The following is a 115,343-nucleotide window of genomic DNA, read 5'->3' as shown; positions in this document are numbered from 1 at the left end:
GTCAAGGATCTGATTCACTCTTTCACGGTGCCTAGTATCAAATAATTCATCACATGGACCATCCCGTCCACTCAATGGGGTATAAATTTGACAGCAGGTCTCCTGACTCACGGTAATCAGAATATCGGCCTTCCCATAAAGATTCGCTTTACAGTGACCTGCAACAAAATATGCTGCACGAGGATATTCTGCATCCGCCTACAGTTGCGGGGGCAGTCATGGAATGGGATTGCAATAATCCGCACCATGTTCCTATTCATTACAATGTTGGTGCAATGAAATACTGTCGAAAAAGACTGTATCGGCATTTGTTAACAAGATCAATCGCAAGGGGAAAGACGAATTTTATTGAGTGGGATAAATTTTAGTTGTTGTGTATCAATGTGTTATGTTTTTTTTTGAGGATGAAATTGCGGATGTCGAAATGTAATAATGAAAAGCTAAATGAGAATTGATTGACATTGATCAAGTAATATTCTTATTCATGCGTGATTTACGTGATCTCTCCATATGCACTAATTGCCAGTCATCGTGCATATCCATCACAACCTGAAAATGATTACGTCGCCAGAATGAATAACCTCCCGGTAAAAAATGATGGGTATGTAAGTATAATAAGTTGTACCGCTGCTGCTCGCAGAATGTTTCAGCAAAAGCGAGTAACTGACGTCCAATACCTTTTCTGCGGTAACGTTTGTCCACATAGCAGCGACAAATTTCTGCCGTTTCTGTCAAAATATAGCGTCCGCGAAGTTCGGCTATACGGTCGTCATATTGGCAGACGGCCAGGGTCGCAATGAGTTCCTGCTTTTCGCTCCAGGCGCACAGCAATACATTGCGCTGCTGTTGAATATACTGCTGTTGCAGGTTAAAAACATCCTGCCCGGGAGTAGGGGCAGGTCTGTCAGCCGCAAAAAATTCATTCAGATGTTGAATCAGAAATAACTGAACCGCCGGAATATCTTCTCCGGTCATTTCACGTAGCGTAAATGAAATCACGAGTTGTCACTCTTATTTGCAGAAACTGAAAGCTGATAATAACAACACGGGAGGGGAAAAACAGGGGACAGAGCGGAAAATGTTACCGGCCTGTACAGGAACAGACCGGTAAGCGCAAAAAGATTATAAATCAGCCAGCGCCGCGTCGCGGTTCGGGAAAAAGGCCAGACGACCCGGAATCGGCTTAATGCCAGCGCGCGCCATCGTGCGCAGCGGCTGGAACTCAAGGTTACTTACGCGCAGTTCGCAGCCTTCTGGCAATCTTTTCACAAAGCGCTGGAAGGCATCCAGACCACCTGCGTCCAGCACCGGTACCGCGTCCCATTTCAGTACGACAATGCGTTTTCCTTCGATGCGTGACTCCAGATCGGTAAACAATCCTTCAGCGGCTGCAAAGAACAGTGGGCCGATCACGCGCAGCACCAGTACATCATCGGGGACCTCGACGTTAACCGCTGCCAGTCGCGTCATGCGTGCAATACGGCGCATAAACAGTAACGAGGCCAGTACAATCCCGACGCTGATGGCAATGACCATGTCAAACAGCACTGTCAGTGACATACACATCATCATCACAATGATGTCGTCTTTGGGCGCATGACGCAGCAAATCCACAACTTTGTGCGCTTCACTCATGTTCCAGGCCACCATCAGCAGCAGGGCCGCCATCGCCGACAGCGGCAGCCATGAGAGCAGCGGTGCCAGCGCCAGCAGCGCCATGATCACCAGCAGCGCGTGGATCACGGCGGAAATAGGGGATGTTGCGCCAGCGCGGACGTTTGCCGCCGAACGGGCAATCGCCGCCGTTGCGGTAATCCCACCAAAGAAGGGGGCGACAATATTACCCAGGCCCTGACCAATCAGCTCGCTGTTGGCTTTGTGTTTCGTGCCGGTCATTCCGTCGAGTACCACGGCGCAGAGCAGGGACTCGATTGCCCCCAGCATGGCCATTGAGAAGGCCGCCGGAAGCAGGGCGCGCAGGGAATCCCAACTCAACGTGAAATCAGAATCCGGCAGGTTCCACGGCAGCACCAGTTGCGGCAGTAGTTGCGGTATCCCGTTGCCCTGTGAGCCGTCGGCCAGAATATAGTGGAACTGAGAACCAATGGTGGCAACGTGGCCGCCCAGCAGGTTGACGATCCCCATGACAGCACAGCCGGCGAGTAGGGCGGGCAGGTGGCCCGGCAGGCGAATGCCCAAACGCGGCCACATCATCAGCGTGCCCAGCGTGACCACCCCGATGGCGGCATCGCCCAGGTTAATGCTCGGCAGAGCCATAAATAGCGCGCCGACTTTTTGCAGATAGTGTTCCGGAACGTGGGCCATCTGCAAACCGAGGAAATCTTTGATTTGCATGGTACCAATGGTGATACCAATCCCTGAGGTAAAACCTAAGGTAACTGAGACCGGGATGTACTCAATCAGGCGGCCAAAGCGGGCCAGGCCAAAGAGGATCAGGAAGACCCCGGACATCAGCGTCGCGACAAGCAGGCCTGCCAGCCCAAACTGTTGTGAAACGGGGTAGAGGATCACCACAAACGCGGCGGTCGGGCCTGAGACGCTAAAACGCGAGCCCCCGGTTAAGGCAATAACAATCCCGGCCACAGCGGAGGTATAAAGTCCGTACTGCGGCGCGACACCACTCCCGATAGCCAGTGCCATCGCCAGCGGGATAGCAATAATCCCGACGGTGATCCCGGCAATCACATCACGGGTAAACCGTGAGGCGGTATATTTTTCTTTCCAACAAGCGTCGATGAGGGCGCGGAAAGGCATCACATGTGAGGAAAAAATTCTGTTCACAATAATGTTTCATCCATGAGCGCATCATCTGTCAACTCAATGAAATGGCGGGTTGGCAGGTGAAGGAGGCATAAGTCATACAAATAAAGGTTACAGACAAAAAAACCCGCCGCAGCGGGTCTTTGAGCCGGGTTCGATTAATGCTCGAACATAGCAGAAATCGATTCTTCGTTGCTGATACGACGAATCGCTTCGGCCAGCATACCCGACAGGGTCAACGTACGCACGTTCGGCAGTGCTTTGATTTCGTCGGTCAGCGGAATGGTATCGCAGACAACGACTTCATCAATCACAGAGTTACGCAGGTTGTTTGCCGCATTGCCTGAGAAGATCGGGTGAGTGGCATAAGCAAATACGCGTTTTGCACCACGTTCTTTCAGCGCTTCAGCTGCTTTACACAGCGTACCACCGGTGTCGATCATATCGTCAACCAGCACGCAGTCACGACCCGCTACGTCACCGATGATGTGCATCACCTGAGAGACGTTTGCACGCGGACGGCGTTTGTCGATGATCGCCATATCGGTGTCATTAAGCAGCTTAGCGATAGCGCGGGCACGCACGACGCCACCGATGTCCGGAGAAACCACAATCGGGTTATCCAGATTCAGCTGCAGCATATCTTCTAACAGAATGGGGCTACCAAATACGTTATCAACCGGTACGTCGAAGAAGCCCTGGATCTGTTCAGCATGCAGGTCAACGGTCAGAACGCGGTCAACGCCGACGCTGGACAGGAAGTCAGCGACAACTTTTGCCGTAATCGGCACACGAGCGGAACGTACACGACGATCCTGGCGCGCATAGCCAAAATAAGGGATAACGGCGGTGATACGGCCTGCGGAAGCACGGCGCAGGGCATCAACCATAACGACCAATTCCATCAGGTTGTCGTTCGTTGGAGCACAAGTGGACTGGATGATGAAAATATCACCACCGCGTACATTTTCGTTAATTTGTACGCTGACTTCGCCGTCGCTAAAGCGACCTACAGCGGCGTCGCCGAGAGAAGTGTACAGGCGGTTGGCAATACGTTGTGCTAGTTCCGGGGTGGCGTTACCAGCAAAAAGCTTCATATCAGGCACGAGAAGAACCTCAGGCATGCGTCCATTGGTGGAAAGAGTTTGCCAAAAACTGTGCGGGCCAGGCAGGACTCTCTCCATGCGGTGTATTAACGAGCGCGATGCAACGTCTGGAACAGGGTGACGTTGTCACCGAAACTCAGCTTGCCCGGCTTACCCGTCATCATTTATGTTTTATGCGCGCTGGGTTCAAGGCCTCACACCAGTCACATACTGATGTATGCGGCTGGCAATTCGTCATCTCGCCAACGTACTGAAACTTCAATGAGTTAGAGTAACGCTCTATGCAGTGGAGAGAGGTTGACACCCTTCGCCACAAAGGCATTGAGCCATTCCGGGGCTTGCTCAAGCACCTGCCGGGCACGAGACTCTGTATCGAATTCAGCAAAGACACAGGCTCCTGTACCAGTCAGGCGCGACGGCGCGTATTCTAACAGCCAGGAAAGCGCCGCATCAACCTCGCGAAAACGTTTTCTTGCGATAACCTCGCAATCATTGCTGAATTCACATTTTAATAACGTTTCTATTGACCTTTTTGGCGTATTACGGGGGAGGTCGGGATCGTTAAAAATCATCGGCGTTGGAATACTGACGCCAGGATGAGCCACCAGGTACCATTTTTCGGCCGGTTCCACCGGGGTCAGGATCTCTCCGACGCCTTCGGCAAAGGCGGCGTGTCCGCGGACAAACACCGGCACGTCAGCCCCGAGCGTTAAACCGAGCTCGGCCAGTTCGTCCAGCGACAGACCACACTGCCAGAGATGGTTTAGCGCGACCAGTACGGTTGCCGCGTTCGACGATCCGCCGCCCAGGCCTCCGCCCATCGGCAGACGCTTTTCGATACGGATATCCGCACCGCTACCGGCTGGCAGCCGACCGCGCTCTGCGGCTGTTTTCATCAGCAGTCGCGCGGCACGGACGATCAGGTTGTCTTCATGTGCCACGCCGTCAACCGGCGTCAGGAGATGAATTTCGCCGTCGCGACGCGGTTCCAGGCTGAGGGTGTCGCCATAATCGAGGAACTGAAACAGCGTTTGCAGCGTGTGATAACCGTCCGCACGTCGTCCGGTGATGTATAAAAACAGATTCAGTTTTGCCGGAGAGGGCCACTGGGTCATCATTTTACAATCCAGTTATCCATTTTCAGCTTGATACGCTGAGCACCGTCGGAGAGTTCCATATTGGCCGGCATTGCCGGGGAGGTTTTGCTGTCGTACGCGCTATAGACCACTTTCCAGTTTTTTCCGTCCTGGCTGTAGTTCACTTCGCTCAGGCGGTACTGGTCGTCGAGTTTATAGTCGGTCGCGTCGCCCGGCAGGCCAAGGATCCACTGACGCAGGCTGTTTAGCGGGATCGGCATACCGGTCAGCTTGCCGATCATCTCTTCGGCATCGTCAGCGGTATAGCGCTGGCCTTTATTGTCCATCAATTGCACGTTACCCGGCTGCGCGTTCAGTTCAAGCTCGGTGCTGCCAAGCGGGTTGGTCAGCAGCAGGCGATAGCGATCCTGGCCGGTCTGCTGCCAGAAAAAGCGCGCATAGACCTTCTGCTCGTCGGAAATATAGGCAAACGCGCCGCGCGTTTGATACTGATTTAACTGGCGAACCTCCTGCTGATGTTGCCGCCATTGAGGAGAGTCCGGACTTTTCCCCGGGCCTTTCGGCGCGTTGATCGTACAGGCGGTCAGAACCAGGGTTGCCAGCGGAAGCAGGCGGATCAGGCGAAAATCAGGCAGGGTCATAATGATGACGAATCCTTGTGATACGTTGCAATAATAACCCTTAATGCTAGCGCCGCGCGGGTATATCGTCTACGTTCACGTTATCTTAATTTAAGCAATAAGCGATTACTCCAAAAGGGGGCACTCTCTTTTATTGATTCCGCGCATCCTGTATGATGCGAGCAGACTAACCATATCAACGCTGGTACTACTCCCGCAGACATGACCCTTTTAGCGCTCGGCATTAACCATAAGACGGCACCTGTATCGCTGCGAGAACGCGTAACGTTTTCGCCAGATACGCTCGATCAGGCGCTGGAAAGCCTGCTTGCGCAGCCAATGGTGCAGGGCGGCGTGGTCTTGTCGACGTGTAATCGCACGGAGCTGTATCTGAGCGTGGAAGAGCAGGACAACCTGCAGGAAGCGCTGATTCGTTGGTTATGTGATTTCCACAATCTTGATGAAGACGATCTGCGCAGCAGTCTCTACTGGCACCAGGATAACGATGCGGTCAGCCATCTGATGCGTGTCGCCAGTGGTCTGGATTCGCTGGTACTCGGTGAACCACAGATCCTCGGCCAGGTGAAAAAAGCGTTTGCGGATTCACAAAAAGGCCACCTGAACGCCAGCGCGCTGGAACGTATGTTCCAGAAATCGTTCTCCGTTGCCAAACGGGTTCGTACCGAAACCGATATCGGCGCCAGCGCCGTGTCCGTTGCGTTTGCCGCCTGTACGCTGGCGCGCCAAATCTTTGAATCACTTTCCACGGTCACTGTGCTGTTGGTCGGCGCGGGCGAAACCATCGAACTGGTGGCGCGCCATCTGCGCGAACACAAAGTGCAGAAGATGATTATCGCCAACCGCACCCGCGAGCGGGCGCAGGTTCTGGCCGATGAAGTGGGTGCTGAAGTGATCGCACTCAGCGACATCGACGAACGTCTGCGGGAAGCTGACATTATCATCAGTTCAACCGCCAGCCCGCTGCCTATCATTGGTAAAGGGATGGTGGAGCGTGCGCTGAAAAGCCGCCGCAATCAGCCGATGCTACTGGTGGATATCGCCGTTCCGCGCGATGTCGAACCGGAAGTCGGTAAACTGGCGAACGCTTATCTCTATAGCGTTGACGATCTGCAAAGCATCATTTCGCACAACCTGGCGCAGCGCAAAGCTGCGGCAGTGGAAGCCGAAACGATTGTCGCGCAGGAAACCAGCGAGTTTATGGCCTGGCTGCGTGCTCAGGGCGCCAGTGAAACCATTCGTGAATACCGGAGTCAGTCTGAGCATGTACGGGATGAACTGACTGCAAAAGCGCTTGCTGCTCTGGAACAGGGCGGTGACGCGCAGGCCATTATGCAGGATCTGGCATGGAAACTGACCAACCGCCTGATCCATGCACCAACCAAATCTCTTCAGCAGGCCGCCCGTGACGGGGATGACGAACGCCTGAATATCTTGCGCGACAGCCTCGGGCTGGAGTAGCAACACACCCTTCTTTTTACAAGGTGCATTTACGCCTATGAAGCCTTCTATCGTTGCCAAACTGGAAGCCCTGCATGAACGCCATGAAGAAGTTCAGGCGCTGCTGGGTGATGCGGGAACCATCGCAGACCAGGAACGTTTTCGCGCATTGTCGCGCGAGTATGCACAGCTAAGCGATGTTTCTCGCTGTTTTACGGACTGGCAACAGATTCAGGACGATATCGAAACAGCACAAATGATGCTCGACGATCCTGAAATGCGTGAAATGGCGCAGGAAGAACTGCGCGAAGCGAAAGACAAGAGTGAACAACTGGAACAGCAGCTACAGGTATTGTTGCTGCCGAAAGATCCGGACGATGAACGCAATGCGTTTCTGGAAGTTCGCGCCGGGACTGGCGGTGATGAAGCGGCCTTATTTGCCGGTGATCTGTTTCGCATGTACAGCCGCTATGCCGAAACACGCCGCTGGCGCGTGGAGATCATGAGCGCCAGCGAAGGCGAGCACGGCGGCTATAAAGAGATTATCGCCAAGATCAGCGGCGACGGCGTCTATGGTCGACTGAAGTTTGAGTCCGGCGGGCATCGTGTGCAGCGCGTACCGGCAACGGAATCGCAGGGCCGAATCCACACCTCTGCCTGTACCGTGGCGGTGATGCCGGAGCTGCCGGAAGCCGAACTGCCGGATATCAACCCGGCCGATCTCCGTATTGATACCTTCCGTTCCTCCGGGGCGGGTGGTCAGCACGTTAACACCACCGACTCCGCGATCCGTATTACTCACCTGCCGACCGGCATTGTGGTGGAGTGTCAGGACGAACGTTCGCAGCACAAGAACAAAGCCAAAGCGCTCTCGGTGCTCGGCGCGCGTATTCGCGCGGCAGAAGTGGCGAAGCGTCAGCAGGCCGAAGCGTCAACGCGTCGTAACCTGCTGGGCAGCGGCGACCGCAGCGATCGCAACCGGACCTACAACTTTCCGCAGGGGCGTGTGACCGATCACCGCATCAACCTGACGCTCTACCGTCTGGATGAAGCAATGGAAGGCAAACTGGATATGCTGATTGAGCCGATCGTGCAGGAATACCAGGCCGATCAGCTGGCGGCGCTGTCCGAGCAGGAATAATGGATTTTCAGCACTGGTTACGTGAGGCGATAAGCCAGCTACAGGAGAGTGAAAGCCCGCGTCGCGATGCCGAGATCTTACTCGAATTCGTGACCGGAAAAGGGCGCACCTGGATACTGGCGTTTGGCGAAACGACGTTGACCGACGCCCAGCAGGCGCAACTGGCGATGCTGCTGGCTCGCCGTCAACGGGGGGAACCGATCGCACATTTAACTGGCGTGCGGGAATTCTGGTCGTTGCCGCTGTTTGTTTCACCAGCCACGTTGATCCCGCGTCCGGATACCGAATGTCTGGTGGAGCAGGCGCTGGCGCGACTGCCAACAACCCCGTGCCGCATTCTCGATCTGGGTACTGGCACCGGTGCGATTGCGCTGGCGCTGGCGTCTGAGCGCCCTGACTGCGAGGTCACGGCGGTTGACAGAATGCCGGATGCCGTTGCGCTGGCGCAGCGTAATGCGGCTCATCTGGCTATCAACAATGTCCATATTCTGCAAAGCGACTGGTTTAGCGCCTTGCCGGGGCAGCAGTTTGCGATGATTGTCAGCAATCCGCCGTATATTGACGAGCAGGATCCGCATCTGGCGCAGGGCGATGTCCGCTTCGAACCGCTGAGCGCCCTGGTCGCCGGTGACTGCGGAATGGCCGACATTGTGCACATCATCGAGCAATCTCGCACGCGGCTGGAAGCGGGCGGTTTTCTGCTGATCGAGCATGGCTGGCAGCAGGGTGCCGCGGTGCGTGACGCCTTTAATCGCGCGGGCTACCAGGCGGTAGAAACCTGTCGCGATTATGGCGACAACGAGCGTCTTACGCTCGGATGCAAGCCCGTATGAACAGCGTTACGCTCCTGTTAGGGGTTCACCTCGCTAGCATTGCGCTTTCCGTTAGTCTGTTTGTGCTGCGTTATGGGTGGCGTGAATGTCATTCTGCGCGGGCTCACGCGCGCTGGACGCGCGTCGTACCGCCGATTGTTGACACCGTTTTGTTGCTCAGTGGTGTGGGGTTGATCGCTAAAACGCACATCCTGCCATTCACGGAGCAGGGGACATGGCTGACTGAGAAGCTGTTTGGAGTTATCATTTACATCGTTTTGGGTTTTATTGCGCTCGATTACCGTCGGGCGCGCAGTCGGCAGGCGCGATTAATCGCGTTCCCGCTGGCGCTGGTGGTGCTGTACATCATCATTAAACTCGCCACCACAAAAATACCGTTACTGGGGTAAGTCATGAGGTCGTTAGCTGATTTCGAATTTAACAAAGCGCCATTGTGCGACGGGATGATCCTGGCATCGGAATCGATCCGCCTGGATTTCCCTTCGCAAACTGTCTATGACGAGCTGGAACGTCTGGTCAGCCTGGCGCAAGAAGAAATTAGCCAGCTTTTGTCTCAGGATGAGCAACTGGAAAAATTGCTGGCACTTTTCTACGGCGAGTGGGGCTTTACTGACACCCGCGGCGTTTACCGCTTGTCCGACGCGCTATGGCTTGACCAGGTACTGAAGAACCGCCAGGGCAGTGCGGTGTCACTGGGGGCAATTTTACTGTGGATTGCCAACCGATTGTCATTACCGCTGGTGCCGGTGATATTCCCGACGCAGCTTATTTTGCGTATCGAGTCGCTGGAAGGCGAGATGTGGCTCATCAACCCGTTTAACGGGGAAACGTTGAATGAGCATACGCTGGAAGTGTGGCTGAAGGGGAATATCAGTCCGGTCGCTGAGTTATTTAACGAGGACCTGGATGAAGCGGATAACGCGGAAGTGATTCGCAAGCTGCTGGACACGCTGAAATCTTCCTTAATGGAAGAACAACAGATGGAGCTGGCGCTGCGAGCGAGCGAAGCGTTACTGCAATTTAACCCGGAAGATCCGTATGAAATACGTGACCGGGGCTTAATTTATGCGCAACTGGAATGTGAACATGTCGCGCTGACCGATTTAAGCTATTTCGTTGAGCAGTGTCCGGAAGACCCGATCAGCGAAATGATTCGTGCGCAGATTAATAACATCTCGCATAAGCAAATTGTCCTGCATTAATTTATCGACATTCTTACTCATCATTAAGGCGATCCTATGAAACAAAAAGTGGTTAGCATTGGCGACATCAAGGTAGCAAACGATCTGCCGTTCGTGCTGTTTGGCGGGATGAACGTGCTGGAATCGCGCGATCTGGCGATGCGCATTTGTGAGCACTACGTGACCGTTACCCAGAAACTGGGTATCCCTTACGTGTTCAAGGCCTCTTTTGATAAAGCCAACCGTTCCTCTATCCACTCCTACCGTGGACCGGGCCTGGAAGAAGGGATGAAAATCTTCCAGGAACTGAAGCAGACCTTTGGCGTAAAAGTGATCACCGACGTTCATGAAGCCAGCCAGGCGCAGCCTGTCGCTGACGTTGTAGATGTGATTCAGTTACCGGCGTTCCTCGCGCGTCAGACCGATCTGGTGGAAGCGATGGCGAAAACCGGCGCGGTCATTAACGTGAAGAAACCGCAGTTCGTGAGCCCGGGTCAGATGGGCAACATCGTGGATAAATTCCATGAAGGCGGTAACGACAAGGTGATCCTGTGTGACCGTGGGGCAAACTTCGGTTATGACAACCTCGTTGTCGATATGCTGGGCTTCAGCGTGATGAAGAAAGTTTCTGGCAACAGCCCGGTGATTTTCGACGTGACCCACGCGCTGCAGTGCCGCGACCCGTTTGGCGCAGCGTCTGGTGGCCGTCGTGGTCAGGTGACTGAGCTGGCGCGTGCCGGTATGGCGGTCGGTCTGGCCGGTCTGTTCATTGAAGCGCATCCGGATCCGGACAACGCGAAATGCGACGGCCCATCCGCGCTACCGCTGGCGAAGCTGGAACAGTTCCTGGTGCAGATGAAAGCGGTTGACGATCTGGTGAAAAGCTTCGACGAGCTCGACACTGAGAACTAAGTCACGCAGAAACAGAAAACCCCGCCGCAGCGGGGTTTTTTTCGTCTGAGGGATCAGGCAAAGATCGTCATCAGATAGGCGGCAAACAGCGCCAGATGCGCCGCACCGTTCAGTACGTTAGTGCGCCCCGTTGAGAACGAGATATGGCACAGCACCAGTGACGCCACCATCACTACCATTTCTGGTGCGTCTAAGCCGAACACCAGGTCATTCCCCGTCGCCCACGCAATCAGCGTTACCACCGGTACCGTCAGGGAGATAGTGGCCAGCACTGAACCGAAGAACAGATTCATGGCGCGCTGCACCTGGTTATTCAGCACTGCTTTCAGCGCCCCAAGCCCTTCCGGAGAGAGGATCAGCAGCGCGACCAGGAAGCCGGTAAAGGCGACCGGGGCGTTCAGTTCGGTCAGCAGTGTCTCCAGCGGGTTTGCGTTCATCTTGGTGACGGCAATGACCGCAATCAGATGAATCACCAGCCAGACGGCATGCCACACATTACTGTGCGCAGAGGGCTTACCGTGATGCGGGTCGTCGTCGTCGCTGTCATCTTCGTGCTCATAAACAAACAGACTCTGGTGCGTTTTGGTCTGAATGAGCAGGAATACGCCGTACATCGCGGCAGAAATTAAGGCCACCAACAGCGCCTGGCCGGTGGTGAAATTCGCACCGGGCAGCGCCATCGGAAACACCAGCACGATAATTGCCAGCGGAAACAAGGCAATCAGATACTGTTTGATACCGAACAGATTCATATACTGAGTGGCGAACTTACGCCCGCCCAGTAATAACGAAAAGCCCACCAGACCACCAGTGACAATCATGATGATGGAATAGAGCGTGTCGCGCATCAGCGTAGGTGCCGCATCACCGGTCGCCATCAGCGCTGAGATCAGGCTGACTTCAAGAATGACCACGGACAGGCTCAGAATGAGTGAGCCGTAGGGTTCGCCGAGGCGATGAGCCAGTACGTCGGCGTGACGAACAACGCTAAAGGCGCTGCTTAAAATACCAATCAGGGCAAGAAGGTTAATGCCGATTACCGCTGGTAGTGAATGGCTGCCCCCCCACAGGAACAGCACTACCAGCGCCACAACCGGGAAAATAAGCGATGTCTCCTTATGGCGGGTTTTCACCGCCTCATGTGCATGTGTCATGAATGCTCTCCATCTCTGCAGGTCGATTTTAGTTATAAATGTAATAAAGCGTGTAAAAAATAACAGAAAACGCAGGCTTTACGGTGATATTTTACGAAATTTTACGGCATTTCGGCCTTTCACCTTTAAAACGACAGAAAGAGAAACTCTTGTTTATAGAGTGGTTAAATAACAGAAGCTTATGCAGGCTGCAGGACGAATAAACCTTATTGTAGTGGCAGAGGCGCTCAGGGTTGACCACACTTAAGGTTTAGCCAAAAAGTGGAGTCAATGATGCCCTATCAAGCAAAAAAAGATCTGCCAGACAGCGTACAACACGTCTTACCCGCCCATGCCCAGGAGATCTACAAAGAGGCGTTCAATAGCGCCTGGGAGCAGTACAAGGACAAAGCCGATCGCCGCGATGATGCCAGTCGGGAAGAGACCGCACATAAGGTGGCGTGGTCAGCAGTGAAAAAAGAGTATGCCAAAGGTGAAGATGAGAAGTGGCATAAGAAATCCTAACCACTTCAATTATAAGGTCTAACGCTATAGCTCCCGTGAACGCGTAGGCGAATCGTGCTACCCGCCCCCGTTGCTGCCTTGCAAGCGGCCCATGAATTGCATATTGTCGTGATATTGGTTTCAAAATGAGCAGTTAAAATGCCCGGAAGGCGTCAAAAAGTTGTCGCAGGGAAGTATGCAGTGGCGGAGGTGTAAGGTGTTAACGCGTGATTTCTTGATGAATGCCGATTGTAAAACGGCATTTGGTGCTATTGAAGAATCACTCTTATGGTCAGCAGAGCAACGTGCAGCGTCCCTTGCGGCGACGCTGGCATGCCGACCAGATGATGGACCGGTGTGGATCTTCGGTTATGGATCGTTGATGTGGAACCCGGCGTTAGAATTTGAGGAGTCATGTACCGGTACGCTGGTGGGATGGCATCGGGCCTTTTGCCTGCGTCTCACGGCAGGGCGCGGAACCGCGTGTCAGCCGGGACGAATGCTTGCACTAAAAGAGGGCGGACGCACCACCGGTGTGGCCTATCGTCTTCCGGATGCCTCGCTTGAACAGGAATTAACGCTGCTGTGGAAGCGCGAAATGATCACCGGCTGCTACCTGCCGACGTGGTGTCAACTGACGTTGGACGACGGACGAACGGTCAATGCACTGGTATTTATTATGGATCCGCGCCATCCGCTGTATGAGTCGGACACGCGAGCGCAAATAATCGCCCCGTTGATTGCTGCTGCCAGTGGGCCGCTTGGCACGAACGCGCAGTACCTGTTTTCGCTTGAACAGGAGTTGCAGAAACTGGGGATGCAGGATGAGTGTCTTAACGATCTGGTGACTAACGTGCGCGGTTTGTTAGGGGAGTCCCTGCCTGAAGGTGTTTTGCGGCCGGGTTTCGCGTGAGGCTTATGTCGGCCCGGCTGCGTAAGCGCGACCGGGCCATTTGCGTATCAGGCGGCAATATAACTGATGGAATGTTCAAGCGACTGGCTATGACTGTCGATCAGGACATTCCAGACGCCGGTATACGGTACGGTCAACCATGCGTTATCACGGTTCTGCACGCTTAATATGTCGGTCTGCGTGTCTTTAACGTGATTTTTTTCGCTCATCAGATGGATGTGGCAACGCTCCGAACAGCGTACGACCACGGTATCCCCACCAAATAACTTCAAACTTGCCTTTACTAATGCCATTTCTCACCCCGTATTGAAAACAACGTACTTCCTTTCGGAAGTGCTGCGTGATGTTGTTCACATTTTACCCATGAGGCATAACACCAAAGAGTTAGGCTGCGGATGCTGATTTTGATCAAAAAATGGCATAACGATTAAACAATAGTGACAAAATCCCGGAGAAAAGCGTGATCGGGCGCACTTACTTTTGGTAAAGATACGCCCCAATAAGATTAAATTCGGAAATAACCGGCTGTTTCAGCAAGCTTGCCTGAAAAGGGGGATTAAAAGGTGAGCACTTTGTCGGCGGCCAGCGTCCATTGCGCCAGTTCCACCAGCGTTCCGACTTCCACGCCGTCGATCAGCGGCAGTGTCGTGATCCCGCGCCCGTCCGTGCAGGTCTTGCACAGTTTTACCGGGACGTTCTGGGCAGTAAGGATCTCCAGCATCTGCTGGATGTTATAGCCTTCTGTGGGCTTCTGACCGCGCAAACCCGCCGTAACGGCATCCGACAGCAGAAACAGACGAAGGTCGAGGTCGCTCGCCTGTTCACGTAACGCGATCGCCAGCCGCAGGCTGTTAAATAACGATTCGCTACCGTATGCCGCACCGTTGGCAATGATCACTATCTTTTGCATGTTGACTCCTGTTAGCGGGGAAGTTTGAATTGTCAGTCATTTATGTTACCGCGCAAGCGGGGTGATACCAACGAAAGTCTGAGGAAAAGGAGAGCCTGGCAAGAGTAAGGATATTCCTGAAAGTGTGAGAAAACCTGCAAAACGACGAGGAGTCAGGTAAGCTTTTAAAGGTTAAGTTAACTGAATTCCGTAAGAAGCTATCGTCAATTTGAGTCGTTTTGTATCGCATTCCCTCCCTCTCTGGTTACTCTTGCTGTTAGCAGGCGGTCACGCCAGTGCACAATCCTCCTTTATGCAACAGGCCGAAAATCCCTTTGATAATAACCAGGACGGGTTGCCCGATCTGGGCATGGCTCCCGAATCGCATGAAGGCGAAAAACATTTCGCCGAGATGGTAAAAGCCTTTGGCGAGGCGAGCATGATCGACAACGGTCTGGACACCGGCGAGCAGGCAAAGCAATTTGCCTTTGGCCAGGTGCGCGATGCGGTGAGTGAACAGGTGAATCAACAACTGGAATCCTGGCTGTCGCCATGGGGGAAGGCCAGCGTCAACGTGCAGGTCGATAACGAAGGCAATTTCAACGGTAGTCGCGGAAGCTGGTTTGTCCCCTGGCAGGATAACTCGCGCTACCTCACCTGGAGTCAACTGGGTCTTACTCAGCAGGATGACGGGCTGGTGAGTAATGTGGGTATCGGCCAGCGCTGGGTGCGTGACGGCTGGCTGCTCGGCTATAACACTTTCTACGATAATCTGCTCGATGAAAACCTCCAGCGCGGCGGGCTGGGCGCTGAAGCGTGGGGGGAATACCTGCGGCTGTCGGCCAATTATTACCAGCCGTTTGCCTCATGGCGCGCCCATACGCCGACGCTGGAGCAACGAATGGCGCGCGGTTACGACGTAACGGCGCAAATGCGACTGCCGTTCTACGAATATCTCAATACCAGCGTTAGCGTGGAACAATATTTTGGTGACAGCGTCGATCTGTTCGATTCCGGAACGGGCTATCACAATCCGGTGGCGGTGAAACTGGGGCTGAATTACACCCCGGTCCCGCTGGTCACGGTCACCGCCCAGCACAAGCAGGGGGAGAGCGGTCTCAGCCAGAACAACCTCGGGCTTAACCTGAACTACCGCTTCGGCGTACCGCTGAAAAAACAACTGGCTGCCAGCGAGGTGGCGGAGAGCCAGTCGCTGCGCGGAAGCCGCTACGATCATCCGCAGCGCAACAACCTACCGACGATGGAGTATCGTCAGCGCAAAACCCTGAGCGTATTTCTGGCAACCCCACCGTGGGATCTGCATCCGGGCGAAACGGTGCCGCTAAAATTGCAGGTACGTAGTCGGCATGGCGTTCGTCATCTCACCTGGCAGGGGGACGCGCAGGCGCTGAGCCTGACGGCGGGGACAAACGCGGAAAGCGTTGAGGGTTGGACGGTGATTATGCCGGCCTGGGACAGCAGCGAAGGCGCGAATAACCGCTGGCAGTTGTCGGTAGTGGTGGAAGATGAGAAGGGGCAGCGTGTCTCTTCCAATGAGATCACGCTCACGCTGACGGAACCCTTTATGGCAATGCCAGGGGACGATCCGCGCTGGAGGTTGCTCCCGGAGGAGTAATCAGAAGATACGTTCCTGATGCACCCACACTGCCGCTTCAACACGTGATTTAAGCTTCATCTTCTTCAGCATATGCTTCACGTGGACTTTCACCGTGCTCTCGGTGATATCCAGGCGGCGGGCAATCATTTTGTTCGGTAGACCCTGGGCGATAAGCTTCAGAATGTCACGCTCACGCGGGGTGAGTTGGGTGACATCGCGATCGGAGGTGGCGCGGTTGGCGCGCAGGCTGGCATCCAGCACCGGCGTTAACGCTTCGCTTAAGACCATCTCTCCGGCGGCAGCCTGCTGTAACGACTTAAGCAGATCTTCCGGTTCCATATCCTTCAACAGATAACCATCAGCCCCGCGCTTGAGCGCCGTCACGACATCTTCCTCATGATTCGACACGCTAAAGACGACGATCCGTCCGGACAGCGCTTTCTCACGTAATTTGTCGAGGGTTTCCAGCCCGTTCATCCCCGGCATGTTCAGGTCGAGCAGGATCAGATCCGGGTCAAGCGATTCGGCCAGTTCGATACCCTGTTCGCCGTTGCTGGCTTCACCGACCACGGTGATATCGGGCGCCATGCTGACAAGCTGTTTGACGCCGGTCCGCAACATCGGATGATCGTCGATGAGCAGGATAGTTGCCGGTTCCTGATTATTCATGGGTATCTCCTTGAACTTCTGTGAAGTATTTTTCGGGAATAAACGTGACAGCGACTTCAGTGCCTCCCGTCTCGCGACGGCGTACCTGGCAATCTCCGCGCAGGCTCTGTGCCCGGTCGCGCATAATGATCATGCCATAGTGGTTACTGCGTTCGGCGTTCTCAGGAACGCCGCAGCCGTTGTCCTGTACAGTCAATTTTACCTGCTTGCCTTTCAGCGCCACGGTGACCACCACATCATCAGCGTGAGAATGCTTAAGCGCATTGCTTAAGGCTTCGCGGGCAATTTGCAGCAGGTGAATCGCCTGATGCGAAGGCACCAGGCGCGGTGGTAACTGGTAATCCAGTTTCACCGTAAAACCAAAACGGGCGCTGTATTCCTGGCAGCTGGCTTCCAGCGCGGGGCGCAGACCGGGTTCCGTCAGCCGTAAGCGAAACGTCGTCAACAGTTCACGCAGTTGCGCCCATGACGCATTCAGCTCGTTGCGGATCTGGCCGAGCAGGTCGCGGCTGCTGTCCGGCAATGTCTCTCCCTGCATTTGCAGGCAACTGACCTGCATCTTCATACAGGACAGTGATTGTGCAATAGAATCATGCAGTTCGCGCGCAATGGTTGCACGCTCTTCCATGACAATCAACTGCTGCTGGCGTTCCTGATTGCGATCCAACGCCAGCGTCGCGGTGAGCTGTTCCACGACGGTATCCACCAGTTGCTGCTGATCGTGACTCAGGTGACGCCCCTGCGGCAGGGTCGCCAGCAAAATGCCGTACTGGGTATGGGTGTCCGTTAAGCGCCATTTCAGCGTCATTCCCCCTTCAATTGGCGGCAGCGACTCGCGGGGACAGAGATGGCACCCTTTATCATCACAGCTGATATCGGACTGGCAGGTAAATTCCTGATGGTTCTCTTCATCTTCCTGGTCATAAACCCGCAGTTCGATGTCATGCATTTGGGTCAGGTTTTGCAGACCGTTCAGCACCGGGGAGAGACGTTCGCAAAGCGGCACTGGCGAATGCAGACGGCGGTTGGCCTGCCAGAGAAAAGAGAGGATCTGGTTTTTCTGCTCCAGCCCGGCCGTTTTTTCTTTGACGCGTTGTTCGAGCACCGAATAGCTTTCCGCCAGTTCGTCGGACATGTTATTGAGCGCGTCGCCGAGCATCGCCATCTCATTACGCCCGCCGATCTGCGCGCGTTGGGTAAAGTCGCGCTGACTGACGGCACGGGCCATCGACAACAGTTGCTTCCACGGCTGAAGCAGTCGCGCCCGCAGCCAGATAATGGTAAAGACCAGCAGCAGCGCCATAAAAATCGCCATCACCCGGTGCACCATCACCACGCGTTCGATGCGCATTTCGGTGGTGTGGTCAAACGCGGAGACGAGCCGATCAAGGCCAGCGACAAACTGGTTGACGTCGGCCGCGACGGCGTCTCTGCTACTGGCTTGCCGCAGGCCGGGGGAGAGTTCGCGATGCCAGTAATCCTGGAGGGCGCGCAGTTGTTCCTGCTGACCGTCGCGTTCTGCTGCGCGGGTCAGTTCCGGGCTGAACGCGGTCTGCTCCATCTCATCAAGCAATTTCTGGTCGTCAGCGCTCAGTGGTACCGCGGCGAGCAGTCGATAGCTTTGCATCCGCAGCGATCCGGTTTTATTAATGGCGTGCGCGCTACCCTGGACGCCCTGAACCAGCCAGCCAGAGACAGCCATACCCGCCACGCCGATCGCGGTTGAGAGCATCACAATAAGCGCCACCTGGTTAACCAGCGTGAGCGGAGAGAGACAACGTTTTAGCATAAAACCTTCTTCCTTCAGGTCTCCGGACAGCGAATGGGGAAACCTCAATGAATGACGAGAGTGCCGGGCAGAATCGGCAGTGGCGTTATTCTCGACCATCCCCTGGAGTATACCCATACCTAAAGCGAGTTACCTCTTAATTGCCGTATCCGGAGGGGATTTGAGGAAGGGGGTAGCTGCGGCAGGCAGCACTGTGAAAAACCACGTATTTTTTGGCGAATTATCCTACTCACTTAGGGTGATCATGATTTTTCCGTTGAGATATCGACAACTTTTCCTTTGATTTATATCAACTTACCTCGCGCTGTAAACCCTAATGTTTCAGGCATCGAATCGAGTATCAGAGGTGTCTATGAGTCACTCATCCGCCCCCGAAAGGGCATCTGGAGCTGTAATCACAGAATGGCGGCCGGAAGATCCGGCATTCTGGGCACAGCGAGGTCATCGTATCGCCAGTCGCAACCTGTGGATTTCTGTCCCCTGTCTGCTGCTGGCGTTTTGCGTCTGGATGTTATTCAGTGCTGTTGCGGTGAATCTGCCGAAAGTCGGTTTCACGTTTACCACTGAACAGTTGTTTATGCTGACGGCGTTACCGTCGGTCTCTGGCGCGTTATTACGTGTGCCTTACTCCTTTATGGTACCGGTCTTCGGCGGTCGTCGCTGGACCGCGTTCAGTACCGGGATCCTGATTATCCCGTGCGTCTGGTTAGGGTTCGCGGTGCAGGATACGTCCACACCGTTCAGTACCTTTATCGTGATTTCATTGCTGTGCGGCTTTGCCGGCGCAAACTTTGCCTCCAGTATGGCGAACATCAGCTTCTTCTTTCCAAAGCAGAAGCAGGGCGGTGCGCTTGGGTTGAACGGCGGTCTGGGAAATATGGGCGTCAGCGTGATGCAACTGATTGCGCCGCTGGTGGTCTCGCTGTCGATCTTCGCTGTCTTTGGCAGCCACGGCGTTGAGCAACCGGATGGTTCGCAACTGTATCTGGCGAATGCCGCATGGATCTGGGTGCCGTTCCTCGCCTTCTTCACGCTGGCGGCCTGGTTTGGTATGAACGAACTGGCGACCTCAAAAGCATCGTTGAAGGAGCAATTGCCGGTTCTCAAGCGCGGTCATCTGTGGATCATGAGCCTGCTTTATCTGGCGACGTTCGGCTCGTTCATAGGGTTTTCCGCAGGTTTTGCGATGCTGTCAAAGACCCAGTTTCCGGAGATTCAGATCCTGCATTATGCATTTTTTGGTCCCCTGGTTGGCGCGCTGGCGCGTTCTGCGGGCGGGGCGATCTCTGACCGATTAGGCGGGACTCGTGTCACGCTGGTGAACTTCGTGCTGATGGCGATTTTCAGCGGTCTGCTGTTCCTGACCTTACCAACCAACGGCGCGGGCGGCAGTTTCATCGCCTTCTTCGCGGTCTTCCTTGCCTTGTTTATGACGGCCGGGCTGGGTAGCGGCTCCACCTTCCAGATGATCTCCGTTATCTTCCGTAAGCTGACGATGGATCGCGTGAAGGCGGAAGGCGGCTCTGAAGAGAAAGCGATGCGCGAAGCGGCGACTGATACGGCAGCAGCGTTAGGCTTTATCTCTGCGATTGGCGCGATTGGCGGCTTCTTTATCCCGAAAGCGTTTGGTACCTCGCTGGCCTTAACCGGCTCACCGGTTGACGCGATGAAAGTCTTCCTGATCTTTTATATCGCCTGTGTGATTATCACCTGGTTGGTATACGGACGACATTCGAAAAAATAAAAACAGCAGTCATGTATTCCCCATTGCGCGGCGTTAGACCGCGCTTTTTTTTGCCTCTAATTAGTTACAACATACTATTGGTTTTATTGTCACGTCGTTCTGTCAGTTCGTTGCGAAAAGAGGTCAACCAGAGGGGCATACCCCTTAATACCCACTCGTAAAGAATTTAACATTTACGGAAAATACGATTGAAAAAATAAGCTTTAAAAACAGATGGATATAGTTAAATGTCCAATCCTCCAAAAGGGGTATTTCAAAAATTACCCTCCGTTTTCATCCCTGTATGCCTTGATCGTTATCAATTCTCACGACCTTTCAGAGCGTTACCTTCGCTCTCAATCAAGCAATGTCGATTTATCAGAGAGCCGTCAGGCTCCACAGGAGAGAACCGATGAGTAAATTCCTGGACCGGTTTCGCTACTTCAAGCAGAAGGGTGAAACCTTTGCCAATGGGCACGGCCAGCTTCTCGAAACCAACCGGGACTGGGAGGATGGATATCGCCAGCGTTGGCAGCACGATAAAGTTGTGCGCTCAACCCACGGGGTTAACTGCACCGGCTCATGTAGCTGGAAAATCTACGTTAAAAACGGTCTGGTGACCTGGGAAACCCAGCAAACCGACTACCCACGTACCCGTCCGGACATGCCAAACCACGAGCCTCGAGGCTGTCCGCGTGGTGCGAGTTACTCCTGGTATCTCTACAGTGCTAACCGACTGAAATACCCGCTGATGCGCAAACGTCTGATGAAGATGTGGCGTGAGGCGAAGACACTGCACAGCGATCCGGTTGACGCCTGGGCGTCCATCATCGAAGACGCCGATAAAGCAAAAAGCTTTAAACAAGCGCGTGGTCGCGGTGGTTTCGTCCGTTCTTCCTGGCAGGAAGTGAATGAGCTGATTGCCGCTTCTAACGTCTATACCGTGAAAACGTACGGCCCGGACCGCGTGGCGGGCTTCTCGCCGATCCCGGCGATGTCGATGGTTTCTTATGCGTCCGGTGCGCGTTATCTCTCCCTGATTGGCGGCACCTGCCTGAGCTTCTACGACTGGTACTGTGACCTGCCTCCGGCGTCTCCGCAGACCTGGGGTGAGCAGACCGACGTGCCGGAATCCGCTGACTGGTACAACTCCAGCTACATCATCGCCTGGGGATCTAACGTTCCGCAGACCCGTACGCCGGATGCCCACTTCTTTACCGAAGTCCGTTATAAAGGCACCAAAACCGTTGCGGTAACGCCGGACTACGCTGAAATCGCCAAGCTGTGCGACCTCTGGCTGGCGCCGAAGCAGGGCACCGATGCGGCGATGGCGCTGGCAATGGGTCACGTCATGCTGCGTGAATTCCATCTCGACAATCCGAGCCAGTACTTTACCGACTACGTACGTCGCTACACCGACATGCCGATGCTGGTGATGCTGGAAGCGCGTGACGGTTACTATGCCGCGGGCCGTATGCTGCGCGCTGCTGACCTTGTGGATGCGCTGGGCCAGGAAAATAATCCGCAATGGAAAACCGTTGCCATTAACAACAATGGTGACATGGTTGCGCCGAACGGCTCGATTGGTTTCCGCTGGGGTGAAAAAGGCAAATGGAACCTCGAGCAGCGCGATGGTACGACCGGTGCCGAGACAGAACTGCAATTGAGTCTGCTGGGTAGCCAGGACGAGATCGCCGAGGTGGGCTTCCCGTACTTTGGTGGTGAAGGCACCGAGCACTTCAATAAAGTCGAACTGGAAAACGTGTTGCTGCACAAACTGCCGGCTAAACGTCTGCAACTGGCAGACGGCACAACGGCGCTGGTTACCACCGTCTATGACCTGACGATGGCTAACTACGGTCTGGAACGCGGTCTGAACGATGCCAACTGCGCCACCAGTTATGACGACATCAAAGCGTATACCCCGGCATGGGCAGAACAGATTACCGGCGTGCCGCGTGCACAGATCACACGCATCGCGCGTGAGTTTGCCGACAACGCCGATAAGACGCATGGCCGTTCGATGATCATCGTCGGTGCCGGTCTGAACCACTGGTATCACCTCGATATGAACTATCGTGGTCTGATCAACATGCTGGTGTTCTGTGGCTGTATCGGCCAGAGCGGCGGCGGCTGGGCGCACTATGTCGGCCAGGAAAAACTGCGTCCGCAGACCGGCTGGCAGCCGCTGGCGTTTGCCCTTGACTGGCAGCGTCCGGCACGTCACATGAACAGTACGTCGTACTTCTACAACCACTCCAGCCAGTGGCGCTATGAGACCGTTACCGCGCAGGAACTGCTGTCACCACTGGCGGATAAATCGCGTTACAGCGGTCATCTGATTGATTTCAACGTGCGTGCTGAGCGCATGGGCTGGCTGCCGTCCGCACCGCAGCTTGGTACCAACCCGTTGACTATCGCCGAAGACGCGAAGAAAGCCGGGATGACGCCGGTGGATTACACCGTCAAATCACTGAAAGAAGGTTCGATCCGTTTCGCGGCCGAGCAGCCGGAGAACGGGAAAAACCATCCGCGCAACCTGTTCATCTGGCGCTCCAACCTGCTGGGCTCATCCGGTAAGGGGCATGAATACATGCTGAAATACCTGCTGGGAACTGAACACGGGATCCAGGGGAAAGATCTGGGTCAGCAGGGAGGCGTGAAGCCGGAAGAAGTGGAATGGCAGGACAACGGTCTCGACGGCAAGCTGGACCTGGTCGTGACGCTGGACTTCCGTCTGTCGAGTACCTGTTTGTACTCCGACATCGTGCTGCCAACGGCGACCTGGTATGAAAAAGACGACATGAATACCTCGGATATGCATCCGTTTATTCATCCGCTGTCTGCGGCCGTTGACCCGGCCTGGGAATCGAAAAGCGACTGGGAAATCTACAAGGCTATCGCGAAGAAATTCTCAGAAGTCTGCGTGGGGCATCTCGGGAAAGAGACAGATGTCGTCACGCTGCCGATTCAACACGATTCTGCCGCCGAACTGGCGCAGCCGCTGGACGTGAAGGACTGGAAAAAAGGCGAATGCGATCTGATTCCGGGCGTCACCGCGCCGCACATTATGACCGTTGAACGCGATTACCCGGCGACTTATGAACGGTTCACCTCGATCGGCCCGCTGATGGAGAAAATCGGTAACGGCGGTAAAGGGATCGCCTGGAATACTCAGAGCGAAATGGACCTGCTGCGTAAGCTTAACTACACCAAGGCAGACGGCCCGGCAAAAGGCCAACCAATGCTCAACACCGCCATTGACGCGGCAGAGATGATCCTGACCCTGGCGCCAGAAACGAATGGCCACGTGGCGGTAAAAGCCTGGGCCGCGCTCAGCGAGTTTACCGGACGCGACCATACGCATCTGGCGACCAATAAAGAAGAGGAAAAAATCCGCTTCCGCGATATCCAGGCGCAGCCGCGTAAGATCATCTCCAGCCCGACGTGGTCCGGTCTGGAAGACGAACACGTCTCTTACAACGCCGGTTACACCAACGTACATGAGCTGATTCCGTGGCGTACGCTGACCGGTCGTCAGTCGCTGTATCAGGATCACCAGTGGATGCGTGATTTCGGCGAAAGCCTGCTGGTTTACCGTCCGCCTATCGACACCCGTTCGGTGAAATCAGTGATGGGCGAGAAATCCAACGGTAACCCGGAAAAAGCGCTCAACTTCCTGACGCCACACCAGAAATGGGGCATCCACTCTACCTACAGCGACAACCTGCTGATGCTGACCTTGTCACGCGGCGGCCCGATTGTGTGGATGAGTGAAACCGACGCCAAAGATTTGGGCATTGAAGATAACGACTGGATCGAAGTGTTCAACAGTAACGGTGCCCTGACGGCGCGTGCGGTGGTAAGCCAGCGTGTTCCGGCCGGGATGACCATGATGTATCACGCCCAGGAACGTATCGTGAACCTGCCAGGGTCTGAAATTACCCAGCAGCGCGGCGGGATCCACAACTCAGTGACCCGTATTACGCCAAAACCCACTCACATGATTGGTGGCTATGCGCAACTGGCCTACGGCTTTAACTACTACGGTACCGTCGGTTCAAACCGTGATGAATTTGTTGTGGTACGTAAGATGAAGAACATTAACTGGTTGGATGGCGAAGGCAATGACCAGGTACAGGAGAGCGTAAAATGAAAATTCGTTCACAAGTCGGCATGGTGCTGAATCTCGATAAGTGCATCGGCTGCCACACCTGTTCTGTGACCTGTAAAAATGTCTGGACCAGCCGCGAAGGGATGGAATACGCCTGGTTCAATAACGTGGAAAGCAAGCCTGGCGTTGGTTTCCCGAATGACTGGGAAAACCAGGAGAAATGGAAGGGCGGCTGGATCCGTAAAATCAACGGCAAACTGCAGCCGCGTATGGGGAACCGTGCGATGCTGCTCGGTAAAATTTTCGCCAACCCGCATCTGCCGGGAATTGACGACTATTACGAGCCGTTTGACTACGACTACCAGAACCTGCACAACGCGCCGGAAAGTAAGCACCAGCCGATTGCCCGTCCACGCTCGCTGATTACCGGCAAGCGGATGGACAAAATCACCAGCGGTCCGAACTGGGAAGAAATTCTGGGTGGCGAATTTGAAAAACGCGCCAAAGACCAGAACTTCGAAAACATGCAGAAGGCGATGTACGGTCAGTTTGAAAACACCTTCATGATGTATCTGCCGCGCCTGTGCGAGCACTGCCTCAACCCGGCGTGCGTGGCGACCTGCCCGAGCGGCGCCATCTACAAGCGTGAAGAAGACGGCATCGTGCTGATCGACCAGGATAAGTGCCGCGGCTGGCGGATGTGCATCACCGGCTGTCCGTACAAAAAGATCTACTTCAACTGGAAGAGTGGGAAGTCCGAGAAGTGCATCTTCTGTTATCCGCGTATTGAAGCTGGCCAGCCAACCGTCTGTTCCGAAACCTGCGTGGGCCGTATTCGTTATCTCGGCGTACTGCTGTATGACGCAGATGCGATTGAAAGCGCGGCGAGCACCGAACACGAAAAAGATCTGTATCAGCGCCAACTGGATGTCTTCCTCGATCCGAACGACCCGGTGGTCATCGAACAGGCGCTGAAAGACGGTATTCCATTGAGCGTGATTGATGCCGCACAGCAGTCGCCGGTTTATAAAATGGCGATGGACTGGAAGCTGGCACTGCCGCTGCATCCGGAATATCGCACGCTGCCGATGGTATGGTATGTGCCGCCGCTGTCCCCGATTCAGTCGGCGGCGGATGCGGGTGAGCTTGGCAGCAACGGCATTCTGCCGGACGTCGACAGCCTGCGTATTCCGGTTCAGTACCTTGCTAACTTGCTCACCGCAGGCGATACCCAACCGGTGCTGCTGGCGCTGAAACGGATGCTGGCGATGCGTCACTATAAACGTGCGGAAACCGTTGACGGTAAAGTGGATACCCGCGCGCTGGAAGAGGTGGGCTTAAGCGAAGCACAGGCGCAGGAGATGTACCGCTATCTGGCGATTGCCAACTACGAAGATCGTTTTGTCGTACCGAGTAGCCATCGTGAACTGGCGCGTGATGCGTTCCCGGAGAAAAGCGGTTGTGGCTTTACCTTCGGCGACGGTTGCCACGGTTCTGACACCAAATTCAACCTGTTCAACAGCCGCCGCATTGACGCCATCGATGTGACCAGCAAAACGGAGCCGCACCAATGATTGAACTCGTCATTGTTTCGCGTCTGCTCGAGTACCCGGATGCTGCCCTGTGGCAGCATCAGCAGGAACTGTACGATGCACTCGCGTCATCTGAAAATCTTGATAAAGAGGATGCGCATACGCTCAGCGTTTTCCTGCGCGATTTAACCGCGCAGGAGATGCTGGATGTGCAGGCCAACTACAGCGAACTGTTTGACCGCGGTCGGGCAACCTCGCTATTGCTGTTCGAACATGTCCACGGTGAGTCACGCGACCGCGGTCAGGCGATGGTTGATCTGATGGCGCAGTACGAGCAGCACGGTTTACAGCTCGACAGTCGTGAATTGCCGGATCATCTGCCGCTGTATCTGGAATACCTGGCACAGTTGCCGAAGCGCGAGGCGCTGGGCGGGTTGCAGGACATCGCCCCGATTCTGGCGCTACTGAGTGCGCGTCTGCAACAACGTGAAAGCCGCTATGCGGTGCTGTTCGACCTGCTGCTGAAGCTGGCGAATGCGACGATCGACAGTGACAAAGTTGCCGAAAAAATTGCCGATGAAGTTCGCGACGATACGCCGCAAGCGCTCGATGCGGTCTGGGAAGAAGAGCAGGTGAAATTCTTTGCCGATCAGGGCTGCGGCGAGTCTGAAATCTCCGCTCACCAGCGTCGTTTTGCCGGAGCCGTTGCGCCGCAATATCTGAATATCACCACCGGAGGACAGCAATAATGCACTTCCTGAATATGTTCTTCTTTGACATCTATCCGTATATCGCCGGGTCTGTGTTTCTGATTGGTAGCTGGCTGCGTTATGACTACGGTCAGTATACCTGGCGCGCCGCGTCCAGCCAGATGCTGGATCGCAAGGGGATGAACATGGCCTCAAACCTGTTCCACTTCGGGATTCTGGGGATCTTCGCCGGTCACTTCCTCGGTATGCTGACGCCGCACTGGATGTATGAAGCGTGGCTGCCTATTGAAGTGAAACAGAAGATGGCAATGATTGGCGGCGGCGCGGCGGGCCTGATGTGTCTCGTGGGCGGCGTGTTGTTGCTCAAACGTCGTCTGTTTAGCCCACGCGTGCGGGCGACCACCACCGGCGCTGACATCCTGATCCTCTCGCTGCTGGTGATCCAGTGTGCGCTGGGACTGTCGACCATTCCGTTCTCCGCCCAGCATATGGACGGCAGCGAAATGATGAAACTGGTGGGATGGGCGCAGTCTGTGGTGACGTTCCACGGGGGGGCATCGGCGCATCTGGAGGGGGTGGCGTTTATCTTCCGTCTGCACCTGGTACTGGGGATGACGCTGTTCCTGCTGTTCCCGTTCTCCCGTCTGGTACACATCTGGAGCGCGCCCGTGGAGTATCTGACGCGCAAATACCAGATTGTTCGCGCCCGTCACTGATGGGTGGCTTTATCAGAAACCTCGCATTCGCGGGGTTTTTTTTCGCCCCAGCCGAGGTTATTTCCTGCCGCCGCAAACAGAATTAACGCGCCGCCTGTCAGTTGTGTGGCGTTAAGTGAATGACCAAACACCACGTTATCGACGACGATCGCCACCACCGGATAAATAAACGACAGCGAACCGGTAACAGGGGTGGGCAATTTCTGAATGGCGCTGTACAGCAACTGGTACATGATGCCGGTATGAACAATCCCCAGCGTCAGTAAGATACCCCACGGGTATGCGTGGATGAGCGCCGGGAACTGGGCCAGCGGCAAGAGCATGACCACTCCCGTCAGCACCTGAATAAAGGCAATATGCTGTGGCGCGATGCTTCTCAGTCTGCGGGTAATGATTGCCGTCAGGGCGTAAAAGAACGCTGCACCAAGTGCGAGGGCCACACCGGTTAACCAGGCTGTAGGATGGCCTCCGGTCAGTTCACCCGATAATAAAATGACCACGCCACCAAAGGCGAGGAACAGCCAGCCCCATTTCACTGCACTGACTCGCTCGCCCATCAGCATTCCCATCATCACCAGCATAAAGGGCTGGGTGTTGTACACCACGGTCGACAGACCGATTGAGATGCGCTCGTAGGCGGCAAACAGCAGCAACCAGTTTACGACCAGCGCGATGCCGCCCAGGATTGCCAGCCCCAACGTGACGCTGGTCAGCGGGCTAAACGGTTGTTTGCTGAGACGGATAAAGAGAAATAGCGCGATAGCCCCAATCAGGCAGCGCCAGAACACCACGTCAGTAACCGGCAGGCCGGAAAGTAACACAAACGCGCCGATTGAACCGGAAATCACCATTGCCAGGCTCATTTGCCAGACGCCTTGCTGAAGATCACGCATCACACACCTCCTGATTGAAGGCTCTATTTTCGAAAATGGCTGTTCGCTTTTACAGCGTTGATATAAGGTGAAATGCGTGAATAACTTTTTATTATCAGGAAAAATTGATGAATGACCTTATTGATGAAATCGACCGACGGATAGTAGCGTGTCTGGTAGAAGATGCGCGGATGTCATTAAAGGTATTGAGTGGTCGGGTAGGATTGACTTCACCGAGTACCGCTGAGCGTGTGAAACGCCTGGAAGAGCGCGGCGTCATTCAGGGATATGGCGCGCAGGTAAACCTGACTGCGCTGGGATATACCTTGCAGGCGCTGGTACGGGTTCGGCCTTTACCGGGCCTGCTTCATAAAGTGGATAAATATATTCAGGCGATGCCCGAATGTATTGAAAGCGACAAAGTGACCGGCGAGGATTGTTTCGTTATCCGGCTGGTGGTGCGCACCATCGATCAACTCGATACCTTGCTTGATGGACTTTCCGAGCATGCGCAGTGTAATACATCGATCGTGAAAAGCTCGCCGGTGAAGCGCAGATTGCCACCGATGTAGCGTTTTGCTGGGTGCCGTTCGAATCGAAATTTCCCCGCATGGGCAGAATACAGGGCAACGTCGATTGATTTGGCAAAGGGATAACAGGGAAGTGATGGTGGTGGGGGAAGGATTACTCGGCGCGTTGCGCCTCGCCCTTCGGGTCGTTGCCTGCGGCAACGCTTTCTCGCTACGCTCGAATCGAACCTTAATCGAAGCTTCTCATCCTTCCCCGCATGGGCAGAATATAGGGAAACATCAATTGATTTGGCAAAGGGATAACAGGGAAGTGATGGTGGTGGGGGAAGGATTCGAACCTTCGAAGTCGATGACGGCAGATTTACAGTCTGCTCCCTTTGGCCGCTCGGGAACCCCACCAGGGGTAAATATATTGTCAGAACTTACAGCGTGAATGGTGGTGGGGGAAGGATTCGAACCTTCGAAGTCGATGACGGCAGATTTACAGTCTGCTCCCTTTGGCCGCTCGGGAACCCCACCACGGGGTAATGCGTTTTACTGGCCTGCTTCCATTTCGGGAAGCGGGGCGCATCATATCAAATGATGCGCCCCTGTAAAGCATTCCGGCGAGAAAAATAAACTGGTTGCCTGATTTTTACCCGTAAAGGCGTAAAAGCTAACCAATTCATTTCTCAGTCGATTAAAGAATAATCGTCCGGTTGCCGTACACAAACACGCGCTGGGCAAGTACCTGATACAACGCGCGGCTCAGAACGTTCTTTTCGACGTCGCGCCCGGCGCGCATCATGTCTTCGGCCGAGTAGGTGTGATCCACATGGATGACGTCCTGCATGATGATCGGACCTTCGTCCAGATTGTCATTCACGTAGTGCGCCGTCGCGCCGATGATCTTCACCCCGCGCTCATAAGCCTGGTGGTAAGGGCGTGCGCCGATGAACGCCGGCAGGAACGAGTGGTGAATATTAATAATCTGGTTCGGGAAGCGCGCCACAAACTCCGGTGTCAGCACGCGCATATATTTCGCCAGCACCACGTAATCCGGTTGGTGCGCGTCAATCGCGTCCGCCATCTTCTGATCGTGCTCTTCACGGGTTAATCCTTCGTGACTGACCAGCTCGAAAGGAATTTCAAAACGCTCGACCAGCGAACGCAGCGTTTCGTGATTACCAATCACGGCGGCGATATCCACATCCAGACCGCCATAGTTGGCTTTCATTAACAGATCGCCCAGACAATGCGCTTCTTTGGTGACCAGAATCACCACGCGACGGCGCCCGGCAGGATTCAACTCGCGAATGGAGCCTTCCGGTAAGGCGCTATCCAGATCGGCCAGCAGCGTGGCGTCGTTAAAAATGCCTTCCAGTTCGGTGCGCATGAAAAAACGACCGGTGCGGTGGTCTACAAACTCATTGTTCTGCACGATATTCAGTTCATGTTTGTAGCAAATATTCGTAATACGCGCGATAAGCCCCTTCTGGTCAGGGCAGATGGTACGAAGCACTTTTCGTTGTAAAGAATGCATTGCAGCGGTAATCCTGTTGATGATGTTTGCTGAGTGAATACTGTCGGGCAATTGACTAGCCGCAGCATTTTTTAAATTTTTTACCTGAGCCACAAGGGCAGGGGTCGTTGCGTCCAAATTGCGGGCGTGTACCATCGATATAGTACCACTGACCGTTTTCTTTTAAAAAACGAGAACGTTCAATGATCGCCCCTGGTTTTTCGTGTTCGCGAAAACGGGCGACAAAACTGACGTAACCGGTGTTGTCCGCCTCAGACACGGTGTGTTCGAAAACGGTCAGCCCCAGCCATTCAGTTGTGGCAAATCCGGCACTGATCTCATCCCGGAAACGGGCCGCGTGACAGACCGAATGCCAGGTCCTGATCAAATAATCTGCGTCTTTCATCACAAAAGCGCAGTAGCGCGAACGCATGAGGTGCAATGGATCGGGTGCGACTTGCTCGCCAGACAGATATCGGTGGCAACATAGGCTATACTCGACTGCGCTACCACAGGGACAAAGCTGAGACACAAAAAACTCCCTGATAAAAAAACGGCGTATAAAAAAGCCTGGGTAGCACTATGTTAACTGAGCGTTGGAGATGTTGCTACGCCCGTAAGCCAGGGGAAGTTTGTTGGTCAAATGAGAAAAATGAAAATAGGTCTGGCGCTGGGCTCAGGTGCTGCGCGAGGCTGGTCCCATATTGGTGTCATCAAAGCCCTCAAACACATGGGCATTGATGTTGATATCGTCGCTGGGTGCTCCATCGGTTCGCTGGTTGGTGCCGCCTACGCCTGTAACAAATTGCCCGCGCTTGAAGAGTGGGTCTGTTCATTCAGCTATTGGGATGTCCTGCGTCTGATGGATCTCTCCTGGCGTCGGGGCGGACTGTTGCGCGGCGAGCGCGTCTTTAATCAATATCGCAACGTCATGCCCGTGGCTGAAATTGAACAGTGCAGCCGTCGGTTTGCGACGGTGGCGACCAATCTCAGCACGGGGCGTGAATTATGGTTTACGGAGGGCGATCTCCATCTTGCCGTTCGCGCATCCTGTAGTATTCCCGGCCTGATGTCGCCCGTCGCTCACAATGGCTACTGGCTGGTGGACGGCGGCGTCGTTAATCCGGTTCCCATCTCACTGACCCGCGCGCTGGGCGCGGATATTGTGATTGCCGTCGATCTGCAACACGACGCGCATTTGATGCAACAGGATCTGTTGTCATTGAATGTCAGCGATGACAGCCCGGAGGGAGATAATGACGGACTTTCCTGGCATGCGCGCCTGAAAGAACGGCTGGGCAATATTACCGCCCGCCGTGTGGTGACAGCGCCAACCGCGATGGAAATCATGACCACCTCGATTCAGGTGCTGGAAAATCGTCTCAAGCGTAATCGCATGGCGGGCGACCCGCCGGATATCTTAATTCAACCGTTCTGTCCACAAATCTCCACCCTGGATTTTCATCGCGCCAGCTCTGCCATAGAAGCAGGGCGATTAGCGGTAGAGAAAAAGATGGACGAGCTTTTACCTCTGGTGCGTGCCGGCGTTTGACGCACCATTTTTAACTACACTTAAGCATATTCTGACAGGCGTGTGTGGCAATAGCATGCCACTATTGAGTAAAGCCAGTCAGGGGAGAGAACATGACGCAGCCATTGGTCGGAAAACAGATTCTAATCGTTGAGGACGAGCCGGTTTTCCGCTCGCTTCTGGATTCGTGGTTTTCCTCTTTGGGAGCGACAACAGCTCTGGCGGCCGATGGCATAGAAGCACTGGACCGTTTAGCTGATTTCACACCCGATCTCATGATTTGCGATCTTGCAATGCCAAGAATGAACGGCCTCAGTCTGGTGGAGCATTTGCGTAATCGCGGTGACCAGACGCCGATTCTGGTGATCTCGGCGACAGAAAATATGGCGGATATTGCCAAAGCTTTACGTCTTGGCGTAGATGACGTCCTGCTGAAGCCGGTGAAAGACCTGACCCGACTGCGGGAAACGGTGTTTGCCTGCCTGTATCCGAATATGTTTAATTCCCGGGTTGAAGAAGAAGAGCGCCTGTTTCGCGACTGGGATGCGATGGTGGATAATCCTGCCGCCGCGGCAAAATTACTTCAGGAACTTCAACCTCCGGTGCAGCAGATTATTTCGCATTGCCGGGTCAATTACCGACAACTGGTTTCGGCGGATAAGCCTGGACTGGTGCTGGATATCGCGCCACTTTCGGATAACGATCTCGCATTTTATTGTCTGGACGTTACCCGGGCTGGCGACAACGGTGTGCTGGCGGCGTTACTCCTGCGGGCGTTATTTAATGGTCTGTTACAGGATCAACTTGCACATCAGAATCAGCGTCTGCCGGAACTGGGAGCATTATTGAAACAGGTCAACCATCTGCTTCGCCAGGCCAATTTACCCGGACAGTTTCCGCTATTAGTTGGCTATTATCACAGTGAGCTTAAAAATCTGATTCTGGTTTCTGCCGGACTCAATGCGACATTAAATACCGGATTGCATAATGTGCAGATCAGTAACGGCGTTCCACTGGGAACGTTGGGTAATACTTACCTTAACCAAATTAGCCAACGCTGCGACGCCTGGCAGTGTCAAATTTGGGGGGCAGGAGGTCGGCTACGTCTTATGTTGTCTGCGGAATGAACAATCGAGAGGGCGGATGCAAATTGCCGTATCTGCCTTTCTCTGCGGGTGTTACTATCTGCGCCAGTCTTATACGTATTTATCTTAATTATACGAACACGCATCCTTTTCGGACCTGAGGCTTGTGTCAGTCCTGATATACTCGATGCGATACAGATTGATGAACACGTTCAATACATGAACAGTCCAGGAGAATTTAAATGGCTGCCATTAACACGAAAGTCAAAAAAGCCGTTATCCCGGTAGCGGGATTAGGAACCAGGATGTTACCGGCGACGAAAGCGATCCCGAAAGAGATGTTGCCGCTGGTTGATAAGCCATTAATTCAGTATGTCGTAAACGAGTGTATTGCTGCGGGCATCACTGAAATTGTACTGGTGACGCACTCCTCGAAAAATTCGATCGAAAACCACTTCGATACCAGTTTCGAACTGGAAGCGATGCTGGAAAAACGCGTTAAGCGCCAGCTACTCGAAGAAGTTCAGTCTATTTGTCCGCCACACGTCACGATAATGCAGGTTCGTCAGGGGCTGGCAAAAGGCCTGGGCCATGCGGTATTGTGCGCCCATCCCGTGGTTGGTAATGAACCTGTCGCGGTTATTTTGCCTGACGTTATTCTTGATGAGTTTGAGTCCGATTTATCCCAGGATAATCTGGCTGAAATGATCCGTCGATTTGATGAAACCGGAAATAGCCAGATTATGGTTGAACCGGTCGCGGATGTGACCGCATACGGTGTGGTTGACTGTAAAGGCGTACCGCTGGCACCAGGTGAGAGCGTGCCAATGGTGGGCGTTGTGGAGAAACCGAAAGCCGATGTCGCCCCGTCAAACCTGGCGATTGTTGGCCGCTACGTGTTGAGCGCGGACATCTGGCCTCTGCTGGCGAAAACCCCTCCAGGCGCGGGTGACGAAATTCAGTTGACTGACGCGATTGACATGCTGATCGAAAAAGAGACTGTTGAAGCCTACCATATGAAAGGAAAGAGCCACGACTGCGGCAATAAATTAGGTTATATGCAGGCGTTTGTGGAATATGGCATTCGACATAATTCGCTTGGTAGCGAATTTAAGGCCTGGCTCGAAGAAGAGATGGGTATTAAAAAGTAACCAGACGTTATAATTAACGAACTGAGACGGCGCTGACATCCAGCGCCGTTTTTTTATACCAACGCTTGATGAGAAATCGTCAGATTGCAGGCATAAAAAATCCCGCAGAGCGCGGGATTTTAAGCAAGGAGATTACAGATTATTCCTTAATCAGGAAATCGTCCAGTTGTTTACCTTGCTCTTCCATTGCTTTCTTGATCACTGCCGGAGTACGACCCTGACCAGTCCAGGTTTTAGTTTCACCGTTTTCGTCAACGTAGCTATATTTAGCCGGACGCGCTGCACGTTTAGCTTTGGTACCGGATTTAACCGCCGCCATGCTATTCAGCAGTTCATTCGGATCAATACCGTCAGCAATCAGCATTTCACGATATTGTTGCAGTTTACGAGTGCGCTCTTCAACTTCAGCGGCTGCCGCGCTTTCTTCTTCACGACGTTCGTTAACAACAACTTCTAATTTTTCCAGCATTTCTTCCAGCGTCTCAAGGGTACATTCTCTTGCCTGCGCACGAAGAGTACGGATGTTGTTCAGAATTTTAAGTGCTTCGCTCATTGTAGTAATCTCAAACTTATATTGGGGGTGGTTTGTTGAGCTAATAATAGAGCGTTAAATTCAGATGTGCAATAGCCAGGAATGTAAGGAATTCAAAATTGCCCTTTATTTTTTGCCTGCAATAAATATCCGAACTTAAATTTTTCTTGAAGGAACGCACAAAAAAAGGCTTATTGGCTGAGCGGTTACTCCTTTTTTCAGGCGAGAACATCCGGATTCAGGTCACATTTTCACATGATGAAATAGACATTCATTGTAGTGATTTCAACCTTTTGTATTAGTTTTGTTGATGGGCACAGTCTATTACTTCGCAACAGTTATGTAGAACAGTAACAATAAGTTCAGGGTTTCCATTAGGTCAGTGTTGATAAGCAGCGTTGATGAATATCAAACGCACATTACGACAAGAATGGGAGCCACCGCGCATTGTTTGTTCAATTGTTAATTCGTATTTTCCGTACATTCGGCCCTACAGATTTTTCTCGCGCCGGGAGGGGGAGGCGGAAGATATAGCCAACGAGAACAGAACCTGGCACCGATAACGATTGAAATTATGCTACACTGCGCCCCGTCTTTATTTCACTTTGGTGAGGGTCTGTGGCCGATGGCACAGCTATATTTCTACTATTCAGCAATGAATGCAGGTAAGTCGACAGCCTTACTGCAATCTTCATACAATTACCAGGAACGCGGGATGCGTACTGTCGTATATACCGCGGAAATAGACGATCGTTATGGTGCGGGGAAAGTGAGTTCGCGTATCGGGTTGTCTTCTCCCGCCAAATTGTTTAACCAGAATTCATCGTTGTATGAAGAGATTGCAGCCGATAATGCGCGTCAACCTATTCATTGCGTGCTGGTGGATGAATGTCAGTTTTTAACCCGGCAGCAGGTTTATGAATTATCGGAAGTTGTTGATCAACTGGATATTCCGGTGTTGTGCTACGGATTACGCACTGATTTTCGCGGTGAACTATTTGTGGGTAGCCAATACCTGTTGGCGTGGTCAGATAAGCTGGTGGAATTAAAAACGATCTGCTTCTGCGGGCGTAAAGCAAGTATGGTGTTGCGTCTTGATCAGGCGGGCAGACCCTACAATGAAGGCGAGCAGGTAGTTATTGGCGGCAACGAGCGGTATGTCTCGGTCTGTCGTAAGCATTATAAGGAAGCGCTGGAGGAGGGCTCTCTGACGGCGATACAGGAACGCCATAGCCACGACTAATTTTACCTACTGATAAACGCTTAGCGACGTGCTGAACCGTTTACAGACCCGACCGTGGGGCGACAACAGAGACGGATTTCGGAGATAAAAAAGCGGCCTCATCAGAGGCCGCTTTTACGTTGTAACAGTTCAGCGAGAATTACGCAGATTTCTTTGCTTTTTTCTCTGCTTTCGGAGCAGCGGCAACTTCTTTCGCCGCCGGGGTGCCTTCAGAGAACTCACGACCGTAGAAGGTATCCAGCAGGATCTGTTTCAGTTCGGAGATCAGCGGGTAGCGCGGGTTAGCGCCGGTGCACTGGTCATCGAATGCATCTTCAGACAGCTTGTCAACGTGAGCCAGGAAGTCAGCTTCCTGAACGCCTGCTTCACGGATTGACTTCGGAATACCCAGTTCAGCTTTCAGGCTTTCCAGCCATGCCAGCAGTTTCTCAATCTTCGCAGCAGTACGGTCGCCCGGTGCGCTCAGACCCAGATGGTCTGCGATTTCAGCATAACGACGGCGTGCCTGCGGACGGTCATACTGGCTGAAGGCAGTCTGTTTGGTCGGGTTGTCGTTCGCGTTGTAGCGAATAACGTTGCTGATCAACAGGGCGTTCGCCAGACCATGCGGAATGTGGAACTGTGAGCCCAGTTTGTGCGCCATGGAGTGACACACGCCGAGGAAGGCGTTCGCAAACGCGATACCGGCGATAGTGGCTGCACTGTGAACACGTTCACGGGCGACCGGGTTTTTAGACCCTTCGTTGTAAGACGCCGGCAGGTTTTCTTTCAGCAGTTTCAGCGCTTGCAGTGCCTGACCATCAGAGAACTCAGAAGCCAGTACGGAAACGTAAGCTTCCAGGGCGTGAGTGACGGCATCCAGACCACCGAAGGCACACAGGGACTTCGGCATGTCCATGACCAGGTTAGCATCGACAATTGCCATATCCGGAGTCAGGGCGTAGTCAGCCAGCGGGTATTTCTGACCGGTCGCATCGTCAGTAACAACCGCAAACGGAGTTACTTCAGAACCGGTACCAGAAGTGGTGGTGACCGCAATCATTTTCGCTTTGACACCCATTTTCGGGAACTTGTAGATACGTTTACGGATGTCCATAAAGCGCAACGCCAGTTCTTCGAAGTGAGTTTCCGGATGTTCGTACATCACCCACATGATTTTCGCGGCGTCCATCGGGGAACCGCCACCCAGCGCAATGATCACGTCAGGTTTGAAGGAGTTTGCCAGCTCTGCACCTTTACGGACAACAGAGAGCGTCGGGTCCGCTTCCACTTCAAAGAACACTTCAGTTTCAACGCCAGCCGCTTTCAGTACAGAGGTGATCTGGTCTGCATAACCGTTGTTGAACAGGAAGCGGTCAGTCACGATGAGCGCACGTTTGTGGCCATCAGTAATCACTTCATCCAGCGCGATTGGCAGTGAGCCACGGCGGAAGTAGATAGATTTCGGAAGTTTGTGCCACAACATGTTTTCAGCTCGCTTAGCAACGGTTTTCTTGTTGATCAGGTGTTTCGGACCAACGTTTTCAGAGATGGAGTTACCACCCCAGGAACCACAACCCAGAGTCAGGGAAGGTGCGAGTTTGAAGTTATACAGGTCACCGATACCACCCTGAGATGCCGGGGTGTTGATCAGGATACGTGCGGTTTTCATCATCTGACCGAAGTAAGCCACGCGCTCCGGCTGGTTGTCCTGGTCGGTGTACAGGCAAGAGGTATGACCGATACCGCCCATCGCCACCAGTTTCTCCGCTTTAATGACCGCGTCTTCAAAATCTTTCGCACGGTACATCGCCAGCGTCGGGGACAGTTTTTCGTGAGCGAACGGTTCGCTCTCATCAACCACTTTCACTTCACCGATCAGGATTTTAGTGGTTTCTGGCACAGTGAAACCTGCCAGTTCAGCGATTTTGTACGCAGGCTGACCTACGATAGCGGCGTTCAGCGCGCCATTTTTCAGGATCACGTCCTGAACCGCTTTCAGTTCTTTGCCTTGCAGCATGTAGCCGCCGTGGCTGGCGAAACGTTCGCGAACGGCATCGTAAACGGAATCAACCACAACAACAGACTGTTCAGAAGCACAGATAACGCCGTTGTCGAAGGTTTTGGACATCAGTACAGAGGCGACTGCACGTTTGATATCAGCGGTTTCATCAATAACCACTGGCGTGTTACCTGCGCCCACACCGATAGCGGGTTTACCGGAGCTATATGCGGCTTTAACCATGCCCGGACCACCGGTCGCCAGAATCAGGTTGATATCCGGGTGGTGCATCAGTGCGTTAGACAGTTCAACGGAAGGTTGATCGATCCAGCCAATCAGATCTTTCGGCGCACCGGCAGCGATAGCAGCCTGCAGTACGATATCGGCCGCTTTGTTGGTAGCATCTTTTGCACGCGGATGCGGAGAAAAGATGATCGCGTTACGGGTTTTCAGGCTAATCAGAGACTTAAAGATTGCCGTAGAGGTTGGGTTAGTGGTTGGTACGATACCGCAGATGATACCAATTGGTTCAGCAATGGTGATGGTCCCGAAGGTGTCGTCTTCAGACAGCACGCCGCAGGTTTTTTCATCTTTGTAAGCGTTATAGATGTATTCAGAAGCAAAGTGGTTTTTAATCACTTTATCTTCGACGATACCCATACCGGATTCGGCAACGGCCATCTTCGCGAGAGGAATTCGAGCATCTGCAGCAGCCAGAGCGGCGGCGCGGAAGATTTTATCAACTTGTTCTTGAGTGAAACTGGCATATTCACGCTGGGCTTTTTTGACGCGCTCGACGAGTGCGTTAAGTTCAGCGACATTAGTAACAGCCATAATGCTCTCCTGATAATGTTAAACTTTTTTAGTAAATCATCTGCTCGATACGTGAGTATAGACAGCGGGCGTTAGTTTGTATAACAGCCAGAAAATCAATTGGTTACTTAACGTTCAGTTTGCTCTGATTTACTAAAAGAGCTTATGCGTCAGCGTCATCTAACTCTAACGCGTTACTTCCAGGTGGCGTAAGCAAGGTTACTCACTTCTGAGTAGTGATTACGTGATCTGGATCAAGATTTAGCAAAGCTGACACCTTTCAGCAGGCTGTTTTAGCCCTAAACGCTAAGTGTTGTGTAATTGTAGTGGTGAATAGGTTTCAAATTATCATAATTAAAACATATTAGTAACACTCAGGAATGGTAGCAATTTTACGTTTGCCCTGGTGAAATGTGCTGTGAAAAGGCGTATCTTCAGCACGGTTTTTACCCGGTTATTTTAACTTACTTTATACGGCTAACGCTTCGGAGCTAACCGTGATCCAAACGCTGTTTGATTTTCCTGTTTATTTTAAATTTTTCATCGGGTTGTTCGCGTTAGTGAACCCGGTTGGGATTATTCCTGTCTTCATCAGTATGACCAGCTACCAGACAGCGGCGGCGCGCAACAAAACGAACCTCACTGCTAACCTGTCCGTTGCGATCATTCTGTGGACCTCGCTATTCCTCGGCGACGGCATTCTGCAACTGTTCGGTATCTCAATTGATTCGTTTCGTATCGCCGGCGGGATCCTTGTGGTCACCATTGCGATGTCGATGATTAGCGGCAAACTGGGTGAGGATAAGCAGAACAAGCAGGAAAAATCAGAAACGGCGATCCGTGAAAGTGTAGGTGTGGTTCCCCTGGCGCTGCCGCTGATGGCAGGCCCCGGCGCGATCAGTTCAACCATTGTGTGGGGAACGCGTTATCACAGTGTGATGTACCTGCTTGGCTTCTTTGTGGCGATTGCGCTTTTTGCCCTGTGCTGTTGGGGACTCTTCCGCATGGCACCGTGGTTGGTGCGTGTTCTGGGCCAAACGGGTATTAACGTGATTACCCGAATTATGGGGCTACTTTTAATGGCGCTGGGCATCGAGTTTATTGTCACCGGTATTAAGGCCATATTTCCAGGACTTTTAAGCTAATTCGCTTTCAGATGAAATATCCCACGGAGCTGTTCACGGCTCCGTCTTTTTTATCATCCCGTCTCGTCACCTTTCTTACTTTCAGTCCCGCCTACCGGGAATCACTGATGCCTCTGTCGGTATTAAGTCCCTTGATTTAACAGTCTTTTTAATCCCTTTGCGAGGCTCTGCATTGTTATTTTGCTCACATCACAATCCGGGGCTTGCTGAAGGATAATTGAGATGATATTAGTTAATTCAATGAACTCGCAGATGAATGTGCTAAAAAATAACCAATTGTTAAATTTTTGTATATTTATACGCCTTTTGCAGAGATCAAGGGTCTCAGACGAATGGGGTATCAATAATTGATTGATTGCTAAGCGATTGTTGTTATTTTGCTTGTTTCGGAACGTTCCGCCGGAACGCAATTTTTTCTCTAAAAGAGAATTGCTTAACAAATCTGTAAATTGTATTGGCGGTTAATAAATGCTTTTGTTACTTTCCGACAGTTCATATTGCAGCGGATTGTTTGTTGATGAGAATAAATATCAACTAAGCAGTCTGGCCACTATTCATGCGCCCCCTGACAGGGGAGGTGCATAACGAATCGACGTAAGGTGATCAAACGAATCGCCAGAATAAATAAAGTCGGTGATAGCAGGCAGTAAACGACCTGGCAGCTGAAAGTCTCCGAAGCTGATCAGAGATCCCTGACGGGATTAACAGGCTGGTGATAAAACCAGTAATTATAATGAGGGAGTACAAACACAATGACCAACACGAAGAAAAGTTTAGTGGCGGCAGGAATTTTAACTGCGCTCATCGCCGGAAATGTCGCGACAGCTGCCGTCGTCCCCGCAGGTGTGCAACTGGCGGAAAAGCAGACGCTGGTGCGAAATAATGGTTCGGAAGTTCAGTCTCTCGATCCGCATAAAATCGAAGGGGTGCCGGAATCCAATATCAGCCGCGATCTGTTTGAAGGTTTAATCATCAGTGACGTCGACGGTAAACCGTCTCCGGGCGTGGCTGAGAAATGGGAAAATAAAGATTTTAAAGTCTGGACATTCCATCTGCGCAAAGACGCAAAATGGTCTGATGGCTCACCGGTGACGGCTCACGATTTTGTTTACAGCTGGCAGCGTCTGGCGAATCCGAATACCGCATCCCCGTACGCCAGTTATCTGCAGTATGGTCATATCGTCAATATTGATGACATCGTTGCCGGCAAGAAACCGCCAACCGATCTTGGCGTTAAAGCCATTGATGATAATACCTTTGAAGTGACCCTCAGCGAGCCTGTACCTTATTTCTACAAACTGCTGGTGCACTCATCCGTTTCCCCGGTTCCTAAAGCCGCCGTTGAAAAATACGGTGAGAAGTGGACTCAGCCAGCCAATATCATCACCAACGGTGCGTATAAGCTGAAAGACTGGGTGGTTAACGAGCATATCGTGCTCGAGCGCAATCCTAATTACTGGGACAACGCCAAAACGGTCATTAATCAGGTGACGTACCTGCCGATCGCATCAGAGGTGACAGACGTTAACCGTTACCGCAGCGGTGAAATCGACATGACCTATAACAACATGCCGATTGAACTGTTCCAGAAACTGAAAAAAGAGATCCCGAACGAAGTTCACGTTGACCCGTATCTGTGCACCTACTATTACGAAATCAATAACCAGAAAGCACCGTTTACGGATGTCCGCGTGCGTACCGCGCTTAAGCTGGCGCTGGACCGCGATATTATCGTTAATAAAGTGAAAAACCAGGGCGACCTGCCGGCATACAGCTTCACGCCTCCGTATACTGACGGCGCAAAACTGGCTGAACCAGAATGGTTTGGCTGGACGCAGGAAAAACGTAACGAAGAAGCGAAAAAATTACTGGCCGAAGCCGGATATACCGCTGATAAACCGTTGACCTTCAACCTGCTGTATAACACGTCCGATCTGCACAAGAAACTGGCTATCGCCGCGGCGTCCATCTGGAAGAAAAACTTAGGTGTGAACGTCAAGCTGGAAAACCAGGAATGGAAAACCTTCCTCGATACGCGTCATCAGGGCAACTATGATGTTTCTCGTGCGGCCTGGTGTGCGGATTACAACGAACCGACTTCCTTCCTGAACATGGTGTTGTCTGACAGCTCAAACAACACGACGCATTATAAGAGCCCGGCGTTTGACAAGATCCTTGCCGATGCGCTGAAAGCAACGAATGAAGAGCAGCGTACTGAGCTTTACGGCAAAGCCGAGCAGCAGCTTGATAAAGATTCTGCGATTGTGCCGGTGTTCTACTACGTCAACGCCCGTCTGGTGAAACCGTGGGTGGGTGGTTATACCGGTAAAGACCCGATGGATAATATCCACGTCAAAGATTTGTATATTATCAAGCATTAATGGCAAAGGGTGGGGCAGCAGACGTTGCCCCACAGTGTCTTTTTTCGTCGACTCTCAACACCTCTCATTAGCGGTTCTGCGTGAAGAGGTGTAAAGGCACACGCCAGAAGGTACGGGCAATGTTGAAATTTATTCTACGCCGCTGTCTGGAAGCAATTCCGACGCTGTTTATTCTTATTACCATTTCGTTCTTTATGATGCGTCTTGCGCCGGGAAGTCCCTTCACCGGTGAACGCGCGCTGCCGGCAGAAGTTCTGGCAAACATTGAAGCGAAATACCATCTTAACGACCCTATCATGACCCAGTATTTCAGCTATCTGAAGCAACTGGCGCACGGTGATTTCGGTCCTTCCTTTAAATACAAAGATTATACGGTTAACGACCTGGTCGCTTCGAGTTTTCCGGTATCGGCGAAACTGGGTCTTGCCGCCTTTTTTCTGGCCGTGATCCTCGGGGTGAGCGCTGGCGTAATTGCCGCGTTGAAGCAAAACACGCGATGGGACTATGCGGTCATGGGGGTGGCGATGACCGGGGTGGTAATACCGAGCTTTGTGGTCGCGCCTCTGCTGGTCATGATATTTGCGATCACCCTCAAATGGCTGCCGGGTGGCGGCTGGAATGGCGGGGCGCTGAAATTTATGATCCTGCCGATGGTGGCGTTATCACTGGCCTATATTGCCAGTATTGCGCGTATCACCCGTGGCTCAATGATTGAAGTGCTGCACTCAAACTTCATTCGCACCGCGCGAGCGAAAGGGCTGCCGATGCGCCGTATTATTTTCCGCCATGCGTTGAAACCGGCGTTACTCCCGGTGCTCTCCTATATGGGACCGGCATTTGTCGGGATTATCACAGGTTCAATGGTCATTGAGACAATCTATGGTTTGCCGGGGATTGGTCAGCTGTTTGTTAACGGCGCGCTGAACCGCGATTACTCGCTGGTTCTCAGCCTGACGATCCTCGTGGGGACATTGACCATTGTCTTTAATGCGATTGTTGACGTGCTCTATGCCGTCATCGACCCGAAAATTCGTTACTGATACTGGAGCTCGCGATGATGTTAGGTAAGAAAAACAGCGAAGCGCTGGAGAATTTCAGTGAGAAGCTGGAGGTCGAGGGGCGCAGCCTGTGGCAGGATGCTCGCCGTCGTTTTATGCATAACCGCGCTGCGGTTGCCAGTCTAATTGTGTTGGTGGTGATTGCGCTGTTCGTGACGCTGGCACCGATGCTGTCGCAGTTCACCTACTTCGATACCGACTGGGGCATGATGTCTAGCGCGCCGGATAGCGAGTCTGGTCACTATTTTGGTACCGACTCCTCTGGACGTGACCTGCTGGTGCGCGTGGCGATTGGCGGGCGGATCTCGCTGATGGTCGGCATCGCGGCCGCGCTCGTTGCGGTGGTAGTGGGGACGCTGTACGGCTCGCTTTCAGGCTATCTGGGCGGCAAAATCGACTCGGTGATGATGCGCCTGCTGGAAATCCTCAACTCCTTCCCGTTTATGTTCTTCGTTATCCTGCTGGTCACCTTCTTCGGGCAAAATATTCTGCTGATTTTTGTGGCGATCGGGATGGTTTCCTGGCTGGATATGGCGCGTATTGTGCGCGGGCAAACCCTGAGCCTGAAGCGGAAAGAATTTATTGAAGCCGCGCAGGTGGGCGGCGTGTCGACCGGTAACATCGTCCTGCGTCATATTGTGCCTAACGTGCTGGGCGTGGTGGTGGTGTACGCCTCCTTGCTGGTGCCAAGCATGATCCTGTTCGAATCGTTCCTCAGCTTCCTGGGGCTGGGGACGCAGGAGCCGCTGAGCAGTTGGGGCGCGTTGCTGAGCGATGGCGCCAACTCGATGGAAGTGTCGCCGTGGCTACTGCTGTTCCCGGCCGCTTTTCTGGTGGTGACGTTGTTCTGTTTTAACTTTATTGGCGATGGCTTGCGTGATGCCCTCGACCCGAAAGACCGTTAAGGAGTGCAGCCATGAGCGTAATTGAAACTGCAGGCGTGCCGTTCGCGCAGCAAAGGGCTAACGCACTGCTGGACGTAAAAGATCTTCGTGTGACGTTCAGTACCCCGGACGGTGATGTCACCGCGGTGAATGATTTGAACTTTACGCTGCGCGCCGGAGAAACCCTCGGCATCGTCGGTGAGTCTGGTTCAGGTAAATCACAGACCGCGTTTGCGTTGATGGGGCTGCTGGCCGCGAATGGCCGGATTGGTGGCTCGGCGACGTTTAGCGGCCGCGAGATCCTCAATCTGCCGGAGCACGAACTGAATAAGCTGCGCGCCGAGCAAATCTCGATGATTTTTCAGGACCCGATGACCTCGCTGAATCCCTACATGCGTGTCGGGGAGCAACTGATGGAAGTGCTGATGCTGCATAAAAGCATGAGCAAAGCGGAGGCGTTTGAAGAGTCGGTCAGAATGCTGGATGCGGTCAAAATGCCGGAAGCGCGTAAGCGGATGAAAATGTTCCCGCATGAATTTTCCGGCGGTATGCGTCAGCGCGTGATGATCGCAATGGCGCTGCTGTGCCGGCCGAAGTTACTGATTGCCGACGAACCGACGACCGCCCTGGATGTTACCGTGCAGGCGCAAATCATGACGCTTCTCAATGAACTGAAGCGTGAATTCAACACCGCCATCATCATGATTACCCACGATCTTGGGGTGGTGGCCGGGATTTGCGACAAAGTGCTGGTGATGTATGCCGGTCGGACGATGGAATACGGTAATGCCCGCGATGTCTTTTATCAGCCCGTTCATCCTTATTCGATAGGTCTTCTCAATGCGGTGCCGCGTCTGGATGGCGAAGGTGACGAGATGCTGACGATTCCGGGGAACCCGCCCAACTTACTGCGTCTGCCGAAAGGCTGTCCGTTCCAGCCGCGCTGTCCGCATGCGATGGAGATTTGTAGCACCACTCCGCCGCTGGAGGAGTTCAGTCCGGGACGCCTGCGTGCCTGCTTTAAACCGGTGGAGGATCTGGCATGAACGCTGTAGATGAAAAACGTAAAGTCCTCCTGGAAATCGCCGATCTGAAGGTGCATTTCGATATTAAAGATGGCAAGCAGTGGTTCTGGCAGCCCTCAAAAACGCTGAAGGCAGTCGATGGCGTGACGCTGCGGCTGTATGAAGGAGAGACGCTGGGGGTCGTTGGCGAATCCGGCTGCGGGAAGTCGACCTTTGCCCGGGCCATTATCGGGCTGGTAAAAGCGACCGATGGTCGGGTGGCATGGTTGGGTAAAGACCTGCTGGGGATGAACCCCGATGAATGGCGGGACGTTCGCAGTGATATTCAGATGATTTTCCAGGATCCGCTGGCATCGCTGAACCCTCGCATGACCATTGGTGAAATCATCGCTGAACCGCTGCGAACCTATCATCCGAAATTACCGCGTCAGGAAGTACGCGATCGGGTGAAAGCGATGATGATGAAGGTGGGCTTACTGCCAAACCTGATTAACCGCTATCCGCATGAGTTTTCGGGCGGTCAGTGCCAGCGTATCGGGATTGCCCGGGCGTTGATTCTGGAGCCGAAGCTGATCATCTGCGATGAGCCGGTCTCCGCGTTGGACGTGTCAATTCAGGCGCAGGTCGTCAACCTCTTGCAGCAGCTTCAGCGGGAAATGGGGCTGTCGCTGATCTTCATCGCCCATGACCTGGCGGTCGTAAAACATATCTCTGATCGCGTGCTGGTGATGTATCTGGGTCATGCCGTGGAACTGGGGACCTATGACGAGGTCTATCACAACCCACTGCATCCCTACACTAAAGCGCTGATGTCGGCGGTACCGATTCCCGATCCCGATCTGGAAAAGAACAAGACGATTCAGCTACTGGAAGGGGAATTGCCGTCACCGATTAACCCGCCGTCAGGCTGTGTATTCCGTACCCGTTGTCCGATAGCCGGCCCGGAATGTGCGAAAACGCGTCCGGTACTGGAAGGCAGTTTCCGGCATGCGGTTTCCTGCCTTAAAGTAGACCCGCTATAATCGCAAGGGCTGACAAACTGTCAGCCCTTCTTTTCGCAGAGGTTATCGTGTCGTTTTCCTTGTCATCGCTTCGCAGGCAGATTTATCACCGCTTGTTCGATCTGAACACCCGCTCAGGGCGACGGGGCGAGGGGTTATGTGCTCTGTTCGCGCTGTTGAGCGTGCTGGTTATTTTTATTGAATCGGGCCTTGGCACGCAATATCACCTGACGCTTGATGAGTGGCATATTTTTGTCTGGCTTGAACTCATCATCACGCTGGTCTTTACGCTGGAATATTTGCTGCGTTTAGTGAGCTGGCCGAATCCGGCGAAATATGTCTTCAGCTTCTGGGGCTTAATTGATTTAGCGACTATTCTGCCGTTGTATGTGATGTGGCTGTGGCCGGAAATCAGCCTCAATTACGTTTTTGCCTGGCGGGCTATGCGGGCCATTCGTATCCTGCGGATCCTTAAGCTGTTGCGTTTTATGCCTTCATTACGGGTATTCTGGCGGGCGATTATGAGTGCCCGGCATCAACTGATTCTGTTTTATTCGTTTATCGGCATTTTGATGATTATTTTCGGCACGCTGATGTATCTCATCGAAGGACCGGAATATGGATTCACCACGCTGAATGCGTCGGTCTACTGGGCGATTGTGACCGTCACGACGGTTGGGTATGGCGATATTTCGCCACATACGCCATTGGGGCGGATTGTGGCATCAGTCCTGATTTTGATTGGCTATTCAGTGATTGCCATTCCTACTGGGTTGATCACCACGCATATGAGCATGGCGTTTCAAAAGCGGAATCAACAGCGCCAATGCCCACAGTGCCAGCAGAGCCAGCATGAACATAGCGCGAAATTTTGTAACCACTGCGGCAGTAAATTGCCGGACTAAATAAAAAGAGCCGCGATTGCGGCTCTTGTCTTTGATTATTCGCGCCAGAGAATATGGCAGAGCTTGTGATTTTTTTCGCGACACAGCAACACGCGGGCAAAAATATCGTTGATCTCGCCGTCTTCACTGTCTGCCAGACCAATCACCACTTCGGCAAAGAAGTCCGGGTTCAGGTCATAATCCACGTGATCCTGCCAGTCTTCTGACGGATCAAATAACTCTGCGCCGCCGCGCTCCTCAAACTGCAGGTTGAACAGAATAATGTCCGCCGGGTCGAGGTTATCGGCCGCCAGTTCGAGAAAAATATCGTAAGCCTGCTCAAGCGTTTCGTCTTCAGTCAGGCGATTGTTCAGATCCATATCCATAGTGACTACCTGTTTACCGTCTCTTGGGCACGTTTTACAGCAACGGACTGAAGAAGTAAAACAGTCGCTCGGTGATCCGCTGCCAGAGCGGGCGTTTTAGCCACAAATTCGCGTCCAGCAGGCGAGAACGGGAGATATAATCGTCCTGCACAGCCGCCAGATCGCCGCCGAATCCGACGTCATCAATCACCAGCGTGATCTCAAAATTCAGCCACAGACTGCGCATATCCAGATTCACGGTCCCGACCAGACTGAGTTCACCATCGACCAGTACGCTCTTGGTATGCAACAGACCGCCTTCGAACTGATAAATTTTCACCCCGGCCGCCAACAGCTCGGTAAAGAAGGCGCGGCTGGCCCAGCCAACCAGGAGTGAATCGTTCTTGCGTGGCAGAATAATACTGACGTCCACACCGCGCTGCGCCGCTGTACAGATGGCATGCAGCAAATCGTCGCTCGGCACGAAGTAGGGGGTAGTCATAATTAAATATTCACGCGCCGAATAAGCCGCCGTCAGCAGCGCCTGGTGTATCAGATCTTCCGGAAAGCCTGGGCCGGAAGCGATGGTATGAATTGTGTGTCCGCTGGCCTCTTCGAACGGCATTATGTTGACGTCCGGCGGCGGAGGCAGAATGCGTTTGCCGGTTTCAATCTCCCAGTCGCAGGAATAGACGATGCCCATTGCGGTTGCCACCGGACCTTCCATCCGCGCCATCAGATCCACCCACTGACCGACGCCCGCATCCTGTTTGAAAAAGCGCGGATCCACCATATTCATACTACCGGTATAAGCAATATAGTTATCAATCATCACCATTTTGCGGTGCTGACGCAGGTCCATGCGGCGCAGGAACACACGGAACAGGTTAACCTTCAGCGCTTCGACCACTTCGATACCAGCGTTGCGCATCATCGCCGCCCAGGGGCTGCGGAAGAAAGCGACGCTACCGGCAGAGTCCAGCATGAGTCGGCAATGGATCCCGCGTCGTGCGGCAGCCATCAGGGATTCCGCCACCTGATCCGCCATACCGCCAGGTTGCCAGATATAGAACACCATTTCGATGTTATGTCGTGCCAACTGAATATCGCGGATCAGCGCCTGCATCACATCGTCAGAATCGGTGAGCAACTGGAGTTGGTTGCCTTTAACCCCCGCGATGCCCTGGCGACGCTCACAGAGTTTGAACAGCGAAGCGGCGACGCTGCTGTTCTCTTCGGCAAAGATATGTTTGCAGGCTTTAAGATCGTTCAGCCACTTTGCGGTGGATGGCCACATTGCGCGAGCGCGTTCTGCCCGACGCTTGCCCAGATGCAGTTCCCCGAAGGATAAATAAGCAATAATTCCGACCAACGGCAGAATATAAATGATTAGCAGCCAGGCCATCGCAGAAGGAACCGCGCGACGTTTCATTAAAATACGTAATGTTACACCGGCAATGAGCACCCAGTAGCCCAGAATGACCAGCCAACTCACCACCGTGTAGAAGGTTGTCATAGATTAAAAATCCTTTTGAAAGCGTATTGTTATGAGTTTACGCGTCATGATAAATCTGGCAAATAAAAACACGGCAAAAGCGCTAGCCTGCCTGTCTGTGGGGGGTATAATGCCCATTCTTGCACTGTAAGAGTAGGTATCATGAAGCGGAGTAGAACGGAAGTGGGACGCTGGCGGATGCTGCGTCAGGCCAGTCGCCGTAAAGCGCGTTGGCTTGAAGGACAGTCGCGTCGGAATATGCGGATCCACTCAATCAGAAAATGTGTCCTGAATCAGCAACGTAATTCGCTGCTGTTTGCGATCCATAGCCTCTGAGTGAACAGGGCACCGCATGCGGTGCCCAATGAACACGTCTTTCAGAACGTCTTCTTAAAGGGTTTCACTGAAACCTGCGCGTAAACCCCGGCGGCAACATACGGGTCAGCCTCGGCCCAGGATTGCGCCTCTTCCAGTGAGTCAAATTCAGCAATCACCGTGGAGCCGGTAAAACCTGCCGCACCGGGATCGTTACTATCTACCGCTGGCATGGGGCCTGCAGTCAGGAGACGTCCTTCGTCGTGAAGCAACTGTAGTCGTGCCAGATGCGCGGGGCGGACGGAAAGACGCTTTTCAAGTGAATTCGGGTTATCTTGCGCGTAGATGACATAAAGCACGGATAGGGCTCCTTGTTCGGTAAAAGTGCTAAATACGTTATTTGAAAGGCCTCTTTACTGCAACGCAAAGATGACAGCCTTGTTAAGGCTGTACAATTGTCAGGGAATTTTTAGGAGAAAAATGGCGCTTATGGCGATGGCTTATTGAATATGATTGCTATTTGCATTTAAAATTGGGGCCTGGTTTTTCAACTGAAACGATTATGACTTCAATGACCCTTGATTTACCTCGTCGCTTTCCCTGGCCGACGCTACTTTCTGTCGGCATTCATGGCGCTTTAGTGGCGGGACTCTTGTATACCTCGGTACATCAGGTTATTGAATTGCCTGCCCCTGCGCAGCCCATCTCCGTAACGATGGTTTCGCCAGCCGACCTGGAACCGCCGCAGGCTGTCCAGCCGCCGCCGGAACCGGTTGTCGAGCCTGAACCTGAGCCGGAACCGATTCCCGAACCGCCCAAAGAGGCGCCGGTTGTTATCGAGAAACCGAAGCCTAAACCTAAGCCCAAACCGAAACCGGTGAAAAAGGTACAGGAGCAGCCGAAGCGTGATGTCAAACCTGCCGAGCCGCGTCCGGCGTCGCCGTTTGAGAATACCGCGCCTTCGCGTCCGGCCACCAGCACTGCGCCGGCAACCAGCAAGCCGACAGTGAGCGTTCCGGCAGGTCCACGTGCGTTAACGCGTAACCAGCCGCAGTATCCTGCGCGCGCTCAGGCATTACGTATTGAGGGGCGGGTAAAAGTGAAGTTTGATGTTACGTCCGATGGCCGGGTGGACAACGTACAAATCGTGTCAGCGCAACCGGCTAACATGTTTGAACGTGAAGTGAAGAATGCGATGCGCAGATGGCGCTATGAAGCCGGTAAACCGGGTTCAGGGCTGGTCGTGAATATCGTCTTCCGTCTGAACGGCACCACGCAAATCGAATGATCATCTGGTGATAACGTAAAAGCCTCCGTAATGGAGGCTTTTTTGTATTTATTCTACCGGTAGCGGGCGGGGTTTACCGTCTGGATCTACCGCGACGTAGATAAACAGTGCCTCTGTCGCTTTGTAGCGCTGGCCAATTGGCTCTGACGCCACTTTCTTGACCCAGACTTCAATATTGATGCTGACGGAAGTGGTTCCGCGCTTCACACAACGGGCGTAGCAACATACCACATCGCCGACGGCAACCGGACGCAGAAAGCTCATTCCTTCCACACGGACGGTCACCACGCGACCATGGGCAATCTCTTTGGCCTGAATAGCACCGCCAATATCCATCTGCGACATCAGCCAGCCGCCAAAAATATCACCGTTGGCATTGGTATCGGCAGGCATAGCCAGTGTGCGTAAAACCAGTTCGCCCTGCGGGGCGTGAGTTGTTGTTGTCATTGTAAAACCGACTGTAGAAAAAAATTTCAGGCGCGATGCTACTATGATTTTAGCATGGAGAACAGAGGGGAAACGCCCGCGAGACGGGCGTTTGGGTGATTAGAATGACATCGTTACGCCCGCATAGTAAGCGCGTCCGGGTTCGTTGTAGGTTGAGGCGCCATCGTTTTCACGATAGATCCGCTTGTCGAAGAGGTTACTGATCCCGGCGTTCAGGCGCAGGTTTTTCGTCATCTGGTAATTAGCGCCAAGTCCGACAACCGCGTAGGCACCCATCTCCTTATCCGACATGGCACCCGTTTCGTTGCGCGTTTCAGCATACTCGCGCGGTTTTTGTCGACCGTACTGCGTCCACTGTAGCTGCGTGGAAAGCTTGTCGTTCACCTGCCAGTCGAGCAGGGTATTAATGGTGTATTTCGGGATCACGGAGAGCGGGTTACCGGTGTCCTTGTTCTCTGATTTGATCATATACGTCGCGTTTGTGCGCCAGCTTAACGTTTCCGGCACCAGCGGGATCACCACGTTACCTTCCAGACCTTCGACAATCGCTTTGCCACCATTTTCCCATTGCAGGATGTTATTTCCGTTGGAGGCGTAACCGATAATATCGGTCCCGGCGACGATTTTATTCTTATAGTCATTACGGAACCAGGTGATTCCCGCATCCCACCCAGCGTAATTAAATTCCAGGCCGATCTCTTTGTTAATACTGATTTCCGGGTCCAGATCCGGATTACCCAGCAGATAACAACTGCCGGCGGCGATAGTATTCGGACACCCGTTGCCGCGCGTGGAGAGCAAATATCCCTCGCTGGACTGATACAGGTTTGGCGCTTTAAAGACGCGCGCAATCCCGGCTTTCAGCTTAAACAGATCGCCCAGTTCCTGCGACATATTCAGACTGGGGCTCCAGTTGCTGCCAAATTCGTCGTGATAGTCAAAACGGATCCCCGGAATAATATCCGTGCCAGGCCGCGCTTCGATATTATCTTCCAGATATATACCGGTGAGCGTGGCGCTATTTTTGGAACTGCGACTGGAGGCGTCACCGGAGACATTGCCAATCTGCACGCCGGATGCGCTGGTGGCCTGCATAGACGCCGGATCGTTGAGTTCGTCACGGTTCCACTCCGCACCCACCGTCAGGGTTTGATCAACCAGCCAGAAGACAGGGATGTTGAGTTCTCCGGAAGAACGATAAGATTCCAGGCGGCTGGTGGCGTATTCGGTGTTATTGATCATCCCTTCCACTTTACCGGTCGAGCCTTCCTGCATTCGGGTGTTATTGGTTTTTTCGTAGTAGACGCCGAATGTAGACTGCCCCCAGTCCCAGATGCCGTTATGCGTCAGCCCCCACGACTGACGATACATCCGGTTGGTTTCATCGCCGTAAAGGGTACTGACCAGCCCGTCAGGACTGACGTTAGCGTTGCTATACTGGGTATCCCCGGCATAGATATTGCCCTGACGACTGTAGCTATAGTCAAAATCGACAATTTGCTGTGGCGTCAGTTTCCAGGAGAGCAGGGCGTTGATGTCTTTATTGCGCACCCCTTCGCGCCCTGCGGCATAGGATCCATTTTGCCGGGTATTGATATCCGCCGCATCGGCGTCAGTTTTGTTGATGTTGCCATACAAACGCATGGTGAGAACATCGTCAATGAGCGGGCCGCTCAGATTGACGTTCGCTCGCCTGGTGGCACCTTCTTTGCTGTTCTCGGGCTGGTTGGTATAAAGAGACAGCGAGCCATGCCAGTCGTTCGTTGGCCGTTTAGTGATGATATTTACGACGCCACCCGCCGCGCCGGAACCGTAACGTGCCGCTGCCGGGCCGCGCAGCACCTCAATACGCTCGACCATCTCTGCCGGTACCCAGTTTGTGTCACCACGGGTATCACGCTCCCCGCGCCAGCTATAGCGCACCGAGTTTCGCGAGGTGACCGGTACGCCGTCAATCAGGATCAGCGTGTTTTCCGGACCCATGCCGCGAATATCAATCTGACGGTTATTTCCCCGACTGCCGCTGGCGCTGTTGCCCGTCAGGTTCACACCGGGCATGGTGCGAATAATATCGGAGAGGTCGTTGACCGGTGGGGATTTTTCAATGTCTTTGGCGGTGATAATAGAAACACCGGGTTGTTGCTTGAGAGCTTCTTCGGCGGTGGCCTGGACGACCATCGTTTCACCGTCGTTCAGAACGTCGTCTGCGGCGAATGCATTTCCGCTTAATGCTGTGGCAATCAAAAGCGCCAGAGGGCGTGGAGAAATTTTTGTTATCGTATTCATCAACTGACATCCCAATTGTAAAAATTCGATACGGAATATCAATGATAATTATTCTCATTTCAATGTTGTGAAGGCAATCTCCATAATATCTTCACGATTCAGGCAATTTAGGGCGAGTACGGCAGGGATTGTGCAGAAAGCAAAACCAGGCCCATGGGCCTGGTTGGATGAGCATTTACGATTTGTCTTCTTGCGGGAGATGGCGATAGATATAAACACCACTCAACAGGGTAAAGATCAGCGTCAAGGCGGTGAGGCCGAATACCTTAAAGTTCACCCAGATGTTTTGCGGCAGCCAGAAGGCGATGTAAATATTGGCAAGCCCACATAGAATAAAGAAGATGGCCCACGCGAGATTGAGCTTAGACCAGACCGGCTGTGGTAGCGTCAGTTCTTTACCCAGCATGCGCTGGATCAGCGGCTTTTTCATGATCCACTGGCTAACCAGAAGCGCACCGGCAAACAGGCCGTAAATCACCGTCACTTTCCATTTAATAAACTCATCATTATGGAAGAAGAGGGTTAACCCGCCGAACACGGCCACCAGAACAAAAGTGATCAGCGCCATTTTTTCAACTTTGCGATAGCGAACCCAGCTGTAGATGAGCACGATTGCCGTTGCGACAATGAGCGCCGAGGTGGCCGCATAGATGTCGTACACTTTGTAAAAAACAAAGAAGACAACCAGCGGTAAAAAATCAAGAAACTGCTTCATTCTTCGATTCCGTAATCAAACGCGTCGGGCATTACTGCCGGCGACGCAGACAGGGTTATTGGCGAATCAACATATACAGACGGAACAGGTAGATGAGCAATATGGCGGAGATCAGATTGCTCAACGTATTCGCGATAACGGCGCCAACGTTAGGGTCAAGCGCAGCAAAGCTGGAGGCAAACAGCAACAGTAGCGTTTTTGCCAGCAGCCAGCCCATCACAGCCGGGGCGACCAGTCGCATATTAGACCACGCCAGACGCATACTGTTGCGCATTGCGGCGAATACACCCATTTTATCCTGAACCAGCATAATCGGCGCAAGCGCCAGCAGGATTGCCAACAGGATGCCTGGTACCACGACCAGCATAATCCCGAGCTGTACCAGCAGGGTCGTCAGTAAAATCAGGATGAACAGACGCGGCAGGATCGGCGCACTGGCACCGATCGCGCGCAGGGCGCTGACGCGATGACCGGCTGAAATTAACTGAATCATTAGCAGAACGCCACCGGCCAGGACGGCATTACCAATCAGTCCTGAAAAGGTAGACGCTGCCGAGGCGCGCAACAGGATCTGCTGCTGCTCCGGCGTCATGTTTTGCACCAGTTCGAACAAGCCTACGCTTCCTTCAAGATGATCCCCTTCACTCAGTTGCGCAATCTGCGCATCGCTGGGTGAGAAGGCATGCCCTAATACCACCGTGATGAACGCGCACAGCAGCGAGATCAGCAGGATGGTTAAAAATTGATTACGGAAAAAATTCCCGGTGTCACGGTATACAGATTTCGCCGTGATAGACATGCACTCTCCTTGAGTTCTGCAGGTGTTGTTAAGCATGCAATTGTACCCTGGATAACTGCGCAGTGGCAGCATCAAGGGGTGTATGGAAAAGCATATCTTTGTAAAGCCAGAGTAATTTGCTCAACAAATCTACGGGGAGTCAGTTTTAACAAACGCAAAAAACGCAAGAAATGCATTCATCATGGAAATATTAAAAATTGATCTGATTCCAATAATTGTATTTTCAATACCACTTCTACTTTAATCTGGATCAACAAACATTGAATTTGATAGTCGAATGTGACCCTGGAGAGATCACTTATTACTCCAATGTAGGTATATTTGTAACGTATTTATAACCATAACGATGGAGCGGATATGAAAAAATTAACAGTGGCGGCGTTGGCAGTATGTACACTTCTCTCTGGCAGCGTTTACGCGCATGAAGCTGGTGAGTTCTTTATTCGTGCCGGTTCGGCGACGGTAAGACCGACGGAAGGTGCGGATGGAACGTTAGGCCATTTAGGCGGCTTTAATGTCAGTAACAACACGCAGTTAGGTTTGACATTCACTTATATGGCGACCGATAACATCGGTGTTGAACTGCTGGCGGCAACGCCATTCCGCCATAAAGTAGGCACGCAGGCGACCGGTGATATCGCCACCGTTCATCACCTGCCGCCAACCCTGATGGCGCAGTGGTATTTCGGTGATTCCAGCAGCAAATTGCGTCCTTATGTTGGCGCAGGCGTTAACTACACCACCTTTTTCGACACGAAATTCAATGATGATGGTCAGAATGCAGGGCTGTCCGATCTTAGTCTGAAAGACTCGTGGGGTGTGGCAGGGCAAGTCGGTCTGGATTATCTCATCAACCGCGACTGGCTGATCAACATGTCAGTGTGGTACATGGATATTGATACCGAAGCCAAATATAAATCTAACGGCGCCGTACTGCCGGAAGGTCGTTACAACGACAACATCCGCCTCGATCCGTGGGTATTTATGTTCTCTGCCGGTTACCGTTTCTGATTGGCCTAAAAAAGACCCCGTATTTACGGGGTCAACAGGGACATGACACACACGGTTTTATCGCTATATCTGCTTATGCTTTGTCCTTTGGTTCGCCATCACCCAGCTCAGCGCCGGTTAATGGGTCTGCGTTCGGATCGGACTGGGTCCTTTTCGCCATGGCTTTGACCATCGCCTGTTGCTCTTTGGTCAGTTTGACGGTCGCCAGGCCATCTCCGCCATCCACGGCAGGCTGCGGATCGGCAACATAATCGAAATAGTCATCGCTGTTCCAGCTTCCACGCGGATCGTCGCCTTGCGACATGTTGTAATACACATTCGTGTATTGCTCGACCGGCGGCAATTTGCCCGGCGGAAAATTATTCCGAATAGAGTAGAGCGCCTTTTCAAAGGAGAGCTGGTGTGCCGCTTCGCGCGTCATCAAAAATGCCAGTGCATCCTTAACACCGGGATCGTCCGTTACGTTGATCAGGCGTTCGTAGATGATTTTAGCGCGTGCTTCAGCCGCGATATTGGAGCGTAAATCGGCTGTCACTTCGCCAATCGTATCGATATACGCCGCAGTCCAGGGCACACCGGCGGAGTTAGTGAGGGCCGGACCGCCGCCATACAGCAGCGAGGTGATATGGCTGTCATTCCCATTTGCCGTTAAGGATCGGTACAGTTCGGCTTCATTTTCCGTCCCCTCTGCCAATGCGCCTTTGGCCCCTTTATTCAGCATCCCGACAAGGGAGCCGATGATTTCAAGGTGACTCAGTTCTTCGGTCGCAATGTCCATCAGCATCTCTTTGCGTCCAGCATCATCATCACCCAGGCCCTGAGTGAAGTAACGACATGCCGCAGCCAGTTCGCCCTGTGGGCCGCCAAATTGCTCCAGCAAAAGATTCGCTAAACCAGGGTTAGGCTCGCTGACTCGCACCGTATATTGAAGTTGCTTAACGTGTCGAAACATTATGCCTCCTGATGTATTTGTTATTTTTTGGCTTCTACGCCGTCAGTTTCCGAGCGCAGTAAAAATTGTTCCGTCGTTTGCGGAATATGCTTAATCAGCCAGTCAGCCATTTGTTTCTCTTCATTGAGAATAGATTCAATAGCCGGAATTGAGGCGGTATCGCCTGCTTTTTGCGCCGCAGCAAGCAGGGAGGTATAGCAGGCAATTTCGAATTGTTCAAAAACATAACCGCTGATCGAACCTTTTACGATTTCATCAGATGGAAAAATACCACCAATGGATTGTCCCAGCGCCGCCATTTTACTCATCGAATCTTTAATGACAGAACGTGAGATATTATTGCGGTCGAGGATCTCTTCCAGAATCGTAATTTGATGTTTGGTTTCGCTAATATGTTGCTCAATTCTCGAGCGTAGATCGGGATAGTTATCGATACGACCCGCCATGGATTCCAGCATCGATTCGGCTTGTTTTTCCATAGCATGGGCGTCACGAAGCCAGTCATGATAATGTTCGATAGCATTCATTTGTAATGTCCTCTGGGAATGAATTAATTAAAAGCGGATATTTAATAACCAGGGTAAAAATAATTCAGGATTTATTCTGCGCTTTCTTATTCACGTTGCCGATGGCTAAATCGGTCAGTTTAATATCGGTTGCTTTCTCTTCTTCCAGGGTTTCATTCAGCAGTTTCACTGCTTTGCGATAGCCCAGTTGCTCTGCGAGAGTGGCAAGAGTGCCGTAGCTGGCAATCTCATAGTGTTCAACTTTTTGTGCGGCGGCAATAAGCGCAGCGTCACGCACGTCGTTTTTCTCGGTGCTCTCAATGACCTCGTTGGCCTCTTCGATCAGACCTTCCATCGCCACACACTTCATGCGTTTTACTTTAATACCCGCTTCGGATTCAACGATCTGATCAATACGTTCAATTTGCCCTTGGGTCTCTTCAAGGTGGGACTGAAATGCCTGACTTAATTTTTCACTGGAGGCAGCTCTGGCTAATTTCGATAGCGCCCGAGTCAATTGTTTTTCTGCGCTGTAGGTGTCTGAAAGCAGGTGGATAAAAACATCTTCAACAGTTTTAATATTCATCTCTATTCTCCTGGGATGATACTGCGAGTCGAAAGACTCGCAGCGTTCGTAAACGATAAATCTTAAAAATTATAAAAAAAAAGGATGTCTACGATTTGTCGGATTTATTTCCGCCACGGCTGTTTTGGCCGCCTTTTTTACCTGCTTCAGAAGCACGTTGCGGATCGTTTTTAAAATTTCCGCCGCTATGTTGGCCACCTTTACGGCCCGCTTCTGATGCTTTTTCACGATTCTCGGCGAAATTTCCAGAACCACCACGATGTTCGGCCATGTTATTTCTCCTGTTTCGTTGGTAAACATAAATGTTAATTTGTGACCGGTGTCGGTACCTTTCTAAAATTAGTCGCTATCCCGGGATAGTCAAATTGTTACGGATTTGTCACGAGGGGGAAATATAATGTGGTGCAGCCATCAGAAAATAATAATGTAGCCCTTTAGAAATGAGCGACTTAACGCCTTATAATTCACTATTCTATTAATAACTCATGGTATCATAATGTGTGGTTATATTAATACTGTTAATGTAATTGACGTAAATTTACATTTATGTGGATGGGCTGACATTGTAAATAATCATAAGACTGTCTCTTTAAGAATATTCCTGGTCGCAGATCTGTGCTACAACCCAGAGGACGCAGGCATCAAAACCGCTCTTTCAGCCTGATGACAGGCTAACGCTGAGTGTTTGCGCACCACGTAAAGCGGCGCAGGTAGACTAAAATTATTTGTAGCGGGGCGGTTCTACTCACAAGTCGTCTGACAGAAGGGCGAGATTCTCCCGTGAGACCTGTACTGCCTTCTTAAAATCGAATAACGTAGTGTTAACAGCGTGTTGATGCTCAGGGTGCCTTAGTGAAAATCGTGCAGGACAGTTTAAGAAACAGACAGGCACTTATTATTTCAGCGCTAACCACGCTGCTATTTACATCACTTTTCTTGTTTATTATTTATGAGCAGCGACTGGCAGCAGTCAATGAAGGAATGAACCGCCTGCAAACGCGGATGCTTGATATCTTCAATGATAATGAAATGATCGCGGATGCGACCGGCGTGCGCTACCGGCAGATCAAAGCCGCCGATCAGTGTGGTGCCATGTCACTATTTCTCCCTCGTGGAAGGGTCTGGGGAATTAACGCCGACAGGAAACGCATTCACTCCGCATCGGGCGCGATGGTGGCGCGTGAACCGACGTTGAACGCACTGTGCATGTATACCGCCGCTGAGTTTATTCGCGGTAGGGTGAATGCGCTTAACCCCGGAAATTTCGATGCTCATCGCTACGTTATTGCCGAGGATGCGAGCTATTTTTACTGGTTTACGCCGACTGACACCAAAGCGTTTAATTATCGTACGTCGCAAATGGCGCAGAATATCTCCGACTTCTTTTTACCTCCCGTCGATTTTTATACCCGCCTGTTGGAAAAGAGTGTCAAAACGAAGGCCTTAAGCTCCACTGATTTTTATAACGATAAAATCACGGATGAGAAAGCCTTTAGCGTCGTGAGTTATATTTATGACCTCTCGCGTACTGAGATTTCCGACCATATCCTTGGCTATCTGGTTTACGATCATGCGAAGCCGGAACTTCAGGAGGCATTACGCGACGCCTTTGATGGACAGGTGCCGCATGGGCTGAACGTTTCGCTGGTGAATACTTTGAATCAGCAGTCGCTTTGTCTGTGGGGGGAATGTAAAAAGCGTCCGGAAATTGCCTTCAAAGTGCTCTCTGAGAAATATGTCATTCACTACGCTATCTCGCTCAGTGGGTTTGCGATGCATGACACCCAGGCGGGGTTGCTGATCCTGATGGCACCGTTCTTCTTTGTACTGATCATGATGGGGTTAAAATCCTGGCTAAATGAGAGCGATCTGAAAGTCTACATCGACTCGTTGACGGGCTGTTTCAACCGTAAAATTCTCGACATCATCAAGCGGCGGGATCTCTCTGACAGTTCGGTGGTGTTGGTTGATTGCAATAAATTCAAAGCAATTAACGACACCTGGGGACACGTTGCCGGGGACAGAGCGCTACAGATTATTGCCAACCGGATGTTGTCCAATACCCGCACCAGTGACGATCTGGTGATTCGCACCGGGGGAGATGAGTTCGTGATTGTGCTGTATAAGGCGAAAACGAGCGATGCGGTCGCCATCGCGGAACGTATCACCCAGCAAATCAATGAGTATCAGTTTCTCGTGAAGGAGACGCAGGTGCCGCTTTCCATCTCATGGGGCGTAGCCGAAGTGACTGAGGGCATTGATGATGCCATTCAGTATGCAGATGGCGAGATGTACAAAATGAAGCAGGCTAAATAATGGGACCGCCAGCGCGAGACTGGCGGTCTTTGGGTATTACTGACGGGTAGCGGCTTTTAATCTGCTGACGAATGATTTGAGTTCTGCGAGCATCTGATCAGGCTGCTCGACATTTTTCTCAACGATTTTGACGATCGCGGAACCGGAGATCGCGCCAGCGGCGCCTGCGTCAATGGCGGCAGACACCTGCTCCGGTGCGGAAATACCAAAGCCCTGTAAAGCAGGCGCGGCGTTGTACTCTTTCAGTTTCTCTACCAGATGATGCAAAGGCAGCGCAGCGCGGTTTTCTGCGCCTGTCACTCCTGCGCGAGACAGCAGATAAGTATAACCCCGGCCATAAGAGGCGATCTGGCGCAGCAGGTCATCATCGGCATTGGGCGGGCAGATGAAAATCGGCGCAATGTTGTGGCGCAGCGCCGCCTGACGGAATGGCGCAGACTCTTCCACCGGCACGTCGGCGACCAGAACCGAATCCACGCCGACCTCGGCACATTTGGCATAAAACGCGTCAATACCTTTGCTGAATACCAGATTCGCGTACATCAACAGACCAATGGGAATGGTCGGATGTTTTTCACGGATGGCGGCCAGCATCTCAAAACAACGGGTCGGCGTGACGCCAGCGGCAAACGCGCGCAGCGTGGCGCTCTGAATGGTCGGGCCATCAGCGAGCGGATCGGAGAAAGGGATCCCTAACTCCAGCGCATCTGCACCTGCCTCAATCAGGGCATCGATAATCTTCAGCGACTGTTCAACGCCAGGGTCGCCGAGGGTCACGAAGGGAACAAAGGCACCTTCCTTGCGATCGTTTAGTTGTGCAAACAAACTTTCATAGCGTTCCATCAGATTTCCCCTCGCGCTTTCAGAATATCGTGTACGGTGAAAATGTCTTTGTCCCCACGACCGGAAAGGTTAACCACCAGCAGTTGCGCTTTCTCCGGATTCTCACGCATCATTTTCAGCGCGTGGGCCAGGGCGTGTGACGACTCGAGCGCCGGGATAATGCCCTCGTGCAGACAGAGCGTTTTAAAGGCGTCCAGCGCTTCATCATCGGTGATCGACACGTAGTCGGCACGACCAATGCTGTTCAGGTACGCATGCTGTGGGCCGACGGACGGGAAATCCAGACCCGCAGAGACGGAGTAGGACTCCTCGATCTGTCCCTCATCGGTCTGCATCATTGGCGCTTTCATACCAAAATAGATCCCGACGCGACCGTGCTTCAACGGCGCACCGTGTTCACCGGTTTCAATCCCGTGACCACCCGGTTCTACACCAATCAGCCCAACGTTTGGCTCATTAATAAAATCGGCAAACATCCCGATGGCGTTGGAACCGCCGCCCACGCAGGCGATCACCGCGTCCGGCAGGCGACCCTCTTTTTCGAGGATCTGCGCTTTGGTTTCTTCACCGATCATGCGCTGGAATTCACGCACGATGGTCGGGAACGGGTGCGGGCCAGCAGCGGTGCCGAGCATGTAGTGCGCGGTTTCGTAGCTACCAGACCAGTCACGCAGCGCCTCGTTACAGGCGTCTTTCAGCGTGGCTGAACCGCTGTGAACCGGAATCACCTCCGCACCCATCAGACGCATACGGAAGACGTTTGGTGACTGGCGCTCAACGTCTTTCGCCCCCATGTAGATACGGCATTTCAGGCCGAGCAGGGCGCTGGCGAGCGCCGAAGCCACCCCGTGCTGGCCCGCGCCCGTTTCCGCAATAATCTCGGTTTTACCCATGCGTTTTGCCAGCAATGCCTGACCTAACACCTGGTTGGTTTTATGCGCGCCGCCGTGCAGCAGATCTTCACGTTTCAGGTACAGCGTGGTATTGGTCCCGGCGGTGATGTTCTGACATTTGGTCAGCGCGGTGGGACGCCCTGCGTAGTTTTTCAACAGGTCGGTAAACTGGGCCTGAAATTCGGGATCTTTTTGCGCACTGACAAACGCGTCTTCCAGTTGACGCAGAGCAGGCATCAGAATCTGCGGCACATACATGCCACCGAATTCACCAAAATAGGGATTGAGTAATGTTGTCATGTCCTTTTCCTTAATATGCGCGCAGTGTCTGAAATACCGAGGCCAGAAGGCGTGCATCTTTGATGCCCGGCTCTGACTCTACACCTGAATTAAAATCGAGACCGGCACAGCCGGTTTTAGCCGCCTCAACGCAGTTATCCGCGCCAAGACCGCCTGCCAGCAATACGTTATCCAGCGATTGTCCTTGCAGTAACGACCAGTCAAAACGCTGACCGCTGCCGCCCTGGCCGTTATCCAGCACGTATTTGTCGACATGCTGATAATCGCGGGCCGGGAGAGTGTCACCGACGCTCAGCGCTTTCCAGATCTGTACGTTTTCAGGCAGCGCGGCGCGTAGCGCATCAACATACGCCTGATCTTCGCGGCCATGCAGCTGTACGGCTGTCAGTGAAAGCTGTACAGCTTTTTCACAGACGTCGGCGATGTCGTGATTGCGGAATACGCCAACATACTGTAGCGGGGCGGCGGACTGCACTTCGCGGGCCTGTTCAATATTGACAAAACGAGGTGATGAAGGGACAAAAATCAGTCCACCATAGATCGCGCCAGACTCGCAGGCGGCTTTGGCATCTTCTGGACGCGTCAGGCCACAGACCTTATTCTCGCCCAGCAGAACACGGCGTACGGCGGCGTTAAGATCGTCATGCGCCATGAGTGCGGAACCAATCAGGAAACCATTGGCAAAATGGCTCAACTCGCGAACCTGAGCGTAGGTGTTGATCCCTGATTCACTAATCACCGTCACACCCTGGCCCAGTTTCGGCGCCAGTTGGCGCGTACGATTTAAGTCAATCGACAGGTCGCGCAGGTCGCGGTTGTTAATCCCGACCACTTTCGCGCCAAGCGCAATGGCGCGCTCCAGTTCGTCTTCATTACTGACTTCTGTCAGCACGCCCATTTTGAGGCTGTGCGCCACGGCAGAAAGCTGGCGATACTGCTCGTCGTCGAGGACCGAAAGCATCAGCAGACAGGCGTCGGCCTGATAGTGGCGCGCAAGGTAAATCTGGTAAGGGTCGATAATAAAGTCCTTACACAAAATCGGCTGCGGCGCGATGCGGCTCACGATCGGCAGGAAATCAAAACTGCCCTGGAAGTACTTCTCATCCGTCAGAACGGAAATGGCGGAGGCGTAATGTTTATACACCCCGGCAATCCGCGCCGGATCGAAATCATCGCGGATCACGCCTTTAGACGGGGAGGCTTTCTTACACTCCAGAATAAAAGCCGTACGCGCGCCCTGTAAGGCGTCATAAAAGTGACGCGAGCTGGGCTGGACATCGTTTTGAAAACTGGCCAACGGTTGTTGCTGTTTGCGGGCTTCCACCCAAATCGCCTTGTCTGCGACGATTTTCGCTAAAACGGTTTGCATCATTTACCCTCTTGCCGCCAGAGCGGTGACTCGGTCATAAGCGGAACCACTGTGCAAGACCTCGAGAACGGTTTGCGCATTAGCCTTGAGATCTTCTTCACCATGCAGTCGCATTAACATTGCGACGTTTGCGGCAACGGCTGCCTCATGGGCGGCGTCACCTTTACCTTGTAGTAAGCGTGTCAGAATGTCACGGTTTTCTTCCGGCGTACCGCCTGCCAGTTGTTCCTGGTGGTAAGGGGTCAGGCCAAAGTCATCTGCCGTCAGCTGATAGCTTTTGATCTCGCCGTCATGTAGCTCCGCCACAATGGTCGGCGCATGCAGAGAGACTTCATCCATTCCGCCGCTGTGTACGACCGCGGCACGCTGGTAACCCAGCACGCGCAGGGTTTCGGCAATCGGCAAAACCAGTTCAGGGCTATAAACGCCAATCAGCGCCAGCGGCGGATGCGCCGGGTTAATCAGCGGCCCCAGTACGTTGAACAGCGTACGGGTCTTTAACTGCTGGCGTACCGGCATCGCATGACGGAATCCGGTGTGATATTTCGGGGCAAACAGGAAGCAAACGCCCAGTTCGTCCAGCGCCTGACGCGATCGGTCGGCATTCATATCGAGATTGATACCGAAGGCGGCCAGCAGGTCTGATGAGCCGGATTTACTGGAAACGCTGCGGTTGCCGTGTTTTGCCACCTTCAGGCCGCATGCCGCCGCGACAAATGCACTGGCGGTAGAAATATTAATGCTGTTACTGCCGTCGCCGCCGGTGCCAACGATATCGGCGAACAGATAATCAGGGCGGGGGAACGGCGCAGCGTTTTCCAGTAAGGCGGTTGCCGCACCGGCAATCTCATTCGGATGCTCGCCGCGAATCTTCATGCTGACCAGCGCGGCAGCCAGCTGTTCCGGTTTCAGTTCACCGCGTACCACGGCGGAGAACAACTGGTGGCTTTCCTGCTGGCTCAGGGTCTGTGCCTGATACAGTCTTTCGAGGATCGGCTGCAAGGTATTGGTCGGCTCCAGCTTCTGCTGCGCCCAGGCCAGCGTCTGCTCAAGCAGACGTGCACCCTGGGTGGTCAGAATGGATTCCGGGTGGAACTGTAAGCCGCACACGCGATCGGCATCATGACGAACCGCCATCACCATGCCGTTAAAATGGGCGTTGATGGTCAGGCCGGCGGGGATATTGCTACCGATCAGAGAGTGATAGCGGGCAACCGGCAGCGGATTCGTCAGACCGGCAAACATAGCCTGTCCATCGTGTTCAATGCTGGATGCCTTACCGTGCAGGATCTCGCCGGCCTGTCCGACGTAGCCGCCGTAGGCTTCGACAATCGCCTGATGGCCCAGGCAGATACCGATAATTGGCAGCTTGCCGCGCAGACGGGTCAGCAGTTCCGGCATGCAGCCTGCTTCACTGGGTACGCCAGGGCCTGGAGACAGTATCAGAACCGGGTTCTTCATGGTGGCCAGACGCTCAATCAGAGTCTGAGCCGGAATATGGTTACGGTAAATCACCACGTTATGACCGTTGGTACGCAGCTGATCTGCCAGGTTATAGGTGAATGAGTCGATGTTGTCGAGCAGCAGAATGTCAGCCATCAGAAAGTCTCCTGTGCGTGGTGCGCGGTGGCAATGGCACGCAGGACCGCGCGCGCTTTGTTACGGGTTTCGTCGGCTTCTGACTGGGGAACAGAATCGAGCACAATACCGGCACCCGCCTGGACGGTGGCGATACCGTCTTCCACCAGCGCGGAGCGAATCACAATGCAGGTATCCAGATCGCCGTGCGCGGTGAAGTAACCGACTGCACCGCCGTAGCTGCCGCGTCGACGGCCCTCGGCTTCGGCAATCAACTGCATTGCCCGCACTTTCGGTGCCCCGCTCAGCGTGCCCATGTTCATGCAGGCGCGGTAGGCGTGCAGGACATCGAGATCGTGGCGTAATTCGCCGACGACGCGAGAGACCAGGTGCATAACGTGAGAATAACGGTCAACCTTCGTCAGGTCTGCCACGTACCGACTGCCTGGCGTACAGATTCGGGCGAGATCGTTACGCGCCAGGTCAACCAGCATCAGATGCTCGGAAAGCTCTTTATGGTCGGTGCGCATCTCCAGTTCAATGCGGCTGTCGAGGTCGCGATCTAACGTTCCGTCGGCGTGACGACCACGAGGACGCGTACCGGCAATCGGGTAAATTTCAATCTGGCGGCTGGTGGCATCGTATTTCAGTGAACTTTCCGGCGACGCACCAAACAAGGTGAAATCGTTGTCCTGCATAAAGAACATGTACGGGCTGGGGTTGCTCTTCTTCAGCACGTAATAGGCCGCTAGCGGCGACGGGCAGGGCAGTGAGAAGCGGCGGGACGGGACCACCTGAAAAATTTCCCCGGCGCGGATCGCTTTCTGCATTGAACGAACCACTGCGCCAAATTCTTCATCGCTCTGATTACATTCACAGCGCATTTGTGGCACGGAAACGACCGGCAATGGCGGCGCAGGTTCGGTCAACTGCTGGCTCAGACGTGCCAGACGTGCGGTGAGACGCTGTTTTTCCGCCTCATTGTCGCTGAACAGGCTGGCCTGAATGCGGGAGCTTTGTTTCTGGTGGTCGATCACCACAAGCGTTTCCGCCAGATAGAAACAGTAATCCGGGCAGCGGTTGCCAGCCTCAAGCTGTGGTAAATCTTCAAAACCGGCAACCAGATCGTACGCAAACAGACCGCCAAAGAACATCGCTTCGCGCTCTTGCGCCGGGACGTTCACCAGTCCCTGCAGCAGGCGGAAGGCGTCAAAGACCGAGAGTGCGCACAGGCGTGCATCTTCGTCTAATAATGGGCTGACTGGCGGGAAACGCAGCACGCGACCTGCGTCCTGGCGTTCATTTTCAACGCCTGCGGGCAGGGCGGCATCGAGCAATGTCAACAGTGCGGCGCCATTGTCAGTTAAGGCCTGAATAGTGACAGTGTCACCGGTAGCGGTGATGCGTAGCGCGCTATCCACCAGTAACAGGCTTTTAAGGTCGTCTTTGCTGTCGATATCCGCAGATTCCAGCAGCAGCGTTGCCGGACGATTGCCGCAAACCTGGTGGAACAATTCCGTCGGGTTTTTGCGATAGGCGGCATCGCAGGTAATGAGTTCAAGTGTCGGTTTTGATGTCTGCATGGTTATTCTCATTAATTTTGTTCAAAAAAAAGCCCGCGCTGTTGGCGGGCCGGGTATCTGGTGGCGATCTACACGCGAAATACACTGCCCGAAATCAGGAAGTGCGCCACCCACCGTGCAGAACAAACGTTGCTTTCATTTCGATACCCTTTTGCTTGTGAACTTTCGTACTAGTTAACTAGTTCGATGGGTTGTTGTCAACACCTGATTTCAGTAAATTTGCCGGAACCGTTATGATGCGCAGGAAAGACTATTTTTGAGAGACGGGAGTTCGCCTTGAGCGACACGAATTATGCAGTGATTTATGACCTGCACAGTCACACCACGGCATCCGATGGCCGGCTGACGCCAGAAGCGCTAGTCCACCGCGCCGTCGAGATGCGTGTAGGCACGCTGGCGATTACCGACCATGACACCACAGCCGCGATCCCCGCGGCAAGCGAAGAAATTTCACGTTCTGGCCTTGAGCTGACTTTGATCCCTGGCGTTGAGATCTCCACGGTCTGGGAAAACCACGAAATCCATATTGTGGGTCTGAACATTGATATTGAAAATCCGGCGATGTGCGCGTTTCTGGCGCAACAGACGGAACGCCGACAGCAGCGGGCGCGGCTCATCGCTGACCGCCTGGAAAAAGCGCACATCACCGGCGCATGGGAAGGGGCATTGCGCCTGGCCGATGGCGGCGCGGTGACCCGTGGCCATTTCGCCCGTTATCTGGTGGAGTGTGGTAAAGCGACCACCATGGCGGATGTGTTTAAAAAGTATCTCGCGCGCGGGAAAACAGGATACGTTCCGCCACAGTGGTGTACAATAGAACAAGCTATTGATGTCATTCATCATTCTGGCGGTAAGGCGGTACTGGCCCATCCTGGGCGGTATGATCTTAGCGCTAAGTGGCTGAAAAGGCTGGTGGCGTATTTTGCGCAACATCGTGGTGATGCGATGGAAGTCGCGCAGTGCCAACAGTCCCCGAATGAGCGCACGCAACTGGCTACGCTCGCCCGCCAGCATCAGCTATGGGCATCGCAAGGATCTGATTTTCATCAACCTTGCCCGTGGATCGAGTTGGGTCGCAAGCTCTGGCTGCCGGCAGGCGTTGAAGGCGTCTGGCAGACGTGGGAGCAGCCACAGAACACCACAGTGAGGGAAGTATGAGCCAGTTTTTTTATATTCATCCTGATAACCCACAGCAGCGCCTGATCAACCAGGCGGTTGAGATTGTGCGTAAGGGCGGGGTGATTGTGTATCCAACCGACTCCGGCTACGCGCTCGGTTGTAAAATTGAAGACAAAGGCGCGATGGAACGGATTTGCCGTATTCGCCAGTTGCCGGATGGACATAACTTCACCCTGATGTGTCGCGATCTGTCCGAACTGTCGACCTATTCGTTTGTCGACAACGTGGCTTTTCGCCTGATCAAGAACAATACGCCGGGTAACTACACCTTCATCCTGAAGGGGACGAAAGAGGTACCGCGTCGATTGTTGCAGGAAAAACGTAAAACCATCGGTCTGCGCGTGCCGTCGAACCCGATCGCGCTCGAACTGTTGCAGACGCTGGGCGAGCCGATGCTCTCTACCTCGCTGATGCTGCCAGGCAGTGATTTTACCGAGTCCGATCCGGAAGAAATTAAAGATCGACTGGAAAAGCAGGTGGACCTGATTATTCATGGCGGTTATCTGGGCCAGCAACCCACAACGGTGATTGATTTAACCGATGATTCTCCGGTTGTCTTGCGTGAAGGCGTCGGAGACGTTAAACCTTTCTTATAAGGACGCAACTCTGTATACTACGCGGCCTTAAAATGGCGCTGAGAAGCGCCGTTGATTCTCCTGTTCGACGCCTGTGAAGGCGACAGCTAAAGGAAGCTCTATGAGCGAAAAGTTACAGAAAGTGCTGGCGCGCGCTGGCCACGGCTCCCGCCGTGAAATTGAATCCATCATTGCAGCAGGTCGCGTCAGCGTAGACGGCAAAATTGCCACGCTGGGCGATCGCGTTGAAGTGACTCCCGGCCTGAAAATTCGTATCGACGGTCACCTGATTTCAGTGAAAGAGTCGGCGGAACAAATTTGTCGCGTTCTGGCCTATTACAAGCCGGAAGGTGAACTGTGCACGCGTAACGACCCGGAAGGTCGTCCTACGGTGTTTGATCGCTTACCGAAACTGCGCGGTGCTCGCTGGATTGCGGTAGGGCGTCTGGACGTCAATACCTGCGGTCTGCTGCTGTTCACTACCGATGGTGAACTGGCAAACCGCCTGATGCATCCGAGCCGTGAAGTTGAACGTGAATACGCGGTGCGTGTCTTTGGCCAGGTTGACGATGCTAAACTGCGCGATCTAAGCCGTGGCGTGCAGCTGGAAGACGGTCCGGCAGCGTTCAAGACCATCAAGTTCAGCGGTGGTGAAGGGATCAACCAGTGGTACAACGTCACCCTGACCGAAGGGCGCAACCGTGAAGTGCGTCGCCTGTGGGAAGCCGTTGGCGTGCAGGTAAGCCGTCTGATTCGCGTACGCTACGGTGATATTCCGTTGCCGAAAGGTCTGCCGCGCGGCGGCTGGACGGAACTGGATCTCGCCCAGACCAACTATCTGCGTGAGCTGGTGGAACTGGAGCCGGAAACCACCTCGAAAGTGGCGGTAGAGAAAGATCGTCGCCGCATGAAGGCAAATCAGATTCGCCGTGCCGTGAAGCGTCACAGCCAGGTGAGCGGCGGTCGCCGTGCAGGCGGTCGTAATAACAACGGTTAATTCGCTATTCCGTAATTGCTAAAAGGCCCCGAGGGGCCTTTTTTTAATAATCAATCCCCATCTGGGCTTTGACCCCTGCCTCAAAGGCATGTTTGACCGGTCGCAGTTCACTGACGGTATCGGCCAGTTCGAGAATATCCCGATGGCAGCCGCGACCGGTGATGATCACCGTCTGGTGAGACGGGCGCGCATTCAGCGCGTTAATCACCTCTTCAAGCGGCAGATAGTCGTATGCCACCATATAAGTCAGTTCGTCCAGCACCACCATATCCAGTTGCGGATCGGCAAGCATGCGTTTGCCGTGATCCCATACAGCCAGACAGGCTGCGGTGTCAGCTTCGCGGTTTTGCGTCTCCCAGGTAAACCCGGTCGCCATCACCTGGAATTCAACGCCGTGCGGCTCCAGCAGGTTACGCTCGCCGTTGGGCCAGGTCCCCTTGATAAACTGCACCACGCCAACCTTTTTACCGTGTCCCACTGCGCGAGTGGCGGTGCCGAAGGCGGCGGTGGTTTTTCCTTTCCCGTTGCCGGTGAAGACAATCACGATGCCGCGTTCGTCCTGGGCCTGGGCTACCCGGGCGTCAACCCGGTCCTTCACGCGCTGCTGGCGCTGTTGATAGCGTTCTTCACTCATTGGGCGATTCCTGGTTTGCGGCCCGGTTGGGCGTCGAAGGTCATGCCGGTCTTGCGGCGGCTGTCGTCGCCCATTAGCCACAGGTACAACGGCATAATATCGGCGGGTGTTTTGAGTTTTTGCGGATCTTCCGTTGGAAAGGCGTTGGCGCGCATCCCGGTACGGGTGCCGCCCGGATTGATGCAATTCACGCGTAGCGGACGGTTTTGGTACTCATCTGCCAGCACCTGCATCATGCCTTCGGTAGCAAATTTAGAGGCCGCGTAGGCGCCCCAGTTAGCACGACCCTGCTGGCCCACGCTGGAGGAGGTGAAGACTAATGATCCGGAATCTGACTTAAGTAATAAAGGAAGCAATGCCTGGGTCAGCATAAACGTTGCATTGACATTGACCTGCATAACCTGTTGCCAGACCTGCGGGTCCTGCTCGATCATCGGACAGACGTCACCCAGTAAACCGGCATTGTGTAAGACGCCGTCCAGTCGCGGATACTGTCCGCCGATGCGCTGCGCCAGTTGATGACAGTCATCAGCGGTGCAGGTTAACAGATCGAGTGTAAACCACTGCGGCTGGCGGTCCGTTTGCTGGGTAATGCTGTCGGCGACGTGGCGCAATTTCTCATCATTACGGCCGAGCAAAATGACGTTGGCGCCGTAGCGAGCGTAGGTCAGGGCCGCTTCACGGCCAATGCCGTCGCTGGCGCCGGTCACCAGAATAATGCGATCCTGCAGGAGGTCTTGTTTCGGTTGATAATGCATGGGGACTCCTCGGCGACATGCCTGGTCGCTCTGCTTCTCGTTGGTGTGTCGGGTTTATGCCTGAAACAGGACTCAATTTCAATCAGCCAACGGCGATAACGCCCTAAAATGAACACTTTGTCATACTTTTATCCATCCGCATATCCCGCGAGACGACGCATTACACCTGATGTACACTGAGCCGACGCTAAGTTGTTTAACCAAGGTGGGACGTGTGGAATTGTTGTCTGAATATGGCTTGTTTTTAGCAAAAATCGTGACCGTTGTGCTGGCTATCGCGGCGATTGCCACCATTATCGTGAATGTTGCCCAACGTAAGCGCCAGCGTGGCGAACTGCGGGTTACCAACCTCAGCGAACAATATAAAGAAATGAAGGATGAACTGGCGATGGCGCTGCTCGATAGCCATCAACAGAAACTCTGGCATAAAGCGCAAAAGAAAAAGCATAAGCAGGAAGTGAAAGCCGCCAAAGTAAAAGCCAAACGGGGCGACAGCGACACGTCGGATAAACCGCGCGTCTGGGTGCTGGATTTCAAAGGCAGTATGGATGCCCACGAGGTCAGTTCACTGCGTGAAGAGGTGACGGCCGTACTGGCGGTGGTGAAACCGCAGGACCAGCTGGTGGTGCGTCTGGAAAGCCCTGGTGGCGTTGTGCACGGCTACGGCCTTGCCGCATCACAACTGCAACGCTTACGCGATAAAAAGATCCCGTTGACCGTGACCGTGGATAAAGTCGCGGCGAGTGGCGGTTACATGATGGCCTGTGTGGCGGACAAAATTGTCTCCGCACCCTTCGCGATTGTCGGTTCGATTGGCGTGGTTGCGCAGATCCCCAACTTCAACCGTTTCCTGAAAGGCAAGGATATCGATATCGAGTTGCATACCGCCGGACAGTACAAACGGACGCTGACGCTGCTGGGTGAGAACACCGAAGAAGGGAGGCAGAAGTTTCGTGAGGATTTAAACGAAACCCATCACCTGTTTAAAGATTTTGTCCATCGTATGCGTCCGACTCTGGACATTGAACAGGTTGCGACGGGTGAACACTGGTACGGACAGCAGGCGCTGGAGAAAGGGCTCATTGATGAGATAAATACCAGCGACGAGGTGATCCTTGGGCTGATGGAAGGACGAGAGGTGCTGAACGTTCGCTATCTGCAACGGAAGAAACTGGTCGATCGGGTGACAGGCAGTGCCGCGGAAAGTGCCGATCGGCTGCTCCTGCGCTGGTGGCAGCGCGGACAAAAACCGTTGATGTAAGAGACGGTATTAATGAAAAACGCGAGGCTCCAAGGCCTCGCGTTTTTGCTTTAATCAATCAGGTGATACTTTTCAGAAAGTACATGCGCCAGATGTTTAAACATATTGAACACGGCAGTGCTCTTTGGCGTGGGTAAACCTTGCTCGTCTAAAAAGTAATCCCCACTGAAGACCAACACCCCATTTCGCTGGGTCACACCGGTGGCAACAATGCCCGCCAGCGTATCTTCATGCTCACGAATGATTTTGTTGGCTTCAATCAACAGCGTTTCGCGATCGATAGGTTGTGTCTCTTTGCGCATTTTTTACTCCTTAAACAAGGGCATTAGTCTACGCCGACCGACTCTTTTGGGCAAATATTCCCTCAGTGTGTACAAGGGGTTGTCAACCTTTGCTGACTGGCAGGATTTAGTTTTGCATGCTAATAAAGTTGCGTAACGAATTTTATCAGGTACAGTGTGACGCTTTCGTCAACCAGGCAACAGATTTGCTTGACATTCGACCGAAATTCCGTCGTGCTATAGCGCCTCTGTGCGAAAAAACCTGTCAACTCAGTCACCTGGCTATTTAGTGTACAGAGTCAGTACAAGGGGTTGATATCCGCAGACGCAGGGACCATATCCGTGGCTCGTCGCCAGTGGATGGTGTATCAACGTGCGACGCATTCCTGGAAGAATCAATTTAGGTAAAGGTGAATATGGGTAAAGCTCTTGTCATCGTTGAGTCCCCGGCAAAAGCCAAAACGATCAACAAGTATCTGGGTAATGACTACGTGGTTAAGTCCAGCGTCGGTCATATCCGTGACTTGCCGACCAGTGGCTCAGCAGCTAAAAAGAGCGCCGACTCTACCTCCACCAAAACGGCTAAAAAGCCCAAAAAGGATGAACGTGGCGCGCTCGTCAACCGTATGGGCGTTGACCCGTGGCACAACTGGGATGCGCACTATGAAGTGCTGCCCGGTAAAGAGAAGGTCGTCTCTGAACTGAAACAACTGGCTGAAAAGGCCGACCACATCTATCTCGCAACCGACCTTGACCGCGAAGGGGAAGCCATTGCATGGCACCTGCGGGAAGTGATCGGGGGTGATGACACGCGTTACAGTCGCGTGGTGTTTAACGAAATTACCAAGAATGCGATTCGTCAGGCGTTTGAAAAGCCGGGCGAACTGAACATTGACCGGGTTAACGCTCAGCAGGCACGTCGCTTTATGGATCGCGTGGTGGGCTATATGGTCTCGCCGCTGTTATGGAAAAAAATTGCTCGCGGTCTGTCAGCCGGTCGCGTTCAGTCCGTGGCGGTGCGTCTGGTCGTTGAGCGTGAGCGCGAGATTAAAGCGTTTGTACCGGAAGAGTTCTGGGAAATTGATGCCAATACCACCACGCCTTCCGGCGATGCGCTGCCTTTGCAGGTGACCCATCAGAACGACAAGCCGTTTCGTCCGGAAAACCGTGAGCAGACGCTTGCGGCGGTAAGCCTGCTGGAGAAAGCGCGCTACAGCGTTCTGGAACGTGAAGACAAGCCGACCAGCAGCAAGCCGGGCGCGCCGTTTATCACCTCCACGCTGCAACAGGCGGCCAGCACGCGTCTCGGTTTTGGCGTGAAAAAGACCATGATGATGGCGCAGCGTTTGTACGAAGCGGGCTACATCACCTATATGCGTACCGACTCGACCAACCTGAGTCAGGATGCCGTGAATATGGTGCGCGGTTACATCGGCGACAATTTCGGCAAGAAATATCTGCCGGAAAGTCCGAATCAGTACGCCAGCAAAGAAAATTCGCAGGAAGCCCACGAAGCGATTCGTCCTTCCGACGTCTCCGTACTGGCGGAAACGCTGAAGGATATGGAAGCCGACGCGCAAAAACTGTATCAGCTGATCTGGCGTCAGTTTGTCGCCTGTCAGATGACCCCGGCGCAGTACGATTCCACCACCCTAACCGTGGGTGCGGGTGATTTTCGTCTGAAGGCGCGCGGTCGTATTCTGCGCTTCGACGGCTGGACGAAAGTGATGCCCGCGTTGCGTAAAGGTGATGAAGACCGGACGCTGCCGGCGGTGAATAAAGGTGATGCGCTGTCTCTGGTTGAACTGATCCCGGCTCAACACTTCACCAAGCCACCGGCGCGCTTCAGCGAAGCCTCGCTGGTGAAAGAGCTGGAAAAACGCGGAATTGGCCGTCCGTCGACCTATGCGTCGATCATTTCGACCATTCAGGATCGTGGCTACGTGCGGGTGGAAAACCGTCGCTTCTATGCGGAAAAAATGGGTGAGATTGTCACCGATCGTCTGGAAGAGAATTTCCGCGAGCTGATGAACTACGATTTCACCGCGCAGATGGAAAACAGCCTCGACCAGGTCGCGAATCACGAAATCGAATGGAAAGGCGTGCTCGACAACTTCTTCAGTGATTTTACTCAGCAACTCGACAAAGCGGAGAAAGATCCGGAAGAGGGCGGGATGCGTCCGAACCAGATGGTGTTGACCAGCATCGACTGCCCCACCTGCGGACGCAAAATGGGAATTCGCACCGCCAGTACCGGCGTGTTCCTTGGCTGCTCGGGTTATGCGTTGTCGCCGAAAGAGCGCTGCAAAACCACCATTAACCTGGTGCCGGAAAACGAAGTCCTGAACGTGCTGGAAGGTGATGACGCGGAAACCAACGCCCTGCGCGCCAAACGTCGTTGTCAGAAGTGCGGTACGGCGATGGACAGCTACCTGATCGATCCGAAGCGCAAGCTGCATGTTTGTGGTAATAACCCGACCTGCGACGGCTACGAGATCGAAGAAGGCGAATTCCGTATCAAAGGGTATGACGGTCCGATCGTCGAGTGCGAAAAATGTGGCTCTGAGATGCACCTGAAGATGGGGCGTTTCGGTAAGTACATGGCATGCACTAACGACGAGTGTAAAAACACCCGTAAGATCCTGCGTAACGGTGAAGTTGCACCGCCGAAAGAAGATCCGGTTCCGCTGCCCGAGTTGCCGTGTGAAAAATCGGATGCGTATTTCGTGCTGCGTGATGGCGCTGCCGGGGTCTTCCTGGCCGCCAATACTTTCCCGAAATCCCGTGAGACGCGCGCACCGCTGGTGGAAGAGTTATACCGCTTCCGCGATCGTCTGCCAGAAAAACTGCGTTATCTGGCCGATGCGCCGCAACAGGATCCGGAAGGCAATAAAACGCTGGTGCGTTTTAGCCGTAAGACCAAACAGCAGTATGTTGCCGCTGAAAAAGACGGGAAAGCGACCGGCTGGTCTGCCTTCTTTGTTGATGGCAAATGGGTCGAAGGCAAGAAGTAACCGCCCACGGTGCAGTTGTGCTGAAGAGGGTCGCGTAAGCGGCCCTTTTTTTGTTTTTATAGCGGACTTATTATTTTTTACTCACCGCTATACAGCCTGTTTATTAATGATATAGTGGTTATAGTTAACGGCTTTTTTATTATTAAATCGTATTAGCAGCGCATCACTGCCTGCTCTGAAACGATGACCTGATGGCGCTAATCTGGATGGTTTAACATGAAATTACAGCAGCTTCGCTACATTGTTGAGGTGGTGAATCACAACCTTAACGTCTCCTCCACCGCGGAAGGCCTTTATACCTCGCAACCGGGTATCAGTAAGCAGGTTCGCATGCTGGAAGACGAACTTGGCATCCAGATCTTTGCCCGTAGCGGTAAGCATCTGACTCAGGTGACGCCGGCTGGTCAGGAGATTATCCGCATTGCGCGCGAAGTGCTCTCCAAAGTGGATGCGATAAAGTCCGTTGCCGGTGAGCATACCTGGCCGGATAAAGGCTCTCTCTATATTGCGACGACGCATACCCAGGCGCGTTATGCGCTACCGAATGTGATTAAAGGTTTTATTGAGCGCTATCCTCGTGTGTCGCTGCATATGCACCAGGGATCGCCGACACAGATCGCTGAAGCGGTTTCAAAAGGAAATGCCGATTTTGCCATCGCTACCGAGGCGCTGCATCTGTATGACGATCTGGTCATGTTGCCATGCTATCACTGGAATCGTTCGATTGTGGTGACGCCTGAGCATCCGCTGGCCAATAAAGAGTCGGTGACCATTGAAGAACTGGCACAGTATCCACTGGTGACGTACACCTTTGGCTTTACGGGGCGCTCTGAGCTGGATACCGCGTTTAACCGCGCAGGTTTGACGCCACGTATCGTCTTTACGGCGACTGACGCCGATGTGATCAAAACTTACGTGCGTTTAGGCTTAGGAGTGGGGGTGATTGCCAGCATGGCCGTCGATCCGCTGTCCGACCCGGATCTGGTTCGCGTGGACGCCCACGACGTCTTCAGCCACAGCACGACAAAGATTGGTTTTCGTCGCAGCACGTTCCTGCGCAGTTACATGTATGATTTCATTCAACGTTTCGCCCCGCATTTGACGCGTGACGTGGTGGATACCGCCGTGGCGTTGCGCTCGAACGAAGAAATAGAAGAGATGTTTAAAGATATCAAATTACCTGAAAAGTAATCGTCACAGAAAACGGTCGGTATCTTTTGTTAGCAGGAGATACCGAAAGTTTTAATTAAATCGCCATTGGTTTTATTAAGGCTGGCGTAATAATAATGTCCACATGATGATTATGGATAATCGACCGTAAAGTAGTGTCTTATTCCCCGCCTCGCAAATTTCCCTTTTCAAATATTTATTTTCGATCAAAAGATTGATTTATTCACTGGAAACGATTCGTAAATTCACTGGATTTTTGACTAAAGTTTCATTAGGATTTGTCTCATCTGATGATTAATTGTACCGATTGTTGGTGCTTAAATGATAAGTGATGCCGATTGTATGAGGTTAGCAATGCCGTCTGAAAACCAGGAGCCACGTCGGGACCCTGAGATGAAACGCAAAGCCTGGCTTGCGGTTTTCCTGGGCTCAGCGCTGTTTTGGGTCGTGATCGCACTGTTGATCTGGAATGCCTGGGGGTAAAAATGGAGGTTCACGACCCACAACAGACGTCGTTACCTACATGTCACTCTGGTGACACTGTACGAGAAACGAAAAAAGGCGCGTGCGTGAAAACTGTTCCCAAATCCTGGAAGCTGACTCAGCAACAGCAAAAGTTTATTGAGTTATTCGACGAAGACGATCAACGGAAACAATAATCGTCACCATTCTTATTACCGTTTCTTTTGTACCGATAAATTATCACGGTGCGCTTTTACCTATACACCGCAGCAATAAAGCGTTGAGAAAGTCTCAACACAATGTATTAAACAAAACGGGTATAGCCGATGATGACTGCAAATATGAAATACTGGTCCTGGATGGGTGCATTTTCCGTCTCGCTGCTCTTTTGGGCTGAACTGCTCTGGATCGTGATGAATTAATCTCAACCCTTCCGCCTGATGGCGCTACGCTTAGCAGGCTCATATGTGGCCTGAGCAACACATTGATATCGAAAAGTCTGTAGAACAGGTAAGCCTTAGCCGCCACCCGGCATAAACACAAATCTACAGGTTGCCAGCAATCTGAAACCTCGCTACGGCGAGGTTTTCTTCCCCCTCATACACGCGCTCGTCCTCACTTGTATCTTCGCCGTTCGGTTTTTCCTCTTTTATCAATTTGGGTTGTTATCAAAACGTTACATTCTGTTTGTGTTATCTTTAATATTCACCCTGAGGAGAATCAGGGCATCGCAACCCTGTCATTAAGGAGGAGCTATGTCGTCAACCCTACGAGAAGCCAGTAAGGACACACTGCAGGCCAAAGACAAAACCTACCACTATTACAGTCTGCCGCTGGCTGCGAAATCTTTGGGCGATCTCACCCGTCTGCCCAAATCACTGAAAGTCTTACTGGAAAACCTGCTGCGCTGGCAGGACGGCGATTCGGTTACCCAGGACGATATCCAGGCGCTGGCAGGGTGGCTAAAAAATGCCCATGCCGATCGCGAAATTGCCTACCGTCCAGCACGCGTACTGATGCAGGACTTTACCGGCGTCCCGGCGGTGGTGGACCTCGCCGCAATGCGCGAAGCGGTAAAACGCCTGGGCGGCGATACGGCGAAAGTGAATCCTCTCTCGCCAGTGGATCTGGTGATCGACCACTCCGTCACCGTTGACCATTTTGGCGATGACGATGCATTCGAAGAGAACGTGCGCCTTGAAATGGAACGTAACCATGAGCGCTATGTGTTTCTGAAATGGGGCCAACAGGCCTTCAGTCGCTTCAGCGTCGTGCCGCCGGGAACCGGTATTTGCCACCAGGTTAACCTGGAATATCTTGGCAAAGCGGTGTGGAGCGAATTGCAGGACGGTGAATGGGTGGCTTATCCGGACACGCTGGTCGGCACAGATTCACACACCACCATGATTAACGGTCTGGGTGTTCTGGGCTGGGGCGTGGGTGGTATCGAGGCTGAAGCGGCAATGTTGGGGCAACCTGTCTCAATGTTGATCCCGGATGTGGTGGGTTTCAAACTGACCGGAAAACTGCGTGAGGGGATCACTGCAACGGATCTCGTGTTAACCGTCACCCAGATGCTGCGTAAGCACGGTGTAGTCGGCAAATTTGTCGAATTTTATGGCGACGGGCTGGATTCCTTACCGCTGGCTGACCGGGCCACCATTGCCAATATGTCGCCGGAATATGGTGCGACCTGTGGTTTCTTTCCGATCGACGGCGTGACGCTGGACTATATGCGGTTGAGCGGACGCAGTGAAGACCAAATCGAACTGGTGGAGAAATACGCGAAGGCGCAGGGGATGTGGCGCAACACCGGTGATGAACCGATCTTCACCAGTACCCTGGCACTGGATATGAATGATGTCGAGGCAAGCCTCGCCGGACCGAAACGTCCGCAGGATCGCGTTGCACTCGGCGATGTGCCGAAAGCCTTTGCTGCCAGCAGCGAACTGGAACTGAACACTGCGCAGAAAGACCGTCGGCCAGTAGAGTATGTGCTAAACGGACAGTCATATCAGCTTCCTGACGGTGCGGTGGTCATCTCGGCCATTACCTCCTGTACCAACACCTCTAACCCCAGCGTGCTAATGGCGGCGGGTTTGCTGGCGAAAAAAGCCGTTACGCTGGGACTGAAGCGTCAGCCGTGGGTGAAAGCGTCGCTGGCGCCAGGGTCGAAAGTGGTGTCAGATTATCTGGCAAAGGCGAAACTGACACCGTATCTCGATGAACTGGGCTTTAATCTGGTGGGATATGGCTGTACGACCTGTATTGGTAACTCTGGACCGCTGCCGGAGCCTATCGAAACCGCGATTAAGAAGGGCGATCTGACCGTAGGCGCGGTGCTGTCAGGCAACCGTAACTTTGAAGGTCGTATTCACCCGCTGGTGAAAACCAACTGGCTGGCGTCACCGCCGCTTGTCGTTGCCTACGCGCTCGCGGGCAATATGAACATCAACCTGGAGAAAGATCCGCTTGGCCACGATCGCAAAGGCGATCCGGTCTATCTGAAAGATATCTGGCCGTCGGCGCAGGAAATTGCCCGCGCCGTCGATCTGGTCTCTTCAGAAATGTTCCGCAAAGAATATGCGGAAGTGTTCGAAGGGACGCCTGAGTGGAAAGCAATCAATGTTGACCGCTCAGACACTTACGGCTGGCAAAATGACTCGACCTACATTCGCCTGTCGCCGTTCTTTGACGAGATGCTGGCGCAGCCAGCACCGGTGACCGATATTCACGGCGCGCGCATTCTGGCGATGTTGGGGGATTCGGTGACCACTGACCACATTTCTCCGGCCGGGAGTATTAAAGCTGATAGTCCTGCAGGGCGGTATCTGCAAAACCACGGCGTGGAGCGCAAAGACTTCAACTCCTACGGTTCTCGACGCGGTAACCACGAAGTGATGATGCGCGGGACCTTCGCTAACATCCGTATTCGCAACGAAATGGTGCCGGGTGTGGAAGGCGGAATGACGCGACATCTGCCTGGCACCGAGGTGTTGTCTATCTATGATGCGGCTATGCAGTATCAGCAGGAGAACATCCCGCTGGCGGTGATTGCTGGTAAAGAGTATGGGTCGGGTTCCAGTCGTGACTGGGCGGCGAAAGGGCCGCGATTGCTGGGAATTCGCGTCGTCATTGCAGAGTCGTTCGAACGTATCCACCGCTCCAACCTGATTGGGATGGGGATCCTGCCTCTGGAGTTCCCACAGGGTGTTACGCGCAAAACGCTGGGGCTAACCGGGGAAGAGACTATCGATATTGCCGATCTGCAACAACTGAAACCTGGCGCGACGGTGCCGGTGACGTTAACCCGGACCGACGGGAACAAAGAGGTGGTGCAGTGCCGTTGTCGCATCGATACCGCGACCGAGTTAACTTACTACCAGAACGATGGCATTTTACATTACGTGATTCGTAACATGCTGAAGTAAGTCGTAAAAAAGCCTGCATGACACGATGCAGGCTTTTTTTAACGCATGGCTTACTTACTCAACAAGTGACCCATCTTGGCCGCTTTGGTATCCAGATAATGTTCATTATTGGGATTACGGCCCACAATCAGCGGGACCCGCTCCACGATATTGATCCCTGCTTCAGTGAGAATCTCAACTTTCTTCGGGTTATTGGTGAGCAGACGTACTTCGTCAACGCCCAGCAGCTTGAACATATCCGCGCAGAGGGTGAAATCGCGCTCATCCGCGGCAAACCCTAACTGGTGATTGGCCTCTACGGTGTCGTAGCCCTGGTCCTGCAACGCGTAGGCGCGAATCTTATTGAGCAGGCCGATGTTACGTCCTTCCTGACGATGATAAAGCAGAATACCGCGTCCTTCTTCCGCAATATGCGTCAGGGCGGCTTCCAGTTGAAAACCACAGTCGCAGCGCAGGCTGAACAAGGCATCGCCCGTCAGACATTCTGAATGGACACGGGCCAGAACCGGCGTCTGACCTGAAATATCACCATATACTAACGCGACGTGATCGTGTCCGGTTGCCAGTTCTTCAAATCCCACCATCAGGAAATCGCCCCATGGGGTTGGCAGTTTGGCTTCTGCCACTCGTTTAAGCTGCATGTGTTTCTCCAGATAATGCCGGCACGCGATGTTGTGCCGTTGCCTGTTGGCTTATCTTCTTATTTTGCCATAAGGCGACGGACTTCACCTAATCGCCGCCGCGCAATCATCCTGCGAATGGCACAAATCTGTCAATTTCCCCGAACAGGGGATTTTTCGGTTATGATTGTGACACTTATCCGTTAAAGAGGTGTTCATGCTGTCGATTGCAAAGCGTACTGCGGCTGGCGCGGGATTGTTGTTGATTATGCCCGTTACCGTGTGGGTGTCCGGCTGGAGCTGGCAACCGGGGCAGGATACCGGATGGCTAAAAGCGATGTACTGGATAACCGAAACGGTCACTCAGCCGTGGGGTATCATCACACATGTTATTCTCTGTGGCTGGTTCTTCTGGTGTTTGCGCTTTCGTCTTAAAGCGGCGGTAATGCTTTTTACTATTCTGGCGGGGGCGATCCTGATAGGTCAGGGCGTCAAGTCGTGGGTGAAAGAGCGGGTACAGGAACCGCGTCCTTTCGTGATATGGCTGGAAAAAACGCATCATATTCCGGTTGATGAGTTCTACACTTTAAAACGTAAGGATCGCAGCGACCTGGTGAAGGAGCAACTTACCACCCAGCAGGCTATTCCACACTTTTTACGCCAACACTGGCAAAAAGAGACCGGGTTTGCGTTTCCGTCAGGTCACACGATGTTTGCGGCAAGCTGGGCGCTGCTCGCTGTCGGCTTATTGTGGCCGCGACGCCGGACGGTGACGATTGCCATTTTACTGGTGTGGGCGACGGGCGTGATGGGCAGTCGTTTGCTGCTCGGCATGCACTGGCCGCGTGATCTGGTGGTCGCGACGCTGATTTCATGGGCGCTGGTGACGCTGGCGACCTGGCTTGTACAGCGGTTCTGCGGGCCTTTGACGCCGCCGCCAGAAGAAAGGCAGGAGATTGCTGAACGTGAGCAAAACCGCTGACCAGGGTTGATTTTGACTGGTTTACCCTTAAATCATCCAATAGCTGACTGCTTTCCCATTTCGCACACGCCGTGAAAATGGTAATTTAAAAGGCTAAATGCGGTAAGTTGAACACGATTTATTCGCTTAAACCACATAACGGGAAGTAATGTGAAATATTTACTCATTTTCTTACTGGTGTTGGCGATATTTGTTATCTCGGTAACATTGGGTGCGCAGAACGATCAACAGGTGACCTTTAATTACCTGTTGGCTCAGGGCGAGTATCGTATCTCAACCTTGTTGGCCGTTTTGTTCGCAGCGGGTTTCGCCATTGGTTGGTTGATCTGCGGTCTTTTCTGGCTGCGGGTTCGTGTTTCTCTGGTGCGTGCTGAACGTAAAATTAAACGACTGGAAAACCAACTCTCGCCTGCGACAGACGTTGTGGTGACGTCTGGTACGTCGGTCGCGAAGGAATAATCGTTTATGCTGGAGTTGTTGTTTCTGCTTTTACCTGTTGCTGCCGCCTATGGCTGGTATATGGGTCGCAGAAGTGCGCAACAAACAAAACAGGATGAAGCTAACCGCCTGTCCCGCGATTACGTCGCGGGGGTTAACTTCCTCCTGAGCAACCAACAAGATAAAGCGGTGGATCTGTTCCTCGATATGTTGAAAGAGGATACCGGCACCGTTGAGGCTCATCTCACCCTCGGAAACCTGTTCCGCTCTCGCGGCGAAGTCGACCGCGCCATCCGTATTCACCAGACTCTCATGGAAAGCGCCTCGCTGACCTATGAACAGCGGCTGCTGGCGGTTCAGCAGTTAGGCCGTGATTACATGGCCGCCGGGCTGTATGACCGGGCGGAGGATATGTTTAATCAGCTTACTGATGAAACGGAATTTCGCGTAGGTGCGTTGCAGCAACTGTTGCAGATCTATCAGGCGACCAGTGACTGGCAGAAGGCCATTGAGGTTGCCGAGCGACTGGTCAAACTGGGTAAAGATAAACAGCGTATCGAAATCGCCCATTTTTACTGCGAACTGGCGTTGCAACAGATGGGCAGCGACGATATGGATCGCGCCATGGCGCTGCTGAAAAAAGGGGCAGCGGCGGATAAAAATAGCGCCAGGGTTTCTATCATGATGGGCCGCGTCTGGATGGCGAAGGGCGATTACGCGAAGGCCGTTGAATGTCTCCAGCGGGTGATTTCCCAGGATAAAGAACTGGTCAGCGAAACGCTGGAAATGCTCCAGACCTGCTATCAACAGCTAGGTAAAAATGATGAATGGGCGGAATTCCTGCGCCGTGCGGTAGAAGAAAATACCGGCGCGGCCGCAGAACTGATGCTGGCCGATATTCTCGAAGCGCGCGAAGGGACGGAGACCGCGCAGGTGTATATTACCCGTCAGCTCCAGCGTCATCCGACGATGCGCGTATTCCATAAGCTGATGGATTATCACCTTAACGAAGCCGAAGAAGGCCGTGCAAAAGAGAGCCTGATGGTGCTGCGTGATATGGTGGGCGAGCAGGTGCGTAGCAAGCCGCGCTACCGCTGCTCTAAATGCGGTTTTACCGCGTATACCCTGTACTGGCACTGTCCATCCTGCCGCGCCTGGTCAACGATTAAGCCAATTCGTGGACTTGATGGATTGTAATTTTTAAAAAAAATACCGCTTTAGTTACAACATACTCATAGTTTAGTCCACTTCCTCACGTTGGCATCGGCGCCACATCGCCTGGCAGTGGTGTAATCGCGTCTGTTAATTTTTGCGCCTGACAGGTAGAATGCACGCCGTTTACCCATTTGCCCCCTTAGCAAGAAGGCCTGGTTATGACGTTAACTGCTTCATCTTCTCCCCGCGCTGCTACCGATTCTCCCGTCGTCGTTGCTCTCGATTATAATAACCGTGATAGCGCCCTGGCGTTTGTCGATCGAATCGACCCGCGCGATTGTCGTCTGAAAGTTGGCAAAGAGATGTTCACGCTGTTCGGACCTCAACTGGTACGCGATCTCCAGCAGCGTGGCTTTGATATCTTTCTGGATCTGAAATTCCATGATATCCCAAATACCGCCGCTCATGCGGTGGCTGCTGCAGCGGATCTTGGCGTCTGGATGGTCAACGTCCATGCGTCGGGTGGGGCGAGAATGATGACCGCCGCCCGTGAAGCGCTGGTGCCGTTTGGTAAAGATGCGCCGCTGTTAATCGCGGTCACCGTGTTGACCAGTATGGAAGCCAGCGATCTGGTGGATATCGGCGTGACACTGTCACCGGCTGAGCACGCCGAGCGCCTGGCGGCATTGACGCAAAAATGTGGTCTGGATGGCGTGGTCTGTTCAGCTCAGGAAGCGGTGCGCTTTAAGCAGGCATTTGGCCGCGATTTCAAACTGGTTACCCCGGGTATCCGACCGCAGGGGAGCGCCGCTGGCGATCAGCGGCGGATAATGACTCCTGAACAGGCACTGGCGGCGGGTGTTGATTATATGGTCATTGGCCGTCCGGTGACGCAGTCTGACGATCCGGCGCAGACGCTGAAGGCCATCAATGCGTCATTGAAGCGGGAGGCGTAATGAGCGATTCCAACAGCCGTCTGGTTTATTCGACGGAGAGTGGGCGGATTGATGAACCTAAAGCCGCGCCCGAACGTCCGAAGGGCGACGGGATTGTCCGTATCCAGCGCCAGACCAGCGGGCGCAAGGGGAAAGGCGTGTGCTTGATTACTGGTATTGATCTAGATGACGGCGAACTCAGCAAACTGGCTGCGGAACTGAAGAAAAAATGTGGCTGCGGTGGAGCAGTCAAAGATGGCGTAATTGAAATTCAGGGTGATAAGCGCGATTTAATTAAGTCGCTACTGGAAGCTCGCGGCCTGAAAGTGAAACTGGCAGGTGGTTAACGAAAAAGCCACGATATAAATATCGTGGCTTTTATTGTTACTGCTAAATAAACTGTGTAGTGCAGACCAGAAAAAAATAATCGTATTATTATATCGAGCCGGACAACCGTAGATTATTTACGATTATTTACCTACCTGGTGGCCGATAATACCACCGACAGCGGCACCACCCAGCGTACCCAGTGTGCTACCATCCGTTAAGACAGCGCCACCTAATGCACCCGCACCCGCACCAATAGCGGTGTTACGATCACGTTTAGACCAGTTAGAACAGGCGCTCAGGGACATTGCCAGGGCAATCGCCAGCACGGCGGCGGTCATTTTTTTGCTCGTTACAAACATAATACTTTCTCCTGAATTAATGATTCACGGAAGTAAGCTCTCTTTAACTATAGTTAAAATATCGGTCATTAAAGAGGGCATCCGTGAAACCTTAGTGCGCAGGGTAATATCACGCAGGTGATAGTCACTTCCTGTTATATCGCTAATAGTAATTTTACGACTTTCGCCTGTGAACAACAGGTAAATAGTCTTAATTCGGGAGTCAGAATAGTCTCAGAGCGCAAATGATCTGCGATGAGCAAATCATTTGCGGATATTTTACTCGGCGTCGACGATATTAACGGTCAGACCACGCTGTTCCATCAGCGCCCGGTCACTGGCGCTAATTCTGGCATCGGTGATCACACGGCTAAACCGCTCGATAGGGCCAAGGGTGTAGGGATGGACCGCACCGAATTTTGAACTGTCGGTCAGGACAATGGCTTCCGAACCTTTCTCCAGCACGGCATTGACCACATCAGCACGCATCATGTCGCGCCCCGTGAATCCCGTTTCGGTCTGCCAGCCATCAATGCCGATAAACGCCTTACTGAAGTGGACCTGCTGAATAAACTGGCGAGTCAGCGGTCCCACCATGCTTTCGCTTTTTTTCTGGTAAATACCGCCAAGCAGGATCACTTCGCAGGGCGTCTCTTTTAGCAGGTGCGCAATGTAACTGCTGACCGTGATGATGGTGACGTCCTTTTGTTCCGCCAGCGTTCTTGCCAGCAGGGCATTGCTACTGCCATTTTCAATGAATACCGACTCGCCAGGGCTGACCAGCGACGCCGCAAACTCGGCAAGCTGACGCTTCAGGGTGTAGTTGGTCATCATCCTGGTTTCCACATCTTCGCTATCCAGCGAAACGGCGAAACCGTGCGCGCGGCGCAGAAAGCTCTGCTTCTCGAGGGTATTTAGATCCTGTCGAATGGTAACTTCAGAAACGCCAGTGATTTTGGCCAGTTCAGAGACGCTCATCTGGCCTTTATCAATGACCATTTGCAAAATTTTTTGTTGTCGGGAGTTCATAGCGTTAGTTTTTATAGCGGTAATGATACCGCGAGATTAAACACATGCGGCGGTGTGGCATCCAGGCGACACAAGCCGCGCGCGAAAAATTTAGATCTCCCACGGTGCCCGGGGCTTGTTCGCCGCTGATATGGCGTCATCCTGCACCTTACTCAACAATTCCGCCTTCAGAATTTCGAGATTATGGATGGCGGAGTGGACATCACCGGCCACCAGGATATCAAGCACGGTATCAATACGCTCGGCAACCCGTTTAGCATCGATATCAGACATGGGGGGATCCTTGGTCAAAGTATGAAAGAATTTAATGATGCAAAAAATGGCGACAAAAGAGAAGGGAAAATTCAGCCAGACCTGAACCTTTGGGGAATATTATATATTCCGCGATTACAGACAGATATGAATAGGGCGAAAAGCGAAACTTCCCGTTTCGCCCGGATGATCATATTGCTGGCTTAGCGCTTTTTCTTGTTGAGGTAACGTTTGTACCAGCGCTCAAACGCAACGGCAGGCATCGGTTTGGCAAATAAAAAACCTTGTCGCTCATTGACGCCGTTTTTCGTCAGAAAAGCATCCTCTTTGGCGCTCTCCACACCTTCGGCAATCACCTGGAGATTCAAAGCCTGTGCCACGGCGACGATCGCGCGCACCATCGATTGTGACACCGACTTTTTGTGAATGTCGCGGACAAAAATCTGATCCAGCTTAATGGCATCAATTGGGAAACGCGTCAGTTGCGAAAGCGAGGAATAACCGGTACCAAAGTCATCCAGGTGCACCTGCGCGCCAAGCTGGCTAAACTGCTGAATGACGGATAGCGCAAGTTCTTCGTTCTCAATCAGGCAACGCTCCGTCAGTTCGACATCAATAGGACAATATTCGAAATTGAGCTCGCGCAATACGCGCTTCAGATCGGTGAAAATCGTCTGATCAGCCAGTTGCCGGGCAGAGATGTTAACCGCTACGCGCAGGTTAATGCCTTTATCCCGCCATTTCGCGACCTGGCGTATAACATCGAGGATCACCCAGCGGCCGAGCGGCACAATCAGCCCGGACTCTTCAGCGTATGAGATGAACTCCAGCGGAGGGATAAGCCCACGTTCAGGGGACTGCCAACGCACCAGCGCCTCAAGGCCGCGGACTTCACCTCGCCAGGTCACTTTCGGCTGATAGTGAATCAGTAACTGATCGTTTTCCAGCGCTTTGCGCAGGTTGGTGTCCAGCCACAGGTATTCGAATACCCGCTCGTTCATTTCTGGCGAGAAAACGCAGAACTGGCCACGTCCGCCTTCTTTGGCGGTGTACATTGCAGTATCCGCATTGCGGATCAGGTTGCTGCTGTCCTCGCCGTGCTGAGGCGCCATCGCGATACCGACAGAACAGCCGGTATAGACTTCTATGAGGCCGATACGAAAGGGCTGGCGCAATCGGGTGAGGATCCGCGAGGCGACCGCCTCAAGCGAGCTCTGAGACGTCTGGCTGGCCAGCACAATAAACTCGTCACCGCCGAGACGTGCCAGCAGTTGATTCTCTTCCAGACAGCTCAGGAGGGCTAACGATACCGCCTGCAAAAGCTGATCGCCAAACATATGACCATAGGCATCGTTCACCTTCTTGAAGTTATCCAGGTCGAGATAAACAATACCCACCTGACTGTCGCCAGCCTGTTCGATGGCCTCGTTGATCAGTTCATGGATAGCGTTGCGGTTTGGCAACCCGGTAATCGTGTCGGTATTCGCCAGCACGCGCAACCGTTCCTGCGTACGTCGTTCTTCCGTGATGTCCGTACCGGAACAGATCAAGTAGATTTCGTTTTTACCGCTGCCGCTGTGGACAAATTTATTGCGGAACAGGAACAGACGCTGTCCCTTGCGGGTCTTTACCCAGCGTTCCACTTCATACGAGTTGCCGTTGCGAAAGAAGCCGCTGATGTTGCGACGCGAAGCGGCGGCTTCCCGGCGGCTCATGAAGAGTTTAAAGACGCTCTGTCCAATCACTTCCTGCTCTTTCAACCCGGTGTACTCTTCACACAGGCGATTGAAGCGCTGAATGTTACCCCGACTGTCGAGGATCACAATCGCCGAGTTGGCTTCTGTCACTACCTGTTCAGCAAATGAGAGTCCCTTGACCAGGTCACGCGCAACAGAAGGGGTGTCGTGCCAGGCCGACGCACTGCCAGCCCATTCATGTTTGTTAATTTTGCGGCCCACCAGGTGCACCGGGACATCGTTGTCTTCAAAGGGGAGTGTCATCATGAGACCGGAGGTGATGACGGTCATTTCACGGATCCGTTCGGCTTGCTCGGGCGCAAGCTCAACGCTCTCCACTCGGTCGGTCGCTTCGGTGACGGACAAATGCAGGGTGTTGGAATCTTCTGACAAACGCCAGTAAGGCGCGTGAGTACCCAAAAAGCTATACAACGTTGTGGACTCCAGACTGTCTTTCATCATGAACACCCTCCCGCTTAAAGCACAAACAACCCTGAATGGAAGGGATTAGCCAGCGTTAATTAAAAATTACGGTAGCTGAACATCTTGTTTTGTTTATGTATTTATTTGTAATTCAGAACCGGGAAAAAGCATAGGCGCTGTAGAAAATATATCCGGCTGACAGTCAGAGTGTAGTGAGAGAATGGCGATTTGGGGGAAAGAAAACGGCCTTTCCTGAAAAGAAAGGCCGTTACTGGGCAGGTCGTCAGGCGGCAGGACGGGCGATGATGCTGCGGGTTTCCATCCGCACTTCGGCGATGGTGACATCAATCACATCCGTCACTTTATAGACGGTTTCACCTTTGATCTGGATGGTGCCGCTCTCCTGGCTGCAAACCAGTTCATCGCGCACCGCATGCAGGAATGGCGCAGGGATAAAGGCTACCGCGCCGTTATCCACCAGACGTACACGCATCCCGCCACGGCTGACATCAATGATTTCTGCCGCGAAGCGGGTATCCGTGCCCGCTTTATCACTCAGGAAGCGGGCATATAACCAGTCGCCAACATCGCGTTCCGCCATGCGGTTCAGGCGACGACGCTCAGCCATCTGTACGGTGATCTCTTCCTGCGGACGGTTAATGGTTTCACCTTTGATGACGGCTTTCAGCAGGCGATGGTTGATCATATCGCCATACTTACGAATCGGTGACGTCCAGGTGGCGTAAGCCTCCAGACCCAGCCCATAGTGCGGACCCGGCTCAATGCTGATTTCCGCAAAAGACTGGAAGCGACGAATACGGCTGTCGAGGAAACCCGACGGTTGCGCATCCAGTTCACGACGCAACTTGCAGAAGCCTTCCAGAGTTAATACTTCTTCGGCGTTCACATGCATTCCGTGAGATTGCAGCAGCGCGGCCAGCGCATCGGCATTGGCCGGGTCAAAGCCCAGGTGAACGTTGTAAATGCCAAAGCCGAGTTTGTCGCGCAGCACGCGTGCGGCGCAGATGTTGGCCGCAATCATGGATTCCTCGACAATCCGGTTCGCGATGCGACGCGGTTCTGCGACGATATCGAGCACTTCACCTTTTTCGCCGAGAATGAAGCGGTAGTCTGGGCGATCTTTAAACACCAGCGCATGATGATGACGCCACTCACCACGGCTCAGGCAAATACGCTGCAGCAGACGAATCTGCTGGGCGATGTCTTCACTTTCAGGCTGCCAGCGACCGCGGTTTTCCAGCCAGTCAGAGACGTTGTCATAAGCCAGTTTTGCTTTTGACTCAATGGTGGCAGCGAAGAACGTGATGTCATCTTCAATGGTGCCATCAGCGGCAATGGTCATGCGACAGGCGAGTACCGGGCGCACTTCATTGGCGCGCAGTGAGCAGAGGTCGTCAGACAGTTCGCGTGGCAACATTGGAATGTTGAAGCCCGGCAGATAGTTAGTGAACGCCCGGATTTTCGCGGCGTTATCCAGTTTGCTGTCTTCGGCGATCCAGGCGGTAGGGTCGGCAATCGCCACGGTCAGTTGCAATTTGCCGTCAGCCAGTTCTTCGGCATACAGCGCATCGTCCATATCTTCCGTGCTGGCGCTATCGATAGTAACGAAATTCAGCGCTGTCAGATCCTGACGTTCCAGCCCTTCATCCAGCATTTCCGTCGCTACGCCATCCGGCGCTTCTTTTTCAAGATTATGCCGCGCCAGGGTGACCCACCAGGGGACGAAGTGGTCGTCGGCAAACGTGATGAACTGGGTTAATTCGGCGAAGAAGGTGCGATCGCCTTTGAGCGGATGACGGCGCATTTCAGCAACGGCCCAGTCACCCTCTTTAAATTCATGCTCCACACCGCGAGCGGCGCGGCAGGGAATGGCGTCTTTCAACAGCGGGTGATCCGGCACGATGGACAGGCGATCGTTCTTACCCTGTACTTTACCGACAAAGCGGGTCAGGAACGGCTCAACCAGCTCTTCCGGCTCCGCAGATTCGCGATCTTTTTCAGTGTGGATGACGGCGATGATGCGGTCGCCATGCATCACTTTTTTCATCTGCGGCGGTGGAATGAAATAACTTTTTTGCGCATCGACTTCCAGGAAGCCAAAGCCTTTTTCCGTGGCTTTTACCACCCCTTCAGCACGTGGCGTCTGGGAATGCAGTTGCTGTTTAAGCTGCGCTAGCAGCGGGTTGTCCTGAAACATATTTGTCTATTTTCGTGGCCATAAGAGCGGCTGACAGTTTTACGCGAAAGTACCTGATGCGGCAAGCGCTCTTTATGGCAATGAAAGGGTTAATGTGTCTCGCCCAGCGCGATTTTCAGACGATTCAGCCATCCGCATAACCCCGACCAGGCCAGCAGGTTGATTGCCTGTTCAACGGAGGTACAGGACTCGCTGAACGGGTTGAACTGCGCGGCACTAAAACGATCGGGGGCCCGCGTCAACAATTGTATCGCCTGGAACAGCGGACGCTCAACCGGCTGCTGTTGTTCCCGGCGTTCTATTTCGTGTTCGCTCTGGCGCAATAAGTCGGCGATTTCCACTGACGTCGCCAGTTGGTTAAAGCAGCTTGCACTGCCGTTAATTCGCGATGTCAGTAGTGTGGTGAAATTGTGCGCGGGGGACTCAATGGACAATGTGCTTTTAAGCAGGGTACCGAGCAGCGTAAGCAGCGTCGGTTGATGAACCAGATTAGGAGCGATGGGCTGAAGGGCGGCGATTGGCTGATAACACGACAGACACTCCAACTGTTCCGCCGTTGCGTAGCGCAGTTCGACCTGCTCGTGCGCCGAATGCCAGGTGGCATCGGGTTGCTGAAACAGGGATACGTCGGCGAATGATTGTGTGTCCAGACCTGGCACCCAGCGTACCGGTTGCCCCAGCCATGCCTGAAACGTAGCGACGACACGCGCCTGAAAACCGACATAGCCGATGATTTGGTTCATCAATGCGATATCCCACGCAGAAAGGCCAACATCGCATAAATGCTGGCGCGCGCGGTTATCAATCACTGAGGGTGAACTGGCGAGCTGGCGCGCGTACTGAGTAATCTGTGCCAGCCGGTGATTACTTTCACGTGACGAATCCGGGCCGGGAAGCGGCGTCAAACGGGCGGCATAGTGGTTGCAAAGCCGCTGAACACCATACACCTGGGCGACCGTCAACGCGGTACTCATGCGTTCATAGGCGCTGAAGGTATGTAGGCGGTTCAACAAAATGGTGTCAGGGAACAGTTCATGAGCAAGCTGGCGGGCCGGTTGCAGCCAGGACTGAAAGGGTAAAAGCGCATCTTCAGGGATCACCAAATCCAACAGAAAGCGGTCTTCAACGTGTGCGGCTTCGGGCACCAGCGGCAACACGTCCTGCGGACCGGTGCTGGACTGGGTTTCATGATACCAGTGGCTTTTGCCGTTGAATCGGCGTTGTTCCATGGGCGTTCCTTGGTCTGTATGTGGCGACCCGGACACGTCGTCGTCGAATCACGCCGGATCGTTCTCGCTGCTTTATCCTGGCGTAAGCGGGGGAAGGGATGAAAGATTGTTGCGTGATAACAAAGATCAAAAAGCTATATTGCTGGGAAGAGTTAAGAGCATGGGCGGCAGGGCGCCGCCCACGGGGGAAGTCGGCACGATTATTTCAGTTCCAGTTCGTTCATTGCAGCGATACTGAATCCGCCGTCAACGTGAACCACTTCACCAGAGATACCGCCGGACAGATCGGAGCACAGGAAGGCTGCAGAGTTGCCCACATCTTCGATAGTCACGGTACGACGAATCGGGGTCACCGCTTCGCAATGCGCCAGCATTTTACGGAAATCTTTGATGCCGGAGGCGGCCAGAGTTCGGATCGGACCGGCAGAGATGGCGTTAACACGTACACCTTCCGGGCCCATCGCGTTCGCCATATACCGAACGTTCGCTTCCAGAGACGCTTTTGCCAGCCCCATTACGTTGTAGTTCGGGATCGCGCGCTCAGCGCCCAGGTAGGAGAGCGTCAGCAGGGCAGAACCCGGATTCAGCATAGAACGGCAGGCTTTCGCCATTGCCACAAAGCTGTAGGAGCTGATGTCGTGAGCGATTTTAAAGCCTTCGCGGGTGACCGCGTTCACGTAGTCGCCGTCCAGCTGATCGCCAGGGGCAAAACCGATCGAGTGAACGAAACCGTCAAATTTCGGCCAGGCTTTGGCCAGCTCTGCGAACAGGGTGTCGATGCTTTCATCTTCTGCGACATCGCATTGCAGAACGATGTCTGAACCCAGTTGAGCAGCAAATTCTTCCACACGGCCTTTCAGTTTGTCGTTCTGGTAGGTGAATGCCAGTTCCGCACCTTCGCGGTGCATCGCCTGAGCGATACCCCAGGCGATGGACAGTTTGCTGGCAAGACCAGTCACCAGAATACGCTTACCGGAAAGAAAACCCATAGCTTAAATCCTTATGTGAATGTTGTGGCGACCGGCCTCGGTTAGGGGGCCAGATGCCGTTAAAGCGCGGTCATTCTAACATGTGACATCGGGCGATCGAGTCCGACCACAACAGGAGAGCGGTTAACGGTCTTTTCGCCAGGCATCGGCCGTCAGCGCTTCGCCAAAATGACCGGCGATTAATCGTTTTGTCAGTTCATGCAGCGGAGAGGCCAGTACATCGGCGGTACTGCCGCGTTCGACGACTTCCCCCTGATGCATCACCAGAACCTGATCGCTAATGTGTTTCATCATGCCAAGATGCTGGGTGACGTAGATATAAGAGATACCCTGTTTCTCCTGCAATTCCAGCATCAGGTTGATTAACTGCGAGCGCATCGACATATCGAGCGACGCCAGCGCTTCATCGGCAATAATGACTTTCGGGCGCAGGATCATCGCGCGGGCGAGTCCCAGACGCTGTTTTTGTCCTGGCGCCAGCATATGCGGATAATAGCTGACATGATCGGGCAGCAGTCCTACCATCCGCATGGTCTCAATAATCTGCTTGCGTCGCTGTTCCGGCTCAAGGTCGGTATTCAGGCGCAACGGAAAATCGAGGATTTGCGAAATACGCTGACGCGGGTTCAACGAGGTCGACGGGTCCTGGAAAATCATGCGAATGCGCTGACTGCGAAACGAATAATCACCAAATTCGAGCGGATGATCGTCAATCAGTAACTCGCCGCTGGTTGGCTCGACCATTCCTGCCAGCATTTTGGCCAGCGTGGATTTGCCGGAACCGTTCTCGCCGATGATGGCCAGCGTTTGTCGCTCACGGAGGGTAAAGCTCAGCGGTTTCACGGCTTCTACGGTCTGACGGCGAAACCAGCCTGTCCGGTAGCGGAAGGTTTTACTCAGATTGCGAACTTCAAGTAAGGTCTCAACCATCTCACTCTCTCTCCATGTTGAGGGGGAAATGACAGGCGTAGAGATGATTTTTCGCCCCGGTCAGACGCGGCGTTTCTATACATTCGCGCTGTGCGTAGGGACAGCGTGGCCCAAGACGGCAACCGATGGGCAATTGTTCCAGCAAAGGGATGGCTCCGGGCATGGTGTTCAGACGACTTTTGTGCGGCATGGCGCTACCAAAGTCAGGAATAGCGCGGATCAGTGCCTGGGTGTATGGGTGATGGGGCGTCGTCACCAGCTCTTTACTCGGCGCGGTTTCCACCGTCTGACCACAGTACAGCACGTTAATCTTGTCCGCCCACTGGCTGAGCATCTGCAGGTCATGGCTGATCAGCAAAATGGTAGTATTGCTGTTCTGATTCAGGCGCGTCAGCAGGCGGAAGATCTGCGCCTGAGTGGTCGGCTCCATCGCGTTGGTCGGCTCATCCGCAATCAACAGTCGCGGTTGATTCGCCAGCGCAATGGCAATCATGACTTTCTGACATTCACCGTCGGTCAGTTCATACGGGAAGCTGCGCATGGCGTCTTTATGATCTTTAATCCCGACGCGGTGCAGCAGTTCAATGGCGCGACGTTTCCGCCAGCCAATACGTTGCCACCAGCGGCCTTTGTACGTCCATGCCGGAATGTTTTGCATCAACTGGCGACCCACGCGCTCGGACGGATCCAGACACGACTGCGGCTCCTGGAAAATCATCGAAACGTTATGTCCCACCAGTTTACGTCGCTCACGCGGCGAAAGGCGCAGCAGGTCGATATCGTCAAAACGCATCCGGTCGGCGGTGACGCGCCAGTTATCTTTGGCAACGCCGCAGATGGCTTTGGCAATCAGGCTCTTACCGGAGCCGGATTCACCCACCAACCCACGAATTTCCCCTTCGCTCAAGGTCATGCTGACGCGGTCGACGGCTTTGACCCACTCTTCACCGGCCTTAAATTCAATGGTCAGGTTGCGGATATCCAGTAATGGCATTATTCCACCCCCGCAATGATAGCGCGGCGAACGCCGTCACCCAGCAGGTTGACCAGCAGGACGCTGATCATGATGGCTGCACCGGGCAGCATCACCGTCCACGGTGCAACGTAAATCAGCTCCAGCGCATCGCCCAGCATCGCACCCCATTCGGGAGAGGGGAGCTGCGCGCCAAGATCGAGAAAACCGAGCGCGGCAATATCCAGTATCGCCATCGACAGCGCGCGGGTGATTTCGGTGATCAGTCCTGCGGTAATGTTGGGCAATATGGCGAACCAGAGGATGTTCAGCGTCGAGGCGCCATCAAGACGCGCCGCGATGACGTACTCTTTTTCCAGTTCGTCATGCACCATGCTGTAGACCGAACGGACCATGCGTGGCAACAGCGCCAGCCAGACGGCAAACATGGCATGGGTTAAATGCGGCCCGGCGAAGGCGACAACGATAATCGCCAGCAGCAGAGACGGAATCGACAGCAGCGTATCGAGAATATGATTCAGCACGGCAGAACGCAGACCGTGCGTGGCTCCGGCGACCACGCCGAGAAACAGCCCGCACAGCGTTGCGGCGAGCGTAACGACAAACGCGCCGCCCACGGTGGGGGCTGCGCCGCTGAGCAGTCGGCTCAGGACGTCGCGTCCCAGATCGTCAGTACCGAGGAAGAAAGAGACTTCGCCATAGCGTGACCAGGAGGGCGGCAACAACTGATAGCCGAGGAACTGCTGATCGATGCCATACGGCGCAAACCAGTTGCCGAACAGGCACAGTACCACCAGCCCTGCACAGCCGTACAAGCCAACCATTGCCGTAGTATCGCCATAAAATTTGCGCCATGCGGTGCGCAGCGTACCTGGCGGGCGCTTTTCGCTATAAACGCTATCGTAAGGCATACCATTCCTTATGTTTCAGAGGGTTAGCCATAGCACCCAAAATATCGGAAATCACGTTGACGATGATGACCAGCGAACCAATCACCATCACGCCTGCGGATATCGCCGCGTAGTCCTGCTGACGGATGGCGTTAATCAACCAACGACCGAGCCCCGGCCAGCTAAAGACCATCTCGGTGATCATTGCCAGCGTCAGCATCGTTGAGAATTGCAGGCCCAGGCGGGGGATCACCGGCGGTAAGGCGTTATGCAGTACATGGCGGCGCAGGATCGTAAATCGTGACAAACCGCGCGTGGCCGCAGCCTTCACGTAGTTCTGATCAAACACCTCAATGGTACTGATACGCATCAGGCGAATCACTTCTGTGGTCGGCGCAACCGCCAGCGTCAGCACCGGCAACACCATATGGCGCACGGCGCTCATCACCATCTCATCCCGCCAGGGAGAGTCAGAGATCCACGCATCGACAATAGCCAGACCGGTGACCGGTTTCACTTCGTAAAGCAGATCGAATCGGCCCGACACCGGCAGCCAGCCGAGAGTCAGGGAAAAGAAAAGGGTCAGCAGCAGTGCCAGCCAGAACACGGGGATTGAAAAGCCGAGCAGGGCGAGGGCGCTGATCAAGCGGTCCTGCCACTTGTTGCGGGTAATGCCCGCCAGCATACCCACCGGAATCCCCACCATTAGCGCAAAGCCGAACGCCAGCGTGCATAGCTCCATCGTGGCCGGGAACACCTCTTTGAGCTGTTCAGTGATAAGCTGTCCGTTGATGCTGGAGACGCCAAAGTCCCAGTGGATGAGGCCATTGAACCAGAACACCCATGCATTCCACAACGATGCGCCTTGTAGCGGCGCATGTGGCGTAAAATAGCTCAGACTGAAGCCGATAAAGGTCAGAAAAAACAGCGTGACCATCAGCAACAGCAAACGACGCAAGGTGAAGATAATCATGGTTTTTTCACCTCATCGTTTTTTTCGCGCGACACACCGGCGAAAGAGGCGTTTCCAAACGGGCTTAACACCAGCCCCTTAATATCATACCGATAGGCCTGCAGACGCAGTGACGAGGCAAGCGGCAGGATCGGCAACTCTTTGGCGAGGATGTTCTGTGCTTCATCATAGGCATCAATACGCGCGGAAAGCTGTTGCGAAGAGAGCGCTTTGCGCAGCACGTTGTCAAATTCCGGATTGCACCAGTGGGCGAAGTTGGTCTGCGAATTGATGGCCGCACAGCTGAGCAACGGGCGGAAGAAACTGTCCGGATCGTTACTGTCGGTTGCCCAGCCGGACAACGTCAGATCATGGTTCATGTCCATCAACCGCGCCTCCTGGAAACGACCTTCAACCGGTACAATCACCACGTTCACCCCAACCTGCGCCATATCCGCCTGGATAAGTTCAGCGGTTTTCAGCGGGCTCGGGTTCCACGCCTGTGAACTGGTCGGCACCCACAGGCGCAGCGTCAGATTCTCCAGCCCCAGCGCTTTGAGTTGCTCACGAGATTTGGCCGGATTGTATTCTGTTATTTTAGCCTCGTTATCATAGGCCCACGAGGCGCGAGGTAAAATAGAGGCCGCCGTTTCTGCCGTGCCGTAATAGATAGACTGCATCAGACGCTGGTTATTGATGGACAGCGCCAGGGCGTGGCGAACCGCCGGATTATTCAGCGGAGGCTTGTCGGTATTAAACGCCAGGTAGGCGATGTTCATCCCCGGACGCAAGGTCAGGCGCAGGCGTGGGTCGTCGCGCAGGATCGTCAACTGGCTGGCGGCGGGCCAGGCCAGCACGTCACATTCGCCGGTAAGCAGTTTCGATAAACGTCCGGTTCCGCCGGATCCGAGATCCACTACCACCTGCGGCATCAGCGGCTTGCCCCGCCAGAATTTGTCATGACGTTGCAGGCGGATGTATTGTCCAGCGCGATACTCGGAAAGCTGGAACGGGCCGGTGCCAACCGGCTGGCGGTCAAGCTGTTCCTGGCGATCCTGTTTTGTCAGTTGATCAGCATACTCCGCCGACATCACGGACGCATAGTGGGTTGCGAGGTGCCATAAGAAAGAGGCGTCCGGCTTCGTCAGGCGAAATTCCACGGTGTGACTGTCGAGCTTACGCACGCTCTGCACGTTATCGGCGAACTGCAGACTGTCGAAATAGGGGAAATTGCCGCCGTTGACGTTATGCCACGGATGGTTGCGATCAAAGATGCGCTGAAAGGTAAAAACCACGTCGTCGGCATTCAGTTTACGCGTAGGCGTAAACCAGTCCGTTTTCTGAAACGCCACGTCGCGGCGTAGATGGAAGCGGTAAGTGGCGCCGTTATCCAGCACTTCCCAGCTTTCCGCCAGTTCCGGGACCAGACGATAAGTATAGGGATCGACATCCAGCAACCGATCATAGAGCTGGGCGGCGAGCGTGTCGACAATCAACCCGCTGCTCACTTTTTGCGGATTGAAGGTATTGACCTGTCCATTCACGCAATAGACAAAGCCGCTGTCACGAATATCTTCACGTGGGGCGGTTTCAGGCGCAGCAGTAGCCTGACCACTCAGAAGTCCAGCCATCACGATCAGAGACGATAAAACCAGGCGCATAATTTTTAAGGTTTTTAGGTACGATTTGCAAAGTGTATCGCACTATCGCCCGCGAGGTACAAATGTCTGCGGGCAACTGGCGTAAATATGCGCAATCAGGGGGTGAGACGCGCTAAATCTGATGTTTTTTGAGCAATGCGCGCAACTGGTGATAGGTCAGCCCGAGTAATTCCGCCGCCCGTTTCTGATTAAATTTTGCCTGTTCCAGACTGGTTTGCAGCAGCTCTTTCTCCTGTTGCTGCTGAAACGCACGTAAATCGAGGGGCAGCGAAGGACCCGTTGCTGCAGTTTCAGCGGCAGGGGACGTTGGCGCGTGGCGTTTAAATGGGTCGATCACAATCTCATCCAGCGGCGTTTCGCTGGAGCCATGCCGGTATACCGAACGTTCGACCACGTTTTTTAATTCGCGGATATTTCCCGGCCAGGCGTAGTTCAGCAGCGTCTCTCTGGCATACGCTGTAAATCCGGGGAACAGCGGCAGACGAATTTCCCGGCACATCTGAATAGCAAAGTGTTCCGCCATGAGCATGATATCCGCCTGACGTTCGCGCAGCGGCGGCAGTTGCACCACGTCGAACGCCAGTCGGTCAAGCAAATCTGCCCGGAAGGATCCTTCGTTAACCATCGACGGAAGATCCGCATTGGTCGCACAAACCAGACGGACGTTTACCTGTAATGGCTGACTGCCGCCGACGCGCTCGAGCTCGCCGTACTCAATCACTCTGAGCAGCTTTTCCTGTACCAGCATTGGGGCCGTGGCGAGTTCATCCAGGAACAGCGTGCCGCCGTCGGCCCGTTCAAAACGTCCGGGATGGCGCTTTTGCGCACCGGTAAACGCCCCGGCTTCATGACCGAACAGTTCACTGTCGAGTAAATTTTCATTCAGCGCCGCGCAGTTAAGCGAAATAAACGGCCCCTGCCAACGAGAGGAGAGATAATGCAGACGGTTGGCAATCAGTTCCTTACCGGTACCGCGCTCGCCGATAATCAGTACCGGTTTGTCCAGCGGCGCGAGGCGGGAAACCTGCTCCAGTACCTCCAGAAAGCTGTTGGCTTCCCCTAACAAATTATCTTTGTATTCTGCCATGATGAATTTCGCCACATGTTAGTGTATTTCACCACTTTACCCTGTTTTCTCGTCGAGGTAAAACCGTACATCTCAATATAAATCAATAAATTAAAAAGTTGGCACGCGGATTGTATTAGAGAATCAGCAGGGCATCGCCCGACATCAGAAAAATGTGAGGATAGAATTATGGGTATTTTTTCTCGTTTCGCCGACATCGTGAATGCCAACATCAACGCACTACTCGAGAAAGCGGAAGATCCGCAGAAGCTGGTTCGTCTGATGATTCAGGAAATGGAAGATACGCTGGTTGAAGTGCGTTCCAACTCGGCACGTGCGCTGGCGGAAAAGAAACAGTTATCACGCCGCATCGAACAGGCGACGGCTCAGCAGGCAGAGTGGCAGGAGAAAGCGGAGCTTGCGCTGCGTAAAGAGAAGGACGATCTGGCCCGCGCCGCGCTGATCGAAAAACAGAAGTTGACCGATCTGATTGGCAATCTGGAGCATGAAGTGACGCTGGTGGACGATACGCTCACGCGCATGAAAAAAGAGATTGGCGAGCTGGAGAACAAACTCAGCGAAACCCGTGCCCGTCAGCAGGCGCTGACGTTGCGCCATCAGGCCGCCAGCTCATCCCGTGACGTGCGTCGTCAACTGGACAGCGGTAAGCTGGATGAAGCGATGGCGCGCTTTGAATCTTTCGAGCGTCGCATCGACCACATGGAAGCGGAAGCTGAAAGCCACAACTTTGGCAAACAGAAAACGTTGGATCAGCAGTTTGCCGACCTGAAAGCGGATGATGAAATCAGCGAACAACTGGCGCAACTGAAAGCCAAAATGCAGCAAGACAAGCAATAATAATACCTGGCGGCGCTCGAACGCGCCGCCGCTCATCACCTGTAAGGAGACCTCATGAGCGCGCTATTTCTGGCCATTCCGTTAACCATCTTCGTGCTGTTTGTGTTACCGATTTGGCTATGGCTGCATTACAGCAACCGTTCCAGTCGCGGAGAATTATCGCAAAGCGAACAGCAACGTTTAGTTCAGTTGACCGATGACGCGCAGCGCATGCGTGAACGTATTCAGGCGCTGGAAGATATTCTCGATGCGGAACATCCGAACTGGAGGGATCGTTAATGGGCGGCATTGATCTGAACAAAAAATTATGGCGTATTCCGCAGCAGGGCATGCTGCGAGGCGTGTGCGCAGGGATCGCGCAGTATCTGGATGTGCCGGTAAAACTGGTGCGTATTTTAGTGGTGTTGTCGATCTTCTTCGGGCTGGCCTTTTTTACCCTGGTCGTCTACATCATTCTGGCATTTGTGCTTGATCCGATGCCGGATAACCTTGCCGCAGGCGAGCAGCAACCGTCCAGCGGTGAGCTATTGGATATCGTCGATAAAGAACTGGCGGCGGGGGAGAAACGCTTACGTGAAATGGAGCGTTATGTCACCTCGGACACGTTTACTTTGCGTAGCCGTTTCCGTCAATTGTAAGTCATTAAGAGAGCTGAGATGAATAATCGCTGGCAACGCGCCGGGCAAAAGGTAAAACCCGGTATGAAAATAGCAGGTAAGCTGGTGCTTCTGACTGCGCTACGCTACGGCCCCGCGGGTGTCGCAGGGTGGGCAGTAAAATCCGTCGCCCGTCGTCCGCTAAAAATGTTGCTGGCGCTGGCTCTGGAACCGTTTTTAAGCCGTATGGCGGCGAAAATTTCAAAACATTATTCTGGAAGTTAATTTCCATTGCCTTCTTTTTAACAATTAAATCACATCCTGGTTATTAATTTGCGGCAGCTCACAAATCGATTGTTGAGCTGCTAAAATTCTATTAATTCCTGCTTTTAACCTCTTTCACTGCATTGACAGTTAATTTCCTCGAGAGTAGTCTTTTTTGTCATGGGACCGCTACCACTGAAAAACAAAGTGAACCGAAAAATTAAGGAATGCCTCAGCGCCGTCTATGGCGATACATGGACAGGGCTTCACGATGGATCATTAAAAATGCGCATGGAAAGGGCGCGTAAGATTATTAATAAAAAGCGTAAACCTCATTGGGATGAAAGTGATGTGGTGCTCATTACGTATGCCGATCAATTTCATAGCGAGAAAGAAAAACCGCTGCCAACCTTTAATCAGTTCTGGATGCGCTGGTTTTCCTCGGTATTCTCACATGTTCACCTTTTGCCATTTTACCCCTGGTCATCAGATGATGGTTTTTCGGTTATTGATTACTATCAGGTGTCTCCCGAAGCCGGCGAGTGGAATGATATTCGTGAGTTAAACCGCTCCTGTTGTTTGATGTTTGATTTTGTTTGCAATCATATGTCAGCAAAAAGTGACTGGTTTGAACGTTATTTGCGGCAAGCTCCTGGATACGAAAACTTTTTTATTGAGATGGACCCAGAGACTGATTTACATGCCGTAACGCGTCCACGGGCATTGCCGTTATTAACACCGTTTACCATGCAGGATAAATCCGTTCGTTATTTATGGACGACATTTAGCGAAGACCAGGTTGATCTCAACTACAGTAACCCGGACGTGCTACTTGCCATGATTGACGTACTGCTGACCTACCTGGAACACGGAGCCGATTATGTACGTCTGGACGCCGTTGGCTACATGTGGAAAACGCCGGGTACGACCTGCATTCATCTGGAAAAAACGCATCAACTGATCAAGTTATTTCGCGCGATAGCAGATGAGGTCGCCCCCGGCACGGTCATCATTACTGAGACCAATGTCCCGCACAAAGACAATGTTTCCTATCTGGGTAACGGGCATGACGAAGCACATATGGTTTATCAGTTCTCTTTGCCGCCACTTGTCCTGCACTCCCTGCATCGCCAGGATTGCCGGGTGCTGTGCCAATGGGCGCAGTCGTTATCATTGCCTTCGACAGAGACCACCTGGTTCAACTTTCTGGCTTCGCATGATGGCATTGGATTGAATCCACTGCGCGGGCTGTTAGCGGAAGACGATATTCTGACACTGGTGACGGACCTGCAGAAAGAAGGGGCCTTAGTGAACTGGAAAAATAATCCAGATGGCACCCGGAGTCCGTATGAATTAAATGTGACCTGGATGGATGCGTTAGGCCATCAGGATGACAGCGATGAAGAACGCCTTGCCAAATTTATTCTCACCCATGTTCTGCTATTAACCTTCCCTGGCGTTCCTGCGATTTATATTCAGAGCATTCTGGGGTCGCGCAATGACTACGAAGGCGTCGAAAAACACGGTTATAACCGGGCTATTAACCGAAAAAAATATGAGCAAAAATCAATTGAACAGGAATTGATGACTGAAGGTTCTCTTCGTCATGAGATTTATCAGGCGTTGTCCCGATTAATTGTTATTCGCAGGGGTAATAAGGCGTTTCATCCCGAGAGCATGTTTGATATTCGCTGTCTGACACCTTCTGTTCTGCGGATTATTCGCTCGGCCGATGAACATAAAAAAATCAATGCACTTTTTAATTTTAGCGATCGCCAACAAATCATTGATGCCAGTATTTATACAGGCGTTGATTTAATTAGCGGAGTGAGTGTTTCCGGAGAGACATTAACACTGCAACCCTGGCAGGTTATGTGGATTAAAAAATAAAAAGGAATATCTGATGATCAAAACTAAAATGGTGCTGTTATCAGCACTGGTTTCCTGCGCCCTGATTTCTGGTTGTAAGGATGATAAACCCGCCCATGTTTCAATTGAGTTTATGCACTCTTCTGTGGAACAGGAGCGCCAGGCCGTTATTACCACGCTGATTAAACGCTTTGAAAAAGCGAACCCAGATATCAGTGTTAAACAGGTTCCGGTTGAAGAAGATGCCTATAACACCAAAGTTATTACGCTGGCGAGAAGCGGGTCGCTACCGGAAGTGATCGAAACCAGTCATGACTATGCCAAGGTCATGGATAAAGAGCAGTTAATCGATCGGGATGCGGTGGCGAACGTCATTCAGAAGGTCGGGGAAGATATCTTCTACGATGGCGTATTGCGCATCGTTCGTACCGAAGATGGCAGCGCGTGGACAGGGGTTCCGGTGAGCGCCTGGATCGGCGGTATCTGGTATCGCAAAGACATCCTTGCTCAGGCGGGACTGGATGAACCGAAAAACTGGGAAACGCTGCTTGCCGCTGCGCAAAAACTCTATGATCCGGCGCATAAAAAATATGGCATTGCCCTGCCGACCGCAGAAAGCGTGCTGACGGAGCAATCCTTCTCGCAGTTTGCCTTATCCAATAATGCCAACGTCTTTGATGCCCAGGGCCACATCACGTTCAACACGCCTGAAATGAATCAGGCGTTGGGATATTACCGCGATCTGGCCGCCACCACGATGCCGGGCTCTAACGACATCATGGAGGTGAAAGATGCCTTTATGAATGGTACTGCGCCGATGGCGATTTATTCCACCTACATTCTCCCCGCGATAATTAAAGAAGGGGATCCCCAGAACGTGGGCTTTGTGGTTCCGACCGAAAAGACAGCGGCCGTTTATGGCATGTTGACCTCACTGACGATCACGAATGGGCAAAAAGAAGAGGAGACGGCGGCAGCCGAGAAGTTTGTCGCGTTTATGGAACAGGCAGACAACATCGCTGACTGGGTAATGATGTCGCCGGGCGCTGCGTTGCCGGTCAATAAGGAGGTCGTAAAAACCCAAACCTGGCAAAACAACAGCGTGATTAAAGCGTTAGGTGAGCTCCCGGCACAACTCATTGCTGAGCTACCGAATATTCAGGTTTTTGGCGCGGTAGGGGATAAGAACTTCACCCGTATGGGGGACGTCACCGGTTCCGGCGTGATAAGCACGACGGTACATAACGTGACGGTAGGCAAAGCCGATCTCCCGACAACGCTTCAGAAAAGCCAGCAAAAACTGGATGCCCTGGTAGGGCAGCGTTGATGGGTAAGAGGAACGTCGTTATGGCCCGATTATTCTCCGGTCGCTCCGATATGCCCTTTGCGATGCTATTGCTGGCACCCAGTTTGATTCTGTTGGGTGGACTCGTGGCATGGCCGATGCTATCGAATATTGAAATCAGCTTTCTGCGCCTGCCGCTGAATCCGCGTATCAACGCCACGTTTGTTGGGGTCGCGAATTACGTTCGCATCCTTTCCGATCCGGATTTCTGGCATTCGTTGTGGATGACGGTCTGGTATACCGCGCTGGTGGTGACGGGCAGTACCGTGCTCGGACTCGGGGTGGCGATGTTCTTTAATCGCGAGTTCCGGTTACGCAAGACGGCGCGCTCACTGGTGATTCTCTCTTATGTCACGCCGTCTATCTCGCTGGTCTTTGCCTGGAAGTACATGTTCAACAGCGGATACGGCATCGTGAACTATCTGGGAGTCGATCTGCTGCATTTGTACGATCAGGCCCCCTTGTGGTTCGACAATCCCGGTAGCAGTTTCGTGCTGGTGGTGCTGTTTGCCATCTGGCGCTATTTCCCGTACGCCTTTATTTCGTTTCTGGCAATTTTGCAGACCATCGATAAATCGCTCTATGAAGCAGCCGAAATGGATGGCGCGAATGCCTGGCAGCGTTTTCGTATCGTCACGCTGCCCGCCATTATGCCGGTCCTGGCGACGGTGGTTACCCTGCGTACCATCTGGATGTTTTATATGTTTGCCGATGTGTACCTGCTGACGACAAAGGTCGACATTCTCGGGGTGTATCTCTACAAAACAGCTTTTGCTTTTAATGATTTAGGTAAAGCTGCAGCCATTTCCGTCGTGCTTTTTATCATTATTTTCGCCGTCATTTTACTGACCAGAAATAGGGTGAACCTCAATGGCAACAAATAAACGCAGACTCGGACGCGTGGGCTTTTATTGTGGCCTGATTGTGTTTTTGATCATCACATTGTTTCCCTTTTTTGTGATGTTAATGACGTCGTTCAAAAGCGCGAAAGAAGCGATTTCATTGCACCCGACATTGCTGCCGCAAGAGTGGACGCTTGAGCATTACATCGACATTTTTAATCCACTGATTTTTCCGTTTATTGATTACTTTCGTAACAGCCTGCTGGTCTCCGTTGTGTCATCAGTGGTGGCGGTATTCCTGGGCACGCTCGGTGCCTACGCGCTGTCCCGACTGCGTTTTAAAGGGCGGATGACCATCAATGCCAGTTTTTACACCGTCTACATGTTCTCCGGCATTTTGCTGGTGGTCCCGCTGTTCAAAATCATTACCGCGCTGGGCATTTACGACACAGAAATGGCGTTGATTGTCACCATGGTCACCCAGACGTTGCCGACCGCCGTATTCATGCTGAAAAGTTATTTCGACACGATTCCGGATGAGATTGAAGAAGCAGCGATGATGGATGGGCTGAATCGCCTGCAAATCATCTTTCGCATTACCGTGCCGCTGGCGATGTCCGGACTGGTATCGGTTTTTGTCTACTGCTTTATGGTGGCCTGGAACGATTATCTGTTCGCCTCGATCTTTCTTTCCAGCGCCAGCAATTTCACGTTGCCGGTGGGCCTGAACACCCTGTTCAGTACACCGGATTATATCTGGGGGCGGATGATGGCGGCGTCGCTGGTGACGGCATTACCGGTTGTCATTATGTATGCGCTTTCGGAACGGTTTATTAAGAGTGGTTTGACCGCGGGTGGCGTGAAGGGCTAAAGCGGCCAGTTTAAACAAGGAGTGGTAAATGAAGAAGTTAGTCGCAACAGAACCGCGCGTCGCGGCGCTGGTAGAGTATGACGATCGCGCCGTCATGGCGAATGAGGTGAAAATTCGCGTGCGGTTTGGCGCACCGAAACACGGTACGGAAGTGGTGGATTTTCGCGCCGCCAGTCCGTTTATTGATGAAGATTTTAATAGCGAATGGCAAATGTTTACGCCACGTGCGAAAGACGCGCCGCGCGGTATTGAGTTTGGTAAGTTCCAGCTCGGCAATATGGTCGTTGGCGACATTATCGAGTGCGGGAGCGACGTCACTGACTATGCCATTGGTGATAGCGTCTGTGGTTACGCCCCTTTAGCCGAAACGGTCATTATTAACGGCGTCAATAACTACAAACTCCGCAAGATGCCGCAGGGGGCGAGCTGGAAAAACGCGGTGTGCTACGACCCGGCTCAGTTTGCGATGAGCGGCGTGCGTGATGCCAACGTGCGGGTAGGTGATTTCGTCGTCATCGTTGGTCTTGGCGCGATTGGGCAGATAGCTGTCCAGTTGGCAAAGAAAGCTGGCGCGTCGGTAGTCATTGGCATCGATCCGATCGCCCATCGTTGTGATATCGCTCGCCGCCACGGCGCGGATTTCTGCCTGAATCCGATGGGTACTGATGTCGGTAAAGAGATCAAAATGCTGACCGGTAAGCAGGGGGCGGATGTCATCATCGAAACCAGCGGCTATGCCGACGCGTTGCAGTCCGCGCTACGTGGGCTGGCTTATGGCGGCACTATCTCTTATGTCGCGTTTGCCAAACCCTTTGCCGAAGGTTTCAATCTCGGGCGCGAAGCCCATTTCAATAACGCCAGAATTGTCTTCTCGCGCGCGTGCAGCGAGCCGAACCCGGACTATCCGCGCTGGAGTCGCAAACGTATTGAGGAGACCTGCTGGGAACTGCTGATGAATGGTTATCTTAACTGTGAGGATCTTATCGACCCGGTGGTGACCTTTGCGGCTAGTCCGGAAAGCTATATGCAGTATGTCGACAGACATCCGGAACAGAGCATCAAAATGGGCGTCACATTTTAAGCGTAAAGGAAGACGAGCAATGAAAATCGGCACACAGAATCAGGCATTTTTCCCGGAAAATATTCTGGAGAAGTTTCGCTATATCAAAGAGATGGGTTTTGATGGCTTTGAGATCGACGGCAAATTGCTGGTTAATCACCTTGATGAAGTCAAGGCCGCCATTAAAGAAACGGGCCTGCCAGTCACGACCGCCTGCGGTGGTTATGATGGCTGGATCGGCGATTTCATCGAAGAGCGTCGTCTGAACGGATTACAGCAGATCGAACGCATTCTTGAAGCGCTGGCGGAAGTGGGCGGGCAGGGCATCATTGTGCCTGCGGCTTGGGGAATGTTTACCTTCCGTCTACCGCCAATGACCTCGCCGCGCAGTCTGGCTGGCGATCGCAAAGCAGTCAGCGACTCGCTACGTTACCTTGACAGTGTGGCAGCACGTACCGGTACCACCGTCTATCTCGAGCCGCTTAACCGTTATCAGGATCATATGATCAACACGCTGGCGGATGCGCGTCGGTACATTGTGGAAAACAATCTGAAGCACGTACAGATCATCGGCGATTTCTACCACATGAATATCGAAGAAGATGATATGGCGAAGGCGCTGCACGATAACCGCGATCTGCTGGGACATGTGCATATCGCGGATAATCATCGCTATCAACCGGGCAGCGGCAGCCTGAACTTCAGCATGCTGTTTGATCAGTTGCGCGAAGATAACTATCAGGGCTACGTGGTGTATGAAGGGCGGGTGCGGGCAGAAAATCTGCCGGAAGCCTACCGTCAGTCATTGGCCTGGTTGCGTACCTGCTAAGAGGTTGCCGTGAAAAGTGCAATGACTCGTTCTCCGCTTCGCGTTGCCATCATTGGCGCCGGACAGGTAGCGGATAAAGTTCATGCTTCGTACTACTGCACCCGCGAGGATCTGGAACTGGTGGCTGTCTGTGACAGCCGCCGTTATCAGGCGCAAACGCTGGCAGATAAATACGGCAATGCGCAGGTCTGGGACGATCCGCAGGCGATGCTTCAGAAGGTAAAGCCCGATATCGTCAGCATCTGTTCACCGAATCGTTTTCATTACCAGCATACTTTGCTGGCACTGGAGGCCGGTTGTCACGTGATGTGTGAGAAACCGCCAGCGATGACCCCGGATCAGGCGCTGGAGATGCGTAATACCGCGCGTCGTATGGGTAAAGTACTGGCCTATGATTTCCACCATCGGTTCGCGCTGGATACGCAGTTACTGCGTGAGCAGGTCATGGCGGGCGTTCTCGGTGAAATCTACGTGACCAACGCCAGAGCGCTGCGTCGCTGCGGCGTTCCCGGATGGGGGGTTTTTACCAATAAAGCGCTGCAGGGCGGCGGGCCGCTGATCGATCTTGGTATTCACATGCTGGATGCCGCGATGTATGTGCTGGGGTTCCCAATGGTGAAACGGGTCTGGGCCCACAGTTTTCAGAAAATTGGCACACAGAAAAATTGTGGCCAGTTCGGTGAGTGGGATCCGACGACCTATACCGTAGAGGATTCTCTGTTTGGCACCGTCGAGTTCCACAACGGCAGCATTCTGCGTCTTGAAACCTCCTTTGCGTTGAATATCCCCGAACAATCCATCATGAATGTGAATTTTTGTGGTGACAAAGCGGGGGCAACGCTGTTCCCGGCGCAGGTCTATACCGATAAGGGCGGCGAACTGGAGACGCTATTTGCCCGCGGATGTGCAGACGATCAGCGTCATTTTCGCAGTATGGAAGCTTTCGTGAATCATGTTCGCGGTGAGCCGGTCACTATCGCGGACGCCGAACAGGGATGGCTGATCCAGCAACTGGTGGCGGCGCTGTATCAGTCTGCAGAAACAGGGATGTGTGTTGAATTATGAGCAAGCCAGTTACGTTATCCGAATCGGGTTTTTGTCCGCACAGCCTGAATAAATATGCCTCACTACTGGCGACAGGCAATGGTTACCTGGGGTGTCGCGCCAGCCACGAAGAAGCTTATACTCATCAAACGCGTGGGATGTATCTGGCCGGGTTGTATCACCGGTCCGGGAAGGGGGAAATCAATGAACGGGTGAACCTTCCGGACGTTATTGGCGTCGACATCTTCCTGAATGGTGAGCTTTTCTCGTTGCTCAGCGGAACTCTCGAAAGCTGGCAGCGACAGATCGACTTCGCTACCGGCGAGTTAACGCGTTCGCTGATCTGGCGTGCGCCTGACGGGGCGCGTTTCGCCATTGAGAGTCGACGCTTTGTCTCAGCAGAGCAATTGCCACTCCTGGCGACGACGTTGTCGATTACCCCGCTCGACAGCGATGCCTTAATTGCGTTATCGACCGGCATTGACGCGACAATCACCAACCATGGTCGCCAGCATCTGGATGAAACGCAGTTGCGGGTGTTCGGACAACATCTCCTGCAAGGGATTTACACCACTCAGGATGGTCGAAGTCATGTCGCTGTTTCCACACATTGCCGCGTCAACGGTGATGCGCAGTCCTGCTTTACAGCGAAAGAACGGCGGCTGATGCAGCACACCAGCTCGTTGATGAAAGCAGGGGAATGCCTGACGCTGGAAAAACTCACATGGGTGGACTGGACCACAGAGTGCGATGTCTCACTGGAAAGCTGGGGGCAAAAGGGGATTCTGCACCTGAATGCCTGCGTGGGGCTGGGTTATGACGCGTTACTGGCGCAATCCGCCGCCAACTGGCAGCGCTGGTGGCAGCATTGTCGAGTAGAAGTGAATAGCGTAAACGCAGACGATCAGCGTGCGCTGGACTTCGCCCTGTATCATTTACGGATTATGACACCTGCCCATGATGAGCGTTGTAGCATCGGCGCGAAGGGGATGACCGGTGAAGGTTATAAAGGACACGTTTTCTGGGATACCGAAGTCTTTCTGCTTCCTTTTCATCTGCTCACTTACCCTGACGTCGCGCGGAATTTGTTGCGCTACCGTTGGCATAATCTGGCCGGGGCGCGGGAAAAAGCGCGAATAAACGGCTGGCAGGGGGCGCTGTTTCCATGGGAAAGCGCGCGCAGCGGTGATGAAGAGACGCCGGAGTTCGCGGCGATCAACATTCGAACCGGATTACGTCAGAAGGTGGCTTCTGCGCAGGCGGAACATCATCTGGTGGCCGATATTGCCTGGGCCGTTGTGGCGTACTGGCAGGCCACAGGCGATGAGCAATTTATGTCCCATGAAGGACTAACGCTTCTACTGGAAACGGCACGGTTCTGGCTGAGTCGTACAACGGAAGTGAAGGGGCGACTTGAGATCCATGATGTCATTGGCCCGGATGAATACACCGAACACGTGAATAATAACGCCTTCACTAACTATATGGCGTATTACAACGTCGAGCAGGCACTGCATTTTGCCCGTCGCTATGGTTGCACGGACGACGCGTTTATTCATCGTGCCGAGCATTTTCTCCAGTTCTTATGGCGACCAGAGGTTCTGGCAGATGGCATTTTACCGCAGGATGATACGTTTCTCAGCAAACCGGCTATTGATCTGAGCGCGTACAAGACAACGGCGGGCAAGCAGACGATCCTGTTGGATTACTCGCGGGCGGAAGTCAATGAACTGCAAATTCTGAAGCAAGCGGATGTGGTGATGCTGACCTATATGCTCCCGGAGTTGTTCACAGCGGAAGTTTGCCTCAACAATCTCCATTTCTACGAAGCGCGCACCATACATGACTCCTCTTTAAGTAAAGCGATTCACGGGATCGTAGCGGCACGCTGTGGCGACCCAGAACAGGGTTATCAGTTCTGGCATGAAGGCGCGCAGATCGATCTTGGCGACGATCCGCACAGTTGCGACGACGGCATCCACGCGGCGGCAACGGGGGCCATCTGGCTGGGGGCGATTCAGGGATTTGCGGGGCTGAGCGTACGTAACGGTGCACTGCACCTCGACCCGGCGCTGCCAGAGGGATGGAAAAAACTGACGTTCCCTCTGTACTGGCAGGGAAGCGAGATGATGATTTCGCTCAGCAAAAGTCACGTGACGATAAGCAGTTCACGACCGGTTACGCTGTGGCTTAATGCAAAGCCAATCATTATTGACGGTGAATACAAACTCGCATTTCCTGACATGATTTTGCCTGTTTTTGGGACCGCTACCACGGAAAGGGGAAAAGAATGAAACCACAGGCAATAGTGTTTGATCTTGATGGGGTCATTACCGATACGGCACATCTGCATTTTCTTGCCTGGCGACAGGTGGCTGCTGAATTGGGAATCGTGATTGATGAGGTGTTCAACGATCGCCTGAAAGGGATCAGTCGTGGTGAGTCGCTGCTGCGTATTTTGCGTCACGGTGGAAAAGAAGGGGTATTCACCCAGGCGGAACGGGAGCAGATCGCCGCGCGTAAAAATGCGCTTTATGTTGACTCGCTGCGCTCACTGACGCCGGAGGCGGTACTGCCGGGAATTAAGGAACTGCTGACTACGCTGCGTACGGAACAGATAAAAACCGGACTGGCGTCAGTGTCATTGAATGCGCCCGCGATCTTACAGGCGTTGCAAATGACATCGTTATTCGATTTTTGCGCCAATGCCGCGCTGATCCGCCGTTCTAAACCGGATCCGGAGATTTTTCTCGCGGCGTGCAACGGTCTGCACGTTAATCCGCGGGCATGTATTGGAATAGAGGATGCGCAGGCGGGGATTGAGGCGATTAATGCCAGCGGAATGCGTTCGGTGGGTATTGGATCCACCTTAACCGGCGCAGATTTGCTGCTTCCGACAACGGAATTTTTGACGTGGCCGCGCTTATCGGCTTTCTGGCAACTCGACAAGTAAAGGAATCAACATGGCACAGCTTTCGTTGCAGCATATACAGAAAATTTATGACAACCAGGTGCATGTGGTTAAAGACTTCAATCTGGAAATTGAAGACAAAGAATTCATCGTGTTTGTCGGCCCGTCGGGATGCGGAAAATCAACCACGCTACGAATGATTGCGGGGCTTGAGGAGATCAGCGCCGGCGAACTGTTGATCGACGGTAAGCGGATGAATGATGTGCCCGCAAAGGCGCGCAATATTGCAATGGTCTTCCAGAACTACGCGCTGTATCCGCACATGAGTGTCTATGACAACATGGCGTTCGGTCTGAAGATGCAAAAGATTGATCCCGGCGTTATTGACGAACGCGTCAACTGGGCAGCGCAGATCCTCGGTTTACGCGAGTACCTCAAGCGCAAACCTGGCGCATTGTCGGGCGGGCAACGCCAGCGTGTTGCGCTGGGCCGGGCCATTGTGCGTGAAGCGGGCGTGTTTCTGATGGATGAGCCGCTCTCTAATCTCGACGCCAAACTCCGTGTCCAGATGCGCGCAGAGATCAGCAAACTACACCAGAAGTTGAATACCACCATGATTTACGTCACGCACGACCAGACAGAAGCCATGACCATGGCGACGCGGATTGTGATCATGAAGGATGGGATCGTCCAGCAGGTTGGAGCGCCCAAAATGGTTTATAACCATCCCGCAAATATGTTTGTTGCAGGTTTTATCGGTTCTCCGGCAATGAATTTTATCCGTGGTGCGATTGACGGAAATAAATTTGTTACGGAAACCCTTAAATTAACCCTTCCGGAAGACAAATTACGGATATTAAAAGCGAAGGGTTATGAACATAAAGCTGTCGTGCTGGGGATCCGCCCGGAGGATATTCACCCTGGAATACAAGAAGAGAATAGCGTGACAGCAAAAATAAGCGTGGCGGAACTGACCGGCGCAGAATTTATGTTGTACAGCACGATTGGGGGGCACGAGCTGGTGGTCCGTGCCGGGTCTGTTAATGACTATTATGCAGGAGACAATATCACCATCCATTTTGATATGGCGAAATGCCATTTCTTTGACGTAGAGACGGAATTCGCTATTTAACAATAAATATCTCCAGGAGCGTGGCCCCCTGGCTTTCGCGATATTTTATTTATCTGTACTTTAACAAGGAATAAAAATGAAAACCTTACTGTCCTCTTCAGCGCTGCTGATATGCGCTGGGATGGCCTGCGCGCAGGCTGCCGATAATAAAGACTGGCATTTTAATATTGGTGCCATGTACGAAATTGAAAACGTTGAAGGTTACGGCGAAGATATGGACGGACTTGCTGAACCGTCTGTCTATTTTAATGCCTCGAACGGTCCGTGGAGAATATCCCTGGCCTATTATCAGGAAGGCCCGGTTGACTATAGTGCTGGCAAACGCGGTACCTGGTTTGATCGCCCGGAACTGGAAGTTCACTATCAGATCCGGCTTTGTTGAATAAATCAGATTTCGGGTAAGTCTCCCCCGTAGCGGGTTGTGTTTTCAGGCAATACGCACGCTTTCAGGCATACCTGCTTTCGTCATTTTGTTCAGCGCTCGTACCAGGGCCATAGCCTCCGCAACCTGACCATCGTAGTCACGCAGCGTCAGTGAACCCCCGAACAGCTGTTTTACCCGGTACATCGCCGTTTCCGCTATCGAGCGACGGTTGTAATCTGTTGTCCATTTCCACCGCGCATTACTCCCGGTCATTCGCTGATTAGCCACTGCACGGTTACGGTCTGCATATTCACCGGGCCAGTAACCCGCGCCTTTTCGGGGTGGGATAAGCGCGCTGATTTTCTTACGCCGCAGTTCATCGTGACAGAGCCGGGTGTCGTAAGCGCCGTCTGCCGATGCTGCCCTGATTTTTCTGTGAGTCTGCCGGATAAGACCCGGGAAGGCTTCTGAGTCCGTCACATTGTTCAGCGACAGGTCTGCACAGATGATTTCATGTGTGTTGCTGTCAACTGCCAGATGCAGCTTACGCCAGATACGGCGGCGTTCCTGACCATGCTTTTTGACTTTCCACTCGCCTTCACCGAAGACCTTCAGCCCGGTGGAATCAATTACCAGGTGTGCGATTTCACCCCGGGTGGGCGTTTTGAAACTGATATTAACCGACTTTGCCCGCCTGCTGACACAGCTGTAATCCGGGCAGCGTAGCGGAACGTTCATCAGAGAAAAAATGGAATCAATAAAGCCCTGCGCAGCGCGCAGGGTCAGCCTGAATACGCGTTTAATGACCAGCACAGTCGTGATGGCAAGGTCAGAATAGCGCTGAGGTCTGCCTCGTGAAGAAGGTGTTGCTGACTCATACCAGGCCTGAATAGCTTCATCATCCAGCCAGAAAGTTATGGAGCCACGGTTGATGAGGGCTTTATTGTAGGTGGGCCAGTTGGTTATTTTGAACTTTTGCTTTGCCACGGAACGGTCTGCGTTGTCGGGAAGATGCGTGATCTGATCCTTCAACTCAGCAAAAGTTCGATTTATTCAACAAAGCCATCAGATCCTGGAAAGTGATGATTTCAGTTTTGGTTTGACGGGTGGCTTTCGTAACTACGGCTATCACTATGTGAATGAAGCGGGCAAAGACACCGCAAATATGCAGCGCTGGAAAGTGGCGCCGGACTGGAATGTGAAGCTCACGGATGATTTGCGCTTTAGCGGATGGCTGGCGATGTATCAATTCGTCAACGATCTGACGACCACCGGCTATTCAGACAGTCGTGTCGAAAGCGAAACGGGCCTGAATTATACCTTTAATGAAACGGTGGGACTGACGGTAAATTACTATCTGGAGCGCGGTTTCAACCTTGCTGAACATCGTAATAATGGCGAGTTTTCTACTCAGGAAATTCGCGCCTATTTACCGATTTCGCTGGGCAATACCACGCTGACACCCTATACCCGTATTGGTCTGGATCGGTGGTCAAACTGGGACTGGCGAGACGATCCGGAGCATGAAGGTCATGACTTCAACCGTCTCGGATTACAGTATGCCTATGATTTCCAGAATGGTTTGTCGATGACGCTGGAATATGCCTATGAGTGGGAAGATCACGATGAAGGTGACAGTGACCGGTTCCATTATGCGGGCATAGGCGTTAACTACGCCTTCTGATAGCCCTGGCTGCCCGTCAATTACGGGCAGCCATTCGCTCAGGCCAGAGATGCGGTCAGAGAG

General features: G+C 53.2%; 108 protein-coding genes, 2 tRNA genes, 1 other RNA gene, 3 pseudogenes, 1 riboswitch and 1 other annotated feature (1 of these 116 cut by a window edge). Of the genes and pseudogenes, 60 read left to right on the top strand and 54 right to left on the bottom strand.

Annotated elements, in window-relative coordinates:
• Positions 1–74: 74 nt before the first annotated feature.
• Positions 75–303: riboswitch (cobalamin riboswitch) on the bottom strand.
• A 162-nt stretch (positions 304–465) separates the two neighbouring features.
• The 5 genes from C2U53_RS23510 to lolB form a co-directional block, all read right to left on the bottom strand.
• Complete coding sequence (locus C2U53_RS23510) at positions 466–975, bottom strand: N-acetyltransferase (protein WP_043001918.1); 510 nt, start codon at positions 973–975, stop codon at positions 466–468.
• Between the two features lie 147 nt (positions 976–1,122).
• The gene (gene dauA, locus C2U53_RS23505; protein WP_071888393.1) at positions 1,123–2,802 is read right to left on the bottom strand and encodes a C4-dicarboxylic acid transporter DauA; all 1,680 of its coding nucleotides are present in this window, start codon (positions 2,800–2,802) and stop codon (positions 1,123–1,125) included.
• Between the two features lie 137 nt (positions 2,803–2,939).
• The gene (gene prs, locus C2U53_RS23500) at positions 2,940–3,887 is read right to left on the bottom strand and encodes a ribose-phosphate diphosphokinase (RefSeq protein WP_001518537.1); all 948 of its coding nucleotides are present in this window, start codon (positions 3,885–3,887) and stop codon (positions 2,940–2,942) included.
• Between the two features lie 266 nt (positions 3,888–4,153).
• Positions 4,154–5,005: a 4-(cytidine 5'-diphospho)-2-C-methyl-D-erythritol kinase gene (ispE, locus tag C2U53_RS23490; protein WP_043000478.1), complete on the bottom strand. Its 852-nt coding sequence runs from the start codon at positions 5,003–5,005 to the stop codon at positions 4,154–4,156.
• Positions 5,002–5,625 carry a lipoprotein insertase outer membrane protein LolB gene (lolB, locus tag C2U53_RS23485; protein ID WP_044328030.1) on the bottom strand — a complete coding sequence of 208 codons (624 nt, stop codon included), beginning with the start codon at positions 5,623–5,625 and terminating at the stop codon, positions 5,002–5,004. Before lolB ends, ispE begins: the two co-directional genes overlap by 4 nt.
• Positions 5,626–5,826: 201 nt before the next feature.
• Here lolB and hemA point away from each other — a divergent pair, with 201 nt between their 5' ends.
• From hemA to kdsA, 6 genes are read left to right on the top strand one after another with little or no spacing between them, the layout of a single operon-like run.
• On the top strand, positions 5,827–7,083 hold the full coding sequence (gene hemA, locus C2U53_RS23480) for a glutamyl-tRNA reductase (protein WP_043000480.1): 1,257 nt from the start codon (positions 5,827–5,829) through the stop codon (positions 7,081–7,083).
• Between the two features lie 37 nt (positions 7,084–7,120).
• Positions 7,121–8,203, top strand: a complete 1,083-nt coding sequence (gene prfA / locus C2U53_RS23475) for a peptide chain release factor 1 (RefSeq protein ID WP_044257688.1) — start codon at positions 7,121–7,123, stop codon at positions 8,201–8,203.
• Positions 8,203–9,036, top strand: a complete 834-nt coding sequence (gene prmC, locus C2U53_RS23470; protein WP_058588144.1) for a peptide chain release factor N(5)-glutamine methyltransferase — start codon at positions 8,203–8,205, stop codon at positions 9,034–9,036. Before prfA ends, prmC begins: the two co-directional genes overlap by 1 nt.
• On the top strand, positions 9,033–9,425 hold the full coding sequence (sirB2, locus tag C2U53_RS23465; protein ID WP_044328038.1) for an invasion regulator SirB2: 393 nt from the start codon (positions 9,033–9,035) through the stop codon (positions 9,423–9,425). The genes prmC and sirB2 overlap by 4 nt, the downstream gene beginning before the upstream one ends.
• 3 nt (positions 9,426–9,428) lie before the next feature.
• Complete coding sequence (sirB1, locus tag C2U53_RS23460; protein WP_043000484.1) at positions 9,429–10,238, top strand: invasion regulator SirB1; 810 nt, start codon at positions 9,429–9,431, stop codon at positions 10,236–10,238.
• Between the two features lie 36 nt (positions 10,239–10,274).
• Positions 10,275–11,129: a 3-deoxy-8-phosphooctulonate synthase gene (gene kdsA, locus C2U53_RS23455; protein WP_043000485.1), complete on the top strand. Its 855-nt coding sequence runs from the start codon at positions 10,275–10,277 to the stop codon at positions 11,127–11,129.
• Positions 11,130–11,182: 53 nt separating this feature from the next.
• Here the strand turns inward: kdsA and chaA are convergent, their stop codons facing one another.
• Positions 11,183–12,283, bottom strand: a complete 1,101-nt coding sequence (chaA, locus tag C2U53_RS23450; protein WP_043000486.1) for a sodium-potassium/proton antiporter ChaA — start codon at positions 12,281–12,283, stop codon at positions 11,183–11,185.
• Between the two features lie 273 nt (positions 12,284–12,556).
• Here chaA and chaB point away from each other — a divergent pair, with 273 nt between their 5' ends.
• Both chaB and C2U53_RS23440 read left to right on the top strand, forming a co-directional pair.
• Positions 12,557–12,787, top strand: a complete 231-nt coding sequence (gene chaB, locus C2U53_RS23445; RefSeq protein ID WP_043000487.1) for a putative cation transport regulator ChaB — start codon at positions 12,557–12,559, stop codon at positions 12,785–12,787.
• A 196-nt stretch (positions 12,788–12,983) separates the two neighbouring features.
• A complete protein-coding gene (locus C2U53_RS23440) occupies positions 12,984–13,679 on the top strand; it encodes a gamma-glutamylcyclotransferase (protein WP_104446513.1) in 696 nt (231 codons plus the stop codon).
• A 47-nt stretch (positions 13,680–13,726) separates the two neighbouring features.
• Here the strand turns inward: C2U53_RS23440 and C2U53_RS23435 are convergent, their stop codons facing one another.
• Positions 13,727–13,972, bottom strand: a complete 246-nt coding sequence (locus C2U53_RS23435) for a DUF1883 domain-containing protein (protein WP_042318612.1) — start codon at positions 13,970–13,972, stop codon at positions 13,727–13,729.
• Between the two features lie 263 nt (positions 13,973–14,235).
• Positions 14,236–14,589, bottom strand: a complete 354-nt coding sequence (locus C2U53_RS23430; protein ID WP_104446512.1) for a DsrE/DsrF/TusD sulfur relay family protein — start codon at positions 14,587–14,589, stop codon at positions 14,236–14,238.
• 208 nt (positions 14,590–14,797) lie between these two features.
• Between C2U53_RS23430 and C2U53_RS23425 the strand changes: the two genes are divergently transcribed.
• Positions 14,798–16,204, top strand: a complete 1,407-nt coding sequence (locus C2U53_RS23425; protein WP_104446511.1) for a YchO/YchP family invasin — start codon at positions 14,798–14,800, stop codon at positions 16,202–16,204.
• Here the strand turns inward: C2U53_RS23425 and narL are convergent, their stop codons facing one another.
• The gene (gene narL, locus C2U53_RS23420) at positions 16,205–16,855 is read right to left on the bottom strand and encodes a two-component system response regulator NarL (protein ID WP_104446510.1); all 651 of its coding nucleotides are present in this window, start codon (positions 16,853–16,855) and stop codon (positions 16,205–16,207) included.
• The gene (gene narX, locus C2U53_RS23415) at positions 16,848–18,644 is read right to left on the bottom strand and encodes a nitrate/nitrite two-component system sensor histidine kinase NarX (RefSeq protein WP_104446509.1); all 1,797 of its coding nucleotides are present in this window, start codon (positions 18,642–18,644) and stop codon (positions 16,848–16,850) included. Before narX ends, narL begins: the two co-directional genes overlap by 8 nt.
• Positions 18,645–18,996: 352 nt before the next feature.
• Between narX and C2U53_RS23405 the strand changes: the two genes are divergently transcribed.
• The 5 genes from C2U53_RS23405 to narI all read left to right on the top strand — a co-directional run bounded on the left by C2U53_RS23405 (position 18,997) and on the right by narI (position 27,439).
• Positions 18,997–20,388 carry a NarK family nitrate/nitrite MFS transporter gene (locus tag C2U53_RS23405; RefSeq protein ID WP_099433066.1) on the top strand — a complete coding sequence of 464 codons (1,392 nt, stop codon included), beginning with the start codon at positions 18,997–18,999 and terminating at the stop codon, positions 20,386–20,388.
• A gap of 391 nt (positions 20,389–20,779) precedes the next feature.
• Complete coding sequence (locus tag C2U53_RS23400; RefSeq protein WP_104446508.1) at positions 20,780–24,523, top strand: nitrate reductase subunit alpha; 3,744 nt, start codon at positions 20,780–20,782, stop codon at positions 24,521–24,523.
• Positions 24,520–26,055 (top strand): nitrate reductase subunit beta, encoded by a 1,536-nt coding sequence (gene narH / locus C2U53_RS23395; RefSeq protein ID WP_044257698.1) that lies wholly within the window; start codon positions 24,520–24,522, stop codon positions 26,053–26,055. The genes C2U53_RS23400 and narH overlap by 4 nt, the downstream gene beginning before the upstream one ends.
• Positions 26,052–26,762 carry a nitrate reductase molybdenum cofactor assembly chaperone gene (gene narJ / locus C2U53_RS23390; protein ID WP_044257699.1) on the top strand — a complete coding sequence of 237 codons (711 nt, stop codon included), beginning with the start codon at positions 26,052–26,054 and terminating at the stop codon, positions 26,760–26,762. The genes narH and narJ overlap by 4 nt, the downstream gene beginning before the upstream one ends.
• On the top strand, positions 26,762–27,439 hold the full coding sequence (gene narI / locus C2U53_RS23385) for a respiratory nitrate reductase subunit gamma (protein WP_044257700.1): 678 nt from the start codon (positions 26,762–26,764) through the stop codon (positions 27,437–27,439). Before narJ ends, narI begins: the two co-directional genes overlap by 1 nt.
• On the opposite strand, the gene C2U53_RS23380 is transcribed toward narI, so the two are convergent.
• Entirely contained in the window at positions 27,433–28,332 is a 900-nt protein-coding gene (locus C2U53_RS23380) for a DMT family transporter (RefSeq protein ID WP_104446507.1), read from the bottom strand. The two genes, narI and C2U53_RS23380, sit on opposite strands and share 7 nt — an antisense overlap.
• Before the next feature lie 107 nt (positions 28,333–28,439).
• Here C2U53_RS23380 and C2U53_RS23375 point away from each other — a divergent pair, with 107 nt between their 5' ends.
• Positions 28,440–28,883: an Lrp/AsnC family transcriptional regulator gene (locus tag C2U53_RS23375; protein ID WP_044257703.1), complete on the top strand. Its 444-nt coding sequence runs from the start codon at positions 28,440–28,442 to the stop codon at positions 28,881–28,883.
• A gap of 95 nt (positions 28,884–28,978) precedes the next feature.
• Here the strand turns inward: C2U53_RS23375 and C2U53_RS23370 are convergent.
• The 5 genes from C2U53_RS23370 to C2U53_RS23350 all read right to left on the bottom strand — a co-directional run bounded on the left by C2U53_RS23370 (position 28,979) and on the right by C2U53_RS23350 (position 30,874).
• Positions 28,979–29,109, bottom strand: a non-coding RNA gene (locus C2U53_RS23370) — RtT sRNA.
• A gap of 46 nt (positions 29,110–29,155) precedes the next feature.
• Positions 29,156–29,240 (bottom strand) — tRNA-Tyr (locus C2U53_RS23365).
• A 35-nt stretch (positions 29,241–29,275) separates the two neighbouring features.
• A tRNA-Tyr gene (locus C2U53_RS23360) sits at positions 29,276–29,360 on the bottom strand.
• A gap of 160 nt (positions 29,361–29,520) precedes the next feature.
• Positions 29,521–30,363 carry a formyltetrahydrofolate deformylase gene (gene purU, locus C2U53_RS23355; RefSeq protein ID WP_104446506.1) on the bottom strand — a complete coding sequence of 281 codons (843 nt, stop codon included), beginning with the start codon at positions 30,361–30,363 and terminating at the stop codon, positions 29,521–29,523.
• 55 nt (positions 30,364–30,418) lie between these two features.
• Positions 30,419–30,874 (bottom strand): YchJ family protein, encoded by a 456-nt coding sequence (locus C2U53_RS23350; protein ID WP_090050382.1) that lies wholly within the window; start codon positions 30,872–30,874, stop codon positions 30,419–30,421.
• Between the two features lie 111 nt (positions 30,875–30,985).
• On the opposite strand from C2U53_RS23350, the gene rssA reads away from it, so the two are divergent.
• From rssA to galU, 3 genes are all read left to right on the top strand, one after another.
• Positions 30,986–31,894: a patatin-like phospholipase RssA gene (gene rssA / locus C2U53_RS23345; protein WP_043000501.1), complete on the top strand. Its 909-nt coding sequence runs from the start codon at positions 30,986–30,988 to the stop codon at positions 31,892–31,894.
• Between the two features lie 92 nt (positions 31,895–31,986).
• Positions 31,987–33,000 carry a two-component system response regulator RssB gene (gene rssB, locus C2U53_RS23340; protein ID WP_043000502.1) on the top strand — a complete coding sequence of 338 codons (1,014 nt, stop codon included), beginning with the start codon at positions 31,987–31,989 and terminating at the stop codon, positions 32,998–33,000.
• A 200-nt stretch (positions 33,001–33,200) separates the two neighbouring features.
• The gene (galU, locus tag C2U53_RS23335) at positions 33,201–34,109 is read left to right on the top strand and encodes a UTP--glucose-1-phosphate uridylyltransferase GalU (protein ID WP_043000503.1); all 909 of its coding nucleotides are present in this window, start codon (positions 33,201–33,203) and stop codon (positions 34,107–34,109) included.
• A gap of 139 nt (positions 34,110–34,248) precedes the next feature.
• Here galU and hns read toward each other — a convergent pair whose 3' ends face one another.
• Positions 34,249–34,662 carry a histone-like nucleoid-structuring protein H-NS gene (gene hns, locus C2U53_RS23330; RefSeq protein WP_042318627.1) on the bottom strand — a complete coding sequence of 138 codons (414 nt, stop codon included), beginning with the start codon at positions 34,660–34,662 and terminating at the stop codon, positions 34,249–34,251.
• Between the two features lie 604 nt (positions 34,663–35,266).
• Here hns and tdk point away from each other — a divergent pair.
• Positions 35,267–35,884, top strand: a complete 618-nt coding sequence (gene tdk / locus C2U53_RS23325; RefSeq protein ID WP_044257707.1) for a thymidine kinase — start codon at positions 35,267–35,269, stop codon at positions 35,882–35,884.
• A 139-nt stretch (positions 35,885–36,023) separates the two neighbouring features.
• Here tdk and adhE read toward each other — a convergent pair whose 3' ends face one another.
• Positions 36,024–38,699 (bottom strand): bifunctional acetaldehyde-CoA/alcohol dehydrogenase, encoded by a 2,676-nt coding sequence (adhE, locus tag C2U53_RS23320; protein WP_043000504.1) that lies wholly within the window; start codon positions 38,697–38,699, stop codon positions 36,024–36,026.
• A gap of 476 nt (positions 38,700–39,175) precedes the next feature.
• Here adhE and ychE point away from each other — a divergent pair, with 476 nt between their 5' ends.
• The 7 genes from ychE (at position 39,176) to C2U53_RS23285 (ending at position 47,077) form a co-directional block, all read left to right on the top strand.
• A complete protein-coding gene (ychE, locus tag C2U53_RS23315; RefSeq protein ID WP_043000505.1) occupies positions 39,176–39,823 on the top strand; it encodes an NAAT family transporter YchE in 648 nt (215 codons plus the stop codon).
• Between the two features lie 752 nt (positions 39,824–40,575).
• Positions 40,576–42,204 carry an oligopeptide ABC transporter substrate-binding protein OppA gene (oppA, locus tag C2U53_RS23310; protein ID WP_043000506.1) on the top strand — a complete coding sequence of 543 codons (1,629 nt, stop codon included), beginning with the start codon at positions 40,576–40,578 and terminating at the stop codon, positions 42,202–42,204.
• 119 nt (positions 42,205–42,323) lie between these two features.
• Entirely contained in the window at positions 42,324–43,244 is a 921-nt protein-coding gene (gene oppB, locus C2U53_RS23305; protein WP_043000507.1) for an oligopeptide ABC transporter permease OppB, read from the top strand.
• Positions 43,245–43,258: 14 nt separating this feature from the next.
• Positions 43,259–44,167, top strand: coding sequence for an oligopeptide ABC transporter permease OppC (gene oppC, locus C2U53_RS23300; protein ID WP_043000508.1), 909 nt, complete (start codon positions 43,259–43,261; stop codon positions 44,165–44,167).
• A gap of 11 nt (positions 44,168–44,178) precedes the next feature.
• On the top strand, positions 44,179–45,192 hold the full coding sequence (oppD, locus tag C2U53_RS23295) for a murein tripeptide/oligopeptide ABC transporter ATP-binding protein OppD (protein WP_043000509.1): 1,014 nt from the start codon (positions 44,179–44,181) through the stop codon (positions 45,190–45,192).
• A complete protein-coding gene (gene oppF, locus C2U53_RS23290) occupies positions 45,189–46,193 on the top strand; it encodes a murein tripeptide/oligopeptide ABC transporter ATP-binding protein OppF (RefSeq protein ID WP_043000510.1) in 1,005 nt (334 codons plus the stop codon). Before oppD ends, oppF begins: the two co-directional genes overlap by 4 nt.
• A 47-nt stretch (positions 46,194–46,240) precedes the next feature.
• Positions 46,241–47,077: an ion transporter gene (locus C2U53_RS23285; RefSeq protein WP_043000511.1), complete on the top strand. Its 837-nt coding sequence runs from the start codon at positions 46,241–46,243 to the stop codon at positions 47,075–47,077.
• A gap of 35 nt (positions 47,078–47,112) precedes the next feature.
• Here C2U53_RS23285 and C2U53_RS23280 read toward each other — a convergent pair whose 3' ends face one another.
• Together C2U53_RS23280 and cls are read right to left on the bottom strand one after the other, a co-directional pair.
• On the bottom strand, positions 47,113–47,442 hold the full coding sequence (locus C2U53_RS23280) for an HI1450 family dsDNA-mimic protein (RefSeq protein WP_043000512.1): 330 nt from the start codon (positions 47,440–47,442) through the stop codon (positions 47,113–47,115).
• A gap of 34 nt (positions 47,443–47,476) precedes the next feature.
• Positions 47,477–48,937, bottom strand: coding sequence for a cardiolipin synthase (cls, locus tag C2U53_RS23275; RefSeq protein WP_043000513.1), 1,461 nt, complete (start codon positions 48,935–48,937; stop codon positions 47,477–47,479).
• Positions 48,938–49,078: 141 nt separating this feature from the next.
• Between cls and C2U53_RS30005 the strand changes: the two genes are divergently transcribed.
• Positions 49,079–49,252: a YciY family protein gene (locus tag C2U53_RS30005; protein ID WP_086512586.1), complete on the top strand. Its 174-nt coding sequence runs from the start codon at positions 49,079–49,081 to the stop codon at positions 49,250–49,252.
• Positions 49,253–49,293: 41 nt separating this feature from the next.
• On the opposite strand, the gene C2U53_RS23270 is transcribed toward C2U53_RS30005, so the two are convergent.
• Entirely contained in the window at positions 49,294–49,590 is a 297-nt protein-coding gene (locus C2U53_RS23270; protein WP_043000514.1) for a YciI family protein, read from the bottom strand.
• A gap of 212 nt (positions 49,591–49,802) precedes the next feature.
• Between C2U53_RS23270 and tonB the strand changes: the two genes are divergently transcribed.
• Complete coding sequence (tonB, locus tag C2U53_RS23265; protein WP_044267227.1) at positions 49,803–50,519, top strand: TonB system transport protein TonB; 717 nt, start codon at positions 49,803–49,805, stop codon at positions 50,517–50,519.
• Between the two features lie 48 nt (positions 50,520–50,567).
• On the opposite strand, the gene yciA is transcribed toward tonB, so the two are convergent.
• The 5 genes and pseudogenes from yciA to C2U53_RS23240 form a co-directional block, all read right to left on the bottom strand.
• Entirely contained in the window at positions 50,568–50,966 is a 399-nt protein-coding gene (gene yciA, locus C2U53_RS23260) for an acyl-CoA thioester hydrolase YciA (RefSeq protein WP_043000515.1), read from the bottom strand.
• A gap of 99 nt (positions 50,967–51,065) precedes the next feature.
• Positions 51,066–53,252 (bottom strand): TonB-dependent siderophore receptor, encoded by a 2,187-nt coding sequence (locus tag C2U53_RS23255; protein WP_104446505.1) that lies wholly within the window; start codon positions 53,250–53,252, stop codon positions 51,066–51,068.
• 175 nt (positions 53,253–53,427) lie between these two features.
• Positions 53,428–53,967 carry a septation protein A gene (locus C2U53_RS23250; protein ID WP_043000517.1) on the bottom strand — a complete coding sequence of 180 codons (540 nt, stop codon included), beginning with the start codon at positions 53,965–53,967 and terminating at the stop codon, positions 53,428–53,430.
• A gap of 55 nt (positions 53,968–54,022) precedes the next feature.
• Positions 54,023–54,766: a YciC family protein gene (locus C2U53_RS23245; RefSeq protein WP_044257714.1), complete on the bottom strand. Its 744-nt coding sequence runs from the start codon at positions 54,764–54,766 to the stop codon at positions 54,023–54,025.
• Between the two features lie 28 nt (positions 54,767–54,794).
• A pseudogene (locus C2U53_RS23240) lies at positions 54,795–54,872 on the bottom strand (YkgJ family cysteine cluster protein); the annotation flags it as partial.
• Positions 54,873–55,123: 251 nt separating this feature from the next.
• Here C2U53_RS23240 and ompW point away from each other — a divergent pair.
• A complete protein-coding gene (ompW, locus tag C2U53_RS23235) occupies positions 55,124–55,777 on the top strand; it encodes an outer membrane protein OmpW (RefSeq protein ID WP_043000519.1) in 654 nt (217 codons plus the stop codon).
• 73 nt (positions 55,778–55,850) lie between these two features.
• On the opposite strand, the gene C2U53_RS23230 is transcribed toward ompW, so the two are convergent.
• The 4 genes from C2U53_RS23230 to C2U53_RS23215 all read right to left on the bottom strand — a co-directional run bounded on the left by C2U53_RS23230 (position 55,851) and on the right by C2U53_RS23215 (position 58,092).
• Complete coding sequence (locus C2U53_RS23230) at positions 55,851–56,729, bottom strand: manganese catalase family protein (protein WP_044267184.1); 879 nt, start codon at positions 56,727–56,729, stop codon at positions 55,851–55,853.
• Positions 56,730–56,749: 20 nt separating this feature from the next.
• The gene (locus C2U53_RS23225; protein WP_043000521.1) at positions 56,750–57,256 is read right to left on the bottom strand and encodes a ferritin-like domain-containing protein; all 507 of its coding nucleotides are present in this window, start codon (positions 57,254–57,256) and stop codon (positions 56,750–56,752) included.
• 64 nt (positions 57,257–57,320) lie between these two features.
• Positions 57,321–57,821 carry a ferritin-like domain-containing protein gene (locus C2U53_RS23220; protein WP_044257718.1) on the bottom strand — a complete coding sequence of 167 codons (501 nt, stop codon included), beginning with the start codon at positions 57,819–57,821 and terminating at the stop codon, positions 57,321–57,323.
• Between the two features lie 88 nt (positions 57,822–57,909).
• Positions 57,910–58,092 carry a general stress protein gene (locus C2U53_RS23215; protein WP_044257720.1) on the bottom strand — a complete coding sequence of 61 codons (183 nt, stop codon included), beginning with the start codon at positions 58,090–58,092 and terminating at the stop codon, positions 57,910–57,912.
• Positions 58,093–58,673: 581 nt separating this feature from the next.
• Here C2U53_RS23215 and C2U53_RS23210 point away from each other — a divergent pair.
• Entirely contained in the window at positions 58,674–60,137 is a 1,464-nt protein-coding gene (locus C2U53_RS23210) for a GGDEF domain-containing protein (RefSeq protein WP_043000524.1), read from the top strand.
• A 36-nt stretch (positions 60,138–60,173) separates the two neighbouring features.
• Here C2U53_RS23210 and trpA read toward each other — a convergent pair whose 3' ends face one another.
• The 5 genes from trpA to C2U53_RS23185 are packed head-to-tail and all read right to left on the bottom strand — an operon-like array spanning position 60,174 to position 66,703.
• Entirely contained in the window at positions 60,174–60,980 is an 807-nt protein-coding gene (trpA, locus tag C2U53_RS23205; RefSeq protein ID WP_061070053.1) for a tryptophan synthase subunit alpha, read from the bottom strand.
• Positions 60,980–62,173: a tryptophan synthase subunit beta gene (trpB, locus tag C2U53_RS23200; RefSeq protein WP_054176246.1), complete on the bottom strand. Its 1,194-nt coding sequence runs from the start codon at positions 62,171–62,173 to the stop codon at positions 60,980–60,982. The genes trpA and trpB overlap by 1 nt, the downstream gene beginning before the upstream one ends.
• A gap of 10 nt (positions 62,174–62,183) precedes the next feature.
• Entirely contained in the window at positions 62,184–63,542 is a 1,359-nt protein-coding gene (gene trpCF, locus C2U53_RS23195) for a bifunctional indole-3-glycerol-phosphate synthase TrpC/phosphoribosylanthranilate isomerase TrpF (RefSeq protein WP_104446911.1), read from the bottom strand.
• Between the two features lie 3 nt (positions 63,543–63,545).
• Positions 63,546–65,141: a bifunctional anthranilate synthase glutamate amidotransferase component TrpG/anthranilate phosphoribosyltransferase TrpD gene (gene trpD, locus C2U53_RS23190; RefSeq protein WP_104446504.1), complete on the bottom strand. Its 1,596-nt coding sequence runs from the start codon at positions 65,139–65,141 to the stop codon at positions 63,546–63,548.
• The gene (locus tag C2U53_RS23185; protein WP_043000528.1) at positions 65,141–66,703 is read right to left on the bottom strand and encodes an anthranilate synthase component 1; all 1,563 of its coding nucleotides are present in this window, start codon (positions 66,701–66,703) and stop codon (positions 65,141–65,143) included. Before C2U53_RS23185 ends, trpD begins: the two co-directional genes overlap by 1 nt.
• A gap of 23 nt (positions 66,704–66,726) precedes the next feature.
• Positions 66,727–66,821, bottom strand: a sequence feature (Trp leader region).
• 158 nt (positions 66,822–66,979) lie between these two features.
• Here C2U53_RS23185 and rnm point away from each other — a divergent pair.
• From rnm to rluB, 3 genes are all read left to right on the top strand, one after another.
• Positions 66,980–67,861: an RNase AM gene (rnm, locus tag C2U53_RS23180; protein ID WP_043000529.1), complete on the top strand. Its 882-nt coding sequence runs from the start codon at positions 66,980–66,982 to the stop codon at positions 67,859–67,861.
• On the top strand, positions 67,858–68,478 hold the full coding sequence (locus C2U53_RS23175) for an L-threonylcarbamoyladenylate synthase (protein WP_043000530.1): 621 nt from the start codon (positions 67,858–67,860) through the stop codon (positions 68,476–68,478). The genes rnm and C2U53_RS23175 overlap by 4 nt, the downstream gene beginning before the upstream one ends.
• 100 nt (positions 68,479–68,578) lie before the next feature.
• Positions 68,579–69,454 carry a 23S rRNA pseudouridine(2605) synthase RluB gene (gene rluB / locus C2U53_RS23170; protein ID WP_043000531.1) on the top strand — a complete coding sequence of 292 codons (876 nt, stop codon included), beginning with the start codon at positions 68,579–68,581 and terminating at the stop codon, positions 69,452–69,454.
• 43 nt (positions 69,455–69,497) lie between these two features.
• Here the strand turns inward: rluB and cobO are convergent, their stop codons facing one another.
• Together cobO and C2U53_RS23160 are read right to left on the bottom strand one after the other, a co-directional pair.
• On the bottom strand, positions 69,498–70,088 hold the full coding sequence (cobO, locus tag C2U53_RS23165; RefSeq protein ID WP_044257724.1) for a cob(I)yrinic acid a,c-diamide adenosyltransferase: 591 nt from the start codon (positions 70,086–70,088) through the stop codon (positions 69,498–69,500).
• Entirely contained in the window at positions 70,085–70,846 is a 762-nt protein-coding gene (locus C2U53_RS23160; protein WP_044267179.1) for a YciK family oxidoreductase, read from the bottom strand. Before C2U53_RS23160 ends, cobO begins: the two co-directional genes overlap by 4 nt.
• Positions 70,847–71,060: 214 nt before the next feature.
• Here C2U53_RS23160 and sohB point away from each other — a divergent pair, with 214 nt between their 5' ends.
• Positions 71,061–72,107 (top strand): protease SohB, encoded by a 1,047-nt coding sequence (sohB, locus tag C2U53_RS23155; RefSeq protein WP_104446503.1) that lies wholly within the window; start codon positions 71,061–71,063, stop codon positions 72,105–72,107.
• A 50-nt stretch (positions 72,108–72,157) separates the two neighbouring features.
• Here sohB and C2U53_RS23150 read toward each other — a convergent pair whose 3' ends face one another.
• Positions 72,158–72,409: a YciN family protein gene (locus tag C2U53_RS23150; RefSeq protein ID WP_042318668.1), complete on the bottom strand. Its 252-nt coding sequence runs from the start codon at positions 72,407–72,409 to the stop codon at positions 72,158–72,160.
• A 395-nt stretch (positions 72,410–72,804) separates the two neighbouring features.
• Between C2U53_RS23150 and topA the strand changes: the two genes are divergently transcribed.
• The 5 genes from topA to acnA all read left to right on the top strand — a co-directional run bounded on the left by topA (position 72,805) and on the right by acnA (position 80,465).
• The gene (gene topA, locus C2U53_RS23135; RefSeq protein WP_043000535.1) at positions 72,805–75,402 is read left to right on the top strand and encodes a type I DNA topoisomerase; all 2,598 of its coding nucleotides are present in this window, start codon (positions 72,805–72,807) and stop codon (positions 75,400–75,402) included.
• 216 nt (positions 75,403–75,618) lie between these two features.
• Positions 75,619–76,593 (top strand): HTH-type transcriptional regulator CysB, encoded by a 975-nt coding sequence (gene cysB, locus C2U53_RS23125; RefSeq protein WP_099433057.1) that lies wholly within the window; start codon positions 75,619–75,621, stop codon positions 76,591–76,593.
• A gap of 321 nt (positions 76,594–76,914) precedes the next feature.
• Positions 76,915–77,055 (top strand): YmiA family putative membrane protein, encoded by a 141-nt coding sequence (locus C2U53_RS23120; RefSeq protein WP_212807457.1) that lies wholly within the window; start codon positions 76,915–76,917, stop codon positions 77,053–77,055.
• Positions 77,056–77,360: 305 nt separating this feature from the next.
• Positions 77,361–77,456 carry a small membrane protein YmiC gene (gene ymiC / locus C2U53_RS30445; RefSeq protein WP_225738869.1) on the top strand — a complete coding sequence of 32 codons (96 nt, stop codon included), beginning with the start codon at positions 77,361–77,363 and terminating at the stop codon, positions 77,454–77,456.
• Between the two features lie 333 nt (positions 77,457–77,789).
• Entirely contained in the window at positions 77,790–80,465 is a 2,676-nt protein-coding gene (gene acnA / locus C2U53_RS23110; RefSeq protein WP_043000537.1) for an aconitate hydratase AcnA, read from the top strand.
• A gap of 50 nt (positions 80,466–80,515) precedes the next feature.
• Here acnA and ribA read toward each other — a convergent pair whose 3' ends face one another.
• Positions 80,516–81,106, bottom strand: a complete 591-nt coding sequence (ribA, locus tag C2U53_RS23105) for a GTP cyclohydrolase II (RefSeq protein ID WP_044257729.1) — start codon at positions 81,104–81,106, stop codon at positions 80,516–80,518.
• Between the two features lie 196 nt (positions 81,107–81,302).
• Here ribA and pgpB point away from each other — a divergent pair, with 196 nt between their 5' ends.
• The 5 genes from pgpB to yciH all read left to right on the top strand — a co-directional run bounded on the left by pgpB (position 81,303) and on the right by yciH (position 84,942).
• Positions 81,303–82,067 (top strand): phosphatidylglycerophosphatase B, encoded by a 765-nt coding sequence (pgpB, locus tag C2U53_RS23100; RefSeq protein WP_104446502.1) that lies wholly within the window; start codon positions 81,303–81,305, stop codon positions 82,065–82,067.
• 150 nt (positions 82,068–82,217) lie between these two features.
• On the top strand, positions 82,218–82,526 hold the full coding sequence (locus C2U53_RS23095) for a LapA family protein (protein WP_042318731.1): 309 nt from the start codon (positions 82,218–82,220) through the stop codon (positions 82,524–82,526).
• A gap of 6 nt (positions 82,527–82,532) precedes the next feature.
• Positions 82,533–83,702: a lipopolysaccharide assembly protein LapB gene (gene lapB / locus C2U53_RS23090; protein ID WP_043000540.1), complete on the top strand. Its 1,170-nt coding sequence runs from the start codon at positions 82,533–82,535 to the stop codon at positions 83,700–83,702.
• Positions 83,703–83,878: 176 nt separating this feature from the next.
• Complete coding sequence (gene pyrF, locus C2U53_RS23085) at positions 83,879–84,616, top strand: orotidine-5'-phosphate decarboxylase (protein WP_104446501.1); 738 nt, start codon at positions 83,879–83,881, stop codon at positions 84,614–84,616.
• A complete protein-coding gene (gene yciH, locus C2U53_RS23080) occupies positions 84,616–84,942 on the top strand; it encodes a stress response translation initiation inhibitor YciH (RefSeq protein ID WP_043000542.1) in 327 nt (108 codons plus the stop codon). The genes pyrF and yciH overlap by 1 nt, the downstream gene beginning before the upstream one ends.
• 123 nt (positions 84,943–85,065) lie before the next feature.
• Here yciH and osmB read toward each other — a convergent pair whose 3' ends face one another.
• The 13 genes from osmB to pspF form a co-directional block, all read right to left on the bottom strand.
• Positions 85,066–85,284, bottom strand: coding sequence for an osmotically-inducible lipoprotein OsmB (gene osmB / locus C2U53_RS23075; protein WP_042318738.1), 219 nt, complete (start codon positions 85,282–85,284; stop codon positions 85,066–85,068).
• A 258-nt stretch (positions 85,285–85,542) separates the two neighbouring features.
• On the bottom strand, positions 85,543–86,292 hold the full coding sequence (locus C2U53_RS23070; protein WP_043000543.1) for a DNA-binding transcriptional regulator YciT: 750 nt from the start codon (positions 86,290–86,292) through the stop codon (positions 85,543–85,545).
• 90 nt (positions 86,293–86,382) lie between these two features.
• Entirely contained in the window at positions 86,383–86,565 is a 183-nt protein-coding gene (locus C2U53_RS23065) for a hypothetical protein (protein ID WP_044257733.1), read from the bottom strand.
• Positions 86,566–86,747: 182 nt separating this feature from the next.
• Positions 86,748–88,739, bottom strand: a complete 1,992-nt coding sequence (pdeR, locus tag C2U53_RS23060; protein ID WP_044257827.1) for a cyclic di-GMP phosphodiesterase — start codon at positions 88,737–88,739, stop codon at positions 86,748–86,750.
• A gap of 247 nt (positions 88,740–88,986) precedes the next feature.
• Positions 88,987–90,921 (bottom strand): exoribonuclease II, encoded by a 1,935-nt coding sequence (locus C2U53_RS23050; RefSeq protein WP_104446500.1) that lies wholly within the window; start codon positions 90,919–90,921, stop codon positions 88,987–88,989.
• Between the two features lie 89 nt (positions 90,922–91,010).
• Complete coding sequence (locus C2U53_RS23045; RefSeq protein WP_104446499.1) at positions 91,011–92,150, bottom strand: carboxymuconolactone decarboxylase family protein; 1,140 nt, start codon at positions 92,148–92,150, stop codon at positions 91,011–91,013.
• A gap of 200 nt (positions 92,151–92,350) precedes the next feature.
• Positions 92,351–93,139, bottom strand: coding sequence for an enoyl-ACP reductase FabI (gene fabI, locus C2U53_RS23040; RefSeq protein ID WP_043000547.1), 789 nt, complete (start codon positions 93,137–93,139; stop codon positions 92,351–92,353).
• A 123-nt stretch (positions 93,140–93,262) separates the two neighbouring features.
• Complete coding sequence (gene sapF, locus C2U53_RS23035; RefSeq protein WP_043000548.1) at positions 93,263–94,069, bottom strand: peptide ABC transporter ATP-binding protein SapF; 807 nt, start codon at positions 94,067–94,069, stop codon at positions 93,263–93,265.
• A gap of 1 nt (position 94,070) precedes the next feature.
• Complete coding sequence (gene sapD / locus C2U53_RS23030; RefSeq protein WP_043000549.1) at positions 94,071–95,063, bottom strand: peptide ABC transporter ATP-binding protein SapD; 993 nt, start codon at positions 95,061–95,063, stop codon at positions 94,071–94,073.
• Positions 95,063–95,953, bottom strand: a complete 891-nt coding sequence (gene sapC, locus C2U53_RS23025; protein WP_043000550.1) for a peptide ABC transporter permease SapC — start codon at positions 95,951–95,953, stop codon at positions 95,063–95,065. Before sapC ends, sapD begins: the two co-directional genes overlap by 1 nt.
• Positions 95,940–96,905 carry a peptide ABC transporter permease SapB gene (gene sapB / locus C2U53_RS23020; RefSeq protein WP_043000551.1) on the bottom strand — a complete coding sequence of 322 codons (966 nt, stop codon included), beginning with the start codon at positions 96,903–96,905 and terminating at the stop codon, positions 95,940–95,942. The genes sapC and sapB overlap by 14 nt, the downstream gene beginning before the upstream one ends.
• The gene (sapA, locus tag C2U53_RS23015; protein WP_044257738.1) at positions 96,902–98,545 is read right to left on the bottom strand and encodes an ABC transporter substrate-binding protein SapA; all 1,644 of its coding nucleotides are present in this window, start codon (positions 98,543–98,545) and stop codon (positions 96,902–96,904) included. The genes sapB and sapA overlap by 4 nt, the downstream gene beginning before the upstream one ends.
• Positions 98,546–98,657: 112 nt before the next feature.
• On the bottom strand, positions 98,658–99,632 hold the full coding sequence (pspF, locus tag C2U53_RS23010; RefSeq protein ID WP_104446910.1) for a phage shock protein operon transcriptional activator: 975 nt from the start codon (positions 99,630–99,632) through the stop codon (positions 98,658–98,660).
• A gap of 168 nt (positions 99,633–99,800) precedes the next feature.
• Here pspF and pspA point away from each other — a divergent pair, with 168 nt between their 5' ends.
• The 15 genes and pseudogenes from pspA to C2U53_RS22935 all read left to right on the top strand — a co-directional run.
• Positions 99,801–100,469, top strand: a complete 669-nt coding sequence (pspA, locus tag C2U53_RS23005; protein WP_043000554.1) for a phage shock protein PspA — start codon at positions 99,801–99,803, stop codon at positions 100,467–100,469.
• 54 nt (positions 100,470–100,523) lie between these two features.
• The gene (pspB, locus tag C2U53_RS23000) at positions 100,524–100,748 is read left to right on the top strand and encodes an envelope stress response membrane protein PspB (RefSeq protein WP_042318763.1); all 225 of its coding nucleotides are present in this window, start codon (positions 100,524–100,526) and stop codon (positions 100,746–100,748) included.
• Positions 100,748–101,107, top strand: a complete 360-nt coding sequence (pspC, locus tag C2U53_RS22995) for an envelope stress response membrane protein PspC (protein ID WP_043000555.1) — start codon at positions 100,748–100,750, stop codon at positions 101,105–101,107. Before pspB ends, pspC begins: the two co-directional genes overlap by 1 nt.
• Positions 101,108–101,125: 18 nt before the next feature.
• Positions 101,126–101,350 carry a phage shock protein PspD gene (gene pspD, locus C2U53_RS22990; RefSeq protein WP_043000556.1) on the top strand — a complete coding sequence of 75 codons (225 nt, stop codon included), beginning with the start codon at positions 101,126–101,128 and terminating at the stop codon, positions 101,348–101,350.
• A gap of 159 nt (positions 101,351–101,509) precedes the next feature.
• The gene (locus C2U53_RS22985) at positions 101,510–103,219 is read left to right on the top strand and encodes a sugar phosphorylase (protein WP_104446498.1); all 1,710 of its coding nucleotides are present in this window, start codon (positions 101,510–101,512) and stop codon (positions 103,217–103,219) included.
• Between the two features lie 13 nt (positions 103,220–103,232).
• The gene (locus C2U53_RS22980) at positions 103,233–104,525 is read left to right on the top strand and encodes an ABC transporter substrate-binding protein (RefSeq protein ID WP_104446497.1); all 1,293 of its coding nucleotides are present in this window, start codon (positions 103,233–103,235) and stop codon (positions 104,523–104,525) included.
• A gap of 20 nt (positions 104,526–104,545) precedes the next feature.
• Positions 104,546–105,427, top strand: a complete 882-nt coding sequence (locus C2U53_RS22975; protein WP_043000559.1) for a carbohydrate ABC transporter permease — start codon at positions 104,546–104,548, stop codon at positions 105,425–105,427.
• Positions 105,414–106,256 carry a carbohydrate ABC transporter permease gene (locus C2U53_RS22970; protein WP_044267167.1) on the top strand — a complete coding sequence of 281 codons (843 nt, stop codon included), beginning with the start codon at positions 105,414–105,416 and terminating at the stop codon, positions 106,254–106,256. The genes C2U53_RS22975 and C2U53_RS22970 overlap by 14 nt, the downstream gene beginning before the upstream one ends.
• Positions 106,257–106,284: 28 nt before the next feature.
• Positions 106,285–107,337 carry a zinc-binding alcohol dehydrogenase gene (locus C2U53_RS22965; protein ID WP_044327764.1) on the top strand — a complete coding sequence of 351 codons (1,053 nt, stop codon included), beginning with the start codon at positions 106,285–106,287 and terminating at the stop codon, positions 107,335–107,337.
• Positions 107,338–107,356: 19 nt separating this feature from the next.
• On the top strand, positions 107,357–108,145 hold the full coding sequence (locus C2U53_RS22960; RefSeq protein ID WP_043000562.1) for a sugar phosphate isomerase/epimerase: 789 nt from the start codon (positions 107,357–107,359) through the stop codon (positions 108,143–108,145).
• A 9-nt stretch (positions 108,146–108,154) separates the two neighbouring features.
• Positions 108,155–109,210 (top strand): Gfo/Idh/MocA family protein, encoded by a 1,056-nt coding sequence (locus tag C2U53_RS22955; protein WP_104446496.1) that lies wholly within the window; start codon positions 108,155–108,157, stop codon positions 109,208–109,210.
• Positions 109,207–111,483, top strand: coding sequence for a glycoside hydrolase family 65 protein (locus C2U53_RS22950; protein ID WP_104446495.1), 2,277 nt, complete (start codon positions 109,207–109,209; stop codon positions 111,481–111,483). The genes C2U53_RS22955 and C2U53_RS22950 overlap by 4 nt, the downstream gene beginning before the upstream one ends.
• Positions 111,480–112,142: a beta-phosphoglucomutase gene (pgmB, locus tag C2U53_RS22945; protein ID WP_054176234.1), complete on the top strand. Its 663-nt coding sequence runs from the start codon at positions 111,480–111,482 to the stop codon at positions 112,140–112,142. Before C2U53_RS22950 ends, pgmB begins: the two co-directional genes overlap by 4 nt.
• A 10-nt stretch (positions 112,143–112,152) precedes the next feature.
• Complete coding sequence (locus tag C2U53_RS22940; protein ID WP_043000566.1) at positions 112,153–113,232, top strand: ABC transporter ATP-binding protein; 1,080 nt, start codon at positions 112,153–112,155, stop codon at positions 113,230–113,232.
• 76 nt (positions 113,233–113,308) lie between these two features.
• A pseudogene (locus C2U53_RS22935) lies at positions 113,309–113,599 on the top strand (OmpG family monomeric porin); the annotation flags it as partial.
• 60 nt (positions 113,600–113,659) lie between these two features.
• On the opposite strand, the gene C2U53_RS22930 reads toward C2U53_RS22935, so the two are convergent.
• On the bottom strand, positions 113,660–114,628 hold the full coding sequence (locus C2U53_RS22930; protein WP_000654802.1) for an IS5-like element IS903B family transposase: 969 nt from the start codon (positions 114,626–114,628) through the stop codon (positions 113,660–113,662).
• 34 nt (positions 114,629–114,662) lie between these two features.
• On the opposite strand from C2U53_RS22930, the pseudogene C2U53_RS22925 reads away from it, so the two are divergent.
• A pseudogene (locus C2U53_RS22925) lies at positions 114,663–115,280 on the top strand (OmpG family monomeric porin); the annotation flags it as partial.
• A gap of 38 nt (positions 115,281–115,318) precedes the next feature.
• On the opposite strand, the gene C2U53_RS22920 reads toward C2U53_RS22925, so the two are convergent.
• Positions 115,319–115,343 carry the final stretch of a LacI family DNA-binding transcriptional regulator gene (locus C2U53_RS22920; protein ID WP_043000568.1) on the bottom strand. The gene runs 986 nt beyond the window's last position, so only the last 25 of its 1,011 coding nucleotides appear in the window; its start codon lies off the right edge, out of view; it ends in the stop codon at positions 115,319–115,321.

Origin of the sequence: Citrobacter sp. CFNIH10 (assembly GCF_002934585.1) — a bacterium.
In the GTDB taxonomy this organism is placed as follows: domain Bacteria; phylum Pseudomonadota; class Gammaproteobacteria; order Enterobacterales; family Enterobacteriaceae; genus Citrobacter_A; species Citrobacter_A amalonaticus.
Note: the sequence above shows the minus strand (reverse complement) of the source record. Positions and strands in the feature narration are given on the sequence as shown.

Coding starts and splice junctions, on each gene's coding strand:
- C2U53_RS23510 (WP_043001918.1), bottom strand. CDS start 975: ATGACCGGAGAAGATATTCCGGCGGTTCAGTTATTTCTGATTCAACAT.
- ispE (WP_043000478.1), bottom strand. CDS start 5,005: ATGATGACCCAGTGGCCCTCTCCGGCAAAACTGAATCTGTTTTTATAC.
- lolB (WP_044328030.1), bottom strand. CDS start 5,625: ATGACCCTGCCTGATTTTCGCCTGATCCGCCTGCTTCCGCTGGCAACC.
- hemA (WP_043000480.1), top strand. CDS start 5,827: ATGACCCTTTTAGCGCTCGGCATTAACCATAAGACGGCACCTGTATCG.
- prfA (WP_044257688.1), top strand. CDS start 7,121: ATGAAGCCTTCTATCGTTGCCAAACTGGAAGCCCTGCATGAACGCCAT.
- prmC (WP_058588144.1), top strand. CDS start 8,203: ATGGATTTTCAGCACTGGTTACGTGAGGCGATAAGCCAGCTACAGGAG.
- sirB2 (WP_044328038.1), top strand. CDS start 9,033: ATGAACAGCGTTACGCTCCTGTTAGGGGTTCACCTCGCTAGCATTGCG.
- sirB1 (WP_043000484.1), top strand. CDS start 9,429: ATGAGGTCGTTAGCTGATTTCGAATTTAACAAAGCGCCATTGTGCGAC.
- kdsA (WP_043000485.1), top strand. CDS start 10,275: ATGAAACAAAAAGTGGTTAGCATTGGCGACATCAAGGTAGCAAACGAT.
- chaA (WP_043000486.1), bottom strand. CDS start 12,283: ATGACACATGCACATGAGGCGGTGAAAACCCGCCATAAGGAGACATCG.
- chaB (WP_043000487.1), top strand. CDS start 12,557: ATGCCCTATCAAGCAAAAAAAGATCTGCCAGACAGCGTACAACACGTC.
- C2U53_RS23435 (WP_042318612.1), bottom strand. CDS start 13,972: ATGGCATTAGTAAAGGCAAGTTTGAAGTTATTTGGTGGGGATACCGTG.
- C2U53_RS23430 (WP_104446512.1), bottom strand. CDS start 14,589: ATGCAAAAGATAGTGATCATTGCCAACGGTGCGGCATACGGTAGCGAA.
- narL (WP_104446510.1), bottom strand. CDS start 16,855: ATGAATAATCAGGAACCGGCAACTATCCTGCTCATCGACGATCATCCG.
- narX (WP_104446509.1), bottom strand. CDS start 18,644: ATGCTAAAACGTTGTCTCTCTCCGCTCACGCTGGTTAACCAGGTGGCG.
- C2U53_RS23405 (WP_099433066.1), top strand. CDS start 18,997: ATGAGTCACTCATCCGCCCCCGAAAGGGCATCTGGAGCTGTAATCACA.
- C2U53_RS23400 (WP_104446508.1), top strand. CDS start 20,780: ATGAGTAAATTCCTGGACCGGTTTCGCTACTTCAAGCAGAAGGGTGAA.
- narH (WP_044257698.1), top strand. CDS start 24,520: ATGAAAATTCGTTCACAAGTCGGCATGGTGCTGAATCTCGATAAGTGC.
- narJ (WP_044257699.1), top strand. CDS start 26,052: ATGATTGAACTCGTCATTGTTTCGCGTCTGCTCGAGTACCCGGATGCT.
- narI (WP_044257700.1), top strand. CDS start 26,762: ATGCACTTCCTGAATATGTTCTTCTTTGACATCTATCCGTATATCGCC.
- C2U53_RS23380 (WP_104446507.1), bottom strand. CDS start 28,332: ATGCGTGATCTTCAGCAAGGCGTCTGGCAAATGAGCCTGGCAATGGTG.
- C2U53_RS23375 (WP_044257703.1), top strand. CDS start 28,440: ATGAATGACCTTATTGATGAAATCGACCGACGGATAGTAGCGTGTCTG.
- purU (WP_104446506.1), bottom strand. CDS start 30,363: ATGCATTCTTTACAACGAAAAGTGCTTCGTACCATCTGCCCTGACCAG.
- rssA (WP_043000501.1), top strand. CDS start 30,986: ATGAGAAAAATGAAAATAGGTCTGGCGCTGGGCTCAGGTGCTGCGCGA.
- rssB (WP_043000502.1), top strand. CDS start 31,987: ATGACGCAGCCATTGGTCGGAAAACAGATTCTAATCGTTGAGGACGAG.
- galU (WP_043000503.1), top strand. CDS start 33,201: ATGGCTGCCATTAACACGAAAGTCAAAAAAGCCGTTATCCCGGTAGCG.
- hns (WP_042318627.1), bottom strand. CDS start 34,662: ATGAGCGAAGCACTTAAAATTCTGAACAACATCCGTACTCTTCGTGCG.
- tdk (WP_044257707.1), top strand. CDS start 35,267: ATGGCACAGCTATATTTCTACTATTCAGCAATGAATGCAGGTAAGTCG.
- adhE (WP_043000504.1), bottom strand. CDS start 38,699: ATGGCTGTTACTAATGTCGCTGAACTTAACGCACTCGTCGAGCGCGTC.
- oppA (WP_043000506.1), top strand. CDS start 40,576: ATGACCAACACGAAGAAAAGTTTAGTGGCGGCAGGAATTTTAACTGCG.
- oppB (WP_043000507.1), top strand. CDS start 42,324: ATGTTGAAATTTATTCTACGCCGCTGTCTGGAAGCAATTCCGACGCTG.
- oppC (WP_043000508.1), top strand. CDS start 43,259: ATGATGTTAGGTAAGAAAAACAGCGAAGCGCTGGAGAATTTCAGTGAG.
- oppD (WP_043000509.1), top strand. CDS start 44,179: ATGAGCGTAATTGAAACTGCAGGCGTGCCGTTCGCGCAGCAAAGGGCT.
- oppF (WP_043000510.1), top strand. CDS start 45,189: ATGAACGCTGTAGATGAAAAACGTAAAGTCCTCCTGGAAATCGCCGAT.
- C2U53_RS23280 (WP_043000512.1), bottom strand. CDS start 47,442: ATGGATATGGATCTGAACAATCGCCTGACTGAAGACGAAACGCTTGAG.
- cls (WP_043000513.1), bottom strand. CDS start 48,937: ATGACAACCTTCTACACGGTGGTGAGTTGGCTGGTCATTCTGGGCTAC.
- C2U53_RS30005 (WP_086512586.1), top strand. CDS start 49,079: ATGAAGCGGAGTAGAACGGAAGTGGGACGCTGGCGGATGCTGCGTCAG.
- tonB (WP_044267227.1), top strand. CDS start 49,803: ATGACCCTTGATTTACCTCGTCGCTTTCCCTGGCCGACGCTACTTTCT.
- yciA (WP_043000515.1), bottom strand. CDS start 50,966: ATGACAACAACAACTCACGCCCCGCAGGGCGAACTGGTTTTACGCACA.
- C2U53_RS23255 (WP_104446505.1), bottom strand. CDS start 53,252: ATGAATACGATAACAAAAATTTCTCCACGCCCTCTGGCGCTTTTGATT.
- C2U53_RS23250 (WP_043000517.1), bottom strand. CDS start 53,967: ATGAAGCAGTTTCTTGATTTTTTACCGCTGGTTGTCTTCTTTGTTTTT.
- C2U53_RS23245 (WP_044257714.1), bottom strand. CDS start 54,766: ATGTCTATCACGGCGAAATCTGTATACCGTGACACCGGGAATTTTTTC.
- ompW (WP_043000519.1), top strand. CDS start 55,124: ATGAAAAAATTAACAGTGGCGGCGTTGGCAGTATGTACACTTCTCTCT.
- C2U53_RS23230 (WP_044267184.1), bottom strand. CDS start 56,729: ATGTTTCGACACGTTAAGCAACTTCAATATACGGTGCGAGTCAGCGAG.
- C2U53_RS23225 (WP_043000521.1), bottom strand. CDS start 57,256: ATGAATGCTATCGAACATTATCATGACTGGCTTCGTGACGCCCATGCT.
- C2U53_RS23220 (WP_044257718.1), bottom strand. CDS start 57,821: ATGAATATTAAAACTGTTGAAGATGTTTTTATCCACCTGCTTTCAGAC.
- C2U53_RS23215 (WP_044257720.1), bottom strand. CDS start 58,092: ATGGCCGAACATCGTGGTGGTTCTGGAAATTTCGCCGAGAATCGTGAA.
- trpA (WP_061070053.1), bottom strand. CDS start 60,980: ATGGAACGCTATGAAAGTTTGTTTGCACAACTAAACGATCGCAAGGAA.
- trpB (WP_054176246.1), bottom strand. CDS start 62,173: ATGACAACATTACTCAATCCCTATTTTGGTGAATTCGGTGGCATGTAT.
- trpCF (WP_104446911.1), bottom strand. CDS start 63,542: ATGCAAACCGTTTTAGCGAAAATCGTCGCAGACAAGGCGATTTGGGTG.
- trpD (WP_104446504.1), bottom strand. CDS start 65,141: ATGGCTGACATTCTGCTGCTCGACAACATCGACTCATTCACCTATAAC.
- C2U53_RS23185 (WP_043000528.1), bottom strand. CDS start 66,703: ATGCAGACATCAAAACCGACACTTGAACTCATTACCTGCGATGCCGCC.
- C2U53_RS23175 (WP_043000530.1), top strand. CDS start 67,858: ATGAGCCAGTTTTTTTATATTCATCCTGATAACCCACAGCAGCGCCTG.
- rluB (WP_043000531.1), top strand. CDS start 68,579: ATGAGCGAAAAGTTACAGAAAGTGCTGGCGCGCGCTGGCCACGGCTCC.
- cobO (WP_044257724.1), bottom strand. CDS start 70,088: ATGAGTGAAGAACGCTATCAACAGCGCCAGCAGCGCGTGAAGGACCGG.
- C2U53_RS23160 (WP_044267179.1), bottom strand. CDS start 70,846: ATGCATTATCAACCGAAACAAGACCTCCTGCAGGATCGCATTATTCTG.
- C2U53_RS23150 (WP_042318668.1), bottom strand. CDS start 72,409: ATGCGCAAAGAGACACAACCTATCGATCGCGAAACGCTGTTGATTGAA.
- topA (WP_043000535.1), top strand. CDS start 72,805: ATGGGTAAAGCTCTTGTCATCGTTGAGTCCCCGGCAAAAGCCAAAACG.
- cysB (WP_099433057.1), top strand. CDS start 75,619: ATGAAATTACAGCAGCTTCGCTACATTGTTGAGGTGGTGAATCACAAC.
- C2U53_RS23120 (WP_212807457.1), top strand. CDS start 76,915: ATGAGGTTAGCAATGCCGTCTGAAAACCAGGAGCCACGTCGGGACCCT.
- ymiC (WP_225738869.1), top strand. CDS start 77,361: ATGATGACTGCAAATATGAAATACTGGTCCTGGATGGGTGCATTTTCC.
- acnA (WP_043000537.1), top strand. CDS start 77,790: ATGTCGTCAACCCTACGAGAAGCCAGTAAGGACACACTGCAGGCCAAA.
- ribA (WP_044257729.1), bottom strand. CDS start 81,106: ATGCAGCTTAAACGAGTGGCAGAAGCCAAACTGCCAACCCCATGGGGC.
- pgpB (WP_104446502.1), top strand. CDS start 81,303: ATGCTGTCGATTGCAAAGCGTACTGCGGCTGGCGCGGGATTGTTGTTG.
- lapB (WP_043000540.1), top strand. CDS start 82,533: ATGCTGGAGTTGTTGTTTCTGCTTTTACCTGTTGCTGCCGCCTATGGC.
- pyrF (WP_104446501.1), top strand. CDS start 83,879: ATGACGTTAACTGCTTCATCTTCTCCCCGCGCTGCTACCGATTCTCCC.
- yciH (WP_043000542.1), top strand. CDS start 84,616: ATGAGCGATTCCAACAGCCGTCTGGTTTATTCGACGGAGAGTGGGCGG.
- osmB (WP_042318738.1), bottom strand. CDS start 85,284: ATGTTTGTAACGAGCAAAAAAATGACCGCCGCCGTGCTGGCGATTGCC.
- C2U53_RS23070 (WP_043000543.1), bottom strand. CDS start 86,292: ATGAACTCCCGACAACAAAAAATTTTGCAAATGGTCATTGATAAAGGC.
- C2U53_RS23065 (WP_044257733.1), bottom strand. CDS start 86,565: ATGTCTGATATCGATGCTAAACGGGTTGCCGAGCGTATTGATACCGTG.
- pdeR (WP_044257827.1), bottom strand. CDS start 88,739: ATGAAAGACAGTCTGGAGTCCACAACGTTGTATAGCTTTTTGGGTACT.
- C2U53_RS23050 (WP_104446500.1), bottom strand. CDS start 90,921: ATGTTTCAGGACAACCCGCTGCTAGCGCAGCTTAAACAGCAACTGCAT.
- C2U53_RS23045 (WP_104446499.1), bottom strand. CDS start 92,150: ATGGAACAACGCCGATTCAACGGCAAAAGCCACTGGTATCATGAAACC.
- fabI (WP_043000547.1), bottom strand. CDS start 93,139: ATGGGTTTTCTTTCCGGTAAGCGTATTCTGGTGACTGGTCTTGCCAGC.
- sapF (WP_043000548.1), bottom strand. CDS start 94,069: ATGGTTGAGACCTTACTTGAAGTTCGCAATCTGAGTAAAACCTTCCGC.
- sapD (WP_043000549.1), bottom strand. CDS start 95,063: ATGCCATTACTGGATATCCGCAACCTGACCATTGAATTTAAGGCCGGT.
- sapC (WP_043000550.1), bottom strand. CDS start 95,953: ATGCCTTACGATAGCGTTTATAGCGAAAAGCGCCCGCCAGGTACGCTG.
- sapB (WP_043000551.1), bottom strand. CDS start 96,905: ATGATTATCTTCACCTTGCGTCGTTTGCTGTTGCTGATGGTCACGCTG.
- sapA (WP_044257738.1), bottom strand. CDS start 98,545: ATGCGCCTGGTTTTATCGTCTCTGATCGTGATGGCTGGACTTCTGAGT.
- pspF (WP_104446910.1), bottom strand. CDS start 99,632: ATGGCAGAATACAAAGATAATTTGTTAGGGGAAGCCAACAGCTTTCTG.
- pspA (WP_043000554.1), top strand. CDS start 99,801: ATGGGTATTTTTTCTCGTTTCGCCGACATCGTGAATGCCAACATCAAC.
- pspB (WP_042318763.1), top strand. CDS start 100,524: ATGAGCGCGCTATTTCTGGCCATTCCGTTAACCATCTTCGTGCTGTTT.
- pspC (WP_043000555.1), top strand. CDS start 100,748: ATGGGCGGCATTGATCTGAACAAAAAATTATGGCGTATTCCGCAGCAG.
- pspD (WP_043000556.1), top strand. CDS start 101,126: ATGAATAATCGCTGGCAACGCGCCGGGCAAAAGGTAAAACCCGGTATG.
- C2U53_RS22985 (WP_104446498.1), top strand. CDS start 101,510: ATGGGACCGCTACCACTGAAAAACAAAGTGAACCGAAAAATTAAGGAA.
- C2U53_RS22980 (WP_104446497.1), top strand. CDS start 103,233: ATGATCAAAACTAAAATGGTGCTGTTATCAGCACTGGTTTCCTGCGCC.
- C2U53_RS22975 (WP_043000559.1), top strand. CDS start 104,546: ATGGCCCGATTATTCTCCGGTCGCTCCGATATGCCCTTTGCGATGCTA.
- C2U53_RS22970 (WP_044267167.1), top strand. CDS start 105,414: ATGGCAACAAATAAACGCAGACTCGGACGCGTGGGCTTTTATTGTGGC.
- C2U53_RS22965 (WP_044327764.1), top strand. CDS start 106,285: ATGAAGAAGTTAGTCGCAACAGAACCGCGCGTCGCGGCGCTGGTAGAG.
- C2U53_RS22960 (WP_043000562.1), top strand. CDS start 107,357: ATGAAAATCGGCACACAGAATCAGGCATTTTTCCCGGAAAATATTCTG.
- C2U53_RS22950 (WP_104446495.1), top strand. CDS start 109,207: ATGAGCAAGCCAGTTACGTTATCCGAATCGGGTTTTTGTCCGCACAGC.
- pgmB (WP_054176234.1), top strand. CDS start 111,480: ATGAAACCACAGGCAATAGTGTTTGATCTTGATGGGGTCATTACCGAT.
- C2U53_RS22940 (WP_043000566.1), top strand. CDS start 112,153: ATGGCACAGCTTTCGTTGCAGCATATACAGAAAATTTATGACAACCAG.